The sequence below is a fragment of the Roseovarius sp. genome (assembly GCF_048262375.1).
GTDB lineage: Bacteria > Pseudomonadota > Alphaproteobacteria > Rhodobacterales > Rhodobacteraceae > Roseovarius.
In genome coordinates this window covers 1-112,932 of record NZ_JBLXFE010000009.1, presented here as the reverse complement: position 1 = coordinate 112,932, position 112,932 = coordinate 1, and the positions used below count along the sequence as shown (strand labels likewise).

Genomic DNA, 112,932 nt, shown 5'->3' with positions numbered 1-112,932 from the left:
GCAGGATAGAGCACCTCTTCCACCGCCGGGTTGAGCCGGTGGATTTCGTCGATGAAAAGCACATCGTTGCGCTCCAGATTGGTGAGGATCGCAGCGAGATCGCCCGCCTTGGCCAGCACCGGGCCGGAGGTCATACGAAACCCAACACCCAGTTCGCGCGCCATGATCTGCGCCAGCGTGGTCTTGCCCAGACCGGGGGGGCCGTGAAACAGCGTGTGATCCATCGCATCGCCGCGCTGCCGCGCCGATTGGATGAACACCGCCAGATTGGCCCGCGCCTCGCGTTGTCCGATGAACTCCGACAGGGCCTGCGGTCTCAGACTGCGGTCCTGATCCTCGGGCAGCGCCGCGCCGCGCAATGTCGGGTCTGGTTCAGCCATGGTTTACCCTTTCGGCGCCAGCCGCCGCAGGGCGGCGCGGATCAGATCGGCGGTGGCGGCCTCGGGCATCTCACCCGCCACCTGCGCCACCGCGCCCGCGGCCTCGCCGGGGGAATAGCCCAGATTGGTCAGCGCCGACAGCGCCTCGGCCTGTGCGCCGGGGTCGCGCGGTGCGGCGACAGGGGCCACGGCCAGCGGCGCGGACTCGATCACCTCGCCCGCGTCCGGCGCGGGGGGCGGGGCTGCGCCCATCGCCATGACTACCGGTGCCTTGTCCTTTAACTCATTGACCACGCGCTGCGCGGTCTTGGCCCCGATCCCCTTGGCAGCAGTCACGGAATTCCAATCCCCAATCGCAATCGCGCGCCCCACGCCTTCGGGTCCCAAGGCCCCCAGAATCGCAAGCGAGGCCTTGGCCCCGACCCCCTGAACGCTCATCAGCAAGCGGTGCCATTCCTTTTCCACGAGCGTAGGAAAGCCGAAAAGCTGCAAGAGATCTTCGCGCACCAGCAAATCCGTATAAAGGGCAGTCATACCGCCCACCCCGGGCAATGCCGACAAGGTGCGCTCAGAGCAATACACCAGATAGCCGACACCGCGCACATCAATCAGCACATGGTCGTTGCCGCGATAGTCGATCCGCCCCGCGATCCGCCCGATCATGCGCTGGCCCTCGCCACCGCACGCGCCAGCATATCGCTTGAGCGTGCGTGATGGGCGTGACAGATCGCTATCGCCAGCGCATCCGCCGCGTCTGGCCCCGCCAGCGCCACGCCGGGCAGTTGCACCTTGACCATATGCGCCACCTGTTCCTTGGCGGCATGGCCCACACCAACCACCGTTTTCTTGACCGTGTTGGGCGAATATTCCCCAACCGTCAGCCCGTATTGCGCGGGCACCAGCAGGGCGATACCCCGCGCCTGTCCCAGTTTGAGCGTACCCGCCCCGTCCTTGTTGACAAAGGTCTGCTCGACCGCCGCCGCCTGCGGGTCAAACCTATGCAAAATATCGGTTAATTGTTCGTAGAGCGACAGGAGCCGTGCCGCAAGATCCGGGCCCGTCGAATGGCATATACCATTGGCCACATGAGTAAGCCTGCTGCCCTCAACCTCGATCACGCCCCACCCGAGATTGCGCAATCCCGGATCAATGCCCAATACCCGCATATGTCTGCCCTGCCCTTGCGCCTTTTTTCCAGCATTAGCACGAAACGAGAACAAGCACCAAGCGGAATGCGCGTTCGCAAATCGCCTGATTTTGCGTCATTGCGTTGCAAAATAGTCGCCATCATCACCGTGCCAATGCGTTCATGAAATTTAAAATCGTTTAAATTCAATAGGATTAGCCCGTGTTATACCCATGCATAAAACGCATAAGAACTATGCAATAAACTCGCCTTGCGAGAATGAAACTGGCGGATTACCTGCCCCTCAGAAACAGACATGCTCTGTCCCCCCAATTTGCAGGAATAAAATCATGGCCGCTCTCGACAGCACCCGCTCCCATAGCTCTCACGCCGGTTTCGGCGCTTTCTTCGCTCGCACGTTCTCGGTTCTCGCCGCATGGAACGAGCGTCGCGCCACCCGCGCCGCCCTGTCGCGTCTGTCAGATCGCGAACTGGACGATATCGGCCTCAGCCGTGGCGACATTGATCTGGTTGCGCGCCAGATCTGATAGCTCTGCCAGAGCACACGCAAAAGCCCGCGACGGTGCGACCCGCGCGGGTTTTTTATGCTCGGAGCAGGCTTTGCTGTGCTCGATCGGCTCAGTGCAGGATTGGACGCAGATACGCCGACATTTCCACGCTCAGAGGATCGGGCTGCATCACCAGCGCCCCAGCTTGCTCAACAATACTCGCCTTAGAGAGTAGCGCCAATCGGTCGCTATAGAGCGGCAAGCCAAGTTGTGCGATGATCACCGCCTTGAAGAACATAAAGCCAAGAATCATGTAGAAAACCCCACGCAGAGGAAACCCTGCGCGGCGTCGCTTGGGCCGATAGATGATCAGCCCATCCTTGCCGACGTTGCTTACATAACCCTGCGCTAATTTGCTGCGCTTGCGTACAATGTTTTTAAGACGTGAATCGAATTCATGAAATGCGTCAGCCATAACCAAACATCCCGTTGTCACGGCCCCCACCGAGATAAGGAAATCATAGGATTTCATTGTGGCAAATCCAAGGCAAATTCTCGGAACAGCCTCACTTCTGACGCATTTTACGGATGTTTGGATAGGGTAAGGGTGGTCCAGTCACCAATCTCTTCGCGATGCTCAAGACTGTTTCCAATGGCGCAATAAACGTCGCGCACCTCATCTGCCTGCTCATTCAAAATGCCCGAAAGAATCACTTTGCCCCCATCTGCCAGAGCCGCCGTAATCCCCGGAGCCAGCATCACCAGCGGACCTTTCAGAATATTGGCAAAGATAAGATCATAAGGAGCGGACTCGCTCAGACGCGGATGGTCTAACCCTTCGGCCTCGACACAGACAACCCGCCCCTCCAACCCGTTGGCCGTAACATTGGCGCGTGCCACTTCGACCGCGACCTCGTCAATATCGCTGGCCAGCATGACGCCAGGCCAAATCCGCGCCGCCGCCATTGCCAAAACGGCCGTGCCACAGCCCAGATCAAGGACTGAGCGCCCGACGAACCCTTGGGTCGCCAGACGGTCCAACGCCTTCAGACAACCCTGAGTGGTTCCGTGATGTCCGGTGCCAAAGGCCATCGCAGCCTCGATCAACAATGGCTCGCAATCCTGCGGTACCTTGTCGGCATCATGGCTGCCGTAGACAAAAAACCGCCCCGCGACCACCGGCGTCAGGTCACGGCGCACCTTGGCGACCCAGTCCACCTCGGGCAGTTCTGAAATTACAAAGGGCTTGGCCCCGTGCATCTTGGCCAAGAGCGCCAAGGCGACCTCATTCGGGGCCTCCTCGAAATAGGCGCCAATCTCCCAGAGACCGGAGCCGTCCTCCATCTCAAACGAGCCGACCCCCGTCGGTTCCGGCTCGAGGTTCTCCAGCGCTTCGGCCAGCGCCTCGGCATTGGATTTCTCGGGCAGTGTGGTCAGGGCAGTATAGGTCGGCATCAAACTTCCTCTCAGGTGGGTGGCGTCACTCGGCGGGGGTCGCCACAAATCGTGCGAGAATTGTCTCATTTCCCGGTTCCGGGTGGCGCGGGATCAACAGCGCGAGACAGAATGAGACACCCGCCATCCCGGCCGCCCCCACGAACACCGCAGTCGGCGAGACCAGCCATAGATAGCCCAGCGCCGCAGGCAGAAACACCGCCGCGATGTGGTTGATGGTAAAGGCCACCGCTGCGGTGGGAGCGATGTCGCCGGGGTCGGCGATTTTCTGGAAATAGGTCTTGAGGGCGAGAGCCAACGAAAACAGTATGTGGTCAAACACATAGAGTGTCGCGGCCAGAACCACGCCCCAGCCAAAGAAATAAATCCCGCCATAGGCCAGAAAAACCACCGCCAGTCCGGCATATTCAAAGAGCAGCGTGCGCCGTTCGCCAAAGTGAAACACGGCCTTGCCCATCAGTGGGGCAAAGATCATGTTGACCACGAGGTTGATGAGAAACAGTGCCGTCACCTCATGCACTTCAAAGCCAAATTTCTCGACCATCATGAAGCCCGCGAAGACGATAAAGATCTGCCGCCGCGCGCCCGCCATGAATTGCAGCGCGTAATAAAGCCAGTAGCGCCGCCGTAGCACCATCTTCTTGAGCTGCGGATTAGGGGCCTCAAAGCGAGGATAGGCGATAAGGCAAAAGATCGCCACCACCGCCGTAAAACCACCCGCAACGAGATAGACGAAATTATAGCTCAGATCGAAGGCCTGCCATGTCAGCACAATGAGCACATAGGCCACCAGCGTCGCCGCCGACCCGCCCGCCATGAGCCAGCCCAGCATTTGCGGTGCGCGCAGTTTGTCCAGCCATTGCAATTGCAGCGATTGGTTCACGGTCTCGAAATAGTGAAACCCGATGGAGCTGAGCATTGTGATGGTGAGAATACCGCCAAGGCTCGGGAAATGCGCCGTGATCGCGGTGGCCACACCCAACAGCAGTAAGGAGACCAGAGCCAACACTTGCTCGTGCATCAACATAATCAGCGCGATCACGCCAATGGCGAGAAAGCCGGGGATTTCGCGCACCGTATGCAGCCAGCCAATGTCTGAACCGTCAAATCCCGCCACCTCGATGACAAAGTTGTTGAGCAGCGCCGACCATGTGGCAAAGGCCACCGGCATCGCGGCAGCCATAATAAAGAGCAGCGTTACAGGCCTGCGCCAAAATGGCAGGTCTTGCGCCTTGCCCAAGGGGAATTGTGGTTTCATATTTTCCCTTTACGCCCAAGTGGCAGGCTTGGCGAGAGGGTGCACAATTGGTCCACCGAAATCTTGAAAAGATTTCGGACCGCTTTCTTTTCAAGAAAGCGGCCACCAACCGCCAAGGCTTTCAATAGAAACTCTGTGGGTCGATATCGACCGTCAGCCGCATTTGCGCAGGCAACCGCACTTGCCCGATCCATGTCGCCCCTGCGACCTGTAACGCGGCCCCCTTGGGGGCCTTGACCAGCAAACGCACCCGGTGGCGCCCCCGGATGCGGGCAATCGACGCGGGCGCGGGCCCAAACACCTGCGCGCCCACAGCCCGAATGGGCCCATCGCGCCGTGCCAGCGCCTCGCCCAGATCGAACACCGCCTGCATATCAGGCGAGCTGAGGATGATCCCCGCCATCCGTCCATAGGGCGGCACGCCCGCCTGCCGTCGCCCTTCCGCCTCGGCCTGCCAGAAACCTTCTTCGTCCCCGGCCAGAATGGCCCGAATGACCGGATGCTCGGGCTGAAACGTCTGCAAGAGCGCGCGCCCCGCCCTCTCGGCCCGCCCCGCGCGCCCGGCCACTTGCCGCATGAGCTGAAACGTCCGCTCGGCGGCGCGCAGGTCAGATCCTTGCAAGCCAAGATCGGCGTCAATCACCCCCACCAGCGTCAGCATCGGAAAATTATGTCCCTTGGCCACAAGCTGCGTGCCGATGATAATATCGGCCCCGCCTTGGGCAATCTCGACAATCTGCTCTTTCAAGGCCCGCGCCGAGCCAAACAAATCCGAAGACAGCACCGCAATGCGCGCTTGCGGAAAGAGTGCTGCGGCTTCTTCGGCCAGCCGTTCCACCCCCGGCCCCACCGCAGCCAGCTTGCCCGCCACGCCGCAAGAGGGACAGGCCTCGGGCATGGCCGCACTCTCACCGCATTGGTGGCACACCAGCCGCTTTTGAAACCGGTGTTCGACCATACGTGCATCACAGTGGTCACAGCCGATCTGATGTCCGCAGGCCCGGCAGATCGTGGTCGGCGCATAACCGCGCCGGTTGAGAAACAAAAGCGCCTGTTCGCCCGCTGCCACCCGCGCAGTGACCGCCGCCTGCAAACTGGGTGAAATCCAGCGGTTCGAGGGCAGGCTTTCGGCCCGCATATCAATCGCTACCAGTTCCGGCATCACCGCCGCGCCAAACCGCGCATCCAGATCAAGCCGCTCGTATTTGCCAGCCTGCGCATTGGCCCAACTTTCAAGGCTGGGCGTGGCCGAGGCCAGCACCACCCGCGCCCCGCACAGGCTGGCGCGCAGCACCGCCATATCCCGCGCATGATAGAGCACGCCGTCTTCTTGTTTGTAGGAACTGTCGTGTTCCTCATCGACCACGATCAGTCGGAGGTTCTGGAAAGGCAGAAAGAGTGCAGAGCGCGCGCCAACAACCATCTGCGCACCGCCCTGCCCGACCATTTTCCAGACCCGCCGCCGTTCGGTCATGGTGACGCCAGAATGCCATTCGGCCGGTTTTGCCCCGAACCGCGCCTCGACCCGTGTCAGGAATTCTGCCGTAAGCGCGATTTCGGGCAAGAGCACCAACGCCTGCCCTCCCTGGCGCATCGCTTCGGCAACCGCCTCGAGATAGACTTCGGTTTTGCCCGATCCGGTGACCCCCCGCAGGAGGGTCGTGCCATAGCCCTCGGTTCGCAGTCCGGCGCACAGATGCGCCGCAGCCGCGGCCTGATCGTCGGTCAAGGTTTTGGCGGGCAGGTCCGGATCCAGCCTGACAAAGGGCGTGTCACGCGGCGTATCTTCTTCGCGCACCGCGCCCTGGCTCACCAATCCCTTGACCACGGAAGAGGTGACGCCCGCCAGATCACTTATCTCCTTGAGCGTGAATCCAAGGCCTCCATGCGCGCGCAGCACCTCCAAAACACGCCTGCGGGCATCGGTCAGACGCTCTGGCTCTGCTTCGCCCAAGCGATAAATCTTCTGCATCGAGGGCGGATCGCTGAGACCGGGCGCGCGCGTCGCCAAACGCAGCATCGCAGACATCGGCGTAAGGGTATAATCGCCCGCCCGGCGCAAAAACTCCTGCATTTCAGCCCGCATCGGGGCCACATCCAATGCCCGCAGAATGGTCCGCGCCTTTTTGAGGTCAAAACCGCCCCGCCCCGGCCCCCAGACCACACCAAGCACCCGGCGCGGCCCCAACGGCACCTCAACAAAGGCGCCCGCCATCACACCGCCTTCGGGGGCAAGGTAATCCAGCGGCCCATCCAGCGGTTGCGCCGTCAGCACTGCCACCAACTCGCCCTCGTGATAGAAGTCGGGCAGTGACTGGGTCAACGGGCAGCTCCTGTGCGTGAGGGGTTTCGGCGGACGTCCCTATGAGGTAAACGCTTCGCCAAGCAAACCCAACCCGCCACAGAGGGCCATCCCATGAAATTCTTTGTCGACACCGCAGAAACCGATCAGATTGCCGAACTCAACGACCTTGGCATGGTGGACGGCGTGACCACCAACCCGTCGCTGATCCTGAAATCAGGCCGTGACATTCTGGAAGTGACCCGTGAAATCGCCGAAATGGTCGATGGCCCGGTCAGCGCCGAAGTTGTGGCATTGACCGCCGATGAGATGATCGCAGAAGGCCGCAAATTGGCGGCTATCGCAGGCAATATCGCCGTCAAGGTGCCGCTGACATGGGACGGGCTCAAGGCGTGCAAGGTGCTCTCGGGCGAGGGCAATATGGTCAATGTCACCTTGTGTTTCTCGGCAAATCAGGCGCTCTTGGCGGCCAAGGCGGGGGCCACGTTCATTTCTCCCTTCATCGGACGCCTTGATGACATCAACCTCGACGGGATGGAGCTTATCGCCGATATCCGCACGATCTATGACAATTACGGTTTTGAGACGCAAATTCTTGCGGCGTCGATTCGCACCGTCAACCATGCCTTTCAGGCGGCCTATATCGGCGCGGATGTGATGACCGCCCCCCCCGGCGTCATCAAGAAAATGGCAGAGCACCCGCTGACCGAGCAGGGGCTCAAGACATTTATGGCCGATTGGGAAAAGACCGGTCAAAAAATTCTGTAACCTTGTTATGTCGGGGCTCTTGGCCCGGCATTCAGATCCAGCGACTCAGGGGCGTCTTCGGGCGCCCCTTCTCGATTGCGCCGATCGTATCGTGCATCGACCCGGCTTTCTTGTGCCGACTCAGCCGACATCAGACATGATGCTAACACGCCGATCCTGCCGGATTGCTTTGATGCGCTTGGATGCAGCAGGGCCATACACCGGTGCAGAGGTCTGTTCGCGCAGCGGCGCGTTGGAGGACGGAAGGTCATCCAGCGGTCTGCCCGATCTTTTTGCGTGGGCATAGCCCTGAATTTGCAAAACGATCTGGCAACCTCTGACTTCGCTGTTACGATCATTACAGGCGTGGTGTTCATGATCCGTGTACTTTTGCATGTACGCAGATTAAGGGGCGACTTCGCCGCCGCACACCTTGGTCGCGGTCTGGAACCCTCTCCGGGAAACGGGCCCTTTTCAAAGCGAACCGGCGATCGGTTTCCAACCGGCCCGAGAAGATCTGTCACTGCGTGGCACGGAATGGAGAAGGTTTATGGATCAATATGATTACATCGTGATCGGCGCAGGCAGCGCGGGCTGTGTCCTGACCAACCGCCTGTCGGCTGATCCCGCCAATCGTGTTCTGTTGCTCGAAGCGGGGGGGAGCGACAACTATCACTGGATTCACATTCCGGTGGGATATCTCTATTGCATCGACAATCCCCGCACCGACTGGCGATTTCGCACTCAGGCTGAGCCGGGATTGAACGGGCGCGCTCTGATCTATCCGCGCGGCAAGGTGCTGGGTGGATGTTCGTCGATCAATGGCATGATCTACATGCGGGGTCAGGCGCGTGATTATGACCAATGGGCTCAGATGGGCTGTACCGGCTGGGGCTGGGATGATGTGCTGCCGCTCTTTTGTCGCACCGAGGATCACCACGCCGGCAAGACCGACCATCACGGCGCGGGCGGTGAGTGGCGGGTTGAAAAAACCCGCGTGCGCTGGCAGGTGCTGGACAGTTTCCTTGAGGCCGCCCAACAGGCGGGCATCCCGCGCACCGATGATTTCAATTCGGGTGACAATGAGGGCGGCGGCTATTTTGAGGTCAACCAACGCTCAGGTATCCGTTGGAGCACGTCAAAGGCCTTTTTGCGCCCGGCCAGGAACCGCCCCAACCTGCGCATCCTGACTGGCGCGCAGGCCGAGCGGCTGATCGTGGAAAATGGCGAGGTCAAGGGCGTTGTCTATCATCGGGAGGGCCGCAGTAACACGGCAATGGCCAGCCGCGAGACAGTGCTTTGCGCCGGTGCAATCGGCTCTCCGGCCTTGCTGGAACTCTCGGGCATCGGCAATGGTGCGGCGCTTCAGGCCGCAGGGATTGCCCCTGTGGTCGAGGTGCCGCAAGTGGGCGGAAATCTGCAGGACCACCTGCAATTGCGCCTGATCTACAAGGTGCATGGCGTGCCAACCCTGAATGAAAAGGCCAGCAGTTTGCATGGCAAACTCGGGATCGGGCTGGAATACTTGTTAACGCGGTCCGGCCCGATGTCGATGGCCCCCAGTCAATTGGGCCTCTTCACCCGGTCCGGGCCGGAAAAGGAGACGGCGGATCTGCAATACCATGTTCAGCCCGTCAGTCTGGACAAGTTCGGCGATCCGGTTCACCCCTTCCCGGCGATGACCGCAAGCGTGTGCAACCTGCGCCCCGAGAGCCGGGGCAGCGTGCATGTGACCTCGGCCGATTTCCGCGCGCATCCTGAGATTCGGCCCAATTACCTGTCTGCCGAAGCAGATCGTGATGTGGCGGCCCGGTCTATCGAACTGACCCGCCGGATCGTGGCGCAACCTGCATTTGCACGGTTTCACCCCGAAGAATATAGGCCCGGCCCCGATTACCGAACCCGAGACGATCTGGTGAAAGCCGCAGGCGATATTGGCACCACGATCTTTCATCCGGTGGGGACCTGCCGGATGGGGGCGGATGACGCGGCGGTGGTCGATCCGCGCTTGCGCTTGAAACGGCTGGGGCGGCTGCGCATCGCTGATGCGTCGATCATGCCGACGATCACCTCAGGCAACACCAATTCCCCCACGGTGATGATCGCCGAAAAGGCGGCGCAGATGATTCTAGAGGACGCGCGCAGCTGAGGGCTGATGTAAGGCCCGCCGCCAAACAGACCACCCTGCGCGCGACCGAAACCGGCGGGATGCATTTGATGCTGATAAGCCTGACCGCCCGATCAAGGCGGGGGATATGGCGCCCTCAACCTTTCTCTTCGAGCAGGCCGGTTCGGTTGCGGTGGAGCTTATGGAGCAATCCACGTTGGTCCACGGCGCGGGCAAGGAGGGAGCGCGGGCAAATTCGCGACAGCATGAAAAAGGGGCGCCCGAAGGCGCCCCAAGTTTTGCTGATCAGGCTCATCATTTGACCGCTCGGTTTCTGCCTGCGGCCTGATCGGCCCGGGGCGAGCGCACCCGCCCCGTGTCCGAATTCCTTAGCTGCACCCGCTCGTCGCGCCGCAGGTGTTGCACTTCATGCAGGTGCCATTGCGCACCAGCGTGTAGTTGCCGCAGTCGCCGCAGGCCTCGCCCTCGTAGCCCTGAAGCCGGGCCTTGGTACGGGCGTCCATGCTGACCGCGCCCGAGGCCACCGCCGTCGTGCTGCTCATTGTCGCCACCGTCGAGGTGGCGGTTTCGGGCACCAGCGTGGCCAACATGGTCATCGCGTCGATCCCGTCGCCAGAGGCGCGCGCCATTGTCTGCCCGCCTTGGAACACGATCAGTTCCTGCGGCAGACGCTTGCGCAGATAGCCGGTCGAGCTGATCTGTTTGAGCACTTCGAGGGAGCGGTTGGCCGCCGCTTCGCTCATTTCCGAGACATTGCGCACGCCCTCTTCTTCGCCCCGACCGATATCGTCAAAGCTGGCCCCCGAGGGTTTGACATGCGCCAAATCAGTGCGGTCGAGATAGCTTACCGCCAGTTCGCGGAAGATATAGTCAAGGATCGAGGTGGCATTCTTGATGCTGTCATTGCCCTGCACCATGCCCGCCGGTTCGAACTTGGTAAAGGTGAAGGCATCGACGAATTCCTCCAGCGGCACGCCGTATTGCAGGCCGACCGACACGGCGATGGCGAAGTTGTTCATCATCGCCCGGAACCCGGCGCCTTCCTTGTGCATGTCGATGAAGATTTCGCCCAGTTGGCCGTCTTCATATTCGCCCGTGCGCAGATAGACCTTGTGACCGCCGACAATCGCCTTTTGCGTATAGCCCTTGCGCCGCTCGGGCAGTTTTTCGCGGTGCGATTTCTGGATTTCCTTGATGATCACCTTTTCCACGATCTTCTCGGCCAGCACTTGTGCCTTTTGCTGTGGCGTGCCGGATTCGAGGATCTCTGCCGCCTCGTCGTCATCCTCGACCAGCGAGGCCGCCAGCGGTTGACTCAGCTTCGAACCGTCGCGGTAGAGCGCATTCGCCTTGACCCCCAAGGACCACGACAGCTCGTAAGCCTTTTGGCAATCCTCGATTGTGGCGTCATTGGCCATGTTGATCGTCTTGGAGATCGCCCCCGAGATAAACGACTGCGCCGCCGCCATCATGGTGATATGGCTCTCAACCCCGAGATAGCGCTTGCCCTTCTTGCCGCAGGGGTTGGCACAATCAAAGACGTGATAATGGTCCGCCTTGAGATGAGGCGCACCCTCGAGCGTCATTGTCCCGCATACATGGTCATTGGCCAGCTCGATATCGCGCTTGGAATAGCCCAGATGCGCCAGCAGATCAAAGGTCGGGTCGTTCAGCTTTTGCTCCGGGATGCCCAGAACATTGGTGCAGAACTCTGCGCCCAGCGTCCACTGGTTGAACACAAAGCGGATGTCAAAGGCGCTGCCGAGGGCCGCGTCTACCTTGGCCAGTTCGGTTTCACCAAAGCCGTGCCCGATCAGCGAGGTGTGGTTGATCCCCGGTGCATTGCCGATGGTGCCGTGACCAACCGCGTAGCTGACGATTTCCTCGATCTGCGCCGAACCATAGCCCAGTTTTTCAAGGGCAGCCGGTACTGACTGGTTGATGATCTTGAAGTAGCCGCCGCCCGCAAGCTTCTTGAACTTGACCAGCGCGAAATCAGGCTCGATCCCGGTGGTGTCACAATCCATCACCAGCCCGATCGTGCCGGTGGGCGCGACCACCGATGTCTGCGCGTTGCGATACCCGTGCTTTTCGCCCAGCTTGAGCGCCTCATCCCAAGCTGCCATCGCCAGATCGACCAGCCGCGCATCCGGGCAGCCTTTGTGATCAAGCGGTACAGGTTTCACCGCCAGAGCCTCATAGCCTTCGGTCGCGCCATAGGCGGCATTGCGGTGGTTGCGGATGACGCGCAGCATGTGCTTGGCGTTGCGCTTGTAGCCCGCAAAGGCACCCAGTTCGCCCGCCATCTCGGCGCTGGTGGCATAGGCCACGCCGGTCATGATCGCCGTCAGCGCCCCGCAGAGCGCGCGCCCCTCGTCGCTGTCATAGCCAAAGCCCATGTTCATCAGCAAGCCGCCGATATTGGCATAGCCCAGACCCAGCGTGCGGAATTCGTAGCTGAGCTGCGCGATTTCCTTGGACGGAAATTGCGCCATCGTCACCGAGATTTCCAGCGTCACAGTCCAGAGACGTGTGGCGTGCATGTAGGCGTCGGCGTCAAATTTGCCGTCAGTATAGAACTTCAAGAGGTTCATTGAGGCGAGGTTGCAGGCCGTATCGTCCAAAAACATATATTCGGAACATGGGTTCGAGCCGCGGATTTCGCCGTCTTCGGGGCAGGTGTGCCACGCGTTGACGGTGTCATGATACTGAATGCCCGGATCGGCACAGGCCCAAGCCGCGTGCCCCACGTCTTCCCACAGATCACGCGCCTTGATGGTCTTTGCGACCGATCCGTCCACACGGTTGATCAGCGCCCAATCCGCATCGTCCTTGACCGCCTTGAGAAAGGCATCGGTGACGCGGATCGAATTGTTGGAGTTCTGACCCGAAACGCTCGCATAGGCCTCTGAATCCCAGTCGGTGTCATAGGTCGGGAATTCGATGCTGTCATAGCCCTGCTTGGCATAATCCAGCACCCGCTTGACGTAGGTTTCAGGAATTTGCACCTGCTTGGCGCCGCGAATGGCAGATTTCAACTGATCGTTTTTCTTGGGGTCGACAGCATCCTCAGAGCTGCCATCCCACGCGCGGATCGCGGCAAAGATTTCGTTCAGCTTCTGCTCGTGCATCTTGGAGCCCGCGACGATGCTGGCGACCTTCTGCTCTTCCTTGACCTTCCAGTTGATGAATTCCTGGATATCGGGGTGGTCGGCGTCGCAGATCACCATCTTGGCCGCACGGCGCGTGGTGCCGCCCGACTTGATCGCGCCCGCAGCCCGGTCACCGATCTTGAGAAAGCCCATGAGGCCAGAGGACTTGCCCCCCCCTGACAACCGCTCGCCCTCGCCGCGCAAGCTGCTGAAGTTGGTGCCGGTACCGGAGCCGTATTTGAACAGCCGCGCCTCGCGCACCCACAGATCCATGATGCCGCCATCGCCCACCAGATCATCCTTGACCGATTGGATAAAGCAGGCATGCGGCTGCGGATGCTCATAGGCAGAGGCCGATTTGGTCAGCTCGCCGGTTTCGAAATCGACGTAGTAATGCCCTTGGCTCGGGCCATCGATGCCATACGCCCAGTGCAGGCCGGTGTTGAACCATTGCGGGCTGTTGGGGGCCGCCATCTGGCGCGCCAGCATATAGCGCATCTCGTCGAAATAGGCGCGCGCATCGGCTTCCTTGGAAAAATAACCGCCTTTCCAACCCCAATAGCACCATGCCCCTGCCAGCCGGTCAAAGACCTGCTTGGCGCTGGTCTCTCCGCCGAATCCGTCATTGTCCGCCGCCGGAACCGACCGCCACAGGAATTCGGGCACGCCCTCTTCTTTGATCTTTTCGATCCGGTTGGGAATGCCAGCCTTGCGGAAATACTTTTGTGCGATCACATCGCTTGCGACTTGGCTCCAGCCTTTGGGGACTTCGATCTCGTCCAGCCGGAAAACCGTGGTCCCATCAGGATTGCGGATCTCGGAGCTGGTGGTCACAAACTCCAGCGCAGCATAAGCGTCCTGCCCGGCGGTGGTGAATTTTCTCTCGATCTTCATCTGTTCTGCCCCATCGCAATAGTTCTTGGACCTATGGCCCGGTGTGAGTTGTTCATTTCAATCCGAAACAGCGTCGCGTCAGCGTCCGACACGCTGCGCGCGCACGACGGTGTTGATCGGTAACTGGTCGGTCATAGCGAATTTTGATGTCGTGTCCCTGCCCGGGCTAACCACTATATATTGTGGCCTTGGTGCCCGCCCACACAAACTGACGTATATTGCCATATGCGGTCAACGAAAACTTTTCCAATTTTCACAGAAAAAATGTTTGACTTGTCTTCTCGCGAACATCCCCCCTCGGCCCCCTATGATTCATCCACAGGCAGAGAGGCTGGGCATGCGCGCCGCTTGCGCCAAGGTCAGGCGTGAGAAGCCGTTGTTTTCGGCACAGTTGACCGCCCTAGCTCTCAAATCACTTGAACTGCGTCACGAGGGGCACAAAAGCAAACAGCGCGCCTGAAAGGCACGCTGAGCATTTCGTGTTTACTTGCTTAAAATATGGTCGGGGCGGCGAGATTCGAACTCACGACCCCCTGTACCCAAAACAGGTGCGCTACCAGACTGCGCTACGCCCCGGACCGTGCGCCTGCATACTGACGATTGCAGGGCTTGAAAAGCCAAAAACCAGCGTCGCGTCGCTTTATTGACTCTCAGAGCATGGCCAAGCGGCCTTGCTCTGGTCGATAGCGTTGTGACGCATGGCCCAACCCTCGGTAATACCGATCTTGCGCGCCAGACCTCCGTTGATTTCCAGCACGGCGAGTATCCCATCGCCGCCGAAAATCGGTGACTCGTCGAGTGGCTGTGCCTCGTGATGCACCTTTTTCACTGTTCCGGTCTCATCCATGAAAATCATGTCGAGGGGAATCAGTGTGTTCTTCATCCAGAACCCCACCGATTGCGGCTTGGGGTAGACAAAGAGCATGCCCGCACTCTTGGAAAGGGTCTCACGATTCATGAGTCCCTGCGCGCGCTCCTGTTTGTCATCGGCAACCTCGATGCGGAACCTCGCGGTGCCCGCGTCGCTCCTGAGCATCGCAACGTCTTCCCGGCACGATTCGGCCACAGCCGTGCTTGCAAAACAGGCAAGCACGGCCGCGCCTGTCACTCTGATGATTTTACCGCAGCTTCCCATCCACACACCTCGGTTGCCATTCGCCCTCTTTTACCATCAATGACGCGAATAGCCAGCGCCTCTCCGGGCTGGACATCCGCCAGACCAGAACGGCGCAAAACCTCTATGTGAACGAACACATCCTCATCCCGACCAAAGGTATTGGCAAAGCCAAATCCCTTGCCCTTGTCGAACCATTTGACCCGGGCGGGTTGCAGCGGCGCATTGCGAATGATCTCGGGATCAATCTCGTCGAGATCTGCAAGCCCGGTATTTTCCAGATCATCCGGCGGCTCAATCGCGTGCACGGTCACGGCTTGCCGACCGCGCTCAGTCTGCTGGACATCCATTTCCACGCCTGCACGATCCGCAACAGAACTCTGACCAAAGTTCCTCAGAACATTGGCGTGCAGCAAAATATCGGGGCCACCCTCATCGGCAACAACAAACCCGAAACCCTTTACAGGGTCAAACCACTTAACGCGCCCCCTTACTCTGCGAATGTCATCATTTTGTATCGTCAATTTTTCCTACCTTACAGCCTTCATCCCCAAGACTGCCATAACACTTGCGTTATATTCGCCCCCTCTTGCAAGCGGTTAATAACATTAATTTTCAAAGCCTTGCATTTCACGCAACGTGAAATTTATGGGTTCAGGCGTTGAATTCTCCAGTTTTCCCCTAAGTCTTTCCGTCGCCAGACAAAGCGATCATGCAGGCGAAACGCCCCATCCGCCCAAAACTCGATTTCCAGGGGAGCAATCCTAAAGCCGCCCCAAAAGGGAGGGCGTGCCGGATTTGGTCCTTTCAGAGCCGTGATTTTGGCAACCTTCGCCATCAGGCTCGCACGGCTATCGAGCGGTTGTGATTGCTCTGATGCCCATGCCCCCAGCCTGCTTTTGAGCGAGCGCGAGGCGTAATACTCATCCGCGCGCGCGCCCTCTTCCTGCGTCACATCTCCCCGAATGCGAATCTGGCGGCGCAAGGATTTCCAATGCAGCACCATCGCCGCCTTGGGGTTGGCCGCCAATTCCCGCCCCTTTGCGCTATTGTAATTGGTGTAGAAAATGAAGCCGTCAGCGGAAATTTCCTTGAGCAGCACCATACGCACATTCGGCAAACCATCCGCATCCACGGTCGAAAGCGCCACGGCATTGGGATCATTCAGCTCGGTCTTTTCCGCCTCAGCGAGCCAACTTCGAGCTATGTTGAACGGGTCATCCCCCGCAAATATGCCATCGTGTTCCATCAAACTGCTCCGGTGCCATCGGTCGAAAGCTACTACCTGCGAAGCAATCTAACGCAGATCATAGCATTTGACAGGTTTAGCGACAGAATCGCCAGCCCTTGATGCAATCCCGCCAATCGCCTAAAGGTCAGAAAAATTATGATGGCCGGGGGCTGGGAATGTCAAACAATCTGATGGCGGGAAAACGCGGGCTGATTATGGGGCTCGCCAATGATAAATCAATCGCCTGGGGTATTGCCCGCGCCTGTGCGGATGCGGGGGCAGAACTGGCCTTTAGCTATCAGGGCGATGCGCTGAAGAAACGGGTTGATCCGCTGGCGGCAGAACTGGGCTCAACCATCGTGCTGCCCTGCGACGTGGGCAACATGGATTCGGTCGATCAGCTCTTTGTCGATCTGGGCACCCATTGGGACAGCCTCGATTTCGTGGTTCATGCCATCGGTTTTTCCGACAAGAACGAATTGCGCGGGCGCTATGTTGACACCAGCCGCGACAATTTCCTGATGACAATGGATATCTCGGTTTATTCCTTTACGGCCGTCATGCAGCGCGCCGAAAAGATGATGAGCGAGGGCGGATCGGCCCTCACCCTCACTTATTACGGCGCAGAGCAGGTGATGCCGCATTACAACGTGATGGGTGTCGCCAAGGCCGCGCTGGAGGCAAGCGTTAAATATTTGGCCGAAGATCTGGGCAAGGATGGTATTCGCGTCAACGCCATCAGCGCCGGACCGATCAAGACACTGGCCGCCTCTGGCATCGGCGATTTCCGCTATATCCTGAAATGGAACGAGCTCAACTCGCCGCTCCGCCGCAACGTGACCATCGACGATGTGGGCCGCTCCGCGCTCTATCTGCTCAGCGATCTGGGCTCTGGCGTGACCGGCGAAACCCTGCATGTCGATGCAGGCTATCACATCGTCGGCATGAAGGCAGTGGATGCCCCCGACATCGACGCCAGCGGCGGGCGCAAGGACGCGGAACAGTGACCCTCACCGCCTTTCTCGCGGTTTGCCTGCTGCACCTGATGGCTGCAATCAGCCCCGGACCGGCGGTCTTGATGGCCGCACGCACCGGCATCACCGAGGGACTGCGCACCGGCGCTTTTCTGGCGATGGGCATCGGCGCGGGCGGCGTGATCTGGGCGGCGGCGGCGCTTTTCGGCCTTGGCCTTGTGTTTCAGGCGGCACCCGCCCTGCTCTGGACACTCAAGATCGTAGGCGCGGCCTATCTCATCTGGATGGCATGGGGGCTGTGGCGCGATGCCGACCGCCCGCTGGACATGGGCGCAGAGGACCGCGTGCCCCGTTCGGCGGCCTCGGCCTTTCGGCTGGGCCTGATGACGCAATTGGCCAATCCGAAACCGGCGGTGCTCTTTTCCGCGATCTTCATCGGCACCGTGCCCCCCGGCACCTCGCCTCTGATTTTCGCGGCCCTGCTGATCGTGGTGTTTCTGAACGAAACCCTTTGGAACAGCCTTGTTGCGCGGATATTCTCGCTGGATCGCAGCCGCACGGCCTATGTCAGCCTGAAATCCATCATCGACAGATCGTTCGGTGGGCTTCTGGCCCTGCTCGGCGTCAAGATCGCCAGCACCTGAGAGGAGAGTTTCAATGACCGCGCTCGATCTTCTCGCCTTCAATGCGGTTTTGGCCGCGGCCATCCTCAGCCCCGGTCCGGCCCTGCTCTTTGCCCTGCGTACGGCATTGGCTGACGGACGTGGGGCGGGCATCGCGGCGGGTCTCGGCCTTGGCCTTGTTGCCGCGCTCTGGACGCTGGCGGCGCTCCTCGGACTCGAAACACTCTTTGTCCTTTTCCCTTGGGCTTATGCGGCGCTTAAATTCGCGGGTGTTGCCTATCTGATTTATATCGCCTGGAACACATGGCGTGCGGCGCACCAACCTGTAGCCGAAGGCGCACGCAAGCCGCGCGGTCGGGCATTTATGGACGGCGTTCTGATCAATCTCGGCAACCCGAAATCGGTGCTCTTTGCGGCCTCAGTGCTGGTGGTGATTTTCCCCAAAGGACTATCCAGCCTTGAGGTTGCAATCATCGTCGGAAACCACATGGTGGTTGAATGGGCGTTCTATGCTGGCTTTGCCACGCTTTTGAGCGGTGCGCAGGCGCGGCGCGCCTATTTGGGCGCAAAACCATGGATCGACCGCGCAGCAGCCCTGCTGATGGGCGCGCTCGGGCTGAAACTCTTACTGAGCAGGTGAAAAAATGATGGACCGCCTCCCCCATGAAAAAGGCTTTCACGTCAGTTGGGATCAATTGCACCGCGACGCCCGCGCTCTTGCATGGCGTTTGCAGGACAAGACGCCCGAAGGCGGCTGGCGCGCGATCGTGGCCATCACCCGGGGCGGCATGGCCCCGGCGATGATCGTGGCCCGCGAATTGGACATTCGCACCGTCGACACGATCAGCGTCAAATCCTACAACCACCAGAGCCAGACCGCGCCCGTGGTGATCAAATCGCCGGACATGGCTATCATCGGCGATGGCACCGGCGTCCTGATCGTCGATGATCTGGTTGATACCGGTCGCACGCTTGAGGTTGTGCGCCAACATATGCCCAAGGCGCATGTGGCCACTGTCTATGCCAAACCGATGGGCCGGACGCAGGTGGAAACTTTTGTCACCGAGGTCAGTCAGGACACGTGGATTTTCTTCCCGTGGGATATGGCCCTGCAATATGTCGAACCGTATCGGGGCGCGTGACATGGCCTTGTTGCCCCGCACCGCCTGCACCTATTCACCGCCGGTGATGGAGGCACGACGCTGGCTTGACGGCGTAACGTTTCCGCCCGAGCGCCCCCTTATCAACGTGAGCCAAGCCGCCCCGGTGGCCCCGCCCCCAGAGGCGTTGCGCCGCGCCGTGGCCGAGGCCGCGATGCACGAACCGCAGGCGCATCTTTACGGCCCCGTCCTTGGTCTGCCTGATCTGCGTGCCGAAGTGGCGGCGCAATGGTCCGCCACCTATGGCGGCAGCATCATGCCCGCTCAGGTCGCCATCACCTCTGGCTGTAATCAGGCATTTTGTGCGGCGATCACCACGCTCTGCGCCGAAGGGGATGAGGTAATCCTGCCAACCCCATGGTATTTCAATCATAAAATGTGGCTCGACATGTCAGGCGTGCGCACCGTTCCGCTGCCAGCGGGTGCGGAATTGCTGCCCGACCCGGATCATGCCGCGGCGCTTATCACACCGCGCACCCGTGCCATCGTGCTGGTCACCCCTAACAATCCGGGCGGTGTGGAATATCCAGCCGACCTGACACAGGCATTCTACACGCTTGCCAAGGAACGCGGTCTCGCCCTTATAGTCGATGAGACCTATCGCGATTTCGATGCGCGGCCCGCTGCGGGGCACGACCTCTTTCACGATCCTGATTGGGCCGACACGCTGATCCAGCTTTATTCCTTTTCCAAGGCCTACCGCCTGACCGGCCACCGGGTGGGCGCGATGGTGGCCGCCCCTGCCCGTTTGGCCGAGGTTGAGAAATTCCTCGACACGGTCACGATTTGCCCCAATCAGCTGGGTCAGATCGCGGCGCTCTGGGGCATGCGCAATCTGGGCCAATGGCTCGCGGGTGAGCGCGACGAGATTCTCGACCGTCGCGCGGCGATCCATGACAATATGCCAAAGCTTGCAGGTCATGGCTGGCAACTCTTGGGGTGCGGTGCCTATTTTGCCTATATGGCGCATCCTTTTGCCATGGCCTCTGACCAACTGGCGCAAGCTCTGGTGCGCGAGGCAGGGATTCTGCTGCTACCCGGCACGATGTTTCGCCCCGAGAACGACCCACAGGGTGCGCGTGAATTGCGCGTGGCCTTTGCCAATCTGGACCGCGCGGGGATCGACACGCTCTTTGACAGGCTGGCCGCACTCCGCTGGCCTCTTGTCCCGACGCACGACAGCGCGTAGACAGTCGCCCAAGCAGGCATAAGCCACAAACCGACAGGGGGCCAAGATGGCAGGCAAAGGTATTTCCAAAGGCGCGATGTGGGTTCTGTTGAGCCTTCTGATCGTCGGCCTTGCCGGGTTTGGGGCAACCAACCTCTCGGGTACGGTGCGCAGCATCGGCCACGTCGGGACGGTGGACATTGACGTCACCACCTATGCACGCGCTCTCCAGAACGAAATTCGCGCGCTAGAGGCGGAACGCGGCACCACCATAAGCCTTGCCGAGGCCCGCGCCGCCGGGGTCGATACTGATGTTCTGTCCCGTCTTGTGGCGCGCGCTGCCCTGGAACACGAGGCCGCGCGTCTGGGCCTGTCCATCGGCGATACAAACCTGCGCGACCAGATCATTGATATTCCAGCGTTTCAGGGGCTTGATGGCAGCTTTGATCGCGAAGCCTATGCCTATGCCCTGCAACAGGCGGGTCTGAACGAATCCCAATTCGAGGAAAACATCCGCTCCGAGACCGCCAGCACGCTGGTTCAGGCCGCAGCCCTCGCCGGATTGCAGACGCCCGCCGCGTATATGGACGCGATGATGACCTATCTGGCAGAGCGCCGCAGTCTGGCCTTTGCCGTGCTTGATCGCAGTGCCCTGAAATCCGGTTTGCCGGTCCCCTCGGAGGAGGATCTGAAAACCTATCATCAGGCCAATCTGCCCTCATTCACCACGCCGGAAACCAAGAAACTGGCCTATGCTTGGGTCACCCCCAGCATGATTATCGACACGGTCGAGGTGGATGAGGCTGCTTTGCGGGATGCCTATGTTGAGCGTGAGGCCGAGTTCAACCTGCCTGAGCGGCGTCTGGTGGAACGCCTGATATTTTCGGATACAGAGGCCGCAGCCCGCGCCCGGGCCCGAATTGACGAAGGCATCGCTCTTGAGATGCTCGTGTCGGAACGCGGGCTTGAAATGGCTGATGTCGATTTGGGCGATGTCGCGCGCGAGGATCTGGGCAACGCAGCCGAGGCGGTGTTTTCAGCCACAACAGGCGAGGTGGTTGGCCCGATCGATACCAATCTGGGCCCGGCCCTCTTTCGCGTCAACGCTGTGCTTCCGGCACATATCACGTCCTTTGAAGAGGCCGAACCGCAATTGCGCGACCAGCTTGCCGCCGACCGCGCCCGCCGCGTGATCGACGCGCAGATCGACACGGTGGATGATCTGCTGGTGGGGGGGGCCACACTTGAGGAAGTGGCGCGTGAAACCAACATGGAGCTTGGGAGCATAGATTGGCACCCCGGCCTGACCGAGGGCATGGCAGGCTATGACAGTTTTCGCGCCGCAGCCGAAGCCGTGGCAGAAGGGGATTACCCCGAAGTTATCCAGTTGGAGGATGGCGGCATAATGGCCCTGCGTCTTGACGGCATAGACGAGCCGCGTATCCAACCGCTTGAGGATGTCCGCGACGCCGTACTGCGCGGTTGGCGCGCCAAGGCAACGGTTGCGGCGCTCAAGGCGCAGGTGGAACCGCAACTCGCAGAATTGCGCGCGGGCAAAAGCTTTGACGAACTGGAGCTGACGGTGACCGAAGTCAAGGACATGACCCGGCGGGATTACCGCCCCGAAGCGCCAGCCGCCTTTATTGACACGGTGTTTGGCATGGCGGAGGGCCAAGTCGAGGTGATAGAGGGAGAGGGCCGCCTGTTCGTTTTGCGGCTCGACAGTATCGCCCCGCCGGCCTCCGACACTGCGGATGAGGATTTGGCCCGACTGCGGACAGCGCTTCAGGATCAAGCGGCCGCCGACATTGGTCAGGATCTCTTTCAGATACTTGCAGATGACATTCGCACCCGTGCGGGCGTCGAGCTGAATCAGGCCGCGCTCAACGCGGTGCACGCCAATTTCAACTAAGGACCGTCCAAATTGGAACTGACCCCGTCGTTCGAGGACTTTGCCCGCGCCTATGAGGCTGGCGAAAATCAGGTGGTGCATACGCGGCTGGCTGCGGATCTTGATACGCCTGTGTCCCTGATGCTCAAGCTGACAGGGGCCGCGCGCGACGCGTTTCTGCTTGAATCTGTAACCGGGGGCGAATTGCGCGGGCGCTATTCGATCATCGGCATGAAACCCGATGTGATCTGGCAATGCCACGGCACCGCGAGCCGCATCAACCGGCAGGCGCGCTTTGACCACGATGCGTTCGAAGATCAGCCGGGCGATCCGCTGGCCAATCTGCGCGCGCTGATTGCCGAGAGCCGCATCAACCTGCCCGAGGGCATGCCCGCCGCCAGCGCCGGGCTCTTTGGTTATCTGGGCTATGACATGATCCGGCTGGTCGAACACCTGCCGAATGTGAATCCAGACCCGCTCGGCCTACCTGACGCCGTAATGTTGCGCCCCTCCGTGATTGCCGTCCTCGACGGGGTCAAGGGCGAGGTGATGGTCGTGGCCCCGGCATGGGTCGGCAGTGGACAATCAGCGCGCGCGGCCTACGCGCAGGCCGCTGAACGGGTGATGGACGCGGTACGTGATCTGGAACGCGCCCTGCCACAAGCGAGCCGTAGCTTGGGCGAGGCACATGAGGATGCCGCCCCGGTGTCCAACTTCACCCGCGAAGCATACAAAGCCGCCGTGGAAAAGGCCAAGGACTACATCCGTGCGGGCGACATCTTTCAGGTGGTACCCAGCCAGCGCTGGACGCAACCTTTTCGCCAACCCCCGTTCTCGCTCTACCGCTCTTTGAGGCGCACAAACCCGTCGCCTTTCATGTTTTTCTTTCACTTTGGCGACTTTCAGGTGATCGGGGCCAGTCCAGAGATTCTGGTCCGGGTCTTTGGCCAGGAGGTGACAGTCCGTCCCATCGCGGGCACCCGGCCACGCGGTGCCACCCCCGAAGAGGATCGCGCGCTCGAAGCCGATCTTCTGGCCGACAAAAAGGAACTGGCCGAGCATCTGATGCTGCTCGATCTGGGTCGCAACGATGCCGGTCGCGTCAGCAAGATCGGCACCGTCCATCCGACCGAGAAATTTATCATTGAGCGCTACAGCCATGTGATGCATATCGTCTCGAACGTCGTTGGCGAACTGGCCGAGGATCAGGATGCGCTGAGCGCGCTTCTGGCGGGGCTTCCCGCCGGGACGGTCTCGGGTGCGCCCAAGGTCCGCGCAATGGAAATTATCGACGAGCTGGAGCCTGAGAAACGTGGCGTCTATGGCGGTGGCGTGGGCTATTTCAGCTCGGGCGGCGATATGGATGTCTGCATCGCGCTGCGTACCGCAGTGGTCAAGGATGAGAAGCTCTATATTCAGGCCGGTGGCGGCGTGGTCTATGATAGCGACCCCGACGCGGAATATATGGAAACCGTCCATAAATCCAACGCCATACGTCGCGCGGCGGCGGATGCCGCGCGCTTTGGCGGCGACGCCAACGGCTGATCGCGGTTGATTCAGGTCAAGGCAGGGTTGTCCGCGCGGGCGTAAATCTGAACCATTATATTCCATTCATCGAATATAAGGGAGGACATCAGATGGACCGACTAATCCGCACCGCCGCCGTGGCCCTTGTGGCCTTCGGCCTGACGCTGATCCCTCTTGCCAGCACGGCCGGGGATGCGCTGGTCCTGCAAGACCCGGTCGCCGTCGACACACTCAGCAAGAGCAAACACACCGCCCCCGGCCTCTATATCACCGCCGCCGAGGCCGGGCGGGTGCTGGCCGATCATCCAAACGTGGCACTGATCGACGTGCGCACCCCGTCCGAGGTCAGCCTCATCGGCTATGCCACCGCCGCTGCGGCCAATATACCGTCGAAATTGATGGATCCCGCGCTTGGCTTCGACGCCAAGAAGGGCGCCTACAAGATGATCGACAACCCCACCTTCGTCGAGGAAATGCGCGCGTGGCTGGTCAGCGACGCCGCCCAAGGGGTCGACACGCTCTTTGTGATGTGCCGCTCGGGGTCGCGCAGCGCGGCCGCCATCGCCAAGCTGGTCGAGGCCGGTGTGGACATCACGATCTACAATGTCGTCGATGGCTTTGAGGGCGATACCAACGATGCAGGCGCGCGGGTGGTGAATGGCTGGCGTAATGCGGGCCTGCCCTGGACCTACAAGATACGCGAGGGCCTGCGCCCCGGCTATAACTGAGGCTTGCGGCGGGCCGGTCCCTCGGGCAAGACAGGGGCATGGCCCGTCTCATCCTCTTCAACAAACCCTATGACGTGCTGTCGCAATTCACGGATCGCGGCAGCGCCGATAGCCCGCGCGCGACACTCTCAAATTTCATTGACGTACCGCGGGTCTATCCGGCTGGTCGGCTCGATCGTGACAGCGAGGGGCTGTTGATCCTGACCGATGACGGCCAACTTCAAGCACGCATCGCAAACCCCCGTTTCAAAATGGAAAAAACCTATTTCGCACAGGTTGAGGGCCTGCCCGATGACGCAGCGCTTGCGGCGTTGCGCCAGGGTATCACACTCAATGACGGACCGACGCGTCCGGCGCGGGTCGAGCGGATGGAGCCGCCAACACTCTGGCCGCGCACGCCACCCGTCCGCTTTCGCAAATCCGTGCCCGATTGCTGGCTGAAACTCAGCATATCCGAAGGGCGCAACCGTCAGGTGCGCCGCATGACGGCCCATATCGGCCACCCCACCCTGCGCCTGATCCGCTGGCGCATCGGAGATTGGACGCTGGACGGGATCGCCCCCGGCATGTGGCGCGACCTTAGATGAACTCGGCCTTCGCCTCGGGCGCCGCCCGCGCGACCGCCAAAGCCTCGGCCAGATCGACATCCTTGGACAACAGCGCGCGCCCGATGATCGTTCCGGCGATATTGGGTATGTAGCGCAGCCGTGCCACATCATCAACCGAGCGCACCGTACCCCGCGCGATCACCGCATGCCGCGTGCCAGCCGCCAGCCCGGAAATCACCCCGAGACTACCGTCGCTATCCTCAATATCAGCGTCAATATCGGTCACCAAAAGCCCGGCCAGCGGCACGCCGTCGAAGGCTGCAATAAACTCAGCCGGGCCAAAGGCCGAAGCCGTGCGCCAGCCGTCGGTCATCAATTGCCCCTGATAGATATCCACCGCCACGACGATCTGATCGGGATGATACTTGGCAAGGACCTTCACCGCTTCGGGGTCCTGTACGGCCATTGTGCCCAGCACAATCCGCCCCGCCCCCCGGTCGATCCAACGCTCTACCGCCTCGCGCGATCGAAAACCGCCCCCCAGCTGCACCGGAACGCCCACAGCGCGGATGATCTGCTCGATCAGAGCATCATTGTCACCCGCACCGCGCAACCTGTTCATATCCGTGAGGTGCATCCATTCGGCCCCTGCCGCCACATAACCGCGCGCGGTCTCGATCGGGTCCACATGCCACAGCACCGGCTCGTCCAGCCTGCCGCGAGTCAGACTGACACATTTTCCATCGAGAATTTCCAAGGTGGGATAGAGGATCATCGCCATGCCCTTTCGCTATGGTTTCGGGCATAACCTGTGGCCAAACCGCCGCCACGGCTGTCCCCTGTGCGGCATGATACGGGCCTTTCGCGGCCTGAACGGCGCAAACCCTTCCCGGACAGCGCCGCCCGGATCAATCTGACGTCAGCACCGCCGAAATCGGCGCCAGCGCCACGCTCGCGGCCCGGTCCTGCAATCCCCACAAGAGCAGCGCGCTGATCGTGTCGGCCCGCAACCGGCCCAGCATGATCACGCCGTCGTCCTGCTGATCCGCCTTCATCGCCGCCTGATCCAGAAACCGCCGGATTGCAGCCGCGTTTTGCCCCTGCCCGTCAAAATCCCGAAACAGGCTGGCCGAGGGCACGCCCTCGCGCGCAATCAGCTTTTGTGCGGTATTGAGCCCATTGGGATGCATCACCAGACCGTGCCCGCTTTCTTTGAGGATCGGGGCCAATTGCTCGCTGGCCTCGCGGCTCGATTGCAGGCCGGTACCTGTGCCCTCCAGTACCGCGACCGCCTGCGGCACCTGTGCAAACCATGCCTGCATCGCCACTTCGGCATCCTCTGGGCGTGCCCCCTCAGGCAGATCAGCCATCGCCAAAACCTCGAACCCGGCGGCGCGATAGCGTTCTGCGGCCTCTGCCGCCCCGGACCAGCCGACATCGACCGCGAAATTCAGCGGATAGGGAAAGCTCTGGAGCGCCTCAACCCCGATCGGACTCTGCCCGTCATCCATCAGAATAATCGCCATGAGCGGCTTGCCCTCGGGATTGTCAAATGCCACCCGATTGCGCGCCAAGGCTCCGTCTGGGGTCGCGGAATCTTGGGCTCCAGGCTCTGCCTCTGCCTCTGCCTCCGGCGCCTTCTCCGGGGCCGGGTCCGTCAGACTGGGCAGACGGTTGGTTGTCACCCCTTCGGCACGATTGCCGATCGTTCCAAGCGCAGGCAGCGTCTTGGGCCCTGCCTCCTCTTCGGGTACGGCCTCTGTCTCGACCTCGGTTTGGACCTGCGCTTCTGCATCGGGTGACATATCCGCGACGCCATCCGGCCCGGACGCCTCGGGGATCAGCACCGGAGCCGGTTCCTCTGTGGGAAAGATCGACGCGGCGGCGTCAGTCTCGGGCCCGGCGACTTCTGGCGTGCTGTCTTGCGGTGCGATCAAAGCGGCACTCTCTTCACTGATCTCCGGGACAGGTGGCTGCGCCGGATCAGTCGAAACAGCCAACTGATCCTCATTCACCGGCACCACGGGCGGCGGCAATAGCGGGGTGGGCAGGACCGGGTCATCGCTCTGCACCTCGACACCGACACTCTCGGTGGCTGTGGTCGGGGCCTCGGTCAGCTCCTCGGCAGCACCGGTCTCGGGACGAGCAACAGGCGCGGTCTCTGCCCCCCCAAGCGACGCCAGATCATCCGGCGCGGGGGCAGGCACCTGAGAAACGTCTCCGCTCTCTGGCGCGCTCTGCGCATCGGGCAACGTGGCCTGTTCATCCTCGCGCCGCAGATCAAACCCCGATCCCGCTGGCACCTCAAGGCTCACCGCCTCTGGCGGTGCCACCACCGGCTTTCCACTCAGCACCGAAATCGTGCCCAAGGCCAACCCCGACACCAGCGTGCCCGTCATGATGCCTGCCAATACTCCGCGTGCCACTGCGTTTGCCCCCGTATCTGCCCGTTTTACCTTATATCCGGCCTAGCGCCCCTTGACGGTGCCGCGCAAGACTGAACAAGTATACCGCGACCGGGGCCATGGCCTCCAGCCCCCTTTGCATGAGGACAGGCACGAATGCTGCTCTTGATCGATAACTACGACAGTTTCACCTATAATCTCGTCCATTATGTCGGCGAATTGGGCGCCCAGACGCGCGTGGTGCGCAATGATGCGCTCAATGTGCAAGAGGCGATGGCGATGCGCCCTGACGGCATCCTGCTCTCGCCGGGCCCCTGTGACCCGGATCAGGCGGGGATTTGCCTGCCGCTGACCCTCGCGGCGGCCGAAGCGGGGATTCCACTCTTGGGTGTTTGCCTCGGACATCAAACCATCGGGCAGGCGTTCGGCGGCAAGGTCATTCGGCACTCCGAAATCGTACATGGGAAGATGGGGCATATTCACCACACCGGCAAAGGCGTCTTTGCCGGGCTGCCCTCGCCTTTTGAGGCGACGCGCTATCACTCTCTGGTGGTCGAACGCGCGAGTTTGCCCGATTGTCTGGAAGTGACCGCAGAGCTGGAAGATGGCACGATCATGGGCCTGCAACACCGCGACCTGCCGATTCAGGGCGTGCAGTTCCATCCCGAATCAATCGCCTCGCAGCACGGTCACGCGCTGCTCCAGAATTTCCTCGACATGATGCAGGTTCCGGCATGAGCGACCGGCTGAAACCGCTTATCGGCGCGGCTGCCGATCGCCCCTTGACCCGCTCCGAGGCGGAAACCGCGTTTCAGATCCTGTTTGAAGGCGAGGCAACACCGGCCCAGACCGGCGGCTTTCTCATGGCGTTGCGCACCCGTGGCGAAACGGTCGATGAATACGCCGCCGCCGCCGCCGTGATGCGCGCCAAATGCAACGCGGTGCGCGCGCCGCAAGGGGCCATGGACATCGTGGGCACCGGCGGCGATGGCAAGGGCACGCTCAATATATCGACCGCCACCGCCTTTGTGGTGGCGGGGGCCGGCGTGCCGGTGGCCAAGCATGGCAACCGCAACCTCTCATCCAAATCCGGTGCGGCGGATGCCCTGACCGAGATGGGCATCAAGGTCATGGTCGGCGTGCCCGTGGTCGAACGCGCACTCAAAGAGGTGGGTATCGCCTTCATGATGGCCCCCATGCATCACCCCGCCATGGCACATGTCGGTCCGGTGCGCACCGAACTGGGCACGCGGACCATTTTTAACATCCTCGGCCCCCTTACAAATCCGGCAGGCGTCAAACGCCAACTCACCGGCGCATTTTCCCGCGATCTCATCCGCCCCATGGCAGAAACACTGGGGCAACTGGGGTCCGAGCGCGCGTGGCTCGTGCATGGATCGGACGGAACCGATGAGATGACGATCACCGGGGTATCCTGGATTGCCGCGCTCGAAGAGGATGGCAGCATCCACGAGGTCGAATTGCACCCCGAAGATTTCGGCTTGCCCGTGCACCCCTTTGAGGCCATCTTGGGCGGCACCCCTGCGGACAACGCCAATGCCCTGCGCGCGCTCTTGGATGGTGCTCCGGGGGCCTATCGTGACGCTGTTCTGCTCAATGCCGCCGCTGCTCTCACCGTCGCGGGCCATGCCAGCGACCTCCGTCAGGGCGTAGCTCAGGCCGCTGAGAGCATCGACAGCGGGGCAGCACGCGCAAAGCTGACCGCCTTGGCCAAACTGACATCGGAGACCGTATGACCAGCCCGACTATTCTGGACAAGATCAAAGCCTATAAGCTCGAGGAAATCGCCGCCGCCAAGGCCGAGCGTCCCGCCGCCACCATAGAGACGCTCGCGCATGAGGCCCCGCCCGTGCGCCGTTTCGCCGAGGCGCTGCACAATGCAAGCAAGTCCGGTTATGGTCTGATCGCCGAAATCAAAAAGGCAAGCCCCTCCAAGGGGCTGATTCGCGCAGATTTCAACCCCACGGCCTTGGCGCAAGCCTATGTGGAGGGCGGGGCGACCTGTTTGTCGGTGCTGACCGACACGCCAAGTTTTCAGGGGGCGCCGGACTTCCTCAGGCAGGCGCGTGCCGCCTGCGACCTGCCGGTGCTGCGCAAGGATTTCATGTATGACCCCTATCAGGTGGCCGAGGCGCGCGCCTGGGGCGCCGATTGCATCCTGATCATCATGGCCAGCGTTTCGGACGCGCAGGCAAGCGAATTGGAAGAGGCCGCCACCGAATGGGGCATGGATGCTCTGATCGAGGTGCATAACCGCGAAGAGCTTGATCGCACACATAGGTTGAAATCGCGGATGATAGGAATCAACAACCGCAACCTGAACACCTTTGAAACCTCGCTCGACACCACCCGAAGCCTGTCAAAATTCGTTCCCCCCGAAAAGATGATCGTCTGCGAAAGCGGCCTCGCCACGCCAGAGGATCTCGCGGACATGGCCCGCCACGGGGCGCGTGCTTTTCTGATTGGTGAAACACTGATGCGCGCCAAGGATGTGGCGCAGGCCACTCGTGACATTCTGGCCAACCCACTGATGCCCGGAGGCTTTTGATGACCGGGCTCAGCCACTTTGACGGACAGGGGCACGCGCATATGGTCGATGTCTCTGACAAGGATATCACCGCCCGCGTCGCCGTGGCGGAAGGCCACATTAAGATGGCCAGAGAAACCTTTGATATCATTGCAGAAGGTCGCGCCAAAAAGGGTGATGTTCTGGCCGTTGCGCGCCTTGCGGGCATCATGGCGGCCAAGAAAACACCAGACCTCATTCCGCTCTGTCACCCTCTGCCGATCACCAAGGTCGCCGTCGAATTGACGCTCGATCCGGACCTGCCCGGCGTTCAAATTCAAGCTACGGTCAAGACCACCGGCCAGACCGGGGTCGAGATGGAGGCGCTGACCGCCGCCTCTGTCACCGCGCTCACGGTCTATGACATGACCAAGGCGGTGGACAAAGCGATGGAGATCGGCGGCATTCGAGTGCTCCTGAAAGATGGCGGAAAATCAGGGCGGTACGAGGCACAATGATCACCGTTGACGCGGCTCTCGCGCATCTTTTCAGCCTCGTGCAGCCGCTCGACATCGAAGAGGTGCCGCTGGCGCAGGCCTCGGGCCGTATCCTTGCCCGCGACGTGGCGGCCAGCCGCAATCAGCCGCCCTTCGCAGCCGCAGCAATGGACGGTTACGCGCTCCGCGGTAACGAGGTTGCCTCTGGGGCGCAGTTTACCGTAACCGGCGAGGCGGCGGCTGGTCATGCCTATCCGGGCAGCGTTGGCGCGGGCGAGGCAGTGCGTATCTTCACCGGCGCACCGGTTCCCCAAGGGGCCAACCGCGTGATCATCCAAGAGGATGTGATCCGAAACGGCGATCAGATCACCCTTGGTGAAATACTCGATCACAAGGACCACATCCGCCCGCTTGGTTGCGATTTCCGCGAAGGCCAGAGCATTACCGCCCCGCGCCGGTTGCGGCCCGCCGATATCGCCCTTCTGGCCTCGATGAACATCGCCTCCGTGCCGGTGCGCCGCAAACCGCAAATCGCGCTCATGTCCACGGGTGACGAGTTGGTCATGCCCGGCGAGACCCCCGGCCCGGATCAAATCCTCGCGTCCAACACTTTTGGACTCAAGGCGCTTCTGGACGGTCTCGGGGCCGAGGCACGCATTCTGCCCATCGCCCGTGACACCATTGCCTCGCTTACAGCCGGGTTTGCTCTGACCCGTGGGGCTGACCTGATCGTCACCATCGGCGGAGCTTCGGTTGGAGATCACGATCTGGTCGGTCGCGTCGCTGGCGATCTGGGAATGGAGCGGGCGTTCTACAAGGTCGCCATGCGCCCCGGAAAACCGCTGATGGCCGGGCGCATGAGCACGGCTGCAATGGTAGGTTTGCCCGGCAATCCAGTCTCTGCCATGGTCTGCGGCCATGTGTTCGTCGCACCGATGATCAACGCCATGCTTGGACTAGGCCACCATGCGAGCCCGCGCTTGCGAGCGCCACTTGCCGTCGCCCTGCCCCCCAACGGCCCGCGCGAACATTACATGCGCGCGGCGCTCTTGCCCGAGGGACTCCGCCCCGAGGACAAACAAGACAGCTCCCTGCTGAGCATCCTCGCTAATGCCGAGGCCCTCATGGTCCGCCCGGTCAACGATCCAGCACGGCGCGCAGGCGAGATAGTCGAGTATCTGCCGCTCTAGGCTGCCTCAGAGGTTGGATTTGGCCTGTTGCTGACCTTGGCCCCGAAATGATGAGCGCGCGGTGCCCGCCCGAAGGGGCGGACAGGCGCTGCGCACCTTTGTTCCGCGCAATGGTGCAAGAGGCCAATATCAGCCAGAGGCCACAAACATTCCGCCCTCACGGGCAGAACAGATCGTTGAACAGGGCAAACAGCATCATCGACAGCACCAGCGTCAAACCGACAGTCATCAAAATACGGAGCGCCCGTTCACTTGGCGGGCGACCAGACACCGCCTCATAGGCATAAAACACCAGATGCCCCCCATCCAGCACCGGCACCGGAAAGAGGTTGAGCATCCCGACGGCCGTCGACAGCACCGCGATGAACCAGATGAAGCTCTCCGGTCCCTGGCTGGCCATTGCCCCCGAAACCTGTGCAATCCCAATCGGCCCGGACATATTACAGCTGCTGATCGCGCCGGTGATCATGTGATAGAGCCCCGAAAACGAGCTTTGGATGATCGCACCGGTCTGACCAACCGCGTCACCGATCGCTTCGATCGGCCCCAACCGTTCGGTTGCTGGTTCAAAGGCCATGCCGCCCGCGATTCCAATGCGCCACTCCGTGCGAAATCCGCCTTCGGGCTGCGGCTCATCCACCCGGCGCGGCGTGATGCTGACCTCGTAGGTCTCCCCGCTCGGACGCCACATGCCAAGCGTCAGCGGCGCACCGTTCGATCCCTCGACCACATCCTTGAGCTCGTCAAAGGCCACAATCGGCGTGCCGTTGACCTCTGTGATCACGTCGCCTGATTGCAAATCCGCATCAAAGGCCGCCGATTGCGGCGCAAGCCCGCTGATCAGAGGCGGCATAAGCTGGGGGCCCGCCACCTCGATCTGACGACCAGCGCGTTCAACCTCATATCGCAACAGTGCTTGGCTGGGCAGTGCGTCGATCAGATCGTCATAAAGCTCGCCCCCTGCCACATCGGGCAGGCCCATCCCCTCAATCGTCAGCACCCGGTCCCCCGGCAGCAGCGTAATCCCCTCAACCGGCAGAGGCTTTAATGCCCCCACGGTCAGCGGATCAGCCGTCTTGCCGCCACTCATCATCACCACAGTGAAAATCAGGATCGACAGGATGAAATTGAATACCGGACCTGCCGCAACCGTCGCCGTGCGCGCCCAGAGCGGCGCACCGTGCATAGTCTGGCGCAGCCGCTCCGGCGGCAAGGCCGCCATTGCAGCGCCATCCTTGCCGCTTGCCGCATCCGCATCGCCCAAAAACTTGACAAACCCGCCAAAGGGCAGCGCCGCCAATTGCCAGCGCGTGCCATGCCGGTCAACGCGCGAAAAAACCACCGGGCCAAAGCCCAACGAGAACACCTCTGCCTTGATCCCCGACCAGCGACCGACGATGTAATGGCCATATTCATGCACTGCCACGATCACCGACAAGGCCACGACAAAGGCCAACAGGGTTAGAAAGACATTGCCGAACTGCGGCAGGAAAGTCAGAATATCCACGCTTTATCCTTGGGTTGTTCGCTCGGTCACGACCAGATCGGCCTGCTGTCTTGCCAGATGGTCCATATGGGCCACCACATCAAGGGTCAGCTCAGAATTGCGTGCCTCTGGCGCATCAATAAGTGCGTTCAACACCTCTTCGACCACGATGTTCATATCGGTAAATTTGATGCGACCGGCAATGAAATGATCCAGCGCGCGCTCCTTGGCCGCGTTAAAAATCGCGCCGGACAGACCGCGCGCTTCCATCACCTCGCGCGCCAGTCGCAGCGCCGGATAGCGGGCCGGATCAGGCGCGCGAAACTCAAGCGTTCCAATGGTGGCCAGATCCAGCACCTCGACCGGCAATGCCTGCCGCTGCGGCCAGTTCAGCGCATAGCCGATGGCATGGCGCATATCCGGCGGCCCCACATGCGCCATCAGCCCACCATCGCAGAACCCGACCAGCGCATGTACCAGCGATTGCGGATGCACCAACACCTCAATCTGATTGGGGGAAAAGCCGAAAAATTCCCGCGCCTCGATCATCTCCAGCGCCTTATTGAACATCGAAGCGGAATCAATCGTAATCCGCTGACCCATGTCCCAATTGGGATGGGATGAGGCTTCGGCCACTGTGGCATTTGCCAGCCGGTCCATCGGCCAATCCCGGAACGCCCCGCCCGAGGCGGTGATGATCACCCGGTTGACGGCGGCGGAATCCTCGCCCACCAGCGCCTGAAAGATGGCTGAATGCTCGCTGTCCACCGGCAGGATGGTGGCCCGATTGGCCCGCGCAGTGCGCATCATCAGCGTCCCTGCCGTCACCAGTGATTCCTTGTTGGCCAGCGCCAGCGTCGCCCCCTGCTCCAGTGCCGCCAGACCGGGTGCCAGCCCCGCCGCGCCGACAATCGCGGACATGACCCATTGCGCCGGACGACGTGCCGCCTCGATCAGCGCGGTCTGGCCTGCCGCCGCCTCGACACCGCTGCCTTTCAGCGCCTCACGCAGCGATACCAGCAAATCCTCATGCGCCGTCACGGCCACATCCGCGCCCAGAGCAATCGCATCGCGGGCCAAGGTATCAATTCTGCGCCCGCCGGTCAGCGCCACTACCTTATAGGCCCCCGGTGCCCGCTTGATCAGGTCAATGGTGTTCTGCCCGACAGAGCCGGTCGCCCCCAGAATGGAAATGCGTTTCATGCCACCCCCGGCAAGAGGCGCAGCGCCCACAGGGTCACCACCACCAAGGCCGCCCCCAACATCGCATCGAACCGGTCCAGCACGCCGCCATGTCCGGGAATGAGGTTGGAGCTGTCTTTGATCCCGCGCAGCCGCTTGACCGCACTCTCGGCGATATCGCCCATCTGCCCGGCAAAGCCCACCAGAACCGACAACGGCACAAGCATCAGCCCCACCTGTGTCGGTCCCGCAAATATAGCGCCAATCACCGCCGCCCCCAGCCAGCCTGCAACCGTGCCCGACCAAGTCTTTTTGGGGCTGACCCGCGGCCAGAACTTTGGCCCGCCAAGGGTTCGGCCGGCGAAGTAGCCCGCAACATCAGAGATGACGACCACCGCCACCATCCACAACACCCAGATCAGACCGGCATCAGCGCGCAGCGTTCCCATGGCGTAACAGCCCAAGAGCGCCCAAAGCGCCAGCGCGAAAAACGGCCCGCGCTCGCGCTCGACCGAACCCGACGCGACCACCACCGCGGCCATCAGCACCGGCAACACCAAGATCCCCGGAAGCCACAACGCCAGCGCCACCGCCACCGCTGCCAGCACGCCAGAGCGCAGCGCGTCGGGGGCCGCGAACATGCGCGCCGCCTCCCAGATCATAGCGCCCGCCAGCACACAGACCAATGCGGCAAAGGGCAAACCGCCCAGCCAGATTACGGCCGCACCGACAACAACCATCACTATGCCCGAAGCAAGACGCGGCCACAGATCTGCCCAGCGCGTCCCGCCACTCATGCAGGCACAGCCCCGAACCGACGGTCCCGCGTGCCGTATTGCGACAACAACCGCGCAAACACATCCGGGGTGAAATCTGGCCACAGCGTATCGATGAACTCATATTCCGCATAGGCCGATTGCCAGAGCAGAAAATTGGAAATGCGCGCCTCGCCGGAGGTGCGGATCACCAGATCGGGATCGGGCAGTACGCAGGTATCAAGATACCGGGGCAAGGTTTCCTCGTCCACCTCCTCGGGGCGCAACCGCCCCTCAGCCACGTCCTCGGCCAGCCTCCGCGTGGCGCGCGACACCTCATCGCGCCCACCGTAATTGAGCGCGATGGTCAGATTAGTGCCCGTGCAATGCGCGGTCATCGCCTCGGCCTCGTCCATCAGCCCACGCAGCTTGGCATCCAGACGCGGCCGGTCACCGATAAAACGCACCTGCACGTTCTCGCGCACGAACTCCTGCATTTCTTTCATGATATAGCGGCGAAAAAGGCTCATCAGCCCAGCCACCTCGGTCTGCGTTCGCTTCCAGTTTTCGGTGGAAAAGGCGAATATCGTCAGATACTTGACGCCCAGTCCCGGGCAGGCCTGAACGATCTCACGCACCCGCCGCGCGCCCGCGTGATGCCCAAAGAGGCGCGGCCGCCCACGCTTTTGCGCCCAGCGCCCATTGCCGTCCATGATGATCGCAACATGGCGCGGCCCCTCGCTCGGGGGTGTTTTTCCTACCATGGGCGCATTTTCTGCCATCAGACCTGCATGATCTCCGCTTGCTTGCCCTCCAGAACCTCGTCCACATGCTTGATGAAACGGTCGGTCAGGGCCTGCACCTCGGTTTCCCAGAATTTCTGATCATCCTCCGACATGCTGTCGGCCTTGGCCTTTTTGATCTGATCCATGCCGTCACGGCGTACATTGCGCACGGCGACTCGGGCATGTTCGGCATATTGCGCCGCCACCTTGGTCAGCTCTTTGCGGCGCTGTTCGTTCAATTCCGGGATCGGAAGCATGATGATCGTGCCGTTGAGCTGTGGATTGATGCCCAAACCGCTTTCGCGAATGGCCTTTTCGACCTTGCCAACCAGACCTTTGTCCCAAACGTTGATTGTCACCATACGCGGCTCTGGCACGTTGACCGTGCCCACCTGATTGATCGGGGTTTTCTGACCGTAGGCATCAACCATGATCGGTTCCAGCATAGACGCAGAGGCCCGACCTGTACGCAATGACGCAAATTCGGTCTTGAGCGCGCTCATCGCGCCTTCCATCCGACGCTCCAGATCGTCCGTGTCGATTTCTATATCTTCCGCCATCTTGGTTTGGTCCTTCTTTCGGCTCTTGTCGTATCAGCCTTGTTTTGCCTCAACCGTGCACGGTTGTATAGGTGCCCTCGCCTGCGAGAATGCCCTTGAAACCGCCCGGCTCGTCAAGAGAGAACACGATAATCGGCAGGTTGTTATCCCGTGCCAGCGCAATCGCAGAGGCATCCATCACCCCCAGATGCTGGGCCAACACCTCATCATAGGTCACGCGATCATAGCGCTTGGCATCCGGATGTTTGATGGGATCTTTATCATAAACCCCATCCACCTTGGTCCCCTTGAAAATCGCCTCGCAGGCCATTTCATTGGCCCGCAGCGTCGCCGCCGTATCCGTTGTGAAATAGGGATTACCGGTGCCCGCCGCAAAGATGCAGACGCGCTTTTTTTCCAGATGGCGCACCGCGCGACGGCGAATATAGGGCTCTGCCACCTCGTCCATGCGAATGGCGGAGATCACCCGACAGAACACACCCATCTTCTCCAGCGCACTCTGCATCGCCAGCGCATTCATCACCGTCGCCAGCATCCCCATGTAATCGGCAGTGGTCCGCTCCATCCCCTGCGCCGAGCCTTGCAAGCCGCGAAAGATGTTGCCGCCGCCGATCACCATGCAAATCTCGACCCCCAGATCATGTACGATCTTGACCTCTCGGGCGATCCGCTCGACGGTTGGCGGATGCAGGCCATAGCCCAGATCCCCCATCAGCGCCTCCCCGGAAATCTTGAGCATCACGCGGCTGAACTTGGCTCGATCCGGGGTGGTCATGGGCATTCTCCGCTGCGGCATTACAATCCCGCGCAAAATGTCGCAAATGCCGCCCATGTGCAATCGCAGAAAGCCCCGGCTAACGGGGAAAAGGCGGCAAACTGCCTCGCCAAACCGTACGATTGGCGCTAACCGAGGCATATGACCTTGCCCGCAAACATCGCCGCCGACCGCCCCGTTCTGATCGCAGGCCCCACCGCCAGCGGGAAATCGGCGCTCGCCATGGCCATTGCCGAGGCTCAGGGCGGTGTGATCGTCAATGCGGACGCCCTGCAAGTCTATGAAAACTGGCGCATTCTCAGCGCACGCCCTAGTCTGGCGGATGAGACAGCGCTGCCGCACCGTCTTTATGGTCACATCGGCGCGCTCCAAGACTACTCCGCCGGGCATTGGCTCCGCGAGGTGGCTGATATCCTCAAGTCCGCCTTGCGCCCGATCATTGTTGGCGGCACCGGGCTCTATTTTGCGGCCCTGACCGAAGGCTTGGCCGAGATCCCGGCAACCCCTCCCGCAATCCGTGCCGAGGCTGATCACCTGCTGGCAACCAAGGGGCTAACCCCGCTTCTCGACGCTCTCGATTCCGCGACCTGCGCCCGGATTGACATCCGCAACCCCATGCGCGTGCAACGCGCATGGGAAGTGGCGCGTACCACAGGCCGGGGGCTGGCAGACTGGCAAGATGACACGCCGCCGCCCCTCCTGCCGCTCAGCGCTTGTACGCCCCTTGTGGTCGAGGCGGACAGGGATTGGCTCAACGCCCGCATCGCCCGCCGCTTTGACGCGATGCTGGCCGCCGGTGCGCTGGACGAGGCGCGCGCCAATCTCGCCCTATGGAACCCCGCCCGCCCTTCGATGAAGGCGATCGGCGCGCCAGAGCTTATCGCGCATCTGCGTGGCGAGATGACATTGGACGAGGCCCGCGAGGCCGCCAGCATCGCCACCCGCCAATATGCCAAACGTCAGCGCACATGGTTTCGCGCCCGCATGAAGGCCTGGCGTCACTTGGCGGCGGAAACCCTGACCCTCTGAGACGTTCGCATTTCGTGCAGCCATTTCGCATTTCGTGCAGCGAGCCACGATTCTCGGGACAAGTGATGCGACATTAACGCCCCCCCTCCTCCAAATCCAACCCAAGGCCACCCGGCCCCGTCTTTGGGAGGAGACCACATGATTCCAGCCGCATTCGAGTATCACCGCCCCGGTGATCTGCCCGCCGCCTTGGCGCTTTTGCAACAGCACGGCGACGACGCCCGCGTGATCGCAGGCGGGCACAGCCTCATCCCGATGATGAAGCTGCGCATGGCCGAGGTGCCGCATCTCATTGACCTGCAAGCCATCGATGCGCTCCGCGGTGTGCGCACAGACAATAGCCGCATCACGCTTGGTGCCATGGTCACGCAGGCCGAACTCATCGCCCATGCCGGTCTGGCCACCCACGCCCCCATCTTGCGCGAGGCCGCGCTGCAAATCGCCGACCCTCAGGTGCGCGCGATGGGCACGGTGGGCGGCAACGTCGCCAATGGCGATCCGGGCAACGACATGCCCGGCCTCATGCAATGCCTGAATGCCACCTTTCACGTCACCGGCCCCACCGGCAGCCGCGACATCCCGGCGCGGGAGTTTTACGAGAGCGCCTATCTGACCGCCCGCGAGGATGATGAAATCCTGACCAGTGTCAGCTTTGACGCACCGACCGGCGGGCAGGCCTATGAAAAACAGAAGCGCAAGATCGGTGATTATGCCACGGCCGCCGCCGCCGTGATAGTGACCCGCGAGGGCGCGCAATGCTCTGCCGCCTCAATCGCCATGACCAACCTCTCGGACGTGCCCGTCTGGGCCGAGGCCGCAGGTGCCGCCCTCATCGGTACCGATTGCAGCGAGGACGCGGTGATTGCCGCAATCAGCGCCATGCAGGACGTCATCGACCCGTCAGAGGACAATCGCGGCCCGGTCGCATTCAAACGTCACGCGGCGGGCATCGTTCTGGCCCGCGCCATAGCCCGCGCCTGGTCGCGCGCCTGAGGAATAGAACCCATGTCCAAGAAAATGCAGATCACCCTCACCGTTAACGGCACCCGTCACGAGCTGCTGGCCGAGCCGCGCGAACTTCTGATTCACGTCCTGCGCGAACGCCTCAACATAACTGGCCCGCACATCGGCTGCGAAACCTCGCACTGCGGGGCCTGCACGGTGATCATGGGCGACCGCTCGGTCAAATCCTGCACGGTGTTCGCCGCGCAGGCCGACGGGGCGAGCATCACCACCGTTGAGGGGTTGGGCAGCCCCGATTCGCTCCACCCGCTACAAGAGGCGTTCCGCGAACATCACGGGCTGCAATGCGGCTTTTGCACGCCGGGCATGATCACCCGCGCCGCCCAACTGCTCAAGGAAAACCCCGATCCGACCGAGGCAGAGGTGCGCTTTGGCATGGCTGGCAATCTGTGCCGCTGCACCGGCTACCAGAACATCGTCAAGGCCGTGCTTGCCGCCGCGAGCGAAATCAATACCGCCAAGGAGGCCGCGCAATGAACGACCTGACCCCGGACCGCGACGACCGCACCGCCAAGCTCAAGGGTATCGGCTGCGCCCGCAAACGCGTCGAGGATGCGCGTTTTACCCAAGGCAAGGGCAACTACGTCGATGACATCAAACTGCCCGGCATGCTCTTTGGCGATTTCGTGCGCTCGCCTTACGCCCATGCCCGCGTGAAATCCATCGACACCTCCGCCGCCATGGCGCTCGATGGCGTGGTCGCAGTGCTGACCGCCAAGGATCTCGAACCGCTTGGCCTGCACTGGATGCCCACGCTTGCGGGCGACAAACAGATGGTGCTGGCCGATGGCAAGGTGCTCTTTCAAGGGCAGGAAGTAGCCTTTGTCGTCGCCCGTGACCGCTATATCGCCGCCGATGCCGTGGAACTGGTCGAGGTCGAGTATGAGGAATTGCCCGTCCTCACCGACCCGTTCGAGGCGCTCAGCTCCGACATCGTGCTGCGCGAGGATCTCAGCCCCGGTGCCGATGGCGCGCACGGCCCCCGCCGCCACCCCAACCATATCTTTCTCTGGGAACAGGGCGACAAATCCGCCACCGAAGAGGTGATCGCAAGCGCCGATGTGGTGGCCGAAGAGATGATTTATTACCACCGCACCCATCCCTGCCCGCTCGAGACCTGCGGCTGCGTCGCCTCAATGGACAAGGTCAATGGCAAGCTGACGGTCTACGGCACCTTTCAGGCGCCGCATGTGGTGCGCACCGTGGCCTCATTGCTCTCAGGGATAGACGAACACAACATCCGCGTGATCAGCCCCGACATCGGCGGCGGATTTGGCAACAAGGTGGGCGTTTATTCCGGCTATGTCTGCTCCATCGTCGCCACCATCGTCACCGGCCTGCCGGTGAAATGGGTCGAGGACCGGATGGAAAACCTGATGGCCACCGCATTCGCCCGCGACTACTGGATGAAGGGCAGGATCTCCGCCACCAAAGAGGGCAAGATCACCGGCCTCTGGTGCCATGTCACCGCCGATCACGGTGCCTTCGACGCCTGCGCCGATCCCACCAAATTTCCGGCGGGTTTCTTTCACATCTGCACCGGCAGCTATGACATTCCGGTGGCCTATGTCGGCGTTGACGGCGTCTATACCAACAAGGCCCCCGGCGGCGTCGCCTATCGCTGCTCCTTCCGCGTGACCGAGGCCGCCTATTTCATCGAACGGATGATCGAGATACTGGCGATCGAGCTGGGCATGGATGCCGCAGAGCTGCGGCGCCTCAACTTTATCCGCGCCGATCAATTCCCCTATCACTCGGCGCTTGGCTGGGAATACGATTCTGGCGATTATCACACCGCTTGGGACAAGGCGCTCAAGGCCGTCGATTACGCCGGACTGCGCGCCGAACAGGCCGAACGGGTCGCAGCCTTCAAACGCGGCGAAACCCGAAAACTGATCGGCATCGGTCTCACCCATTTCACCGAAATCGTCGGCGCAGGCCCGGTCAAGAATTGTGACATCCTCGGCATGGGCATGTTCGACAGTTGCGAGATTCGCATACACCCCACCGGATCGGCCATCGCCCGCCTTGGCACCATCTCTCAGGGTCAGGGCCATGCCACCACCTTTGCGCAGATTCTAGCCTCTGAAATCGGCATCCCAGCGGACAAGATCACGGTCGAGGAAGGCGATACCGACACCGCCCCTTACGGCCTTGGCACCTATGGCAGCCGCTCAACCCCCGTCGCAGGGGCGGCCACGGCGCTTGCAGGTCGGAAAATCCGCGCCAAGGCGCAGATGATCGCGGCCTATCTCTTGGAAGTCCATGACGATGACGTCGAATTCGACATCGACCGCTTTGCCGTCAAGGGCGCGCCGGAACGGTTCAAGACCATGGCCGAGATTGCCTATGCCGCCTATCATCAGGCCATTCCCGGCATAGAGCCGGGGCTGGAGGCGGTCAGCTATTACGACCCGCCCAACATGACCTATCCCTTCGGCGCTTATATCTGCGTGATGGAGATTGACGTCGACACCGGCGAGACGCAAATCCGCCAGTTCTACGCGCTCGACGATTGCGGCACCCGGATCAACCCGATGGTGATCGAGGGGCAGGTGCATGGCGGCCTGACAGAAGCGCTCGCCATCGCCATGGGCCAAGAGATTGCCTATGACGAGATGGGCAATGTGAAAACCGGCACTCTGATGGATTTCTTTATCCCGACCGCGTGGGAAACGCCGCATTACACCACCGACCACACCGAAACCCCCTCGCCGCATCACCCCATCGGGGCCAAGGGCGTGGGCGAAAGCCCGAATGTCGGCGGTGTCCCGGCCTTTTCCAACGCGGTGCATGACGCGCTGCGTCCCTTTGGCCTGCGCCACACCCATATGCCGCATGATCACTGGCGGATCTGGCGCGCCGCGCATGAGCTTGGGCTACATGGCTAGGGGCAGACGGGGGGCGCTGCCCCCCGGACCCCCGGAGTATTTCAGGAACGATGAAAGAGCAGGACAGCATGGCGGACTGGCGCGATCTGCAACAGGGCATGGCGGATCATGGCTATATCGCCGGTGATGATTTGGCCATGGCGCTGCATATTGCGCTGTCGCTGGGGCGGCCCCTGCTGCTTGAAGGGGCGGCGGGCGTGGGCAAGACCGAGGTGGCCCGCGTACTGGCCGCGCTCAAATCCGCGCGCCTGATCCGGCTGCAATGCTACGAGGGGCTCGACGCAGCCCAAGCCATTTACGAATGGAACTACCCCCGCCAACTGCTCGCCATACGCGCCGCCGCCGAAGGGGGCGAGACAGGGGCCGGTGTCGAGGCGCGAATATTCTCGGATGAGTATCTTCTGGAGCGTCCCTTGCTTCAGGCAATAAGGCAGGCAGAATCGCCGGTTCTGCTGATCGACGAGATCGACCGCGCCGATGAGGAGTTTGAAGCTTATCTGCTTGAAATTCTGTCAGAGTTTCAAATCACCATCCCCGAGATGGGCACCATCACCGCCACCGCGCGGCCGATGGTGATCCTGACAGCAAACGGCACCCGCGACCTCTCGGACGCGCTGCGCAGGCGCTGCATTTATGCGCATGTCGATTACCCGAACCGCACCGCAGAGCTTGCGATCCTGCAAAGCCGCTGTCCCCAGATCGACCAGCACCTCACCCGCCAGATCGTCAGCTTTGTGCAGGCGATCCGCCGCGAGGATCTGGAGAAAACCCCCGGCATCGCCGAAACCCTCGATTTTGCCGCCGCCCTCGCAGGCCTTGGCATCAACGATCTGACCCATGATCCTGTGGCGCTACAAGCCGCCCTTGCAACGCTGCTCAAGACCCAGACCGACCGCGCCACTATCACCACGGAAGTGGCGCAACGTCTCGCAGGGCAGGCCGCATGAGCCGCGTCACCCGCTTTGCCGCCCGCGATCCCGGGCCATCGGCGCGCGTCGCGGGATTCATATCGCATCTGCGCGACAATGGCCTGCGCCTTGGCGTGGGCGAGACCGAAACCGCCCTTATGGCCCTCACCCATGTCAACGCGGCCAATCCGGACGAGACACGCCGCGCTCTGAAATCGGTCTGCGCCAGCACCGCTGATGAGGTGGCGCAGTTCGACGCGCTTTTTGACAGCTATTGGCTGAACGCCGGCCGCGTGCGCGAGAAATTTACCCCCAGTGACCGCAGCGGTAACGCCTACAGCCGCAATAGCCGCAATACCACCGGCGAGGACAACACCGCGCGCGGGCAAATCCACGCCCCCGACGATGGCGCAGGTGCCGCTCATGGCGAGGGCACCGGCACGCTGATCGCCAGCCACACCGCCAGCCTGATGCATCACGACATGCGCAAACTCGTTAGCCCTCAGGATATTGCCGAGGCTGAAAACATCGCCCGCCGCCTCGCCCAAAGCCTTGCCTATAGGCGCTCGCGCCGCCGCCGCGCCGCGCGCCGGGGCGATCAGTTGCACTTTCGCCGCCTCATCCGCGCCAGCCTCTCGACCGGGGGCGAGCCACTCTCGCTCCCGCGCAAGAAACGCCCGGACCGGCGAATGCGCCTCGTCGCCCTTTGCGATGTCTCAGGCTCGATGACAATCTACGCGCGGGTGTTTCTCGCCTTTCTCACCGGCCTTATCCGCGCCGATGATGCCACGGATGCTTGGCTTTTCCACACTCGCCTCGTGCGCATCTCGGACGCGCTGCGCGACCACGACCCGTTGCGTGCGCTCAACCGCCTGTCACTCATGGCGGATGGCTTTGGCGGAGGGTCCAGGATTGGCACCTCCCTCGCGCAATTCGCCCGTGGCCCGGCGCGGCAGTGCGTCAATGGCCGCACGGTCGTGGTGATCCTCTCGGACGGCTATGACGCCGACCCGCCAGAGGCCCTGACCGGCGCGCTCATCCGCCTGCGCAAACGCGGCGGGCGGATCATATGGCTCAACCCCTTGAAAGGTTGGAAGGATTACGCGCCTGTGACCGCTGCCATGGCCGCCGCCCTGCCATATCTCGACCTCTTCGCCGCCGCTACAACGCTGAACGATCTGGCAGCTCTTGGCCCGCAACTGGAGCGCCTCTGACATGACCCCCGACACGCTCGACACCGCCACCCGCCGCCTTGATGAGGCGCGTGCGCCCTATGCGATCGCCACCGTGATCCGCACCGTGGGTGCCACTGCCGCCAAGCCGGGCGCGCGGGCGCTGATCCTTGCCGATGGCACTATTGCTGAGGGTTGGATCGGCGGCGGCTGCGTGTGCCGCGCGATTGCCCGCGCCGCCCAGAGCGCCATCGCCAGAGGCACCCCACGCCTGATCTCAATCCAGCCCGACGAAGATCTCGCCGCACAGGGCCTGACCCCCGGCCAAACCCACGAGGGCCGCGATATCGCCCGCAATGGCTGCCCCAGCAAGGGCGCGATGGAGGTTTTCGTGGAACCGGTCCTGCCCCGCCCCGAACTGGTGATTTTCGGTGCCTCGCCCGTGGCCTCGGCGCTTGCCACCCTCGCGCAGCCCTTCGGCTTTGACATCACCACGCCTGACGCTGGCCCCCTGCCCGACCCCACCAGCGCCCGCATGGTGGTTATCGCCACGCAAGGGACGGGCGATCTCGACGCCCTGCGGATCGCGCTGGCCAGCGATGCCGATTACATCGGCTTTGTCGCCAGCCGCCGCAAATTCGCCACCCTCGCGGCGCGGCTTGACATGGGCCCGGAGGCGCACGCGCGCATCCATTCCCCCGCAGGCCTTGCGATCAACGCCGTCACGCCCGAGGAAATCGCGCTCTCGATCCTGGCACAGATCGTCCAACACCGCCGACAAGGTCAGCGTCAGACCTGAACTTATCTATTCACATCAAGGATGTATCCCATGGACCTCACCGATGAAATCAGCATCACCGCACCCAAGTCTCGCGTTTATGCCGCGCTGAACGATCCTGAAATTCTGCGCCAGAGCATTCCGGGCTGCGAAGAACTGATCAAACATTCCGACACGGACCTAGAGGCGCGCGTCGTGCTCAAGATCGGCCCGGTCAAAGCGCGCTTTACCGGCACGGTGACGCTCGACACCACCGGCGCACCGGATGCCTTTTCACTGACGGGCCAAGGTAGTGGCGGCGCCGCAGGCCATGCCAAGGGCGGTGCCGATGTAACACTGAGCGAAGAAAACGGCATCACCATCTTGCGCTACACCGCCCGCGCCGACATTGGCGGCAAGCTCGCGCAATTGGGCAGCCGCCTCATCCAGAGCACGGCGAAAAAGCTCGCCGCGCAGTTCTTTGCCAATTTCCAGCAGGCCGTCGCCCCGGCAGAGGTTTAAACCCCCGCCAGAAACGCCACGATCCCGGCCTCTGCGACTTCGCGATCCTGCATCGGCGTGCCAGAACTCACGCCGATTCCGCCCACGACCTCGCCGTCCACGATCACAGGCAGGCCGCCGCCCACCACCATCAGCCGCCCGCCAATGGCCGAGGCGATGCCATAGACCGGCTTGCCGGGTTGGCTGACCTCGCCATATTCATGCGTCGCCTTCTTGGCCCCCGCAGCGGTGAACGCCTTGTCGATGGCGATGGTGATCGAGGTGACCTTGCCGCCATCCATCCGTTCGAACGCCACCAGATTGCCGCCCTCATCGGTGATGGCGATGCACATGGGTACACCGATGTCTGCCGCTTTGGCGCGTGCCCCAGCCAGCAATACCCCGGCGTCCGCCAGATCGAGCCTCTTTACCGTCAGCATGGACCTTCCCCCTTACGCTGCCTTAACCCCGCGCCGCGCCGCATGCAGCAGCGGCTCGGTATAACCCGAGGGCTGCTTGGCCCCCTCAAAGATCAGATCCCGCGCCGCCTTGAACGCCGCCCCGTCGAAATCGGGGGCCATGGTGCGGTATGCCGGATCATGGGCGTTCTGCGCATCCACCTTGGGTGCCATCCGCCGCAACGAGGCATCGACCTCCTCTGCCGAACATACCCCGTGGATAAGCCAATTCGCCAGATATTGCGAGGAAATCCGCAAGGTCGCGCGATCCTCCATCAGCGCCACATCGTTGATGTCCGGCACCTTGGAACAGCCAATGCCCTGATCGACCCAACGCACCACATAGCCGAGGATGGACTGACAGGAGTTGTCCAACTCGCGCCGCACTTCCTCATCCGAGAGGTTCCGCCCCACCATGAGTGGCGGCGTCAATAGATCGGCGCGCGATGCACGATCCCGCCCCTTCAACGCCGCTTGCAGCCCGGCCACATCGACCTGATGATAATGCGTGGCGTGCAGCGTCGCCGCCGTGGGTGAGGGCACCCAAGCGGTATTGGCCCCGGCTTTGGGATGGGCGATCTTGACCTCCAGCATATCGGCCATGTCATCGGGTCTGGCCCACATGCCCTTGCCGATCTGCCCGCGCCCGGTCATGCCTGCCGCCAGCCCCGCATCGACGTTCCCGGCCTCATAAGCCGCGAGCCAGATGGCCTTTTGCATCTCGCCCTTGGGAATGACCGGCCCCGCCTGCATCGAGGTGTGAATTTCATCGCCGGTCCGGTCGAGGAACCCGGTGTTGATGAACACACAGCGATCCTTGACCGCCCGGATACAGGCCATGAGATTGGCCGATGTGCGCCGCTCCTCGTCCATCACCCCCAGCTTGACAGTATTGCGCGGCACCCCCAGCACATCCTCGATCCGCCCATAGAGCGTATCGACAAAGGCGCATTCCTCCGGCCCATGCAGCTTGGGGATCACCACATAAACCGATCCCGCCCGTGAATTGCCCGCAGGCCCGCGCGCCAGATCATGCATCGCCGCCGCGACGGTGACGGCGGCATCCAGCATCACCTCGGGTGTCTCCTTGCCATCCAGCAGCACCGCATCGGTGGTCATCAAGAGCCCCACATTGCGCACCAGCATCAGCGCACGACCGGGATGTACCACCTCTTGCCCCTGCGGATCGACATAGGTCACATCCGGGTTCAGACGTCGGGTCAAGAGCCGCCCGCCCTTCTCGAACCGCTCTTCCAGATCGCCGCGCATGAGACCCAGCCAATTGCCATAGACCACGCATTTGTCGTCGGCATCCACCGCCGCGACCGAATCCTCGCAATCCTGAATCGCGGTCAGCGCGCTCTCGATCCGCAGATCGGCAATGCCTGCGGGATCGTCGCGACCAATGGCCGAGGCACGGTCAATCACGATCTCAATCATGAGCCCGTTAACCCGCAGCAAGATATTGCCGCCTGCGGTATGGCCCGCGAACTGCTCGGGCTTGGCCAGCGCCGTCGCCTGACCGCCCACCGTGATCTGCAATCCGCCGTTCACATCCAACGCCTCGACATCCGCCCAAGAGCCCGCACCCAGCGGCGCCACCTTATCCAGATGCGCCCGCGCCCAGGCAATCACCTGCGCGCCGCGCGCGGCATCATAGCCCGGTCCCTGCGCCGTGCCGGAAATCGCATCCGTGCCATAAAGCGCATCATAGAGACTGCCCCAGCGCGCATTCGCGGCATTGAGCGCGAAACGCGCATTCATCACCGGCACCACCAATTGCGGCCCCGCCACCTGCGCGATTTCGGCATCCACATTCTGCGTGCCCAGCTCGAACGCCTCTGGCTCAGGCACCAAATACCCGATTTCGGTCAGAAAGTCGCGGTAGGCCGCGCCGTCGAACTGTTGTCCCTGCCGCGCGCGGTGCCAGTCGTCAATCTGCACCTGCAAGGCGCGACGCTTGGCCAAAAGCGCTGCATTCTTCGGCGCCAGATCGCGCAACAGTGCGGCATAGCCGGACCAGAACTGATCGGCGCTCAGCCCCAGCAGCACCTCATCTTCGATCAGACGGGCCAGCGGTGCAGCCACGCTCAGGCCGTGACGCTCTACATATGTGGTCATGGTCGTCCCTTCGGTAATCAGGAAATTATCGGATTTGCAGCTACTTCAGCCCTGCGGGACTTGTAAGAACGGGAAAAATGTTTTCCATTGTATGGAAAGGTATACCGAACATGTCCGATCCCCAATCCCAAGGCGTCCAATCCGTCGCGCGCGCGCTGCGCCTGCTACACCTGCTCAGCCAGCAGGATGAGGGCGCGCGCGTGTCGGATCTGGCGCGGCTGGCGGGCCTTGCAGTTTCGACCACACACCGCCTACTCACCACGCTGGAATTGCAGCATTTCGCCCAGTTCGATTCAGAGCGTGCGCTCTGGCATGTGGGGCGCGGCGCGTTTTCCGTGGGCACTGCCTTTGCCCGGCGGCATAATTTCGTGACCCCGGCGCTGCCGCTCTTGCGCCACCTGCGTGATACCACGCGCGAAACCGCCAATCTTGGAATTCTCGATCAGGACGAACTTGTGACGCTTTCACAGGTCGAAAGCCGCGAGATCATGCGCGCCATCTCGCCCCCCGGCGGGCGTGTGCCCGCCTTTTGCTCGGGCATGGGCAAGGCGATTCTCGCCACTTGGCCCAATGCCGACATAGCGGATTTCGTGGCACGCACCGGGTTTCACCCGATGACCAAACGCTCGCATCGCAGCCTGACCACCGCCATGGTCGATATTAAACGCATCCGCGCACAGGGCTATGCCTTGGATGACGAGGAACATGTCACAGGCCTGCGCTGCCTTGCCGCCGTAGTCTGGTCGCCGCAGGCCGAGGCGGTTTGCGCCATCTCGGTCTCGGGTCTGGCCGCGCGCCTGCCCGATTCCCGGCTCGACGTGGTCGGGCGGCAAGTGGCCGACGCGGCGGCGGAACTGACCCAACGCATCGGCGGGCAGAAACCAGCGTAACCGCCCGCCGCCTCAGAACAGGCTGCCTTGCCCCTCGGGCGGTGTTTTCGCCTTGGGTTTCGGCGCGGGGGTCCCCGCGACCGGCCCCGACAAATCCAACCGCCCATCGGCAAATTCGATTTCCAAGGCCACAGCCCCAGCCGCCGCCTTGCGCGTGGTCACAACCGCGCCATCACCGCGCACCACCGCATAGCCGCGCCTCAGGGTCGCCTTGTATCCCAGCGTCTCGCGCAGCCGGTCCAATGCCGCCAGCCGATCCTGCCAGCCCCGCACCTGCCGCCCTGCTGCATCCGAGAACCGCAGCGTCAACCGGTCGAGATCGCGCCGCTTCTGCGCAATGTCACGGTTCAGCGCATGCACATTCAGCCGCGCCGCCGTACTCTCTAACCGCCGCCGATCCCCCTCGACCGCACGCCGCAAGAGTGCCGGGCGCAGCGCCCCCGCCGTTTCGGACAGCCGCACCCGCCGGCTCTGCACCGAGCGGATCAGCGCGGCAGGCAGCCGCTCGCCCAAGGCGTCCATCCGTTGGCGCGGCCCATCAAGCAACATCTCTGGACGTGGCAAGGCCCGCGCCAGATCGCGCAACCGCTGAGCGCGCAGGCCCACCCCCTGACTCAGCGCATGGCTCAGCCGCGCGCCCTGCCCCTCGACCCAAGCCAAGAGGTCCAACCGCACCGGCACCGCCAGTTCTGCCGCCGCCGTCGGCGTGGGCGCGCGCTTGTCAGAGGCAAAATCAATCAGCGTCGTGTCGGTCTCATGGCCCACGGCGGAAATCAGCGGGATCACACTCTCCGCTGCAGCCCGCACCACGATTTCCTCGTTGAAGCCCCAAAGATCCTCAACCGATCCCCCGCCCCGCGCCACGATGATGAGGTCAGGACGCGGCAGCGCGCCGCCGGGCGTCATCGCATTGAACCCCCGGATCGCCCGCGCCACCTCACCCGCGCATTTGTCGCCCTGCACGGCGACCGGCCAGATCAGCACCTTGCGCGGAAACCTGTCCCGCAACCGGTGCAGAATGTCGCGGATCACGGCCCCTGAGGGAGAGGTGACGACCCCGATCACATCCGGCAGATAAGGCAACGGCTGCTTGCGCTCTGGCGCAAATAACCCCTCCGCGGCCAATGCCGCCTTGCGCTTTTCCAGCATCGCCATCAGCGCGCCCATGCCCGCCGGTTTCAGATCCTCGATGATGATCTGATAACGCGATTGGCCGGGGAATGTGGTCAGACGGCCCGTCGCCACCACTTCCATGCCCTCTTCCGGCTGCACCGCCAAACGCGCGGCAACCCCTTTCCAGATGATCCCGGCCAATACCGCGCTGTCATCCTTCAAATCGAGATAGATATGCCCCGACCTTGGCCGAGAAATTCGCCCCAACTCGCCGCGCACCCGCACATGAGAAAACTCACCCTCGATCATCCGCTTGATCGCCCCCGACAGGTCAGAGACGGAAAACTCCGGGGCATTGCCGCCCTCTTGGGGATCGTCGATCAGATCGGACATGCGCGCGCGCCTCCTGCCTTGTGTCTGTCTGCCCGCCACCTTAGAACGCAGGCCAACCAAGGCCAAGCAGGAGTTGCCCGCCATGAACATTCTCATCCTCGGATCAGGCGGACGTGAACATGCCCTCGCATGGGCAGTGCTGCAAAACCCCAAATGCGACCGGCTGATCGTGGCCCCCGGCAACGCGGGCATCGCGGAAATCGCCGAATGCGCCAGCCTCGATATTCTCGACGGCGGCGCGCTCGCCGGGTTCTGCGAGGCCGAAGCGATTGACTTCGTGATCATCGGCCCCGAGGCCCCCTTGGCCGCAGGCGTGGCCGACCGGCTGCGCGAGGCCGGATTGCTGGTCTTTGGCCCCTCCGCTGCCGCCGCACGGCTCGAGGCCTCCAAGAGCTTTACCAAATCCATCTGTGACGCGGCAAACGCCCCCACCGCCGCCTATGCCCATTTCACCGACCTCGCCGCCGCCCGCGCCTATGTCGAGGCTCAGGGCGCTCCCATCGTGATCAAGGCCGACGGATTGGCCGCAGGCAAAGGCGTGATCGTGGCAATGACCATGGCAGAGGCGCTCGCCGCCCTTGACGACATGTTCAGCGGCGAATTCGGCATCGCCGGGGCAGAGGTCGTGATCGAAGAATTCATGGAGGGCGAAGAGGCCAGCTTCTTTGTGCTCTGCGACGGAGAAACCGCCCTTCCCATCGGCACGGCGCAGGACCACAAGCGCGTGGGCGAAGGCGACACCGGCCCCAATACCGGCGGCATGGGGGCCTATTCCCCCGCCCCGGTGATGACCGACGCGGTGACGGCCAAGGCGCTGGATCAGATCGTCCGCCCTACTTTACGCGAAATGGCGCGGCGCGGCACCCCCTATCAAGGCGTGCTCTTTGTTGGACTGATGATCAAGGACGGCATGCCACGGCTGGTCGAATACAATTGCCGCTTTGGCGATCCCGAATGTCAGGTGCTGATGATGCGTTTGGGCGCGCAGGCGCTCGACCTCATGCTTGCAACCGCTGAGGGGCGGCTCGATGAGATGTCCGTCAATTGGGCCGATGATCACGCCCTCACGGTGGTTCTGGCCGCACAGGGCTATCCCGGCGCTTATGAAAAAGGCAGCGTGATCAAGGGGCTGGATACCTGCCCCGAGGACAGCTTTCACATGGTTTTTCATGCTGGCACCACGCGCGTGGGCCCGCAGATCACCGCCACCGGTGGCCGCGTTCTGGCCGCCACTGCACGCGGCACCACCCTGCGCGACGCCGCAAATCGGGCCTATGCCATGGTGGACCGGATCGACTGGCCAGAGGGGTTTTGCCGCCGCGACATCGGCTGGCGTGCGCTCTGAGGCGCAGGCAGGTGGGGGCCCTGCCCCCACACCCCCGAGGTATTTAAGGCCAGATGAAATTCAACTGAGCCGCATCCGCGCCGCGTGTCTCAGATCTGTTTTTCCGGCATCTGAACAACCAGACCATCCAGCGCATCCGTCACCTTGATCTGACAGGTCAGGCGCGAGCGTTCGGGATCAGGCTGATAGGCAAAATCAAGCATATCCTCTTCCATATCATCCTTGGCAGGCAGCTTCTCTACCCACGTCGGATCGACATAGACATGACAGGTTGAACAGGCGCAGGCCCCGCCGCAATCGGCCTCAATGCCCGGAATATTATTGTCGCGCGCGCCTTCCATCACGGTCAGGCCATTGGCGACCTCGACCTCGTGCCGCGTGCCATTATGCTCGATATAGGTGATTTTAGCCATGTTTGGGCTTACTCCATTGCGTCGCTATCGCTCAACTACCTAATCAAGCCTCCCGGCTGAGACCAGCCCAATTTGTACCCGTCAGAAAAGATTTGCGACCTGTTCAGCCGTTCAGCGACGCAGCAATCCTTGCAGCCGCCCTAGAAACGACGGCGCATCCCCCTCAGGCTTGGAACGCAACATGGAGGACGCCACCCTGCCAGACAGACAATCCACGGCCCTCTCCGACAGAGACACCCAATCCTCTTCTGCGTCCGGTCCGAGTGCGTCAAATGGCGCCCGCCCTCCCAAAAACGACGCCGCCAGCGCCGCATTGGACGCGGAACAGCGGTCCAGCAAATCGCGCCGTGCCGCCGGGCTCAGAACCCCCAAGTCCTGCCCCGAACGCCCCTCCGCTGCCGATTCTGTAAAGAATTGCGCAAGCAGCGGCGCAATCTCCACAGGCCCAAGACCCTGCGCGAGCAGCGCCGCCTTGATGTGCCGGGCGGCCTCGATCATCGCGGCAGGCGGGCTTACATTCTGGCGCGGGACATGCAAATCGCCCTCTGGCTGCGGCAGGTCGATCACCTCCAGAAATCTTTGGACGGCATAATCATGCGGCTGCGACGGGTTGAGCGGCACGACGGTCATGCGATCTCGCCCCACCTGCCCGGCCCAATTCGACAGCAATCGATGATAATCCAGCGTCCCCCGTGACAGGCGCATCTGCAGCAGCTTGTCAAACCCCTCGACCCAAGCGGTTCGCCCCTTGACGTGTTGTTTGAAATCACTCTCGATCCACAGGTCCTGCCGTTTGAGATAGACCAGTACCCGCAGGTCATAACCATGTTGCCCGACCGCATCGCGCAGAGGGGCAAACCCATCCTCTCGCCCCAGATCAAACAGGATCTCACTGCTCAGCAGCACATCCCGCCGCGAGCGCAGAAAGTACCGCAAATACTCGGTCAGCCGGTCCAAATCCTTGGCCGCGCAAAGCGCCGCCAATTGCGCGGCGTTGCCCTGATTGCGCGTGCGATCATCGGGATGGCGCTCATAAACCTGCCCCTGCGCGCCCAGCCAACCGGCCCGCTCGGCAAGGAAACTCTGGATCGTCGTCGTCGCGCATTTCGGCATGCCGACATGAAAGGTAACAACGGGCATGAGCACGCGCCTGTGGTCTGAGAGCAAATCAGGGCCGCCACCAACCGCAGCCGCCCGACGCCCTTATAACACGCCCGTATCCGAGCGACAGGGGCGGGGCGCATCGCTGAACGCACAGGCCTGTCTATCCCTCGTAAAGACATCCGCAACCCACGGGAATTTCGTAAAAACTGGGAGTAATTCGCGGCAAGAGTCGTTCTTTTGCCACGGTCCTGACGCCAACGCGCCCCCGCGGGGCGGTGGAGTGGCGCTCAGACCACAGCGGCTGCCCCTGCCAGAACAGCCCCCAACCGCAAGAACGGAGCCCGGAATATGAAACCCATCCTGTCGCTTATCACGGCCATCACACTCGGGCTCACCGGGGTCGCCACCGCGGATATCTCAAGGCAAATTGGCCGCGCCAGCCAGATCAAGGTTGAAAAAATCAGCGTGATGCCGCCGCTTAGCCATCAGGGCCAGTGGTGGACCCACCCCTCGGGCTGCGAATATTCCCGCGCGGGACGACCGGGGGAAACCGTCTGGTATCTCATCATCAACACCGCACGGCCCGGCTGTCCGAGCTATATTTCGGTGAGCGGTCGCAGCGACGTCTATTGACCGCGTGCGCTCAGTCCTGCGCCGACAGCACAGGTGTCATGTGGATCAGCGTGGGGCGGTCAGCCCTCAGCGCCGCCAGCACCGCCTCTTGCAGCTCTGCAGCGCTCTGCGGTGCCACCGCATGCGCGCCGTAAGCCCGCGCCAGAGCACAGAAATCCGGATTATGCGCCTTGACCGCATTGGGCGCGATCTGCGCGCGCACCATGCTGTCCTCGATCTCTTTCAGCTTGGTGTTGTCCCAGATCAGAATCGGCAGCGGTAATCCCTGCTCTACCGCCGTGCCCAACTCCTGAACCGTATACTGAAATCCGTAATCCCCTGCGATGCACACCGTGGGCTTGCCACGCCGCGCCATCGCCCCGCCAATCGCGGCAGGCAACGCATAGCCCAGCGTGCCAAAGCCGGTGGGATGGTGCCAATGACCGGGACGCTCCATCGGCCAGACCTCCTGGGCGACATAGGCAAATTGCGTCATGTCGGAATAGATCATGGTGTCCTCGGGCAAGGCCGCCCGCAGCAGATCACAAATGCTGGCGATACCGGGGCGTTCGGCATCGCTTTCTGCCCGCCAGCGGGCGCGCGCGGATGTGATCTCCTCTGGCCGCCAGCCCGCGCTGCGCGTGAGATCATGCTCCAAGAGCGCCCGCGCCAATGCGCCTGCGTCGGCCAGTATGCGTTGGCTACCCGCCACAGCCCCGCCCAGCACGCGCGCATCGATATCCACCCGGATAAGCGGCGCGCGATGCCCCAGCTCCGCGCGCCAGAGATCATTTTGCGACAGCTCACTGCCCACGACCAGCAGCAGATCAGCCTCAGCAATGACCGACGCGCTGTCGGGGCGCGCCAGATAGGCCCCGAAATCAAGCGGCGCGCCCGCCGCCATGATCCCGCGCCCGGCGTAGGTGGTGAATGTCGCAGCCCCCAGCCGCGTGGCAATCTCGCGCCAATCCGCAGCGCTCTTGACCGCACCGCCACCCAGGATGATCAGCGGCTTTTTTGAATGGTTCAGCGCCGTGGCGATTTCGGCTACCCCCTCGGTTGTCAACGCAGGGGTTCGGGCTAAGGACACTGCGTCGGGCGCCGCCTCGGCCAATCCTTCCAGCACCGCGATCGGCACTTGAATATGCCGGGGCCGGCCCCGCTGCGTCGCGAATTCCGTCAGCGCCCGGTCAATCAGCCGGTAAGCGCTTGTGGCATCGCGCGCCTCTTCGCTCCATTCGCAGACACAGGCGGCTGCTGCACGCTGATCGCGCATCTGGTGCAACTGGCCCTGCTGCGCCGCAGCTTCGTCCAGACACGAGGACAACACCAGCACCGGCACGCTGTCCGACCACGCCTGCCCCAGCGGCGTGAGGATATTGCACAACCCCGGCCCGGTGATCACATAGGCCACCCCCGGCCTGCCACTGGCCCGTGCATAGCCGTCGGCCATAAAGCCCGCCCCCTGTTCGTGCCGCGCCAGAACATGGGTGATCCCGGCCTCCTCAATGCCACGGTACATTTCCTGATTATGCACGCCCGGAATACCAAAGATCACTTCGATCCCGCGCGCTTTCAACATATGGCTGATCTGCGCCCCCAAGGGCGCCATTGCACGAAAATCTGCGGATTTCTCAGCCATGTCAGGCTCCTTTTCAGGTCACGGGGGTCAGGGCCGCCAGAACGACGGCAGGATAAGCACGATCACGGCCAGAATCTCCAGCCGTCCCATCAACATGGCAAGGATCATCAACGCCTTGGCCCCGTCCGGAAAAGCCAAGAGCGATCCGGTCGGCCCCACACTCGCGCCAAAGGCGGGACCAACGTTGAAAATCGCGGTCCATGCCCCGGTCACCGATTCAATGAAACTCAACCCGGTCAGTTCCAGTGCGACCGAGAAAATCCCGAGCGACAGGATATACATTGTAAAGAGCAGCATCACCGATTGCAGCACCTCATCCTCAACCTTCCGCCCCTCGTGGCGCAGGATCATCACGCTGGACGGGTTGAAAATGCGCCGCGCCTGCTGTCCCAGCGCGCGCAACATCAGCTGGTAGCGGAAAATCTTGATTGAACAGCCGGTAGAGCCGGTGCAGCCCCCGATCGCCCCAACCACGATCAGCACCACAAACGGGAAATTTCCCCAAGCTGTCACATCGCCGTCGCCAAACCCGGTGCCGGAGAAAATCGAGACCACGTTGAACAGCCGCTCACGCAGGCTTTCTTCGGTGATCCGACCATTCATCACCAGATCATAGCCCGCCACCAGAAGAAACGCATAGCCCAGCCAGCGCAGATAGGTGCGCACCTGCGTATCCTGAAAGAGCGGACCAATATTGCCATGAACCCCCTGCATCATCCGAACAAACGGCAGGCTCGCAAGGATCATGAACAGAACGCAGGCATATTGCGGCGCGCCCGGAAACCTTCCGAATGATTCGTCATAAGAGGAAAAGCCGCCGGTCGATACAGTGGTCAGCGCGTGAACCGTCGCATCAAACGCCCCCATCCCCAAGATCAGAAAGGTCAGCGTACAGACCGCCGTCAGCCCCAGATAGACGTTGAGTACACCCTTTGAGATATCGAGGGTGCGCGGCAAGGCCTTGCCAAAGGTGTCAAACCCCTCGGCGCGAAAGAACTGCATGCCCCCCACCCGCATCTCTGGCAAAAACACCAACGCCACGATGACAATCCCCAGACCGCCCAGCCATTGCAGGATGCCCCGCCACAAGAGCAGGCCCTTGGGAAGATCATCCAGCCCGGCAATCATTGTGGCCCCGGTGGTCGTAACGCCGGACATCGCTTCGAAAAAGGCGTCAATGAACCCCAATTTCGTTTCGCCCAGCATGAACGGCAGCGCGCCAAAGAGCGGCAGCGCCACCCAAACCAATGTGGTCAGCAAAAAGGCCTGCTGGATGCTCAGCCCCTGCCCCATGGAATTTTTACAAGCCAGCGCCACCAGCCCGCCCGTGATACAGGTCACGATCATGCTCTCGGCAAAGACCGGCCAATGCTCGCGCCCCTCGGCGATATCCACCAACAGCGGCAGCGCCATGGTCAGGCCCATGGCCATGACCATCAGGCCAACAAGATATCCCACGGGTCGCATATCGAACATGAGGCGCAGACTTGGCCGTTGGTGTTGAGACTGTCAAGCTGGATCAACACCAACAGGTCAGGCTCATTCGGTCAACATGTCCTCGAATACAAAAGCCGGGATATCGGCGCGTTTCAGGCCCATGCTGGCCAGTTCGGAATCGTTGAGGCTCTGGAGATGCGCCACGCTTGGCAGCCGCTGGCGCGCCAACAGATAACCATTCATTCCGGCGGCCCGTTCCGCCAGAAAAAGATCCAGATCGCGGCGCCAGTGGGCGGGCATGAAACGGGGCGTCAGGTCGGTCTCGGCCATAGGGGTCCCTTTCTTGGATTGAATAGGTTCCCTCCCTGCGATCACGATACCGCAACGGGCTGCAAAAATCGCCTGCCTGTTGCACTGTCACCCAGAGTGTTGCTGCAATGCAGCATATCCCATCCGACGGATGTCACCCGATGCCTTGCTCTTTACGCTTTACGGCTTGGCTGTCGGATCGCGCCGCATGTCTGCATGCAGTGCGCGACCGCGTTTCACGCCCTCACGCGCGCCCACAACCTCAAGCCACCGCGCGAAATGCGGTTTATCCGCAAGCGTCTGTTGCTGCCCCTCCCAGAGCGAGCACCACCCCCAGAGCGACATATCTGCTATGGAATAGAAATCGCCCGCGACATACTCATTCCGGGCCAATTGCCGGTCCAAAACGCCGTAAAGGCGCGCAACCTCACCGCGGTAGCGGTCCTTGGCATAGGGGATGTCCTCGGGGGCAAATTTCAGAAAGTGATGCGCCTGTCCCGCCATTGGCCCGACGCCGCCCATTTGCCACATGAGCCATTGCTCGACGGCGATGCGGTCGCGTGCACTCTGACCATAAAACTGCCCGGTCTTGCGTGCGAGATAGAGCAGGATAGCACCAGATTCGAAGATATGGATCGGTGCGCCATCCGGCCCATCGGGATCAGTGATCGCGGGGATGCGATTGTTGGGCGAGATTGCAAGGAATGCCGGGGCATGTTGATCGCCCGCGCCAATATCAATCAGATGGCAGCGATACGGCAGACCCATTTCCTCAAGTGCGATGGATATTTTCCAGCCATTGGGGGTGGGCCAGAAATAGAGGTCAATGGGGTCAGTCATCTGTCACTCTCCTTGGCGTTATCTGCGGGCAGAATGCCGGTTTGCGCCCCGTTGGCAAGGGTAGGCGTATCTCTGACAGGGTGACGGTGTACGACAGGCGGCGCTCAAACCCCTCAAGACGGCCAATCCGCGCCGAGATCAGATCCCCCCGCAGGCGGCACCCGGCCATTGGCACCACGGTCACATGGGACAATGGCAGGCCCGTCACCCCGCCAAATATAGTGTTTGTGGGGTATCTGGCGCATATGCCGCTCTGGTGACGCCTGCGTGAAACATACGCGACAGTGTTGACGCAGGCGGCGCGCAGGAGTAATGCGCGTCTGTGGCGATTTGTTACCGGATTGCGGGCCACGTTAAACAAACCGCTAAAGAGGTCAGGATGAAAGGCCCCTTTCGCTTGACCGCGACGGGGCTTTTTTTCATGGGCGAAGCGGCCCGGAGGACAAAGATGAGCGAGACTTGGAAAAAACGCACCAAACTGGTGCATAGTGGCACACGGCGCAGCCAGTATAACGAGGTGAGCGAGGCGATTTTCCTCACCCAAGGGTTCGTCTACGACACCGCTGAGGACGCCGAAGCCCGCTTTATCAAGGCGGGCGCGGATGAGTTCATTTATGCCCGTTACGGCAACCCTACCGTGGCAATGTTCGAAGAGCGCATCGCGGCGCTGGAGGGGGCCGAGGACGCCTTTGCCACCGCAAGCGGCATGGCGGCGGTCTCGGGCGCGCTGACCTCGATGTTGCGGGCGGGCGATCATGTGGTGTCGGCGCGTGCGCTCTTTGGGTCGTGCCTCTATGTGCTAGAGGAAATTCTGACCCGGTTCGGGGTTGAGGTAACCTTTGTAGATGGAACTGACATCGAACAATGGCGCGCAGCGATCCGCCCCGGCACCAAGGCGGTCTTCTTCGAGACGATCTCGAACCCCGCGCTCGATGTGGTAGACATCCGCGCTGTGGCGGAATTGGCGCATGCGGCGGGCGCGCTGGTGCTCGTGGACAATGTCTTTGCGACGCCGGTGTTTTCCCGGGCGATTGAGCAGGGCGCGGATGTGGTGGTCTATTCGGCAACCAAGCATATCGACGGACAGGGCCGCACGCTGGGCGGTGTGATCCTTGGCACGCGTGAATTTATTCGCGGCACGGTCGAGCCTTACATGAAACACACTGGCGGCTCGATGTCGCCCTTCACAGCTTGGGTCATGCTCAAGGGCTTGGAAACCATCGACCTGCGGGTGCGGGCGCAGGCAACAAGCGCGCAGGCAATTGCCGAGGCCTTGCAGGGCGATGCGCGTCTGGCGCGGGTGGTCTATCCGGGGCTGCCCGACCATCCGCAGCACGATCTGGTGCGCGCGCAGATGGGCGCGGGCGGAACGGTTCTGGCACTCGACATCAAGGGCGGGCAAGAGGCGGCCTTCCGTTTCCTCAACGCGCTGGAGATCGTCATCATCTCGAACAATCTGGGCGATGCGAAATCCATCGTGACCCATCCCGCCACCACCACGCATCAACGACTGCCTGCGGATCAAAAGGCGACGCTTGGCATCACGCCGGGGCTTGTGCGGCTGAGCATTGGTCTGGAAGATACCGACGATCTCATCGACGACATCCGCAAGGCGCTGAACGCCACAGCCTGAGAGGACAGGTTTTCCAGCCATTTTCGGGGTTTGAATGATCCGCTTTGCCGCTTTTAACGTAGATCGCTACGATAATAGAAATTCCTGCCGTTATGATGTATGCAAAAATCTGGCAGAGCGGATAAGGAAGTTTTGCGATGAATGTGCATCCGTCTGAGATAAAGCCTGCCCCGGATCGGGACGAGGCCAAAGAAGCGTTGGCGCTGCTGCGCGACTGGGCGCGCGCCGCGTCGCCAGAAGAAGTGGCCGATCTCGACCCCGCTATTGCACGGCTCCTGCCCTCGGGCGAGGTGGCGAACTATCCAACTCTGGCGCGCGCTTATCCTGAGGGTTTCGCGACCGATCCTGCCTATCTCGCCACACTGCCCGATTTGCAGAATGGTCCGGCCTCACTCATTCGCGGCAGCAAGCAGCAGTTGCAGCATGTGGGAATTTCCAATTTCCGCCTGCCAATTCGCTATCACACCCGCGGCAACGGCGATCTGACCTTGGAGACCTCTGTCACCGGCACCGTCAGCCTTGATGCGGGCAAGAAGGGCATCAACATGTCCCGGATTATGCGCAGTTTTTACAAACATGCCGAAAAGACATTCAGCGCCGAGGTCATGGAAGCGGCGCTGAACGATTACATCTCCGATCTCGACTCGGTCGATGCGCGGCTGCAAATGTGCCTGTCCTACCCGGCCAAGGTGCGGTCGCTGCGATCCGGACTGGAGGGGTTTCAGTATTATGACATCGCGATGGAACTGATCGAAACAGACGGGATCAAGCGCAAGTTCATGCATCTCGACTATGTTTATTCCTCAACCTGCCCCTGTTCGCTGGAACTCAGCGAGCATGCGCGATCTGCGCGCGGTCAACTGGCTACGCCTCATTCACAGCGCTCGGTCGCGCGGATTTCGGTCGAACGGGCCAATACTGACTGCCTGTGGTTCGAGGATCTGATTGAATTGGCGCGTCGTGCCGTCCCAACCGAGACCCAAGTCATGGTCAAGCGCGAAGACGAGCAGGCTTTTGCCGAGTTGAACGCCGCCAACCCGATCTTTGTCGAGGATGCAGCCCGGCTCTTTTGCGAGCAGTTGCTGGCCGACCCGCGCATCGGGGATTTCCGTGTGGTCGCCAGCCATCAAGAAAGCCTGCACAGCCACGACGCGGTCAGCGTTCTGACCGAGGGCGAAACCTTTGCCGCCCAAAGTCTCGATCCCAAACTGTTTCAAACCTTAATTCACGGGCGATAAGTTCGAATTTCGGGCATTTCGTTCAAAGTTTCAGCAAAAAACAGCGCAAAGCTGCGATTGTGATTTGACCTTTGGTCAAATTGCTGCGACGCAGCATTGCCCACGTTATACTCCTGTCATCCGCTTGCGATAGACGCAGGCGCGCAGCTGCTGAAAAGGACGAAAACATGCTTGCCCCTGACCTTCCGCTGAAACTGTCCGCCGCCGGGATACGCTTGACCGGATATATGATCGAGAAACAGCTCCGCGTGGCGCAAGTCTTTGGTGAGGCCGCGTTGAAATCCGGGATGCTGTCGCGTGGACTGGCAGCCAAGGCTGCCGTACCTGCAACCCCGGTCAAGGCCGAAGCGCCCGCGACCAAGGCGCCCGCAACCAAGGCGTCTGTCGCAAAATCCCCAGCCAAGCCACGCCGCGCCAAACGTGCCACGGTTGCAGCCGCCTCCCCCGCTCCGGTTGAGGTAAAAAAGCCCGCGCCTGTCGCAACCGCCAAACCTGAGCCCGTACCGGCGGCAAAGCCCGCGCCCGAAGCGCCTTTGGCGTCAGTGGCGGCACAGGTCGCGCCCGTAGTGGCAACCAAACCTGCCCCCGTACCGGCTGAAAAAATCTCTGCTGACAAACCCACGCCGCAGGCCGAGGTCAAAGCGGCACCGCAAACGACGACACCCACCGCACCGGCCAAGGCCGCCGAGATGGCACAGGCAGAGCCGACAACGCCCAAGCGCCCGCGCGCCCCGTCACAGCCGCCCGCCATGCCGGACATTGCGACCAAGCTGAAAAAAGACTGATTTTCAAAGGGCCGGGATGCAGCGAATGCAACCCGGCCATTCCTTTTCGGCGCTAGTCACGTCAATTTCACTGACCTATGTTGAGGGCAGGGAGGAAACCAAACACCATTCAAGTGAGGTTTCCAATGGCAAGTATCACAACGAACGTTTCCGCCTCACCGCTGCGCGCGGGCTGGAAAAAGTTTACCGCCGCATTGCTCCGCGGCATGGAGGCGCATGCCAAAGTAACGGCGCGCCAGAACCGGATTGAGGCGCTTGAGGCGAAATCCGACGAAGAACTGGCCCGCATGGGCTTGCGCCGCGAGGATATCGTCTATCACGTCTTCAAGGACCTGTTTTACGCCTAAGCGGATGTCAAGGGCGGACCGTCACGGCCCGCCCTGTCATGCTCCTTTGTCATCCTCATCGGTGGAATGATCACGAAAGAGCGCGCCTTGCGCCATGAAGAATAGAAAAATCGCCGCCGTCAGACCGAAAGTCTTGAAATAGACCCAGATTTCCTCGGATTGCGTGCGCCAGATCACCTCATTCAGAACCGCCAGACCGAAAAAGAAGGCCATCAGACGCCGCGTCAGGATCATCCATCCGGCATCGGTAAGCGGCATCACCCCATCCATCACATATTGCAGATATGAGCGCCCGCGCATCAGGCCATATCCCAGCACCCCACCAAACAGCAGATAGATCATCGTCGGTTTCATCTTGAAAAACCGCGGATCGTTGAACCAGACGCTGAGCCCACCAAACACCACGATCAAACCGGCCGTGACCACCTGCATCCGGCTCAGATGCCCGGTCAGACGCCACAAGAGCCCCATCGAGATCAAAAATACCGGAATAAATCCGGCTGTGACCACGATAAAGCCGTCATAATCGGTGCCCCCAAAGGTGAACACCCGGTCTTTGAGCCAGAGATAGGCGGCGAAAAAACCCAGAACCGGGCCAAATTCCAAAACCGGCTTGGCCCATTTGGGTGGCTGCGTCTTATCCATCACGTCACGTTCCCTTATCCTTTGCGCCGCTTGTCGCGCATTCAGCCGCCAAGCTCAACTATGACCGCCCCCGCCGCGATCAAGGTCATCAGCGCAATACGTCGTGGCCCCACCGTGTCCTTGAGCACCAGCCAGCCGATGAGAGCGGCGAAGACGGTCGAGGTCTCGCGCAGCACCGCCGCCTCACCCACCTTGTCCAGACGGGTGGCCAGCATGATCGAGCCAAAGGAAAAGAACGCCACCACCCCGCCCGTCACGCCACGCAGCATCAGCGGACCCATGCTTGGCCGTTCCGGCAGATTGCGCCAGCGCAGATAGGCAAAGGGTGGTATGGTCAAGCCATCGAGAAAGAAAAACCACGCCAGAAAGGTAAAAGGATCGGCCGCAGCCCGGATGCCATAGGCGTCATAGGTGGTGTAGAACGCCACAAAGAGCCCGGTCGCCACCGCCAACCCCAAGGCCAGCGGCATGGTATCGCGGTTCAAGGTCAGCGTGCGCAGATTATAAACCGCAAGCCCGTAGATCCCGCACAGCAGCACCGCCACCCCCAGCCATTGCACCGGCGTGAACACCTCTCCGAAAATCACATAGGCCCCGATCACGGTAAAGAGCGGCCCGGTGCCACGCACCACCGGATAGACCACCGTATAGGCCCCCTTGGTGTAGGCCATCGCCTGCAACACCTTGTACCCAATATGGATCACCACCGCGCCCGCAAAGATCGGCCACATATGCGGCGCAGGCCACGGCACGACAAAGAGGGCAAAGGGCGCGGCCATGGCGGCATAGCTCGCATCTATCGCGCCCCGGCTCAGCCAGGGATCATGCCGCCCCTTTTGCAGCGCTCCAAAGATCGCATGCAGCAGGGCCGCCGCAAGCGCCAACATCAGGGCAAGCTGGTGCCCCGCCTCTGTACCCTCAAGGGAAATCAGCCAGTCGCTCATTCAGAACTCACGCCATCGGGGGGCCAGCCCCCCACCCCCCCCGAGGTATTTTTGGCCAGATGAAAGGGCCAAGAGATCATTCAACCTCTAGCCCGGTCAGGGCTGCGGCAAAGTCCTGCGGATCGAATGGGGCCAGATCGTCAATCTGCTCCCCCACGCCAATAGCATGGATCGGCAGGCCGAACTTATCCGCCAGCGCCACCAGAACGCCGCCGCGCGCGGTGCCGTCGAGCTTGGTCATCACGAGGCCCGTTACATCGGCGAGCTTCTGAAAGGTGGCGACTTGGCTCAGGGCATTTTGCCCGGTTGTGGCGTCCAGTACCAGCAGCGTGTTATGCGGCGCATCCGGGTCTTTCTTGCGAATGACGCGCACGATCTTGGCCAGTTCTTCCATCAGGTCGGCCCGATTCTGCAATCGCCCCGCCGTGTCGATCATCAAAAGGTCAGCGCCTTCTGCCTCGGCACGGGTCATGGCATCATAGGCAAGGCTTGCCGGGTCCGAGCCTTCGGGCGCGGTCATCACCGGGACGCCAGCCCGTTGCCCCCAGACCTGAAGCTGCTCGACCGCCGCCGCGCGAAACGTATCACCGGCGGCAATCACCACCGATTTTCCAGCCGCCTTGAACTGTGACGCAAGCTTGCCGATGGTCGTGGTCTTGCCCGACCCATTGACCCCCACCACCAGCACCACCTGCGGGCGTTTGGCGTAGATCGGCATCGGGCGCGCCACCGGCTCCATGATCCGTGCGATCTCTTGCGCCAGCAATTCCTTGACCTCTTGCGTCGAGAGCCGCTTTCCCATGCGCCCTTCGGCCATGTTGGCCGTAACACGCAGCGCGGTATCCACGCCCATATCCGCCCCGATCAGAAGCTCTTCAAGGCTCTCGAGCATGGCATCGTCAAGCACCCGGCGCGGCACAGCCTCTGGCGAACCGCGCCCCAAAAGCCGCCCCAAGATTCCGGCGCGCGGCGCGGCGGCAGGCAGATCTTCGGGCATTTCGAGCGGGTGCGGCGGGGCCATGGCTTCGGACGGGGGCGGCGGCACCTCTTGCGGAGCGGGTGCGACCGGGGCCTCTTGCGGCGGCGGCGCAGGCACCTCTTGGGGACGCGGCGGAACCGACGGGCGCGCCGGTTCGGGTTCGGGCGCTGGCACGGGAACCGTGGGCTCGGGGGACTCTGACCGGCCCTCGTCTACAATTGCCTCCAGCCCCTCTTCGAGCTTGGAAGAAGATTTGAACAGCCGTTCCTTGAGTTTCGAGAAAAACGCCATGCGCCCTCCGATCCGCGTGTCATACCTGACCTAATGCGGATCGAAGGGATATGGAAGCCTGAGCAGGCTCAGATTTCGTCAGCGAAATGCTTCATCGTCAGACGGATGGGATTGGGGGCCGCCTGACCCAACCCGCAAATGCTGGCATCAGACATGGCAGTGCACAGTTCTGCCAAGAGCGGCTGATCCCAATGGTCGGCCTGCATCAGCTTGACCGCCTTTTCACAGCCCACCCGGCAGGGCGTGCATTGACCACAGCTTTCATCCTCAAAGAAGCGCAGCATGTTGAGCGCCGCATCGCGCGCGCTGTCATGATCCGACAGCACCACCACCGCCGCCGAACCAATAAACGACCCATGCGGCTGCAACGTGTCGAAATCGAGTGGAATATCGTCCATCGACGCAGGCAACAGCCCCGAAGACGGGCCACCCGGCTGATAGGCCTTAAAGCTGTGCCCCTCCAGCATACCACCCGCCGCCGCGATGATATCGGTGATGGTCGAGCCTGCGGGCAAAAGATGCACACCCGGCCTTTGCACCCGTCCCGACACCGAATAGGACCGAAGCCCCTTGCGGCCATTATGCTCGACGGTGTTCAGGATTTCCGGGCCTTCGCGCAGGATGCGCGTGACCCACAGCAGGGTTTCGACATTGTTCACCAGTGTCGGGCGATTGAAAATCCCCACCTGCGCCACGAACGGCGGACGATGGCGCGGCAAACCACGCTTGCCCTCGATCGATTCGATCATCGCGCTTTCTTCGCCGCAGATATAGGCACCCGCGCCGCGCCGCAGCTCGACATAGCCTGCCTCAATCAGCCCTGCCGCTTCGAGCGCGGCAATCTCGGTGGCGAGGATCTCCAGAACGGCCGGATATTCGTCGCGCATGTAGATAAAGCAGCGCTCCGCCGCCACAGCCCAAGCCGCAATCAGCATCCCCTCAAGGAAAAGATGCGGTTGCCGCTCCAGGTAATAGCGATCCTTGAATGTGCCTGGCTCGCCCTCATCGCCATTGACAGCGAGATAGCGCGGCCCGGCTTCAGCCCGCACAAACCCCCATTTGCGCCCAGACGGGAAACCGGCCCCACCCAGCCCGCGCAACCCGGCATCCAGCAACGTCTGCTGCACACGCTCGAATTCAGCATCGGCGTCGCCTGCGGCCCGCAGCTCTGCCAGCGTGGCATATCCTCCTGCCGCACGATAGGCCTCTAGCGCTTCATATGTTGGCACATGCACATGCGTATCGCCTGCGGCCACCGCGGCCAGCACGCTTTCGGGTGTGGCATGGTCGATGTGATTATGGCCCAGTTCCACCACCGGCGCGGTATCGCACCGCCCCATGCAAGGCGCGCGCACAATCCGCACTTCGGCCGGATCAACACCCTCTTCCAGCGCGGATTTCAGGGCCTGCGCCCCTGCCAGTTCACAGCTGAGCGAATCGCAAACCCGGATGGTGAGAGCAGGCGGCGGCACTTCGCCTTCGCGGACCACATCAAAATGCGCGTAAAAGCTTGCAACTTCGTAAACTTCGGCCTGCGACAGGCGCATTTCTTCAGCCAGAGCACGCAAATGCGCCGCCGACAGATGGCCAAACTGGTCCTGAATGCGGTGCAGATATTCGATCAAGAGGTCCCGCCGTGGCGTGCTCTCGCCCAACAGCGCCTGAACTTCGGCCCAAGCGCCATCTTCCAACTGCCGCCCCTTCGGTGTCCGACGGCCTTTGCCGCCACCGGATTTCCAGACACCCTTGCGATCATCCAATGCCATTGCGATCTTCCTCTTTCCCTGTTGCGCTCAAGATTAGCGGCCTGTCACCTGACCGGGGCCCTCAAAAACGACATTTGCACCACCATTCGCGTTGATCCTGCGGCGAATTGCGCCGGATTTTGCCAATCAAACCCTGTACGCCACCCCTGCCCCGGATTAGACTGAGGCAAAATCAGGATCGAACCATGCTGCTGTTTGAAATCGCCACCAGCCTGCCCTTGCTTCTGACCGGGCTGGCGGCACTCTGGGGCGGGGTTTGGGGGTGGCTGGCTCTGGGCTATATCACCGTGCTGGTCTTTACCCTCGACAGGCTGATCGCAGGGCGGACAGACAATCCCGATCCCGAGGCGGAATTTCCGGTCGCCGCGATGACCCTCAACGCGCCGCGGCATTCCGATCATCATGTGACTCCACAACGCCCCTACCCGGCGCTGCACCTGACGCCAGCGACCATGCCGATCCTGCCGGGATCCCTGCCCGTCCTGGCGGCGCTTGCACTCGTGCCACCGCTCTGGCGGCGCGTCATGGACCCGCTCGCGGCCCGCTGGCGCGAATCCTCTGGCGGCAACCGGTCCGATCTGGCAGGCTGAGCGCATGCGCATCTTGATCCACCTTGCGGCCCTCACCGGCCTTGCTCATCCCGTTGCGGCGCAAATGTCCGCCGCCGAATTTGATGCCTATACACGCGGCCAAACGTTTTATTACGGCGCGGGCGGCACACCCTATGGCGGCGAGGAATACCTGCCCGACCGACGCGTGCGCTGGTCGTTTCTCGACGGCGAATGTCAGGATGGGCACTGGTATGAGGACAGCGGGCTTATCTGCTTTGTCTATGACAACCGCCCCGACCCCCAATGCTGGAGCTTTGATCGCTCTGAGCGCGGTCTCGTTGCGCGCTTTAGCGGGGCTGACAGCTTCTCGGAACTCTACGAGGTCAAACGCTCAGACGCCCCTCTGATGTGTCTTGGTCCGGAAATCGGCGTCTGACGCGCCGTTTGGTCTTGGCCCAAATCCTCAAGGTGCCGATTTCCTGCTGCACCCGTGTCGGAAATCTTCCCCCTAGCATGCACGGCCCCCATCGCCTAAGTTCAGAATAAGACAGCTTAAACCAGTCGCGGGGGTGCCATGAGTGACACAGGACTTCAGAAACTGGCGTTTTTCTTGCTGGTGGCGCTGATCATGTTCGTCGCGGCGACAGGGGGCGTTTGATGGCGCAGCGGTTTGGCGGCAAATTCAGCCCAGACAGCGGGGACAAGGCCGCCCCCTCTCCTGACCGGGGCGGCTTTCGCGGTGCGCGGCGCACCCGCGCGGGCGGGCGCGTCAATCTCTTGTTCTTCGCGCCCCTGCCGCTCGCTGCCCGTGCCTTTACCTCTGGTCCGGTCGAACTGGCCTTTAACCTCGCTGCCTTGGGCGCGCTCCTTTTGGCCGCGTGGCTCACCCGTGAGGGTATTCTGGCACAAGAAGCCTATGAGGCCCGCAAGATCGCGCGCCGTCCCGCCATCCCACGCAAGATCTTTGCGTCGGCCCTGACCGGGCTGGGCCTTGGCATCGCGGGCTATGCCAGCAGCGGCGGCATCTCGGAGCCGCTGATTTACGCGAGCCTTGGCGCGGTTCTGCACAGCTTTGCCTTTGGCCTCGATCCGCTCAAGGACAAGGGGATGGCGGGCGTCGATACTTTTCAGAGCGACCGCGTTGCGCGCGTCGTCGATCAGGCCGAAGACTATCTGCGCGGTATGACCGATGCACTCAAACGCGCCGGGGACCGACAGGCCGAAACCCGGCTCGAACGGTTCCAGACCACCGTGCGTGACATGCTGCGCACCGTCGAGGATGATCCGCGCGACCTGACGGCGGCGCGTAGATATCTGGGCGTTTATTTGATGGGCGCACGCGATGCGACGGTGAAATTCTCCGATCTGCATGCCCGAGCGCCGAATACGGCCGCGCGCGACAAATATCTCGCGCTGCTCTCGGATCTTGAACAGAATTTCACTGCCAAAACCCGCGCGCTGATGGCCGATAACAGCACTGATCTCGACATCGAAATCGACGTGTTGCGCGACCGGCTGGAGCGCGAGGGCGTTCACCTTGAAACCAAAGATTTAGCGTAAAAAGGACCGACACCATGTCAGAGACCACCCGCCAAAAAGCTGAAGCCGTGCTCAAGGATGTCGAGGCCGTCAGCCGCGCGATACTGCCCGAACCCAGCGATGCCAATGCCATCGTCGCGCTCGACCAGGCAGACGCGCCGCAAAGCGCGGAAATCAGCCGCCGCATGGCGGAAATCGACATGGGCGACACCCAATCCATCGTGTCCTTCGGCTCTGCCGCACAGGCGGAATTGCAGGTGATCTCCCAAGCCATGCTGCAAGGCGTGCGCAACAAGGATGTGGGACCGGCGGGCGATAGCCTGCGCGGGATTGTCACCACGATTCGCGGCTTTGCGGTCTCGGAACTCGACGTGCGCCGCGAACGGTCATGGTGGGAGAAACTCTTGGGCCGCGCCGCGCCCTTTGCCAAGTTCACGGCGCGGTTTGAACAGGTGCAGGGCCAGATCGACAAGATCACTGACGACCTTCTGGCGCATGAGCACACGCTGCTGAAGGATATCAAATCCCTCGACATGCTCTATGAAAAAACCCTCGCCTTCTATGACGAACTGGCGCTCTACATCGCGGCAGGCGAGGCCAAGCTAAAAGAGCTGGACACCAAGGACATCCCCGCCGCCGAAGCCGCCGTTCAGGCCGCGCCTGAGAATGATCAGGTCATGAAGGCGCAGGAATTGCGCGACCTGCGCGCCGCGCGTGACGATCTCGAACGCCGGGTGCATGATCTCAAACTGACCCGTCAGGTGACCATGCAATCGCTGCCCTCGATCCGTCTGGTTCAGGAAAACGATAAATCGCTGGTCACCAAGATCAACTCGACCCTCGTCAACACCGTGCCGCTCTGGGAAACCCAACTGGCGCAGGCAGTCACGATCCAGCGCTCCGCCGAGGCGGCAGCGGCGGTACGCGATGCCAATAACCTCACCAATGAACTCCTGACCGCCAACGCCAAGAACCTGCGCGACAGCAACAAGATGATCCGTCAAGAAATGGAACGCGGCGTGTTCGATATCGAGGCGGTGAAACAGGCCAATGCCGATCTCATCGGCACCATCCAAGAGAGCCTCCAGATCGCCGACGAAGGCAAGGCCAAGCGGGCAAAGGCCGAAGAAGACCTCAAGAAGATGGAAGCCGAGCTGCGCGACACGCTGGCCTCGGCCAAGGCCCGGCGCGACGGGACCGGCGACACAGCGGCCACATCCGTACCCAAGAGCTAAGACAGAGGCATGCGGGCAAGACCACGAACTTGGGGCATCTTGGGGCTGGCGCTCATGGCGCTGGCCGCGTGTGACTTGCCCTCAGGCCCCTCCAAATCTGCCCGCCCGGCGGCGCGCCCCACGGCACTGCCAGCGGGCTCAGACCCCGGACCCTCCGCCAACAGTCAGGCACTCGCCACCTATTACGCGAGGGTCGAGACGGACCTGCTCAGTCGCGGCCTTTTGCGCCGCGACGGCGGCGGGCCAGACACCCCCTATACCGACACTGATATTCTGCGCAATTTTGAGCGGATCGCCTTTTACGACGAATATCAGCCGGGAGCCGGCTATCGCCCCTCATCCGGGCGCGCGGGGGGGCTGCGCAAATGGGTGGGGCCGGTCCGCATCAACGTGGAATTCGGCGCCTCGGTGTCCGAGGACCAGCGCGCCGCCGACCGCCGGGTTGTCGCGGACTATACCGCACGGCTGGCGCGCGTCACCCGTCACCCGATCAGCACAGGCACGGGCACGCCCAATTTCCATGTGCTCTTTATGGGCGAGGATGACCGCGCCCAAGCGCTCGCACGGATCCGCCAACTCGCCCCCGAGGCGGGCCCCAGCACCCTCGCCATCTTCCGCGACATGCCACGCTCGATCCATTGTCTTGTGGCCGCCTCCCCGGGTCAGGGCGAGGATCACACCTATCCCCGCGCCATTGCCCTGATCCGCGCCGAACACCCCCCCCTGATGCGCCAATCCTGCGTGCACGAAGAACTGGCGCAGGGGCTGGGCCTTGCCGATGACTTCCCCGGGGCGCGCCCCTCGATCTTTAACGACGACGACGAATTTGCCCTGCTCACCAGCCATGACGAAGAGCTTTTGTGGCTGCTCTATCACCCTGACCTCAAGCCCGGCATGACCCCCGACGAGGCCCGCCCCATCCTGCGCCGCTTGCTCGATGCGCGGGCGGGCGGGCCGGTCTGATATCCCGATCACAGGAGTTTCCCGATGTCCATTTTCGATTTTCTCTCCGGCCAGTTCATCGACGTCATCCACTGGACCGACGACACCCGCGACACCATGGTCTGGCGGTTCGAGCGTGAAGGCCACGAGATCAAATACGGCGCCAAACTCACAGTCCGCGAGGGACAGGCCGCCGTATTCGTGCATGAGGGGCAATTGGCCGATGTCTTCACCCCCGGTCTCTACATGCTCGAGACCAACAACATGCCAATCCTGACCTCATTGCAACATTGGGATCATGGCTTCAGATCACCCTTCAAATCCGAGATTTACTTCGTCAACACGACCCGGTTCAACAATCTCAAATGGGGCACCAAAAACCCCATCATGCTGCGCGATCCGGAATTCGGGCCCACCCGCATCCGCGCCTTTGGCACCTATACGGTGCGCGTGTCTGATGCCGCCAAATTCCTTGCGGAAATCGTCGGGACAGATGGCGAATTCACCATGGACGAGATCAGCTTTCAGATCCGCAACATCATCGTCCAGGCGTTTTCGCGGATCATCGCAGGTTCGGGCATCCCGGTGCTCGACATGGCCGCCAACACCGCCGATCTGGGCAAGCTGGTGGCGGGCGAAATTTCCGCCATCGTTGCCGACTACGGCCTCAGCATCCCTGAATTCTACATCGAAAACATCTCGCTCCCGCCCGAGGTCGAAGCGGCGCTGGACAAACGCACCTCGATGGGCATCGCGGGCGATCTGGGAAAATTCACCCAGTATTCCACCGCCGAGGCCATGACCGCCGCAGCCAAGAACCCATCCGGCGGAGGGGGCATAGGGGCCGGGCTTGGTATGGGTATGGGCATGGCCATGGCGCAACAGATGGCCGATCAGGGACCATGGGGCGCCCGCCCCGGCCCTGCGGCAGTCGCGCAAACCCCGCCACCGCCGCCGCCGGTCGAGCATGTCTGGCACATCGCCGAGAACGGCCAGACACACGGCCCCTATTCCAAGGCCTCCATGGGCCGCATGGTCACCGATGGCAAACTGACGCGCGACACCCATGTCTGGACTGCCGGGCAAGACGGCTGGCTGCGCGCCGAGGATGTGGCCGAACTGGCGCAACTCTTCACCGTCCTGCCGCCGCCGCCGCCGGGCGCATGATCCCATGCGCCGGAATCCCCTGCTCCGGACCGCGGTCACCGCGATCCATGATTGATGATTGATGACTGATCCCTCACGGCCCCTGCACCCGGAGACCCGCCATGACCTTTGATCGTGAACTGATTTCCAACAATAACCCAATGGAACGTATCGTCGGCTTCAGTCGCGCTGTGCGTGTCGGCCCTTTCATCTCGGTTGGCGGCACAGCCCCGGTGGGCGCGGACGGCAAGACCGTCGGAATCGGGGACATCGCGATGCAGACGCGCCAATGCATCGCGATTATCAAGGCCGCGCTGGAACAGGCCGGATCGGGCCTGCATGACGTGGTGCGCACACGCGTCATCCTGACCGACATCAACAACTGGAAAGCAGCCATCGACATTCGCAAGGAATACTTCGTGGATGTCCGGCCAGTCGACACAATCATGGCGATTGACCGTTTCGTGAACCCCGAATGGCTGATCGAGATGGAAGCTGACGCAATCATCGCAAACTGGAACGGGTGACCACGGGCATGACTGCGGAGCATCGTTTTCCCTGTGTCAGTTGTGGTGCTGATTACCGTTATGATCCCGGTCAGAACCACCTGATCTGCGATCATTGCGGCGATATCCACGCGATCAAGGCCAGCGGCCCTTGGCAGGGCGGCATCAAGGAACTCGACTTTGACCGCGCCCTGCGCGATCAACTGCCCGCGCAGGAAATGGAGGAAACCCGCTCCACCACCTGCACCAGTTGCGGTGCACAGGTCGAGCTTGGCACTGACACCCATGCCGTCGAATGCCCGTTCTGCGCCTCGCCGGTCGTCACCGACACCGGCCCCCACCGCCATATAAAACCCCGCGCGCTCTTGCCCTTTGCTCTGGACGAGGCCACCGCACGACAAGCAATGACCGACTGGCTGGGCCGCCTCTGGTTTGCACCGAACGGGCTTCAGGATTACGCCCGCAAGGGCCGCCGAATGCAGGGCATATATGTGCCCTACTGGACCTTCGACGCCGATACCAAATCCAGCTATCGCGGCGAGCGTGGCACGGTCTATTACGAAACTCAAACCGTGATCCGCGACGGCAAACGCCAGACCATGCAAGTGCCAAAAATCCGCTGGACCCCGGCCTCGGGGCGGGTGGCGCGGTTCTTTGACGACGTGCTTGTGCTGGCCTCGCACTCCCTGCCCAAACGCTTTACCGATGCGTTGGAGCCTTGGGATCTGGCGGCATTGGAACCCTACGCGCCGGAATATCTCGCAGGCTTTCGCGCCGAAGGCTACAGCATCGAACTGGATGTCGGGTTCACCGAGGCACGCACCCGGATGGACGCGATCATCGCCCGCGACGTGCGCTTTGACATCGGCGGCGACCGCCAGCAAATCCACGAAATCAACACCCAGGTCAGCGCGGTCACCTTCAAGCACATCCTGCTCCCGGTCTGGCTTGCGGCCTATAAATATCGCGGCGAAACCTATCGCTTTGTGGTCAATGGCCGCACGGGCCGGGTGCAGGGCGAACGCCCGTGGTCGATCTGGAAGATCACGCTGGCCGTGATCCTCGGCGCGCTCATCGCGGGGGCCGTGGGCTATGTCATCGCACTGGAACAAGGCGTTTTATGAAACCCGCCCTGAAAATTCACCGCCGGGGCATGGATAACCCGAAAAACTCCCCCTATGCTGGGCGGCCAAGGCCACAGGTCTTGGTGATCATGGCCACGCAAGGACATCTCTGAATGACAAACGATTTCGATACGTTGCACGCCATTCTGCACGCTCGTTATTCCTGCCGCGCCTTTCGGTCCGAACCTGTGCCCGAGGATACGATCCGCCAGATCGTCACCGCCGCAGGCCGCGCGCCCTCGTGGTGCAACGCCCAGCCGTGGCAGATCACCATCACACATGGCCAAGAAACCGACCGCTTTCGCGCGGCGCTGCTGGATGCGGTCCGGAATGACAGCCCCTCTCCCGATCTGCCTTGGCCCGAGAGCTATCCGGGCGCGCATGGCACCCGCCGCCGCGACTGTGGCCTGCAACTCTACGAGGCGGCGGGTATCGCGCGCAACGATCGTGCCGGGCGGGCCGAGCAATCCATGCAGAACTATCAGCTCTTTGGCGCGCCGCATGTGGCCATCCTCCATTCCGAGGCCGCGCTGGGGTCTTATGGCGCAATGGACACAGGCGGATTCGTCACAGCTTTCATGCTCGCGGCCACCGCGCTTGGCGTGGCCAGCATCGCACAGGCCTCGGTCGCGGCTTACGCGCCGATGATCCGCCAGCATTTCGACCTGCCCGACAGCCGCCTGATCCTGTGCGCCATCTCCTTTGGCCTGCCCGATTCCGATCACGCCACCAACGGATTTCGCACCAGCCGCGCGGATCTGTCCGAGATCTACGACCCACGCGGCTGATCCCTCTCTTTTGATCCAAGGTCCCCATGCGCGCCCTTCTGCAACGTGTCTCCCATGCCTCCGTTACCGTTGACGACCAGATCATCGGCCACTGCGGGCGGGGTCTCTTGATCCTCATCTGTGCCATGCAGGGCGATACCGAGGCCGAGGCCGGTCGGCTTGCGCAGAAAATCGCCAAGCTGCGCATTTTCACCGATGAGGCGGGCAAGATGAACCGCTCGCTCACCGACATCGGCGGCGCGGCGCTGGTCATCAGCCAGTTCACCCTTGCCGCCGACACCTCACGCGGCAATCGACCGGGCTTTTCCACTGCGGCCGATCCCGAAACAGGCCGTCATCTCTACGAATATTTCGCTGGCCAGATCGCAGCTTTGGGCATTCCCACCGAAACCGGGCGCTTTGGGGCCAACATGCAGGTCTCGTTGCTCAATGACGGGCCGGTGACGATCTGGATGGAGAGTTGAGCGCCGGGGATGCGGGTGATTTTGGCCCTGAGCGGTCGTTTGCCCGGAACGCTGCGCCGTGCGGGGCTCAATAACCGCCTCAGACCAAACCCCGCCCGCGTTTCACCGTAGCTTGAGCGTCGCCAACCCGATCATCGCCAGAATAAGCGCAATGATCCAGAACCGGATAACGATCTGCGGCTCGGCCCAGCCCTTTTTCTCGTAATGGTGGTGAATGGGGGCCATCAGAAACACCCGCTTGCCGGTGCGCTTGAAATAGATCACCTGAATGATCACAGACAGCGCCTCGACCACAAAGAGCCCGCCCACGATCCCCAACACAAGCTCATGCTTGGTCGCCACCGCAATCGCGCCCAAGGCCCCGCCCAGCGCCAGCGATCCGGTATCGCCCATGAAGACCGCCGCAGGCGGTGCATTATACCACAGGAATCCCAGACCGCCGCCCACAAGGCCTGCAACGAATATCAGAATTTCGCCGGTGCCCGGTACATAATGCAGCCCCAGATAATCGGTGAAATCGACCCGGCCAACCGTGTAGGCAATCACCCCTAACGCCGCCGAGGCGATCATCACAGGCATGATCGCCAGACCGTCCAAACCATCCGTCAGGTTCACGGCATTGGCCGCCCCCACGATGACGAACATCGCAAACGGAATGAAAAGGAACCCCATATTGACCAGCACATCCTTGAAAACCGGCAAGGCCAGTTGATATTGCAACTCGTCAGGATGATGCAAAGCGGCCCAGTAGGCCGCGAAAAAGGCAATCAAAAACCCAAGCGCCAGACGCGTCTTGCTTGAGACACCGTTGACGTTCTGCTTGCTGACCTTGGCGTAGTCATCCGCAAACCCGATCAGGCCAAAGGCCACGGTGACAAACAGCACCAGCCAGACATAGGGATTGTCCAGCCGCGCCCAGAGCAGGGTCGAGGTCAAAAGCGCCCCCACAATCAAGAGCCCCCCCATGGTGGGCGTGCCCGCCTTGGAAAAATGCCCCTCCGGCCCGTCGCTGCGGATGGGTTGGCCCTTGCCCTGCCGCTTGCGCAGCACAAGGATCAGCGGGGGGCCAAACAAGAACCCAAAGATCAGCGCCGTCATAAAGGCCCCACCCGCACGAAACGTGATGTAGCGGAAAAGATTGAAGAAATCCCCGCCATCCGACCAGATGGTCAGCCAATATAGCATTCCGGTTATCCTTCTTCTGCCACTCGGCCCGCGCGGCGCAGCGCCTCGACCACCAAACTTACCCGGCTCCCCTTGGATCCTTTTACCAGAACCACATCGCCCGCGTCGATCAACCGGTGCGCCTGCGCCGCCAGCTCTTCAGCGGTCGCAACCCACCGGCCCCGACGCACCTTGGGTAACACATCCCACAGCGCGCGCATGCGCGGCCCGACACAGTGGATCTCGTCAATCCGCGCCACATCGGGCAGATCGGCCAGACCAATGTGCATCGCCGCCTCATCAGCGCCCAATTCCAACATATCGCCCAGAATTGCAATCCGTCGCCCATGCGCCACGCGGCCCACCCCATCGCGCGGATGCGCGGCGGCCAGCACTTCGAGGGCGGCTGCCATCGAAGTGGGGTTGGCGTTGAACGCATCGTCGATCAGGTCGATGCTCATGCCATCACTGGTCAGATCAAGTACCAGTTCCTCTCGGGTACCGCGCCCGGCAGGCGGGGCCCAACTCGCGAGATCGGCCATCGCCACCGCCCGGTCACAGCCCAGCACCTGCACCACCGCCAGCACCGCCAGCGCATTCATCGCGAAATGCCGCCCCGGCACGCCAACCTTGTAAACCAAAGGCGAGCGCCAGGCGCGGGCATGGCCCACCGTCACCCGGTCATGTAGTTCCACATTGAGCAGCCGGTGATGCGCACCCTTCGCAGTGCCAAAGCTGACGGTCCGCGCCGCCCAGCGCCCGGCCTCGGCCCGCAGGATCGGCGCGGTCGCGATATCGGCGTTGATCACCGCCACGCCCCCCGGCTCCAACCCTGCAAAGATGCTGGCCTTTTCGCGCGCAATCCCTTCGATATTCTCGAACGCCTCAAGATGCGCCGCCGCGACCGTCGTGATCACCGCCACATGCGGCCGCGCCATACGCGCCAGGGGCGCTATCTCGCCCGGATGGTTCATACCGATCTCGATCACGGCGAACCGGGTATCGACCGGCATCCGCGCCAGCGTTAGCGGCACCCCCCAATGATTGTTGTAGCTGGCCTCTGCGGCATGAGTGCGGCCCTGATGGCCCAGCACATCGCGCAGCATTTCCTTGGTCGAGGTCTTGCCAACCGATCCGGTCACCGCCACCACCCTGGCCTGCGTGCGCGCACGCCCTGCGCGCCCCAGCGCCTCAAGCCCCGCCTGCACATCCGCAACGATCAGGAGCGGCGCATCGGCGGGCACCCCTTCGGGCACGCGACTCACCAATGCGGCCGCCGCCCCCTTGGCCAGCGCTTGCGCGACAAACTCATGCCCGTCGCGCGCCGCGTTCAGCGCCACGAACAGATCGCCGGGCCGCAGCGTGCGCGTGTCGATCGACACGCCCGACGCCTGCCAGTCGCCCGTCGCACGGCCGCCGGTGGCCGCCGCAGCCTCATGTGCAGACCAAAGGCTCATACCCGCCCCCCATCCAGAACCGTCACCGCCAAACTTGCCTGTTCCACATCGTCGAACGGTAACACATCATCACCCACGACCTGCCCGGTCTCATGGCCCTTGCCACAGATCAACAGCGCGTCCCCCGGCCCCAGCGCATCCACCCCGCGCAAGATCGCCTCGGCCCGGTCGCCCACCTCAGACGCCCCCGGACAGCCCGCCATCACCGCCGCACGAATGCTTGCGGGATCTTCCGAGCGTGGATTGTCATCGGTCACGATCACCAGATCGGCATGGGCCCCGGCGGCCTGTCCCATCAGCGGACGCTTGGCCCGGTCACGGTCGCCGCCCGCCCCCACGATCGCAATCAAACGCCCCATCACATGCGGGCGCAGCGCCTTGAGCGCGGTGGCCACCGCATCGGGCGTATGGGCATAATCGACAAACACCGCCGCGCCAGTGCTCCGCGTCGCGGCCAACTGCATGCGGCCCCGCACCGTCTTCATGCCAGGCAAAACCTCGAACACCCGCTCGGCATCGGCCCCGGCCCCAATCACCAGCCCCGCCGCCAAGAGCACATTTTCCGCCTGAAACCCACCAATCAAATCAAGACGCACCTGAGTGACCTCATCCTCCCACTCGAACCGGACCGACTGCCCCGTGGCATCGAACCGCTGCGCCAACAGGCGCAGATCAGCGCCCGGCGCACGCCCCACAGTGATAAGATCTTGACCCCGTTCCGTCGCAATCGCCGCCATCTCGGCCCCGCGGGCATCGTCGATATTGATCACCGCCACCCCATCCTCGGGCAAAACGCGGGCAAAGAGCCCCGCCTTGGCCGCGAAATAGTCGTCAAAGCTGGCGTGATAATCCAGATGATCCTGTGTGAAATTGGTGAACCCCGCCGCCATCAGATGCACACCATCCAAACGCCGCTGCGCCAACCCATGCGACGAGGCCTCCATCGCGGCATGGGTCACCCCGGCTATTTCGCACTTGGCCAACATGCGATGCAGGGTAATGGGCTCGGGCGTGGTATGTCCCAGAGGCGCGCTATAGGCCCCCTCGACCCCGGTGGTCCCAAGGTTGACCGCGTCAAAGCCCAGACGCTCCCAGATCTGCCGGGTAAAGGTCGCGACGGACGTCTTGCCATTGGTGCCGGTCACCGCGATCATCGTCTCAGGCTGCGCGCCGAACCACAGCGCGGCGGCAAAGGCCAGCGTCTGGCGCGGGTCTTCGGCCACCACCAAGGCCGCATCGCTCAGGCTCAGAAATTCCTGCGCCATCCGCGCGCCCGTGGCATCGGTCAGGATCGCCCCCGCCCCCTGCCGCAATGCATATTGGATGAACTCCGCACCATGCACCTTGGTCCCCGGCAGCGCGGCAAATAGAAATCCCGGCCTCACCTCGCGGCTGTCCACCGCCAATCCTGTTACCTCGGCTTGCCGACCGGCTTGGGCGGTCAGTCCCAAAGCCGCCAATGATTTAATCTGCCCCACCGCACTGCCCCGTTCCGGCTTAATTCGATGTCAGGCTTATAGCAGCAAGCGGGCTGGGTTCAATCTCGGGTCGTAGCCCCAGCAAAGGGGCGACGCGACGGATGATTTCGGCGACCACCGGCACGGCGGTCCAGCCCGCAGTGCGGCGCGGCTCATCCCCAGAGGTCTCGACCGGCTCGTCCAATGTCACCACCAAAACGTATTTCGGATCATGCGCCGGAAACATGCTGGCAAAGGTCGAAATGACCTTATCCTTGTAATAACCGCCACCGCGTTCCTTGGGTTTGTCGGCGGTGCCGGTCTTGCCGCCGACCGCATAGCCCGGCACATCGCCAAGGCTCGCCGTGCCTTCGGTCACGACATGCCGCAAGATTTCCCGCATCGCCGCAGCGGTCTCTTCGGTAATGACCCGCGGACCCGGCGCGCGGTTCGGATCGCGCAGCAGGGTCGGTGTCACCCGCCGCCCGCCGTTGGCAATCGTGGCATAGCCAGCCGCCAGATGCATCGGGCTGACCGACAACCCGTGACCATAAGAGATCGTCATGGTTGACAGCTCGGACCAGTTCTTGGGCAAGAGCGGTGTGCTGCCCGAGGCTTCGGCAATTTCCAGCTCGACCGGGGCCATGAACCCCAGTTGATCCAGAAACTCGCGTTGCCGCTTGGCACCGATTTCAATGGCGATACGCGCCGTGCCGACGTTCGAGGATTTGACGATCACCTTGGTGACGCTCAACTCCGGCCCGTAATTCTTGAAATCGCGGATGCGAAACTTACCCCATTGCATCGGGCTCTTCGTGTTGATCATGGTTTCAGGCGTCAGCATCCCCAGATCCAGCGCCTGCGCCACCGGGAACACCTTGAACGTGCTGCCCAGTTCATAAACCCCCTGCACCGCACGATTAAAGAGCGGGCTGTCACTCGGGCTGCCCGATGTCGGCAATGCCGGGCGATCGTTGGGGTCGAAATCGGGCAAAGAGGCCACGGCCACAACCTCGCCGGTATGCACATCCATCAGGATGCCCGCAGCCCCCTTGGCGTTCATGATCTTCATGCCGCCGTCGAGAACCCGCTCCATCGCCGCCTGCACGCTCAGATCAAGCGAAAGAACCAGCGGCTCATGCGCCTGCGCCGGGTCCCGCAACCGCGCATCCTGATGCCGCTCAATGCCCGCCACGCCGACCAGTTCGGCGGCATGCACCCCCTCACGACCAAAGCCGGTGCCGCCCAGCACATGCGCCGCCAACCGGCCATTGGGATAGAGCCGCATCTCACGCGGACCAAACAGCAGTCCCGGCTCGCCAATATCATGCACGGCCTGCTGTTGCTCGGGGCTGATTTTCTTCTTGATCCACAGGAACTTGCGCGATCCGGTAAAATCCCGAAGCAACCGCTCGCCGTTCAGATCGGGAAAAATCTCAACCAGTTTTTCTACGGCATGCACCGGGTCGATCATCTGCTGCGGCTGCGCATAGAGACTGTGCGTGTCGAAATTGGTGGCAAGCATGCGTCCCTCGCGGTCCACAATATCGGCCCGCTGCGCAAATATCTGCGCCCCTGCAACGCTCGTGGTAGGCTCAGACGGCTCGGTCCCGGCCAAAACCGCCATCCGCCCGCCTACAACCGTAAATGCCAGAAAAAACACCCCTGCCAGCACCAAGAGCCGCCCTTCGGCTCGGCGCCGCGCGCGATCGCGCATCTCTTCATGGCGCAACCGGATATTCTCGCGCTCAATCGCATCCGGGTTCTCACCCCGGCTGCGCGCCTCCAGAATGCGCGCCAGCGGGCGCAGCGGTGTGCGGATCATGGGAACTGCTCCATGTTCGAGACATCAACGGGATTGCTGATCGGCAATTCTGCCGGCTTGGGGAATGCCACCTGATCGACGCGGCCAAACTGATAGGGTTGCAGCGGCAACAAACCCAGCTTGTCGTAGTTCAACTCCACCAGATCCATCAGACGATCAGGACGGTTAAGATAGGCCCATTCGGCATTGAGCACCCGAAGCCGCGCCCGCGCCGCGCCGATGCCGCGCTGCAACTCTTGCGCCTGCGCCTGCGCCTCTTGGGTGCGATAATTTTCCCGATAGGCCCAAAAGGCCAAGCCAATCACCGAAAGCGCTGTCAAGACACAGATGAGACTGCGCATCATCTCTCTCCCTTCAACATGGGCATCCCAAGTTGTGTACGCTCCGTACGTCCAGCCCGCACATCTGTACGGACCGCCACGCGCAACCGGGCCGAGCGCGAGCGCGGATTTTCGGCTAATTCTTCATCATCAGGCCCGATGGCCTTGCGTGATTTGAGGATAAATTGCGGCTCTTCCCGCGCGATTTCGGGGGCGTGTCGGCTGCCAGTGCCACCGCCCCCCGAACGTAACTGCATGAAACGCTTGACCATTCTGTCCTCGATGGAATGGAATGTCACCACTGCCAATTGCCCACCCGGCCGCAGCGCCCGCTCTGCCGCCTCCAACCCGTCGATGAGCGCGCCATATTCGTCATTCACCGCAATGCGGATCGCCTGAAAACTCCGCGTCGCCGCATGCGCCTGACCGGGCTTGGAGCGCGGCAAGCACCGCTCGACAAGGCTCGCTAGTTGCAGCGTGGTTTCGATCGGGGCCACGTCCCGCGCCTTGACAATTGCCCGCGCGATCCTGCGGCTCGCCCGTTCTTCGCCATAAAGATAAAGGATATCCGCTAGTTCCGCCTCAGCCGCCGTATTCACAAGATCGGCAGCCGTCGGCCCATCCTGGCTCATCCGCATGTCGAGCGGGCCGTCCTTCATAAAGGAAAACCCCCGCTCGGCCCGATCCAACTGCATCGAAGACACCCCCAGATCAAGCACGACCCCGTCAAGATCCGTGGCATAGTCATCCATCTGCGCGAAATTGCCCTGCACCAGCCGCAGCCGCTCGCCATAGGCCGCACCCCAGTCCCGCGCCATCTCCAGCGCCAGCGGGTCACGGTCCACGCCGATCACCTGGTCTGCCCCCGCCTCCAGCAATGCGCGGGTATAGCCCCCCGCCCCCAGCGTCCCGTCCAGCCAGACCCCGCGCACCGGCGCCACGGCGGCAATCAGCGGGCGCAAGAGAACGGGGATATGCGGTGCGGTATCTTTTGGGGCGGCGGCAGCGGCCATGGGTCAAGCCCCTTCCGGATTATCGAGCAGGATCAGCGGGTCGAAATCCTCGGGGAAATCGTTCAACCAGTCTTCGGTCTTGGCAAGCTCTTCGCTCTCATAGGTCTCGGGCTTCCAGATCTGAAAGGTGTCGCCCGCAGCGATAAAAAACGCATCCCCCTCTAGCTCGATTTTCTTGCGCAACTTGGCAGGCAGCACCAGCCGCCCGGTCTCGTCGACCGAGGTGGGAAAGCTTTGACCATGGAACATCCGTTGCAGATGCTTGCGCGCATTAGAACCGCGCGGCAAGGCGTTGATCTTGTCATCGACCTCCTGCATCGCCTCGATGGTGTAGCATTCGAGATAGCGGCGGCGGTGATCGCCATAAACAATAATCAGTTCCGGGTTCAGACCGTCGGTCCAGTTCGGGTCAGAGGCCTCGATCACACGGCGAAACAGGGCCGGGATTGATACCCTGCCCTTTCCATCCACCTTGTGGAGGCTCTCACCTCTGAATATCCGGCCCACTGTCCCGTTGGTCCTTTATGCCGCCCCCGAATGAAACGCACCCCTCAGACACGAAACGGCGAGTTGATCTGCTGCCACTGATCAACCCGCCGCCCTCGTCCCGCTTGAGCGGGGTGTCCGACTGCGCGCGCCACCTGGGGGGATGTCTGCTCGCTCGCGCGCCGGATCTCTTTGTTCGATGAAAGCGGGGGCCTGTATGAAACCTGACTTGGGAGTTTTCGGGGTCTTGTCGCCCCTCTGTGATCCCGTCCTCATCGTGCATTATTGATACACTGGGAAATTCTCCCATAGCAATGATTTTTTTCGCAATCAGCCACATGATGTTGTTTTCGAATAGATCTCCGAACAACATAATGTGTCAAACTCGATCAATATAACACCTCATATTGTGGAGCTTATCCGTATGACATCAATATATGTGAAAATAGAGGCCATTCAGAAATGTACCATGAATTCCCATTCATTTTGAGATCAAATCTAGTTCACAGGCTTTTTCCCATGAAATGACCTTAAAATAATTGGAAATCGCACGCGAATACCCGCCACATCAGCCGGGTGATTCGCGGATATCCGCGCATTTGTGCCACCTGCAGGCGTTAATCCCATCAGTTCCCGTAAGAAACCCCATCCCATGCCTCAAAACGACTGAACCCCGCCACTTGGGCGGGGTTCGGCTTGGGCTTGCGCCTGAATGACCGGGGCGACCGGGCACCTTCGTCCGTGATCAGCTCACCAATCGCCGCAATGCAGGCAGGCGCGACAGGATCGCCCCGTCAAGAGCCAGAACCGCGATCAGCGTGAGCCCCGCCAAAGGAAAGGCCAGCGACACCACCAATCCGATCAATACAGCCCCCTGCCACATCGGCATGTCCTTGGGCAGCGGCGGCGCCGCAAGACGCCCACCCGCCCCCGCAGGTCGTCGCGTCCACCACATCACCACCGCACTGATACAGAGAAACAGCACCGCAAGGCAGACCGCCGTGTTGGCCAGTACGCTCCAGAGCCCCATGGTGCCCATATGCAGCGCAATACCCACCGCCATCGCCTTGCCCGCCAGCGAATAATCCGCATATCGCACATCAGCGAGGATATTGCCGGTATATTGATCCACATGCACCGTGCGATCAGAAGTGGGATCCGTGTCATCAGTGTTCATGGAATCGCGGTTGATGGTCCAGACGCCGGTTTCGCCAGCTGGCAGATTGAGCTGATAGCGCGCCTTAAATCCGATCTCGCGCGCCAAAGCATTGAGTGTGTCGATATCCACCACCGTTCCCTCGGCAAGCCCTGCATGCCCCGCATGACTGCCCGAGGCGGGCATGGGCGTCAGTTCCAACGCCCAAGGCACCTCTTTGCGGTCATGGTTCATGCTGGCGTGAATATCGTCCGACAGCGGCACGTTATCCCATTTCTCAGCGGGGAACTGACTCCAAGCCTGAACCATTTTTTCGCCCCAGACACCTGTCCAGGCGAGGCCGGACACCAGAAAGAACACCAGAACAATTGAAATCCAGAACCCCAGCACCCCGTGCAACGACCGCCAGAGCGCCCGGCCCCGTCCGAATGTGGGGATCAGCGCGGCACGCCATCCCGCCTCACGCGGCCACCACATATAGAGGCCGGTGGCAATCAGAACCATACCCAGAGAGGCTGCAACCTCCAGCATCCGGTCGCCAGTCACACCCAACATCAACTCACTGTGGATACCATCGGCGAAATCATACCAGCCGGACCGACGCGGAAAGATCTCCAGCACCTCTGCGGTATAGGGATTGACGACAACCATATTGGCATCACCATCACGATCGACGCGAAAAATCGCCGCCAGACCGGCGCTGCGTGGGGCGACATATTGCTTGAGCGTGCCACCGGGAACAGCGCCAAGCGCGCCTTCAGCCTGCGCTGACACGGCCAGAGCCGCGGCTTGCGGCACCACCGGCGTGCGTTCGCCGTCACGCCCGTCCACCCAGGAAATCCACAGCATCATCATGCCGGTAACCGCAAGGATGCAGAAGAATGGGATTACAAAAAGCCCGGCATAGAAATGCCAACGCCACGCTGCAAAATAGAATTTGTTGCCCCCCGGGCGCGCCTGCGCAGGGGGATAGGCCGTATCAATCGACGTCATGGAAAACTCCATCAGAGATACCCTCTGACTCCCGAGGGCACAGGGTGAAATGCGGAAGGTTCTGGATAATCAGGCGCGCGGCGGCGCGCGACCTTGGGCCAGACGATGCCCTCTGCCCTGTGGGAGTGATTGGGATGCCTCAGTGTGCCGGTCCAGCATGCGTGGCGCCAACCATGGATCAGCCGCCGGCTCAACTGCGGGCACCATCGCGGCATCCACCAGACGGCAGGCATCGCAGCCGCCAGCGGCCTGATGCTCTGAATGCCCCGCGCCGGATGCCAGCGCCTCATGACCTTCGCACAGATCCTGCGCCGTGCCCCCCGCCGCGACAAAGGCGATATAAGCCGGGTCCATGGCACGGGCGTTGAAACCACGATGTCCAAATCCCACAGCGGCCATCGCCACAGCAAAGGCGAAGACCACAAATAGCTTTGGGATAAGGTTCAATGGAACACGCATAACGAGAAAAAACTTGCCACAGCTCAAAGACTCGCGCCAGCCTCTAATATCTCTGGCCGCGTTGCATTTTCCCGCCCAAGGTCACACCGCATCTGCGCCGCAGGCAGGCTCACCTCATGCGACAGGTCAAGGACCACCTCCCCCAGAGACTGAAACCCCGCCGCCACGCAGAACGGCACGGCATTCAATGGGCACAGACAGTGCAGGCGCTGTACGCCTGACCGCCCTGCCGCCGCCAAGAGATACGCCAGCAACGCACGCGCCATGCCGCGCCCCTGCCACTCTGGCGCAACGGCCAGATGCCGCAGATGGGCCTGCCCGGGCGGGCAGGCCCGCCCAAACGGGCTGATGTCACTCCATCCTGCGGTCGCCACCACCTCATCTTCGACTTCAATCAGATAATACCGCCCGCCAAACAACTGTGCAGGTGTGCTGCGCGTCAGAATCGGCATCGCTTGGCGCACCAATGCCTCGGGGTAGGCGCTGCGCATATGCTCTGCATAGGCGGCACGCATGAGATCATTGATCGCCGAATGGTCGGCGGGAAAGATGGGGCGGATCAGAAACTCGGACATGGAACATACTCTTGCGGTAAATCGCCGACCACCTGAGCGCCCAAAAGAAAAAGCCGCGCTCGGGTTGGCGCGGCTTTGGCTGTCTGGTCTGAAAGGGGATCTTACTTGATCTTGCCTTCCTTGTACTCGACATGCTTGCGCACCACGGGATCGTACTTTCGTACGGTCATCTTTTCGGTCATGGTGCGTGCGTTTTTCTTGGTCACGTAAAAATGGCCCGTGCCCGCGGTCGAGTTCAGACGGATCTTGATGGTCGTCGGCTTCGCCATTGGTTATCTCCTGCGCCGGGCAATCAGATCACCCGTGAATATCTCATGAAGCCTGCCTTTTACCGACGCGCGCGCCCGAGTCAACCGCGATTGTCGTGAAAGTCAGCTATTTCCTTGTTGCGTGTGCTCAGTTCGACGACAGGCGCGTCGGTTGCCGGTAGAAGTGATGCACCCCAATCGAGGCGGTGCGCGGAAATTGCCGGGCCCAACGGGGGCTGACAGAACGGGTGTGGTAATGGGTGGCACCGCTGGTCAGGCTGCGCGGCGCGCCATCGACCATCAATCGGGCAACCTTGCCAACGGTCTCGAATGCCTCGCGTTCCGCGATCACATCAGCATGTCCGTCGCAGGTATAGGTAAACTGGCACTGGTATTTGCGGCCGGTGCCCTGATGGATCACACCGCAGATCGTATCGGGATAGTTGGAATCATCCACACGGTTCATGATCACCTCGGCCACGGCGAACTGTCCCTTGACGCTCTCACCACGTGCCTCAAAATAGAGCGCCTCAGCCAAACAGCGCCATTGCGCTCCGCCTTCGGCGGTGTCTTGCTGATCGAGCCATGCGCTCGAATATCTGATCTCGGTCTCGGGGCGGCTCAGATAGCTCGCCATTCGGTCGCCAGAGATTGCACGCAACGCGCGCATTTCTTGATCCATCAATCGGGTCACCGGCGTATCTGCCAGGACTGGGCCTGCCAACACCGCGAGTACCGCAGCGAGTGCAATCCGTCTCATTTTAGTCTCCAGGCGGGTGGACGTATGGTCCACTGCATGCGCGCCGCATAGACAAAAACCGCGATTGCGTCCACCCAAGCCACAGGCGGGTTCCCGCCGATGGCTATTTCTGTCGCAAAATACCGCTCGACATTGCCCGATGTTGCGCGAAGAGCGGCGTTTCCTACCGCATCTTGTCCTTGACGGTCAGCTGTGCGGCAGCAAGTCGCGCCACCGGAACGCGGAACGGAGAACAGGAAACATAGTTGAAACCGGCATCGCGGCAAAAGGCGATTGATTCGGGGTTTCCGCCATGCTCGCCACAGATCGAAAGACTGATGTCCGGATTGGCAGCCCGACCGCGCTCTGCCCCGATTTTCAGCAACTCGCCCACGCCATCGACATCCAGCATATGAAATGGGTCTTCGGGGTAAACGCCCTGCTTGACATATTGCGACATGAACCGCCCCGCATCGTCGCGCGACAGACCATAGGTCATCTGCGTAAGGTCATTGGTCCCAAAGCTGAGGAAGGACACCAGCGGCGCAAATTCGCCCGCACGCAGCGCCGCACGCGGCGTTTCAACCATCACACCCAGATGATAGGTGAACTCGCGGCCGGTTTCATTGCGCACCGCCGCCGCCACCGCATCGACCCGCGTCTTGACCAGTTCGACCTCGCGCTTGGCGCTGACCAGTGGGATCATAATCTCAGGCACCACCGGCGCGCCTTCACGGCTGGCCTCCAGCGTCGCCTCAAAGATCGCCCGCGCCTGCATGTCGTAGATTTCCGGCACGGTGATCCCCAGACGCACCCCGCGCATGCCCAGCATGGGATTATATTCGCTGAGCGCCTCGACCCGCCGGGTCACATCCGACAGCGGCAGATCAAGCGCCTCGGCCAGTTGCAGATGCCCGGCCCGGTCCGTGGGCAGGAATTCATGCAAGGGCGGGTCAAACAGTCGAATACAGACCGGCAGACCCTGCATGATCCGAAAGAGATCCGCCAGATCGGCGCGCTGCATCGGCAACAGCCGCTCCAGCACGGCGGCGCGATCCGTGCTGCCATCGGCAAAGATCATCTCGCGCATCACCGTCAAACGCTCGGTGTTAAAGAACATGTGCTCGGTACGGCAAAGCCCGATGCCACGCGCGTTGAAATTGCGCGCCACCTCGGCATCGGCGGGGGTATCGGCATTGGCACGCACAGCAATGTCGCGCACGTCATCCGCCCAGCTCATCAATGTCTGGAACGACTCGTCACGCGCCGCCTCAAGCAGCGGGGTCTCGCCGGCCAGCACCAGCCCTCCGGTGCCATCTATGGTGATGACCTCGCCCGCCTTGACCACCCGGCCATCGGGCATGCTCAACTGTTTGCGCCGGGTCTGAAAATGAATATCCGACGCTCCCACAACACAGGGCAGGCCGATACCGCGGCCAATGACCGCCGCATGGCTGGTCATGCCGCCACGCTCAGTCAGCACCGCAACGGCCGCATGCATGCCTCGAATATCCTCGGGGCTGGTTTCACGCCGTACCAGAATACAGGCCTCGCCCCGCGAATGCCCGGCCTGCGCCTCGGCGGCGGAAAACACCACCCGGCCCGTGGCGGCGCCGGGACTGGCGGCGATACCGCGCGCCAGCACGTCACGGGGGGCGTTCGGGTCCACCTGACGGTGCAGCAATTCATTGAGCGCGCGCGGCTCGATTCGCATCAGCGCCTCGTCACGGCTGATGATGCCATCCTCGGCCATAGCCACCGCAATCCGCACTGCGGCACGCCCGTTGCGTGCCACCCGCAGCCCGTCCAGAATCCAGACCCGACCATTCTCGATGGTGAATTCGGCCTGCATTTCCTCGCGCAGCTTTGCCCGCATCAATGTCGCATGTGCCTTGATCTCGGCAAAGGCTTCAGGCGCCAATTCCTCCAGCGACGGTCCGCGCGGATCGCGGGTGAGGTAAATCGCATCCACCCCACCGCTCAGCGCGTCGCGCCCCTGACTCTGGCTCAGGTAGCGCCCGATGATCTGGCGCGCGCCCGTCTGCCCATTCACAAGCTGCATGACACCAGAGCCGCACTCCCCCTGCCCCAGCCCCAGCACCAACTCCTGCACCACAAGGCCCAACCCCGCATCCGCAGGCGCGCCCTTGGCCTGACGCAAGAGCCGCGCCGTCGTACCCTCCCAAGCGCGCGCCATCGAGCGCAGCACCTCGGTCAACTGCTTGCCGGGGTCTTGGGGGAATGGCTCTTCGGCCTCGTCCTCATAGGCCTTGAGCGCTTGTGTCAGCCCCAGCACCGGATCGGGCGAGACATCCTCGAACACATCGGGATCAAGTCGCGCCACATGGATCGCATAGGCTTGTACAAATCGCAGATAGACATGCGAGGCCGCTTCCTTGCCAATTTTGTCCGACAACTCGACAAAGCGCGCGTCATTAATGCCAATATTGAGCACCGCCCCCGGACCGCCCCAATCGGGGTCCTCGGACGAGGGCCGCACACAGAGCAGCGGCGCATCGCCAAACGGCGCCAGAAACCGCCCCATATCCGGCACTTCGCCCGCGGCAATGCGGTGCACCGCCTCGAACGACAGCGCAATGGTACGCGGCACCGGCAAATTCAACCGCACAAGGCGTTGCAGGCATTTCGCCCGCCCCCCGTGGGTTTCGGTATGCATCGGGGCCGTGGGGGTGATCAGGGTGATATGGCTGTCGTCTTGCTGCACTGCGGCACCTTTCCTTTGCCCGCACCATACGCCCGCTGACGGACAAGGCAAGGGAAAGGATCACGGGGATGAGGTGTCACCCTCGGGCTTGACCCGAGGACCTCTTGCCGTTGGAGATCCGCAGGTCAAATCCGAGGATGGCGCGGTCTAGCCCTCGATCCGGGTCAGGTCCGCCGCCTGTAGGCAGATATGGCGAATACTGCTCAACAGGTTCAGACGATTGCGCCGGATAACCTGCGACTCTGCATTGACCTGCACAGCCTCAAAGAAGGCGTCAATCGGCGCACGCAAGCCCGCCATAGCGCCCATCGCCCCGGCGAAATCCTCGGCTTTGAGGGCGGCAGCAATCGCAGGTTCGGCGGTGGCAAGCGCGGCAAAGAGCGCCTTTTCCTCGTCGGTTTCCGCGAATTTCACATCCGCGCCATAGGAATATTCCACCCCGTCCTTTTGCTCGGCTTGGGTCAGAATGTTGTTGGCCCGCTTGAAGCCTTGCAACAGGTTCTCGCCATCGTCGGTTTTGAGGAAATCACTGAGCGCCGTGGCGCGTTTGACCAAAAGGGTGAGATCGTCATTCCCGCCCATCGCCAGACAGGCGTCGATCACGTCATGGCGGATGCCTTCATCCTTCAGATGCACCTTGAGGCGGTCGTGGAAGAAGGCGAGGAGGTCAGCCGAAAACTCAGGAACCGACTGTCCCAACTGCGCCACGATGGTTCCCTCCCAGCGGTCCTTGGGTTCTCCGTTGGCCTGCAAGCGATCAAGAACCGCGTGATAGGCGGCCCGAAACACCCCTTGTTCCGCCAACTCGCCCAACACCTCTTCCAATGTGTCGATCTCGCCTTTCGTGGCCTTGTTGCGGTAGAGGTTCATCTTTTGCCGCATGAGTTGAGCGTCGATCACCCCTGTCAGCGGCAACCGCGCCCCATTCCCCAACACCAAGCGGATCACCCCAAGCGCCGCGCGGCGCAGCGCATAGGGGTCTTTCGACCCCGTGGGCTTTTCATTTATCGCCCAGAATCCCGTCAGCGTGTCGATCTTGTCAGCCAGCGCCACCGCTACCGACACCGGCGCGCTCGGCACGGCGTCGCCCGGCCCGAGCGGCTTGTAATGTTCCTCACAGGCTGCCGCCACCTCGTCCGGCAGCCCCGCCGCCTGCGCGTAATAGCGCCCCATCAATCCCTGCAATTCAGGGAATTCGCCGACCATGGCAGATTGCAGATCGGCCTTGGCCACACGCGCGGCCTGCGCGGCCAGATCGGCATCCGCACCCACCTGCGGCGCGATTTCGCGCACCAGTGCCGAGATGCGGTCGATCCGGTCGGCTTGGCTCCCCAGCTTGTTGTGGAAGGTGACAGAGGCCAGCCCCTCGGCCATGCCCTCCAGCCCGCCTGCCTGCACCGTGCGCAGGTCATTCTCCCAAAAGAACTTCGCATCTGACAGACGCGCCGCCAGCACCTTTTGATTGCCTGCCAAAATCGTCGCCCCTTGATCGGCAGTCTCGACATTGGCAACCGTGACAAAGCGCTCAATCCGACCGGTCTTGGGGTTCCTGACGCTGAAAAACTTCTGATGTTCCTTCATCGAGGTCTGCAACACCTCTGGCGGCAGGCCCAGAAACGCGGCGTCAATCCGCCCCATCAGCACCACGGGCCATTCCACCAGCCCCGCCACCTCAGCCAAGAGTCCGCGATCCTCAACCAGTTCCAAGCCAGAGGCAAAGGCCTGATTGCCAGCGTCTTGCCAGATATGTTGCGCCCGCTCGTCTGCGTCCAGAATGACATGCGCACGCCGCAACTTGATACGGTAATCATCAAAGGATGACACCGCAAACCGCCCCGCCCCCATGAAACGGTGCCCCTCGGTCGTGTTGCCCGCGCGGATGCCGTCGACATCCAGATCAACGACCTGAACCTCGCCCGCCTCATCGCTCAGAATGCACAGGATAGACTGTAAAGGCCGCACCCAGCGCAGGTTGCCCGCACCCCAGCGCATCGACTTGGGCCATGGAAAATTACGGATGAGCTTTTCGAACTCCTCAGCCACGATCTCCGCCGCCGCACGACCGGGGCGGGTGAGGGTGGCGAAATAGACCTGCCCTTTTTTCTCGTCGCGCACTTCCAGTTGATCACGGGTCAGCCCCGCACCGCGCAAGAAGCCCTGAATGGCGTTTTCCGGCGCATCAACCCGCGGGCCTTTACGTTCCTCTCGGGTGGTCGGGCTCTGGGCGCTCAGGCCCTGCACGGTCAGCGCCAGACGGCGGGGCGTGGAATACGCCGCAGCGCCCGCATAGGTCAGCCCGGCCTCGACCAGCGCATCGGTCAGACCTCGGCGCAAATCCTCGGCAGCTTTCGCCTGCATACGTGCCGGAATTTCCTCGGAGAAAAGTTCGATCAGGAGGTCGGGCATGGTTCAGTATCCTTGCGGCGGTTCGGGGCAATCGGCGGGGGCGGGTTGTCCGTCGAACACCACCTCACCGCAACGGTTGATCTGATGCCAGACATAGCCCCGCCCGTCCTCTGTGATGGCGACCACGCGGTCAACGCCGTAAATCACGTCGCGCTGCCCGAGAAAGGCCAACGCGCGACCCTCTTCCAGTGCCTTGCCAATGGCTTGAGCGTCGTAGCACTCGAACCATGTGGGGGCGGTCAGCGGCTCGGCCCGTTCATAGATTTCATAGGTCTCTGTCAACATCGCATGGCTCATCGCGGTGGTGAAACAGGCGCGATAGCGGATCGGGCTGCTGTTGGCATCAATGGCGCGGAAATCGCCGTAAAGCACTGGTTCCGGCATGCCCGTAACCAGCGAGGTCAGCACCACATCATTGGTGCCATCGACGGCCACTTCTTCGTAAAAGTGGTAGACCTGCAGGTAATACATGGCCGCGCCGGCCACCACTGCCGTGATCAGGATCGCCCCTGCCAGTATCTTGCCCATTACGCCGCCTGTCCCCCGGCCTCGGTCTGCACAAAGGCATCGGCGCATTTCTTGGCCAGCGCCCGCACCCGGCCGATATAGGCCTGCCGCTCGGTCACGGAAATCACGCCCCGCGCATCGAGCAGGTTAAACAGATGACTGGCCTTGATGCATTGATCATAGGCGGGATGCGCCATGATGATCCGCTTGCCGGTCTTGGGGTCCACGGCATCCTGTGCCAGAATCGCCTCGCATTCGGCCTCGGCTTCTTCAAAATGTCGCAACAGAACCTCGGTGTTGGCGACATCGAAATTCCAGCGGCTGTATTCTTCCTCGGTCTGGCGGAACACATCGCCATATTTCAGCGCAATCGGCGCGGCGGGATCGTTGAATGGCATGTCCATCACATGATCAATGCCCAGCACATACATCGCCAGCCGTTCCAATCCATAGGTCAGCTCTCCCGAAACCGGCGCGCAGTCATGCCCGCCAACCTGCTGGAAATAGGTGAACTGGCTCACTTCCATGCCGTCGCACCAAACCTCCCATCCCAGACCCCATGCGCCAAGGGTCGGGCTTTCCCAGTCATCCTCGACAAAGCGGATGTCATGCAGTGCCATATCAATCCCGATCGCCCTGAGCGAACCCAGATAGAGATCCTGCATATTCGGCGGGCTGGGTTTGATCAGCACCTGATACTGGTAATAATGCTGCAAGCGGTTGGGGTTCTCGCCATAGCGCCCATCCGTGGGACGGCGAGACGGCTGCACATAGGCCGCCGCCCACGGTTTTGATCCCAAAGAGCGCAACGTGGTGGCGGGATGAAAGGTGCCTGCGCCCACTTCCATATCATAGGGTTGCATCATCGCGCAGCCCTGCGCCGCCCAATAGCTTTGCAGCCGCAGTATGATTTCCTGAAAGCTGCGCGGTTTTTCAGTCGTGTCGCTCATGCCTGCCCCCGGGGACGCCCCTGATTTGCCGCCCCTACCTAGGCCGGGTGCGGGGCGGGGTCAATCGGGCGTTTGGCGCACCGGCGCACCGGCACGACCCAAATATTTCGAGTGCATCGCCCGGCAATTTTGATAATACGCCCAAAAGGTCTGAATGACCGTTACAGGAAACGACTTAGGGAATCTGATGGCGCGTATATTTCTGGGGTTCATTTTTGCGGTTTTCATCGTCGCACCTGCGGCATGGGCACAAGAGGAGGCTGTCGTTTGGGTTCAAATCGAGGCCCAACCCAGTCTTAATGAGGCACAGACCAGCGCGCGCCGCTATGCTGCCACACTGGCGGATGTGAACGGATTCTCGCTTGGGCGGGGCTGGTATGCTATCGCGCTTGGGCCCTACCGGCGCGACGAAGCCGAGCGTGTCTTGCAGGTATACCGCGCGGAGGGCGTGATTGCGCGCGACAGCTATATTGCTGAAAACAGCGATTATCAGCAGCAGTTCTGGCCGATTGGCGCGAACCTGCTGGACCGCCCCTCTGGGCCGGTCGTGCCCGCCCTTGATAGCCCGCCCATCGTGGCCGTTGACCCCGCACCCGTGCCCACAGAACCGGAACCCGCAGACGAGACCCCGCGCGAGGCACGCGAGAGCGAGAGCCGGCTCAGCCGTGACGACCGCGCCCAATTGCAGGAGGCGATGAAATGGGCCGGAACCTATGAAGGGGCCATCGACGCAGCCTTTGGACAGGGCACCCGTGCCGCAATGGCGCGCTGGCAGACACAAAACGGTTTTGAGGCGACCGGCGTGCTCACCACCCGGCAGCGGGCGGAGTTGCTGGGTCAATACAATGCCGTGTTTGAGGGGCTAAAGCTTGCGGTGGTGCGCGACAATGCCACAGGAATCGCCATGGAATTGCCCACCGCCGTGGTCGGCCTTGACCGATACGAACCGCCCTTTGCGCATTTCAATGCCATAGGCGACATTGACGCCCGTGTTCTTCTGATCAGCCAAGAGGGCGATCACGCCACGCTGGCCGGCCTCTACGAAATCATGCAAACGCTTGAAATCGTGCCTGAGACCGGACCGCGCAGCCTCAAGAGCGACAGCTTTACCCTGATCGGCGAGAGTGCGTTAAAGGTGTCGCACACTCAGGTCTGGCTGCGCGATGGAGAGATCAAGGGCTTTACCATGATCTGGCCCGCCGGTGACGAGGCCCGCCGCACGCGCCTGCTGGCACGGATGCAGGACAGCTTTGACTGGCTGCCCGGCACGCTTGACCCAAGCGAGGGCAGCGGCGCGCAGGATATTGACCTGATTTCAGGGCTGGAAATTCGCAAACCGATGAAATCCCGCTCGGGGTTCTACGTCGATACGAGTGGCGCGGTGCTGACCACCGCCGAAGCGGTTGAAGGATGCAGTCGGATCACAATTGACGAGAGCTATCAGGCCGATGTGATCTTGACCGACGCGGCCCTCGGGGTGGCGATCCTGCGCCCGCGCACGGCACTTTCTCCGCTGCGCGTCGCCACCTTTCAGGAAACCACACCGCGCCTGCTCAGCGATGTGGCAGTGTCGGGCTATTCCTATGGCGGCATCCTCGGGGCGCCGACGCTGACTTTTGGCCAGCTCTCCGATTTGCAGGGGCTGAATGGCGAACCCAACCTCAAACGCCTCACGCTCGCCGCGCTTGAGGGAGACGCCGGTGGCCCGCTGCTTGATGTCGGAGGCGCGGTGCTGGGGATGCTGCTGGCGCGCGCCGACACCGGGCGCACCCTGCCGCAAGAGGTCAGCTTTGCCGCCAACAACAACGCGCTCCAAGAGGTGCTGGCCAAAGCCGGCATCACCCCGCACACCACAACCGCACAGGACCGCATCCCGGCCGAGACGCTGACCGACCGCGCAGGCGACATGACCGTGCTGATCAGTTGCTGGGAATAACGCGCGCCCGTAAAAGAGCCGCGCGCCACATCGGCGCATCCGGCCCGTGCGCTTTCCAGTCTGCATAACGCGAACCGGACATCCATGTCTCTCGGGGCTTTTCCGCACGGATCAGCCCCGGATCAGGCCAAACCTCTTGGCTCTGACGGTTAAGGCTCCGGTTTTTTATCCCCGACCGCGATAGGGCGGCACCCCCTGATCGGGAATCCAGACCCCCTCAGGCATCGCCCCCGTCTGCCAGAACACATCAATCGGAATGCCGCCGCGCGGATACCAATAGCCACCAATGCGCAGCCACTCCGGCTCTAGAAATTCGGCCAACCGCCGGGCAATCGAAATCGTGCAATCCTCATGGAACGCGCCATGGTTGCGAAAACTGGTGAGGTAAAGCTTGAGCGCCTTGCTCTCGACCAGCCATTTGCCGGGCACATAATCAATCACCAGATGCGCGAAATCCGGCTGACCGGTCATCGGGCAGAGCGAGGTAAACTCGGGCGCGGTGAAGCGCACATTATAGAGCACATCCGCCTGCGGATTGGCCACCCGCTCCAACACTGCCTCTTCCGGGCTCTGCGGCACGCGGGTTTCCCCGCCCAGTTGCTTAAGATCCTTGTAAATATTCTCGCTCATCGTTGTCTCCTTCACACCCCGCGCTTGTTGCCCCAGAGCATCACATGCAGTTGCGGCAAAACCTTCGCGTCAAACCATCCGTCGGCGGTCACCCGGTCCACCAACCAGCGCATGCGCGCGTCAATGCCGTCCTGATCCACGGTTGCGGCATCATCCTCGGGCGGGGGCGGCGTGTGATTGCCCGGTTGCAAATAGACCGGCAGACCCGGATAGCGCCCCGCAGCCTCCCGCGCCCAGTGATAATCCGCCTCGTCAAACACCACGATCTTGAGAACAGTTGCCGCGCCCTTGGCCGCGTCAATGCACGCGCCGAACACCGCCCAATCCACCACCATCCCTGACGAGGGCGGCTTGGGGCTGAGCACCAGCATATCCAGCGCCGCAAACCAGTCGCGCGCGACCGAACCTTGGGTTTCCATCGCGAACCGATATCCGCGCGCATGACCCATCCCGATCAACGCGCCCAAAGGCTGAATCGCCGGATTGCCGCCCGAGAGCGTCACCATGATCGGTCGCCCGCCTGACAGCCGCGCCACCTCTTTCATCACCGCTTCGGCGCGCATCGGCGCCCATGTCTCGCGATAGGCTGAATCGACGGCGTGCAGGCTGTCGCACCAGCTACAGCGATAATCGCACCCCCCGGTGCGCACGAACACCGTAGGCTGACCGATCAAGGCCCCCTCGCCCTGAATGGTCGGACCAAAGATTTCGGATACGCGGATCGCCTCGCTCACGGGCGGTACTCCGCCCATGTTTTCGGCGTCTCGCTGACCTTGATCGCCGTCACCTCGGGCCAGCGCGCGCGGCACCAGTCGTAAAAATGCTTAGCCATCCGCTCGGCAGTGACGCAGTCATCGCCCAGCACATCATTCAGATGCCGGTGATCGAGCGTGTCATCAATATACCGCTTCAAATCGCCCAGATCGAGGTAGTCGCGGACAAAGCCATGCGCGTTCAATTCGGCGGCGGTCAGTTCCACCACCACAACGTAATTATGCCCATGCAACCGCGCGCATTGATGCTCGAGCGGCAGACCAAACAATTGATGCGAGGCGGAAAAATGAAACTCCTTGGTGATCCTATACATCACGCCTCCCGCCCGGCCACAGCCGCCAGCCAGAAATCCGGGTCCTCATAGTCGGTGGGGTCCACCACCCCCGCCAGATGAAACGCCTCGCGCCGCTCGACACAGGTGCCGCAGCGCCCGCAATGACGCGCACCGCCCTTGTAGCAAGACCATGTTTCGGCAAAGGGCGTACCGTGCTTGGCCCCATCGGTGACGATATCACCCTTGGAGCCCTGCAAATAGGGCGTGTAGAGCGTGACCTCGGCATAGCCTTCCAGCGCCGCATCCTGCATCGCCTGAAAGGCATGGATGAAACCGGGGCGGCAATCGGGGTAGATGAAGTGATCCCCGCCATGCACCGCCGTGGCCACGGCGTCGGCCTTTTCCGCCGCCGCCATGCCAAAGGCAATGGCCAGCATGATCGCATTGCGATTGGGCACGATGGTGATTTTCATGGTTTCTTCGGCGTAATGCCCGTCCGGCACCGCCACGTCATCGGTCAGCGCCGATCCCGATAGCGCCGCCCCGATCTGGCGAATATCCACCACCTTATGCGGCACGTCCAATCGGCGCGCGCAAGCAGCGGCGTACTCCACCTCCTTCACATGGCGTTGCCCGTAATCAAAGCTCAGGAGCCCCGCCAATTCATGCTCGGCGGCGACCCTATGGGCGAGCGATACGGAATCGAGCCCGCCCGAGCAGATAACAATCGTCCTCATTTTTCATCCTTGTTTTTTAAAGCGGGTAGGCTGCGACCGCTTGACCCCGCGCATCTAACGCCTTTGCGCGGCGAAAACAAGGCGGCGCTACGGAGCCAATCGCCCCCGCAATTCGGTCTTGAGGACCTTGCCATAGTTGTTCTTGGGCAGGTCCGCCACCGCAACATAGCGCTTGGGTCGTTTGAAACGCGCGATCTGGCTCAGGCAATGCGTATCAAGCGCCACCTCATCAAGCGCGCCATTGCAGACGACAAAGGCCACCACCACCTCCCCCCATTCCGCATTCGGCATACCCACCACCGCAGCCTCGATCACCGACGGATGGGTCAAGAGTACTTCTTCCACCTCACGCGGATAGATATTGCTGCCACCCGAGATAATCATATCCTTGGACCGGTCCTGCAAGGTCACATAGCCATCTGTATCCATCCGGCCCAGATCCCCGGTCCAGAGCCAGCCACCTTTGAGCGCCTTTTCACTGGCCGCCGCGTTCTGCCAATAGCCCGGCATCACCGCATCACCGCGCACAAGGATTTCGCCCACCTCGCCAGATGGCACCTCGGCCCCGGTTTCATCTGCAATCCGCACTTCGCCCACCGATTGCGCCCGCCCGACCGAGGCCAGCCGATCACGCCAACGCGGATGAGTGCGGTCCGCCACATCGTCGCGGCCAAGCGCGGTGATTGCCATCGGGCACTCCCCCTGCCCGTAAATCTGCAGGAACACCGGGCCAAAGACCTCAACCGCCTCCAGAATATCGGCCAGATACATCGGCCCCCCGGCATAGACCACGCTGCGCAGCCCCTCACCGGTCTCGCCGCTCACACGCGCCCGCGCCGTCAACCGCTTGACCATGGTCGGGGCCGCAAACATATGCACCCGGCCATAATGCCGCGCGAGACCAAAGATTTCGGCCTCGTCAAACCCGCCCGAGGCGGGGCAAACATGCCGCGCGCCGCGCAACACATGCACCATCGCATAGAGCCCCGCACCGTGGCTCATGGGGGCACTGTAGAGCGTGGTATCCTCGCCCGTCACCTCGTCCACATCCGCCAGATAGGCGAGCGACATCGCCACCAGCATGCGGTGCGTGATCCGTACCCCCTTGGGCCGCCCGGTGGTGCCAGAGGTGTAAAACAGCCACGCCAGATCCCCCGGCGCCCGCGTCGCCACCTCTGCCACGGCCTTGTCGCGCGTCACCGCTTGCGCCGCAATGCCCTGTTCGGCAAGGGCGTCGCACCGCGCCGCATCTGCCAGAACCACCCGTACACCTGCATCCGCGATGATCCACGCCGCCTCTGCCGCGTGCAGCTTGGCATTGATCGGCACAGTGGCCGCCCCGGCATACCAAATGCCATAGAGCGCCAAGAGATATTCGGGCGCATTGCCCATGAAAATCGCCACCCGGTCGCCGGGGGCCACGCCCTGTGCCAAGAGTGCGCCCGCCACCTCGCGGGCGGCGCGATCAAACCCCGCATAATCCGCCACCGGCGCAACGCCTGCACAGAGCGCTCCACGCTCGGGCCACGCCCGCGCCGCCCGCTCCAGCCAGATTCCGATGTTCATTGCCCTGTCCTCCCCACCGCCACCAAACCACCAACGCAGACACAGCACAATTCCGTAGAAACACGCAAAGCCCTTGGCGCGCCGCCCCCCGCGCGGCATAAACGCGGCATGGAGACCGCCATGGACATCAAGGAACTCGCCTTCGAACACGCGCCCGTTGGCCTCGTGCTGCTGGAACACCGCATCATACGCCAATGCAACCGGCACTTCGCCACAATTTTTGGCGACACGCCCGACGACTACCTCAACATCCCGCTGGCCCGCTATTATCCCTCGATCGAAGATTACCGCCGCATCGGTGCCGATGCGCTTGCCATCATGCGCAAGACCGGGCGCTACGCCGATGAGCGGGTGATGAAACGCCGCGATGGCACGCTGTTCTGGTGCCGGGTGCGCGGCCAGTCCCTCACCCCCGAGGCCCCCTTTCAGCGCGGCATCTGGTGCTTTTCCGATCTGTCCAAGGAACGCCCCCTTGTTCAACTGACCCAACGCGAACGCGAAGTGGCGATCCTCACCTGTCGCGGCCTGACCTCCAAGGAAATCGGGCTTGAGCTTGGCCTGAGCTACCGCACGGTCGAGGTCTACCGTGCGCGACTCCTTGAGAAATTTCAGGCCCGCAAACTGGCCGAACTGGTCGCAAAATTATCCGGCATGCCACTCTGATTGCCCGCCGCTCTCGTAAAATTGCCCCAACGCCCCTAGATTTACAGGTAATGGCCGCTTTTCTCAGCCGTCACCTTGCCCTATAAGCGGCCAAAACAAATGCCATGAGCCCCCCCGTGGGACATCATCGCGCTGTGGTCGAGGAAACTAATGTCGAACAAATCCCATGAATCGGATGTAGCCTTTATCAAGGCTCTGGCGGAACTGCTGAACGAGAACGATCTGACCGAGCTTTCGGTCAAACGTGAATACGGCGATGCAGACACGCTCAACGTACGCGTCAGTCGCCGGAACGAAACCGTCACCCCCCATTACGCGCCGCCTGCCGCCCCGGCCCCTGGCCCCGCCTATACCCCGGCACCATCTGCGGTCGCCGCTGCGACCCCCGCCGCCGAGGATCCTGCCAGCCATCCCGGTGCCGTGACCTCGCCAATGGTCGGCACCGTTTACATGCAGGCCGAACCGGGCGCGCCCGCCTTTGTCAGCGTCGGCACGCAGGTCTCTGAGGGCGACACCCTGCTGATCATCGAGGCGATGAAGACGATGAACCACATCCCCGCCACCCGAGGCGGCACCGTCAAACGCATCCTGATCGAGGATGGCGCGGCGGTCGAATACGGCGCACCTCTGATGATTATCGAATAAGGCCTGCACATGTTCGATAAAATCCTGATCGCCAACCGGGGCGAAATTGCCCTCCGCGTGATCCGCGCCGCCCGTGAAATGGGGATCAAATCGGTGGCGGTGCATTCCACCGCCGATGCCGACGCGATGCATGTCCGTATGGCAGACGAATCTGTGTGCATCGGACCGCCCGCCTCATCCGAGAGCTACCTGTCGATCCCTTCGATCATCGCCGCCTGTGAAGTAACCGGCGCGCAGGCGATCCATCCGGGCTATGGCTTTCTGTCGGAAAACGCCAATTTCGTACAGATCGTCGAGGATCATGGCCTGACCTTTATCGGCCCCTCAGCGGAACATATCCGCATCATGGGCGACAAGATCACCGCCAAGGACACAATGAGGGCGCTTGGCGTGCCCTGTGTGCCCGGCTCAGAAGGGGGTGTCGCCAATCTCAAGGAGGCACAGGCCCTCTGCGCCGAAATCGGCTTTCCGGTGATCGTCAAGGCCACCGCTGGCGGTGGCGGACGCGGCATGAAAGTGGCGCAATCAGCAGGCGATCTGGAAAAGGCGTTCATGACCGCCCGCTCCGAGGCCAAGGCCGCGTTTGGCAACGACGAAGTCTATATCGAGAAGTATCTCACCACGCCGCGCCACATCGAAATTCAGGTGTTTGGCGATGGCAAGGGCTCTGCCGTGCATCTGGGGGAACGCGATTGCTCGCTTCAGCGCCGCCACCAAAAGGTGCTGGAAGAGGCCCCCGGCCCCTGCATCACCCCCGAGGAACGCAACCGCATCGGCAAGATCTGCGCCGACGCCGTGGCGCGCATCAACTACCGGGGCGCCGGCACGATCGAGTTTCTCTATGAGAAGGGCGATTTCTTTTTCATCGAGATGAACACCCGCCTTCAGGTCGAACATCCGGTGACCGAGGCGATCTTTGGCGTGGATCTTGTGCAGGAACAGATCCGCGTCGCCGAAGGCCTGCCAATGTCGTTCACACAGGACGATCTGGTGATCAACGGCCACGCCATCGAGGTGCGCATCAACGCCGAGAAACTGCCCGATTTCGCGCCCCGCCCGGGCCGGATCACACAGTTTCATGCCCCCGGCGGGCTTGGCGTGCGGATGGATTCAGCGCTCTATGACGGCTATAAAATCCCACCCTATTACGACAGCCTGATCGCCAAGCTGATCGTGCATGGCAAAGACCGCCACAGCGCCCTGCGCCGTTTGGCGCGCGCTCTGGGTGAGTTGATCGTCGATGGCGTCGACACCACGGTGCCGCTTTTTCATGCGCTCCTGCAAGAGGATGACATTCAGTCGGGCAATTACAACATCCACTGGCTGGAACACTGGCTGGAAACCAACCTGCGCGACTAAGGTCAGATGCAAGAACGGCACGGACGCGATTGACCTGTTGCCGACGTTTGGCATGACACGCGCGCGGACCAAGGCGTGAAACGCACCGCCGCATGATCTCTCCGGGCCGTCCCGCGGCCCGGCTAAGCGACGGCTCATTGCTCAGGGCCAAGGCGAGCAACAGGCGAACCGCGCCAAGCCGCCGCCTACCCCTTGCCCGCGATCACCTGCGCCGCCGCCGTCAACCCGCCCTCACCATGCGGAATATCGAGCGCCGTCAGCCCGGCCTCAATCGCACCCAGCGCGCCCAGAACCATATGCGCATTCACATGCCCCATATGGCCGATGCGGAAAAACCCGTGCCATGCCGGATCATCCGGCTCTGCCATCCCCAACCCGATGCCAAGCGTCACACCGGCATGATCCTGCACCCAAGTCCGCAGGCGCGAGCCATGCGGCGCCCCGATCCGCAGCGCGGTCACGGCCCGGCTGCGCAACGCGGGATCCCCGATGTTCAACTCCAACGGCCCCGCCTGCCCCCAGGTTTCGCAAGCGGCCCAGATCGCGCGCGCCAGCCGGTCATGCCGCGCCCAGACCACATCGATACCGCCCTCTTCCCTGATCAGATCCAGTGCCGCACGCAATCCATATAAATGATGGGTGGGGGCCGTACCGCCGAAATACTGATAGAACATCTGCGGGTCGGCCCGGTTGGTCCAATCCCAATACCGGCTCACCAGCGGCAGCGCCCGCCGCGCCGCAGCCGCCTTGTCCGAGAAGAACACAAACGCCAGACCGGGCGGCACCATCAGCCCTTTCTGGCTGCCCGCGACCATCACATCGACGCCCCATGCATCCATCTCGAACCGGTCACAAGCCAACGAGGCGATGCAATCGGCCATCAAGAGCGCCGGGTGTCCTGCGGCATCAAGCGCGGCACGAACTCCGCAAATATCATTGAGAACCGAAGTGGATGTATCGACATGCGTGGCCAAGACCGCCTTGATCTCATGGCGCTTATCCGCGCGCAGAACCTCTTCCAGACGGGTCAGATCAATCGGCGACCGCTTGCCGAAATCCAGCATTTCGACCGCAATCCCCTGCCCCTGCGCCACGTCGGCCCAACCGTGCCCAAACCGGCCCGTCGCGGGCACCAGCACCCGGTCGCCGGGTCTGAGCGTATTGGCCAGCGCCGCCTCCCATGCGCCATGGCCATTGGAGATATAGATCGTCGCGTGCTGGCGCGTGCGCGCCACGGCGCGCAGGTCGGGAATCAACCCCGCTGTCATCTCGATCAGATCGCCCTCATAGATATTCGGGGCGGCACGGTGCATGGCACGCAGCACCTCTTCGGGCATGACCGAGGGGCCGGGAATGGCCAGATAGGGACGGCCGTGGGCGAGGCTCATTTGGGGGGGTCTCCTGCATTTTTACGGCGCACCTTACGCCGTTGCCACGCGGCGTCAATCGCCGCTTCGCTCTCGTGCCAATGACCCAAGTGGCCCTTACGACACCGCCCGCTGACAAGAAAATTGAAAATTTTCTTGTCCGGAATTTTTTGAAAATTCCGGCCCCCTCAACCGCACAAAACCTGATCGCCCCGCCATCAGCTTTTCCGCCGATATGTCTCAGCCAGACGCACCGGGTCCGCGCCGCAAAGGTAGCGGATCACCAACCCCAGATTACGCCCGCCCCGCCGCACCCAGCCCGCCCGCTGGTAACGCGCCGCTGAGGTCGTGACCGCCAGCGGCAAGAGCGCAATCCGCCCCTTCAGCGCCCGCGCCATGGCCACATCCTCCATCAGCGGAATATCGGCAAATCCCCCCACCGCCTCATACGTCACCCGCGAGATCAACAGCGCCTGATCGCCATAGGGCAGCCCCAACATCCGCGTCCGCAGGTTGGCCCACCCCGCCACCAACCGGGGCATCATCCCTGCCGCATCAAACGACAGACGAAAGGCACCAGCCCCGCCCCGCGCCATCTGCGCGCTCACCACGCCGGGCCATCCAACGGGCAGAACCGTATCGGAATGCAGAAAGAGCAGCCATTCCCCGCCCGCCGCCTGCGCGCCGCGCCGCAATTGTCCCCCGCGCGAGGCGCCGCTCTGCACGATCACCGCCCCGGCCGCATCAGCAATCTCTAGGGTGGCGTCATCCGATCCTCCGTCGGTCACGACCAGTTCACGGATCACGCCCGCTTCCACTCCCTCCATCAGCGCCCCAAGGCATCCCCCAAGGTTCGCCCCCGCGTTGAGTGTCGGAATAACCACCGAGAGTGCTGCGCGCATGACGCCCCCCTGTTGTGTCTGCTGTCTTGACCTATATTACAGGCAAGCAACACGGGGGAAGAGGCATGACGCGCCGCATTCTGGAGATCACAGGCACGGACGCCCTGCATTTCTTGCAAGGGTTGGTGACAAACGACCTGCAAAAACTGGATCAGGGGCTGGTCTATGCGGCGATCCTGACGCCGCAGGGCAAGTATCTGGCGGATTTTCTGGTGTCTCGTCACGGCGATGCAATCTTGCTCGATGTGGATGCCAGTCTGGCGCCGATGCTGCTGCAACGGCTCTCCATGTATAAACTGCGGGCCGATGTGACCATTACCGAAACGACGATGCAGGTGCGGCGCGGCACCGGGCCCGCCCCTGCGGGCGCGTTGCCTGACCCCCGCCACCCGGATCTGGGCTGGCGGCTTTACGGCGACACAGGCGGCGACGACGGCAGCGATTTCGAACGGATTCGCGTGGCCCATTGCATCCCCGAAACCGGCATCGAACTCACCCCCGACACCTTTATCCTAGAGGCCGGGTTCGAGCGGTTGAACGGCGTAGATTTTCGCAAGGGCTGCTATGTGGGCCAAGAGGTCACTGCCCGGATGAAACACAAGACCGAGTTGCGAAAAGGCCTGACCATGGTCGCGGTGCATGGCACGGCCCCAACCGGCACCGAGATCATCACACCCGAAGGCAAGACCGCAGGCACGCTCTATACCCAGTCAGGTGGGCGCGGCATCGCCTATCTGCGCCATGACCGCGCGACAGCTGGCATGCGCGCCGGCGGCGCGCGCGTTGACCCTTTGTCCTTCAGCACATCCTGATCCAGCATCATGGAGCGCTGTTCGCCCATTGGACAAAACCGGAAACTTGAGAGGAAAATGGTGGGTGATAAGGGATTTGAACCGTAGACTATTTCATTAAAAACAATAACTTAAGTGACATTTTGTAACCATGTAACCGGCCTAAAAATGGACAAAGTGACGTTGCGTCAACATGCCCAAACTGGCAAGGCCACCGCAGTGGCCTCACCAATATCATGGCCGTTAATTACAAATCACCTTAGTGGCAATGCACCCGGCCTTGGCTGTTATCCATGTGACAGCACTGGCCCGGCGGGGAACTTTTTCGGCACCCGCCGCCGTGTTCAACGGTCTCACTTGAACTGCCCGCTATTACCGGTAGCGGCACGCCGGAAAGCGAAACAGTCGGCACGGCCAGTGCGCCTGAAATCACAAAGGCAATCAGAATCTTTCTCATAATCAGCTCCAGAAAATAGTTTCAGAAAGGTTAACGTATGCGAAAAATTGTAAACCCGCCAGCTTTTACACCGGCGGGTTGATTTGGTCGTTCTGGCCGTGGCGGTGCTTACGCGCCGCTTTCCGCGATCACCCCTAACGCTTCAATCAACATGTCCTCGGTCGGTGCCTTGGTCAAAATGGTAACGTGCATCGGGTCACTGCGATCATGCAGCGTGATCATGTCGCCGCCGTCGAGAACCTCGACGCGTTCAAGGGCGGATGCTGAATTATCCGACACGTAAAGCGCATGGGTGTCAGCTTTGAATGAAGCCACGAACCATGCGAGCGGGACGCGATATCCCTTGAGCATGATCGGGGTGGCGGTAGATGCGTTCATATCTGTTTCCTTTCTTGGGATTGATGGTCGGTGCGGTGATCGGAATAGCTACGCAGCGTATCCCGGCTTCAACATCACGGCTTCATCATCCCAAAACATAAAACAGGGGCGTTCGCGCGAACCACCATCCGGCCCCCGAACAGACCAGAACAACGCAAAATTTCCGTAATTCGCATGCGTTCCACCAAAGCAAAAGAATTTTTCCCCTTTCAAAGAGGCGGGTTCGACCAAAATTTCCCCACTTTCCAGCACGACATTTGCGGGGGGCAATGCAGCATACTCCACCGCTTGATTGCAAATTGCCGTCAACTCTTGATGAGTGACGGTTTTTGCATTGGGCATGCCAGATATGAACTTTGCCAATGCAGCCCGATCGCCCTGATTAACGCGGTGTTTCCACTCCGCGACAACAGTTGCCACTGCGGTTTTCGTTGTGTTATTATCATTCATAATGTCTCTTCCTTTTCCTGAGACGTTTCATTTGCGGCGTGGTTTCAGTTTCCTAGGCCGGGACCACGTCGCGACTATGGGCGTCAGACGCCCGTTACCTTCCAGACTGGAAAGTTCCTGCGAACCTGCTTTTTGAGCCGGTCCAGTAACTTGTTGAGCTTTACGGCTTCTTTCATGGCCTCGGCTTTATCCGTTTCGGGCGAGCTTTCCAGTTCGGCAAGGCGTGCTTCGATTTCTTGGCGTTTGTAACTGTTGACTACGCAGGCAAGTTCGATAGCTGCATCCATGAAGCAATCAATCATTACCTCCGCCCGCCCGATTGCCCCCTTCGCGCCGGGAAATGGATCTTCGACATCTACAATCACCTCTTCCAATGCGCAGGTATGCGGATCGCGCTCATCTTCGATCAGAGGTGCTTCGATACCCGCCAACGCAAGCGCGATCTCGACGTTCACATAGTTCCCTTCATACTTCAGGAACTCCGAGAACGTCTCTTTCAGGTAAGGGTAAGTCGCGTCAGAAAGGGCACGGCGTTCATCTTCCGCACGCTGGCGTTGCAGCCTCTTTTTTTCTGCCTCTGTCATTGCCATGCTCGATTCCTTCACTTGCGGGGACGGGGACTTTATATGTCCCCGTCCCCTGCGGAGTCAAGACCTTTCGGCATCATCCATCACGCTCACTGGCCAAACGCCCCCGATCTCACCAAGGGCGCGCACCACTTCTGTTTCGGCGTCGGTGCCTGCGCGGTCAAATGGCTGCGCCACCATTTGCACCAGTGCATTTTTCAGGGCGTGATAATCTGCGTCGGCGATGTAGGTATCGACGGGGTTCTGCATGGTCGTGATCCTCTTGGGTTCTGTATACCCAAGATTCGCACGCCAAGAATCCAAAGCGCAAGCGGCAAAGCGTCGGCTAACCTGTTGAAATTGCCGCACTTAAGCGCTTACTTACATCTGGAAACTGAAAACCCCGCGCCGGTTGACTTACATCGCAATGATGATCCGGCGCGGGGTCAAGTTGGGCAACGTTGGAAGCCAGCCCAGTATGTGTTATATTATAACATTACTACTCTTGAAAACTCAAGGCTTTTCCTGCACATTCAGGATGGTTTTCATCGGTTCGAAAGTGCGCGAGCGATGAGCCAATGCAATCAGATCCGGCGGCGGCTTTCTAAGGTTTACTGTTCTGCCCTCTCGACGGGCCGGGTTCGTCCAAGAACTGGTCAATCCGTCTAACAGTGACCGTGCATCAAATACTTTCATCATCACTCCTGCGCGCTCGCTGGCGCTCGCTTGCGGGCGCTGCGCGCCCTCCATCTTTTCTTCTTCTTCCCGCAAGCTCATTTGATTTGCACAGAATGAATGATGATAAATCCCTGCGGAAATAGGTCTTTCCCCCAGACCGATACAAACGCTAAATTTGCATAGGTCTGGGGAGTAATCTGCGTCTAACAGGTGGTGAAGGGCTTCTAACATTAGGTGGCTTCCATTGACCTAACAGCGCCCCGACTCCGGCCTTGCGGCCAAGCGGTTACAGCCTTTCGGCTGCGCATCACGCCCGGCTTTCCTCCAACCTAGACGTGATCGGTTGTTGTGACCCAGAGCCTAAGCTCACCGCACATTGCAACCGTCTTTCTGTGCCATTTCGTCATGAGACTGGCGGCAACCGCTTGGGGCGTCCGATGTCTTCCACCGGGGAGCGATCCAAAGCGATCTTTCCTGCACCTTCCAGCTAGGCGACTCGTTGCCCGGTCATGTTCCCGGTGCGGACGTTCAAATTGTGGCTGGTATTTGGTGTCGGTGAGCGTCATCGAAAGTATCGGCTCAAACCTGACTGCTTTGTGCTTTGTGCTTTGTGCTGCCCTTAAGGCTCTTTAAGAATACTCTAAAGGCTGGGGACGTTCAAGGCGAATAACGGCACAGGTAACCATCACCGCGCGCCCTTGCCCAGCATGTTGCCCGGCCTCATTTGCCGCTGGATTTCAGAAACGACCACACCGCGCATGGTTAGTTCCATTTCCCGCGAAACCCGCTTGGCCAGATCGCCGTTTTGTTCCGGGGTGCCGCCGGTTGCGTTCACCGTCACGGGTGCGCTGATATTGATCGGCTGCGCACTTGCCGCCTGTGACTCAGAGCGGCCCCCTGCGCGCGGTCCAAGAGGTGCCGGGCCACCTACATAGCCGCCGCTGGCAAAGCCGTTCTGTGCGGCCCTATGCAGCGCGTCGAGATTACCCACGCCGATGCGGCTGGTCGCCTCTTTGGACATTACGAATTCGCCGCGATGCACCACCCCGGCGGGTTCGAATTTGCCGCCCGGCCCGGTGTATCCGCCGCCTGCGAACCCGAAAAGCCCACCGACCAGACCACCGGCCAGCCCAAGAGGGCCACCGGCCAGCCCGCCCAACAGACCGGTTGCACCGCCCAAAATGCTCGCAAATGCCTTGCTGGCCGCCATCGCCGCAAGCTGCGCGACCACCTGTGCAATCGCCTCTTTGAAGGAAAGTGCGCCTGTAATCAGGCCCTGAAACGCTCCGGTTGCGACCCCGGTAATCGCTTGTTGCGCAGCCTGAAAATCGTCAAGGCGGTTCTCCGCACCGGAAACGGCTGCACCGGCTTTCGCATACTCTGCGGCGGTCTGCGCAATTTCTGCCCGTAACTGCGGCGTGATCGTCAGCCCTTGGCGCTGCGCTTCATGCAATAGCTCTGCCTCACGGCGCGCTTGCTCAATGGCCGGTGCAAGGTTGTTTCCTGCCAGTGCAACGGATGCGAGCGCCGCCGCCTCAAGCTCAAGCGCGCGTGTCTCATCGCGGATTGCGGCGGCGGTTCGCGTGAAATCATCAACTGTGCGGCCACCACCGCCGCCACTGCGCCCGGTATCGGGTGCCGTTTCGCCGATCAGAGGCGGGGCCGCGCGCGGTCTAAGCGACGTGGTGACGGCCTGCGGTGTGGCATTACCATTGTCATCAAGCCGCCGCTTCCGAACCTCGGAATTGCCATCACCACGGCCCGACGAAACAAACCCGCTTGGCAACTCGTTTCTTAATTTCACCGCCTCGCCCAACGCGGTGCGGATTGCAGCGGCAAGGTTTCCGATACCCGTGATCGCATTTGAGAAACTGGCATCGCCGATCTTTGCCAGCTCTGCGCGCACCTCATCGGCTTCACCGGCAAGCTCGGCCATTTCATCGCGGAATTCTTCTGCGGTGATCTGCCCCGCATCGAATTTGCGCGAAACGTCATCAATGCCGGTCAGGATATCGGCCAGCGCGAACTTGGCATCCTCATTGTTGATCTCGAAAACGCGGATACCACCCGGCCCGGTGAGATTATTCACCTCGCGGAAAAGCTCTGCGTAGGTTTCGCGCAGGTCGATCACCTCGCGCTTGTTCTTCTCAAGCGCCGCTGCGCTCTGGTCGAGTGCGTTAAAAACATCATCGCCAAGAATTGCGCGGCCCTGCGCCTCGCTTTGAAACAGGCTATCCAGCGATTCACGCAATCCGACAACGCTTGCGATTCCGTCTGCGATCTCGACGGCCACTCGCTTTCCGAAGCTGGATACCCGCGTGGTCAGCTCTGCGAACTTGCGATCAAGGTCATCGGCACGGCGCACAACGTCATCACCAAGAACAAAGCCCAATTCGTGCGCACGGTCGATTGTGGCGCGCAATCCTACCGCGCCTTGATCCACCAGCTCGACGAAACGCTCACCGGCACTGCCGCCGAAAATCTCATCGGCAACGCGGATGCGCCCGGCAGTGTCCAAACGCCCAAGGCGGTCGATGATCTCGACCAAAAGCGCGCTCGGGTCTTTCAGTTTCTCGCGCAATTCCTCTGCGCCGAACCCAAGCCGTGCGAATGCCTCTGCCGCCGGTCCCTTACCGGTGATCACGAATTCATCCGCGCGTAGGTTCAATTCCTTTAAGCCGTCGGTCATCTGGTCAACGCCGATGCGATTTTGCTCTGCAATGAACTTCCATTCCTGAAAATCCTTGAGCGGCACCCCTGCCCGTTCCGCCTCATCGCCAAGCTGCGCCACGGCCTTGACGGTCTGCCCGATTGCACGCGCAGTGCCAGCCGATGCAAGGCCAGCGGCCAGCGGCACCGCCACGCGCTTGAACGCAGCGGCGGCGGCATTCCCTGCCCGTGCATAGGATGCGCTCATGCGGTCTGCGCTTTGTTTGGCGCGGCGCTCCATGCTCTGCGCGGCCCGTTGCTGCGCCCGGTTCGCCCGTTGTAATCCTTTTTCAAGCGCCGTGATCCGCGCTTCAACCGGAACGATCAGGCCGGGCAGTGTTGCATCATTCATCGCTCATTACCTCAGAAAGTGAATATCTCGGCATCTTCGCCGCTGTAGCTCGATTTCATGGATTCCCCGGCCACCGCGCGATGCACGGCCATAGCCGCCGCGACGGCACCGTCGATCCGGCTTGTTTTGCTGGCCTTGTGCATCCGGGTCAGGCCGGATGACGTGTTGCGGGACGCGACCACGCTATCAAAGTGGTGCCGCAACACCGGGTGGCCGTCATGGCGGATCATGCGCCCGTTTACGGTGCGCTCAAGATCGCCAATGGCAACGCCCATGTTCAAGGGCGCTTGGCGCAGCTCGACCACGGGCAGGCCAGCGTCGTGCAAGTGCTGCATGATCTGCCGGGCCAAATGCGGATCAAAGGCGATCTCTTGCACGTCATGGCGCGCGGCCAACTCGCGCAAGTGATCCTCGACGGCCAGCGGGTCGATGATCGGGCCGGGCGTGGCCGTGATCAGCCCATCATCGCGCCACCGTTCATAGGGCAAGCCGTCGCGCTCACCACGTTCTTTCAGCTCATCGCCCGGCACAAAGAACCACGGCTTGATGGTGATCTGGCCATCATCATGCAGCCATGCGGCCACCACTGCGGCGGTATCGCCCGACAAGGCCATATCGACGCCCAGCCAACAGGGCAGCGCCTCAAGATCGGCCTCATCATCCTTGAACTGCCGGGCGTCATAGGTGGCCATAGAGAACAGAGGGTCACGGCTGTTGCCGTGCCAGATATTCAGGTTGAATTGCTGAAAGCTGTAGCGCTCTGCCGGGTGATCCTTGGCCTCTTTGGCCAGACTGCGCAGGCCGGACAAGCTCGGGAACCCATGCTTAAGGCCGGGGTTCACCCGGTGCCATACGGTTTCATCCTGCCAATCATCATCGGGCGCAGCCGCAAAGATGATCGGCAGAAACTCGGGGTTGTCGATCTCACCCAAGGCCACCCGCCTGGCATAATCGTATTGCTCTGCGGCCAGCCCCTCACTACCGCGCCCGGCGGTGGTGGCGATCACCATCAAGCTATCATCAGTCTTGGCCAGACCGGATTTCAGGGCTTCCCAAAGGTCGCGGCCTTTCCAAGCGTGAATTTCATCGGCCAGCACAAAGGCCGGGGTGGTGCCATGCTGCGCGCGGCCATCACTCGACACGGCGCGCAGCCGTGCCGCGCTCTTGATATCGGTGATCTGTTTCGCGCTGTTGAAAGCGTCGTGAATCCGCGTTGCGGCCACAAGGCGCTTATCCGATCGAATGATTTCAGCGGCCTCACGAAACCCAATGCCAGCCTGTTCCCGATCGGATGCAGCAAAGATAACCTGCCCGGCTGGCACCTTTTCAGGGCCGATCACATGCAGCAAAGACAGGGCTGCGGCCAAGCTCGTTTTTCGATTGCCACGCGGCAACATCAAGAACACCGTCTTGACGATCCGCCGCCCGTCCTCATGGCGCGGCCCATAGATGCGCCGCACGATACGTTCCTGAAAGGGCGCAAGCTGAAAGGCTTGGGGGTGGCGGTTTGCGTTTGCCGCCTTGGGTGCGCGGTTTTCATTTACCGCCGCCGGGTGGCGCAGCCTGCGCAGGAACTCGACGGCGCGCTCACCATAGCCAAGCGGATCAGGAATGGCGCGGTTATCGTCAATCCAAGCCGGGTAGGTGCTGGCCTCTATGATGCGCGCGCCATCCATCATCACACCGCAAGCGGGTTGTCGGCGTCGTCATCATCGGCCAGCCCTGCCCCTATCCGGGCGCGGCTGGTCGGGGTCAGACCATACTCGGCGGCAAGCTGGCGGGCGGTCTGCATGTAACGGATTTGCAGGCCACCCAATTTCAGATCGGGCAAGTCCCCGGCGCTCATGGTCTCTGCGATTGTGCGCGCCGCACCCACCGCCGCGCAGTAATTTTCCACCCCGGCCAGATCAGCGCGGGTGACGATTCTGCGTGCGATTAATTGCGGAAAAATCCTTTTCCATTCGGCCTTTGCATGGGGTGCAAGGTGCTTAGGCGCGGGCGGGGTTTTTGTCAGCGCCTCACTGTCTGCCGAAAGCTGCGGCTTGATCCCGCGTGAATGCACGCTCATGCCGGTATCCTCGCACAACGCAGCTCAAGGGCGCGCCGCCGCCCATGCTCTGCGATCTCGTTAATGTCATAGACCACGCCGTCAAAGATCACCCGATCTGCCGGGGTAATCCCGGCCAGATAGCGGATGCGAAACACCGCGCCGCCTGCCTCAGCCTCACCGAACCCGGCGAGATATTCATCGGACCCGCGC

Annotated in this window: 110 protein-coding genes, 1 tRNA gene, 1 pseudogene and 1 riboswitch (1 of these 113 only partly in view); of the genes and pseudogenes, 47 read left to right on the top strand and 65 right to left on the bottom strand. The window is 61.8% G+C overall.

Features of this window, described 5'->3' with window-relative positions:
* The 3 genes in view from ruvB to ruvC are tightly spaced (at most 3 nt apart) and all read right to left on the bottom strand, a layout consistent with a single transcriptional unit that may run on beyond the window.
* Window positions 1-380 carry the beginning of a Holliday junction branch migration DNA helicase RuvB gene (gene ruvB, locus ACN0SW_RS11895; protein WP_417728146.1) on the bottom strand. 649 nt of this gene lie to the left of the window's left edge, so the window shows 380 of its 1,029 coding nt (coding positions 1-380); the start codon lies at window positions 378-380; its stop codon lies beyond the left edge, outside the window.
* A 3-nt stretch (window positions 381-383) separates the two neighbouring features.
* Window positions 384-1,043: a Holliday junction branch migration protein RuvA gene (ruvA, locus tag ACN0SW_RS11890; RefSeq protein ID WP_417728145.1), complete on the bottom strand. Its 660-nt coding sequence runs from the start codon at window positions 1,041-1,043 to the stop codon at window positions 384-386.
* Window positions 1,040-1,546: a crossover junction endodeoxyribonuclease RuvC gene (gene ruvC, locus ACN0SW_RS11885; protein ID WP_417728144.1), complete on the bottom strand. Its 507-nt coding sequence runs from the start codon at window positions 1,544-1,546 to the stop codon at window positions 1,040-1,042. Before ruvC ends, ruvA begins: the two co-directional genes overlap by 4 nt.
* Window positions 1,547-1,856: 310 nt before the next feature.
* On the opposite strand from ruvC, the gene ACN0SW_RS11880 reads away from it, so the two are divergent.
* A complete protein-coding gene (locus tag ACN0SW_RS11880) occupies window positions 1,857-2,054 on the top strand; it encodes a DUF1127 domain-containing protein (protein WP_417728143.1) in 198 nt (65 codons plus the stop codon).
* 91 nt (window positions 2,055-2,145) lie between these two features.
* Here ACN0SW_RS11880 and ACN0SW_RS11875 read toward each other — a convergent pair whose 3' ends face one another.
* The 4 genes from ACN0SW_RS11875 to ACN0SW_RS11860 form a co-directional block, all read right to left on the bottom strand.
* The gene (locus tag ACN0SW_RS11875; protein ID WP_417728142.1) at window positions 2,146-2,490 is read right to left on the bottom strand and encodes a hypothetical protein; all 345 of its coding nucleotides are present in this window, start codon (window positions 2,488-2,490) and stop codon (window positions 2,146-2,148) included.
* A gap of 107 nt (window positions 2,491-2,597) precedes the next feature.
* Window positions 2,598-3,470, bottom strand: a complete 873-nt coding sequence (locus tag ACN0SW_RS11870; RefSeq protein WP_417728141.1) for a 50S ribosomal protein L11 methyltransferase — start codon at window positions 3,468-3,470, stop codon at window positions 2,598-2,600.
* A 25-nt stretch (window positions 3,471-3,495) separates the two neighbouring features.
* Window positions 3,496-4,728: an MFS transporter gene (locus ACN0SW_RS11865; protein ID WP_417728140.1), complete on the bottom strand. Its 1,233-nt coding sequence runs from the start codon at window positions 4,726-4,728 to the stop codon at window positions 3,496-3,498.
* 121 nt (window positions 4,729-4,849) lie between these two features.
* Window positions 4,850-7,051 (bottom strand): primosomal protein N', encoded by a 2,202-nt coding sequence (locus ACN0SW_RS11860; protein WP_417728139.1) that lies wholly within the window; start codon window positions 7,049-7,051, stop codon window positions 4,850-4,852.
* Window positions 7,052-7,144: 93 nt separating this feature from the next.
* Here ACN0SW_RS11860 and fsa point away from each other — a divergent pair, with 93 nt between their 5' ends.
* Window positions 7,145-7,798, top strand: a complete 654-nt coding sequence (gene fsa / locus ACN0SW_RS11855) for a fructose-6-phosphate aldolase (RefSeq protein ID WP_417728138.1) — start codon at window positions 7,145-7,147, stop codon at window positions 7,796-7,798.
* A gap of 529 nt (window positions 7,799-8,327) precedes the next feature.
* Window positions 8,328-9,926 carry a GMC family oxidoreductase gene (locus ACN0SW_RS11850; RefSeq protein ID WP_417728137.1) on the top strand — a complete coding sequence of 533 codons (1,599 nt, stop codon included), beginning with the start codon at window positions 8,328-8,330 and terminating at the stop codon, window positions 9,924-9,926.
* Between the two features lie 347 nt (window positions 9,927-10,273).
* Here ACN0SW_RS11850 and ACN0SW_RS11845 read toward each other — a convergent pair whose 3' ends face one another.
* The 5 genes from ACN0SW_RS11845 to pdxH form a co-directional block, all read right to left on the bottom strand.
* On the bottom strand, window positions 10,274-13,951 hold the full coding sequence (locus ACN0SW_RS11845; RefSeq protein ID WP_417728136.1) for a vitamin B12-dependent ribonucleotide reductase: 3,678 nt from the start codon (window positions 13,949-13,951) through the stop codon (window positions 10,274-10,276).
* 499 nt (window positions 13,952-14,450) lie between these two features.
* Window positions 14,451-14,527: transfer RNA gene (locus ACN0SW_RS11840), tRNA-Pro, on the bottom strand.
* A gap of 64 nt (window positions 14,528-14,591) precedes the next feature.
* Window positions 14,592-15,059 (bottom strand): DUF192 domain-containing protein, encoded by a 468-nt coding sequence (locus ACN0SW_RS11835; protein ID WP_417728135.1) that lies wholly within the window; start codon window positions 15,057-15,059, stop codon window positions 14,592-14,594.
* Window positions 15,056-15,589 carry a cold-shock protein gene (locus ACN0SW_RS11830; protein WP_417728134.1) on the bottom strand — a complete coding sequence of 178 codons (534 nt, stop codon included), beginning with the start codon at window positions 15,587-15,589 and terminating at the stop codon, window positions 15,056-15,058. Before ACN0SW_RS11830 ends, ACN0SW_RS11835 begins: the two co-directional genes overlap by 4 nt.
* Window positions 15,590-15,711: 122 nt before the next feature.
* Entirely contained in the window at window positions 15,712-16,314 is a 603-nt protein-coding gene (gene pdxH / locus ACN0SW_RS11825; protein WP_417728133.1) for a pyridoxamine 5'-phosphate oxidase, read from the bottom strand.
* A gap of 158 nt (window positions 16,315-16,472) precedes the next feature.
* Here pdxH and fabI point away from each other — a divergent pair, with 158 nt between their 5' ends.
* The 9 genes from fabI to ACN0SW_RS11780 all read left to right on the top strand — a co-directional run bounded on the left by fabI (window position 16,473) and on the right by ACN0SW_RS11780 (window position 24,954).
* Window positions 16,473-17,303 carry an enoyl-ACP reductase FabI gene (fabI, locus tag ACN0SW_RS11820; protein WP_417728132.1) on the top strand — a complete coding sequence of 277 codons (831 nt, stop codon included), beginning with the start codon at window positions 16,473-16,475 and terminating at the stop codon, window positions 17,301-17,303.
* Complete coding sequence (locus tag ACN0SW_RS11815; protein WP_417728131.1) at window positions 17,300-17,914, top strand: LysE family translocator; 615 nt, start codon at window positions 17,300-17,302, stop codon at window positions 17,912-17,914. Before fabI ends, ACN0SW_RS11815 begins: the two co-directional genes overlap by 4 nt.
* 13 nt (window positions 17,915-17,927) lie before the next feature.
* The gene (locus tag ACN0SW_RS11810) at window positions 17,928-18,533 is read left to right on the top strand and encodes a LysE family translocator (RefSeq protein ID WP_417728130.1); all 606 of its coding nucleotides are present in this window, start codon (window positions 17,928-17,930) and stop codon (window positions 18,531-18,533) included.
* A 4-nt stretch (window positions 18,534-18,537) separates the two neighbouring features.
* Complete coding sequence (gene gpt, locus ACN0SW_RS11805) at window positions 18,538-19,035, top strand: xanthine phosphoribosyltransferase (protein ID WP_417728129.1); 498 nt, start codon at window positions 18,538-18,540, stop codon at window positions 19,033-19,035.
* Window positions 19,010-20,242 carry an aminotransferase gene (locus ACN0SW_RS11800; protein WP_417728128.1) on the top strand — a complete coding sequence of 411 codons (1,233 nt, stop codon included), beginning with the start codon at window positions 19,010-19,012 and terminating at the stop codon, window positions 20,240-20,242. Before gpt ends, ACN0SW_RS11800 begins: the two co-directional genes overlap by 26 nt.
* A gap of 46 nt (window positions 20,243-20,288) precedes the next feature.
* Window positions 20,289-22,133: a peptidyl-prolyl cis-trans isomerase gene (locus tag ACN0SW_RS11795; protein WP_417728127.1), complete on the top strand. Its 1,845-nt coding sequence runs from the start codon at window positions 20,289-20,291 to the stop codon at window positions 22,131-22,133.
* Between the two features lie 12 nt (window positions 22,134-22,145).
* Entirely contained in the window at window positions 22,146-23,657 is a 1,512-nt protein-coding gene (trpE, locus tag ACN0SW_RS11790; protein WP_417728126.1) for an anthranilate synthase component I, read from the top strand.
* Window positions 23,658-23,749: 92 nt separating this feature from the next.
* The gene (locus ACN0SW_RS11785) at window positions 23,750-24,367 is read left to right on the top strand and encodes a rhodanese-like domain-containing protein (protein ID WP_417728125.1); all 618 of its coding nucleotides are present in this window, start codon (window positions 23,750-23,752) and stop codon (window positions 24,365-24,367) included.
* A gap of 38 nt (window positions 24,368-24,405) precedes the next feature.
* Window positions 24,406-24,954, top strand: a complete 549-nt coding sequence (locus ACN0SW_RS11780; RefSeq protein WP_417728124.1) for a pseudouridine synthase — start codon at window positions 24,406-24,408, stop codon at window positions 24,952-24,954.
* Here ACN0SW_RS11780 and ACN0SW_RS11775 read toward each other — a convergent pair.
* Together ACN0SW_RS11775 and ACN0SW_RS11770 are read right to left on the bottom strand one after the other, a co-directional pair.
* A complete protein-coding gene (locus ACN0SW_RS11775; protein ID WP_417728123.1) occupies window positions 24,947-25,690 on the bottom strand; it encodes a 1-(5-phosphoribosyl)-5-[(5-phosphoribosylamino)methylideneamino] imidazole-4-carboxamide isomerase in 744 nt (247 codons plus the stop codon). The two genes, ACN0SW_RS11780 and ACN0SW_RS11775, sit on opposite strands and share 8 nt — an antisense overlap.
* A gap of 133 nt (window positions 25,691-25,823) precedes the next feature.
* Window positions 25,824-27,341, bottom strand: a complete 1,518-nt coding sequence (locus ACN0SW_RS11770; protein ID WP_417728122.1) for a divergent polysaccharide deacetylase family protein — start codon at window positions 27,339-27,341, stop codon at window positions 25,824-25,826.
* Between the two features lie 144 nt (window positions 27,342-27,485).
* On the opposite strand from ACN0SW_RS11770, the gene ACN0SW_RS11765 reads away from it, so the two are divergent.
* From ACN0SW_RS11765 to glp, 5 genes are read left to right on the top strand one after another with little or no spacing between them, the layout of a single operon-like run.
* Window positions 27,486-28,058, top strand: a complete 573-nt coding sequence (locus tag ACN0SW_RS11765) for an anthranilate synthase component II (RefSeq protein WP_417728189.1) — start codon at window positions 27,486-27,488, stop codon at window positions 28,056-28,058.
* Window positions 28,055-29,077: an anthranilate phosphoribosyltransferase gene (gene trpD, locus ACN0SW_RS11760; RefSeq protein WP_417728121.1), complete on the top strand. Its 1,023-nt coding sequence runs from the start codon at window positions 28,055-28,057 to the stop codon at window positions 29,075-29,077. Before ACN0SW_RS11765 ends, trpD begins: the two co-directional genes overlap by 4 nt.
* Entirely contained in the window at window positions 29,074-29,889 is an 816-nt protein-coding gene (gene trpC / locus ACN0SW_RS11755) for an indole-3-glycerol phosphate synthase TrpC (protein ID WP_417728120.1), read from the top strand. The genes trpD and trpC overlap by 4 nt, the downstream gene beginning before the upstream one ends.
* The gene (gene moaC / locus ACN0SW_RS11750) at window positions 29,889-30,365 is read left to right on the top strand and encodes a cyclic pyranopterin monophosphate synthase MoaC (protein WP_417728119.1); all 477 of its coding nucleotides are present in this window, start codon (window positions 29,889-29,891) and stop codon (window positions 30,363-30,365) included. The genes trpC and moaC overlap by 1 nt, the downstream gene beginning before the upstream one ends.
* A complete protein-coding gene (glp, locus tag ACN0SW_RS11745) occupies window positions 30,362-31,534 on the top strand; it encodes a gephyrin-like molybdotransferase Glp (RefSeq protein WP_417728118.1) in 1,173 nt (390 codons plus the stop codon). The genes moaC and glp overlap by 4 nt, the downstream gene beginning before the upstream one ends.
* 157 nt (window positions 31,535-31,691) lie before the next feature.
* Here glp and rseP read toward each other — a convergent pair whose 3' ends face one another.
* From rseP to pyrH, 6 genes are read right to left on the bottom strand one after another with little or no spacing between them, the layout of a single operon-like run.
* Entirely contained in the window at window positions 31,692-33,041 is a 1,350-nt protein-coding gene (rseP, locus tag ACN0SW_RS11740) for an RIP metalloprotease RseP (protein WP_417728117.1), read from the bottom strand.
* A 3-nt stretch (window positions 33,042-33,044) separates the two neighbouring features.
* The gene (gene dxr, locus ACN0SW_RS11735) at window positions 33,045-34,223 is read right to left on the bottom strand and encodes a 1-deoxy-D-xylulose-5-phosphate reductoisomerase (protein ID WP_417728116.1); all 1,179 of its coding nucleotides are present in this window, start codon (window positions 34,221-34,223) and stop codon (window positions 33,045-33,047) included.
* Window positions 34,220-34,999, bottom strand: a complete 780-nt coding sequence (locus ACN0SW_RS11730; protein WP_417728115.1) for a phosphatidate cytidylyltransferase — start codon at window positions 34,997-34,999, stop codon at window positions 34,220-34,222. The genes dxr and ACN0SW_RS11730 overlap by 4 nt, the downstream gene beginning before the upstream one ends.
* Window positions 34,996-35,739, bottom strand: coding sequence for an isoprenyl transferase (locus ACN0SW_RS11725; RefSeq protein ID WP_417728114.1), 744 nt, complete (start codon window positions 35,737-35,739; stop codon window positions 34,996-34,998). Before ACN0SW_RS11725 ends, ACN0SW_RS11730 begins: the two co-directional genes overlap by 4 nt.
* The gene (gene frr / locus ACN0SW_RS11720; RefSeq protein ID WP_417728113.1) at window positions 35,739-36,302 is read right to left on the bottom strand and encodes a ribosome recycling factor; all 564 of its coding nucleotides are present in this window, start codon (window positions 36,300-36,302) and stop codon (window positions 35,739-35,741) included. Before frr ends, ACN0SW_RS11725 begins: the two co-directional genes overlap by 1 nt.
* Window positions 36,303-36,351: 49 nt before the next feature.
* Window positions 36,352-37,083 carry a UMP kinase gene (gene pyrH / locus ACN0SW_RS11715; protein ID WP_417728112.1) on the bottom strand — a complete coding sequence of 244 codons (732 nt, stop codon included), beginning with the start codon at window positions 37,081-37,083 and terminating at the stop codon, window positions 36,352-36,354.
* Window positions 37,084-37,218: 135 nt separating this feature from the next.
* Here pyrH and miaA point away from each other — a divergent pair, with 135 nt between their 5' ends.
* From miaA to ACN0SW_RS11675, 8 genes are all read left to right on the top strand, one after another.
* Window positions 37,219-38,106, top strand: coding sequence for a tRNA (adenosine(37)-N6)-dimethylallyltransferase MiaA (gene miaA / locus ACN0SW_RS11710; protein WP_417728111.1), 888 nt, complete (start codon window positions 37,219-37,221; stop codon window positions 38,104-38,106).
* Between the two features lie 138 nt (window positions 38,107-38,244).
* A complete protein-coding gene (locus tag ACN0SW_RS11705) occupies window positions 38,245-39,099 on the top strand; it encodes an FAD binding domain-containing protein (RefSeq protein ID WP_417728110.1) in 855 nt (284 codons plus the stop codon).
* A gap of 12 nt (window positions 39,100-39,111) precedes the next feature.
* The gene (locus ACN0SW_RS11700; RefSeq protein ID WP_417728109.1) at window positions 39,112-39,606 is read left to right on the top strand and encodes a (2Fe-2S)-binding protein; all 495 of its coding nucleotides are present in this window, start codon (window positions 39,112-39,114) and stop codon (window positions 39,604-39,606) included.
* Window positions 39,603-42,020 carry an aerobic carbon-monoxide dehydrogenase large subunit gene (locus ACN0SW_RS11695; RefSeq protein ID WP_417728108.1) on the top strand — a complete coding sequence of 806 codons (2,418 nt, stop codon included), beginning with the start codon at window positions 39,603-39,605 and terminating at the stop codon, window positions 42,018-42,020. Before ACN0SW_RS11700 ends, ACN0SW_RS11695 begins: the two co-directional genes overlap by 4 nt.
* 68 nt (window positions 42,021-42,088) lie before the next feature.
* Entirely contained in the window at window positions 42,089-42,967 is an 879-nt protein-coding gene (locus ACN0SW_RS11690; protein ID WP_417728188.1) for an AAA family ATPase, read from the top strand.
* Window positions 42,964-44,142: a vWA domain-containing protein gene (locus ACN0SW_RS11685; protein ID WP_417728107.1), complete on the top strand. Its 1,179-nt coding sequence runs from the start codon at window positions 42,964-42,966 to the stop codon at window positions 44,140-44,142. Before ACN0SW_RS11690 ends, ACN0SW_RS11685 begins: the two co-directional genes overlap by 4 nt.
* 1 nt (window position 44,143) lies before the next feature.
* Window positions 44,144-44,899: an XdhC family protein gene (locus tag ACN0SW_RS11680; RefSeq protein WP_417728106.1), complete on the top strand. Its 756-nt coding sequence runs from the start codon at window positions 44,144-44,146 to the stop codon at window positions 44,897-44,899.
* Between the two features lie 30 nt (window positions 44,900-44,929).
* Window positions 44,930-45,379, top strand: coding sequence for a CoxG family protein (locus ACN0SW_RS11675; RefSeq protein WP_417728105.1), 450 nt, complete (start codon window positions 44,930-44,932; stop codon window positions 45,377-45,379).
* Here the strand turns inward: ACN0SW_RS11675 and ACN0SW_RS11670 are convergent.
* Both ACN0SW_RS11670 and ACN0SW_RS11665 read right to left on the bottom strand, forming a co-directional pair.
* Complete coding sequence (locus ACN0SW_RS11670) at window positions 45,376-45,798, bottom strand: GlcG/HbpS family heme-binding protein (protein ID WP_417728104.1); 423 nt, start codon at window positions 45,796-45,798, stop codon at window positions 45,376-45,378. The genes ACN0SW_RS11675 and ACN0SW_RS11670 overlap by 4 nt on opposite strands.
* A gap of 12 nt (window positions 45,799-45,810) precedes the next feature.
* A complete protein-coding gene (locus tag ACN0SW_RS11665) occupies window positions 45,811-47,937 on the bottom strand; it encodes a malate synthase G (RefSeq protein ID WP_417728103.1) in 2,127 nt (708 codons plus the stop codon).
* A gap of 110 nt (window positions 47,938-48,047) precedes the next feature.
* On the opposite strand from ACN0SW_RS11665, the gene ACN0SW_RS11660 reads away from it, so the two are divergent.
* Window positions 48,048-48,827: an IclR family transcriptional regulator gene (locus tag ACN0SW_RS11660; RefSeq protein ID WP_417728102.1), complete on the top strand. Its 780-nt coding sequence runs from the start codon at window positions 48,048-48,050 to the stop codon at window positions 48,825-48,827.
* A gap of 12 nt (window positions 48,828-48,839) precedes the next feature.
* Here the strand turns inward: ACN0SW_RS11660 and xseA are convergent, their stop codons facing one another.
* Window positions 48,840-50,333, bottom strand: a complete 1,494-nt coding sequence (xseA, locus tag ACN0SW_RS11655; RefSeq protein ID WP_417728101.1) for an exodeoxyribonuclease VII large subunit — start codon at window positions 50,331-50,333, stop codon at window positions 48,840-48,842.
* 82 nt (window positions 50,334-50,415) lie between these two features.
* Here xseA and purD point away from each other — a divergent pair, with 82 nt between their 5' ends.
* Window positions 50,416-51,678, top strand: a complete 1,263-nt coding sequence (gene purD / locus ACN0SW_RS11650) for a phosphoribosylamine--glycine ligase (protein ID WP_417728100.1) — start codon at window positions 50,416-50,418, stop codon at window positions 51,676-51,678.
* Window positions 51,679-51,767: 89 nt separating this feature from the next.
* Here the strand turns inward: purD and ACN0SW_RS11645 are convergent, their stop codons facing one another.
* The gene (locus tag ACN0SW_RS11645) at window positions 51,768-52,091 is read right to left on the bottom strand and encodes a 2Fe-2S iron-sulfur cluster-binding protein (RefSeq protein WP_417728099.1); all 324 of its coding nucleotides are present in this window, start codon (window positions 52,089-52,091) and stop codon (window positions 51,768-51,770) included.
* A 111-nt stretch (window positions 52,092-52,202) separates the two neighbouring features.
* Complete coding sequence (locus ACN0SW_RS11640; RefSeq protein WP_417728098.1) at window positions 52,203-53,231, bottom strand: hypothetical protein; 1,029 nt, start codon at window positions 53,229-53,231, stop codon at window positions 52,203-52,205.
* A gap of 312 nt (window positions 53,232-53,543) precedes the next feature.
* Between ACN0SW_RS11640 and ACN0SW_RS11635 the strand changes: the two genes are divergently transcribed.
* Window positions 53,544-53,828 carry a hypothetical protein gene (locus ACN0SW_RS11635; RefSeq protein ID WP_417728097.1) on the top strand — a complete coding sequence of 95 codons (285 nt, stop codon included), beginning with the start codon at window positions 53,544-53,546 and terminating at the stop codon, window positions 53,826-53,828.
* A gap of 10 nt (window positions 53,829-53,838) precedes the next feature.
* Here ACN0SW_RS11635 and ACN0SW_RS11630 read toward each other — a convergent pair whose 3' ends face one another.
* The 4 genes from ACN0SW_RS11630 to ACN0SW_RS11615 all read right to left on the bottom strand — a co-directional run bounded on the left by ACN0SW_RS11630 (window position 53,839) and on the right by ACN0SW_RS11615 (window position 58,035).
* The gene (locus ACN0SW_RS11630) at window positions 53,839-55,449 is read right to left on the bottom strand and encodes a 5-guanidino-2-oxopentanoate decarboxylase (RefSeq protein ID WP_417728096.1); all 1,611 of its coding nucleotides are present in this window, start codon (window positions 55,447-55,449) and stop codon (window positions 53,839-53,841) included.
* Between the two features lie 27 nt (window positions 55,450-55,476).
* The gene (locus tag ACN0SW_RS11625) at window positions 55,477-56,925 is read right to left on the bottom strand and encodes a TrkH family potassium uptake protein (RefSeq protein WP_417728095.1); all 1,449 of its coding nucleotides are present in this window, start codon (window positions 56,923-56,925) and stop codon (window positions 55,477-55,479) included.
* 63 nt (window positions 56,926-56,988) lie between these two features.
* Window positions 56,989-57,216: a DUF1127 domain-containing protein gene (locus ACN0SW_RS11620; RefSeq protein WP_417728094.1), complete on the bottom strand. Its 228-nt coding sequence runs from the start codon at window positions 57,214-57,216 to the stop codon at window positions 56,989-56,991.
* A 159-nt stretch (window positions 57,217-57,375) separates the two neighbouring features.
* Entirely contained in the window at window positions 57,376-58,035 is a 660-nt protein-coding gene (locus ACN0SW_RS11615; protein WP_417728093.1) for a glutathione S-transferase N-terminal domain-containing protein, read from the bottom strand.
* 312 nt (window positions 58,036-58,347) lie between these two features.
* Window positions 58,348-58,425, top strand: a riboswitch (SAM riboswitch).
* 58 nt (window positions 58,426-58,483) lie between these two features.
* Here ACN0SW_RS11615 and metZ point away from each other — a divergent pair.
* From metZ to ACN0SW_RS11595, 4 genes are all read left to right on the top strand, one after another.
* Window positions 58,484-59,668, top strand: coding sequence for an O-succinylhomoserine sulfhydrylase (gene metZ / locus ACN0SW_RS11610; protein ID WP_417728092.1), 1,185 nt, complete (start codon window positions 58,484-58,486; stop codon window positions 59,666-59,668).
* Between the two features lie 137 nt (window positions 59,669-59,805).
* A complete protein-coding gene (gene folE2, locus ACN0SW_RS11605) occupies window positions 59,806-60,906 on the top strand; it encodes a GTP cyclohydrolase FolE2 (protein ID WP_417728091.1) in 1,101 nt (366 codons plus the stop codon).
* Between the two features lie 167 nt (window positions 60,907-61,073).
* Window positions 61,074-61,691, top strand: coding sequence for a hypothetical protein (locus ACN0SW_RS11600; protein ID WP_417728090.1), 618 nt, complete (start codon window positions 61,074-61,076; stop codon window positions 61,689-61,691).
* Window positions 61,692-61,816: 125 nt separating this feature from the next.
* A complete protein-coding gene (locus tag ACN0SW_RS11595; protein WP_417728089.1) occupies window positions 61,817-62,038 on the top strand; it encodes a hypothetical protein in 222 nt (73 codons plus the stop codon).
* A 36-nt stretch (window positions 62,039-62,074) separates the two neighbouring features.
* Here ACN0SW_RS11595 and ACN0SW_RS11590 read toward each other — a convergent pair whose 3' ends face one another.
* The 4 genes from ACN0SW_RS11590 to ACN0SW_RS11575 form a co-directional block, all read right to left on the bottom strand.
* Window positions 62,075-62,683: an inner membrane-spanning protein YciB gene (locus ACN0SW_RS11590; RefSeq protein WP_417728088.1), complete on the bottom strand. Its 609-nt coding sequence runs from the start codon at window positions 62,681-62,683 to the stop codon at window positions 62,075-62,077.
* Window positions 62,684-62,724: 41 nt separating this feature from the next.
* Window positions 62,725-63,627, bottom strand: a complete 903-nt coding sequence (locus ACN0SW_RS11585; RefSeq protein WP_417728087.1) for an EamA family transporter — start codon at window positions 63,625-63,627, stop codon at window positions 62,725-62,727.
* A gap of 76 nt (window positions 63,628-63,703) precedes the next feature.
* Entirely contained in the window at window positions 63,704-64,897 is a 1,194-nt protein-coding gene (gene ftsY, locus ACN0SW_RS11580; RefSeq protein ID WP_417728086.1) for a signal recognition particle-docking protein FtsY, read from the bottom strand.
* A gap of 68 nt (window positions 64,898-64,965) precedes the next feature.
* Entirely contained in the window at window positions 64,966-66,663 is a 1,698-nt protein-coding gene (locus tag ACN0SW_RS11575) for an NAD(P)H-dependent oxidoreductase subunit E (protein WP_417728085.1), read from the bottom strand.
* Window positions 66,664-67,025: 362 nt separating this feature from the next.
* On the opposite strand from ACN0SW_RS11575, the pseudogene ACN0SW_RS11570 reads away from it, so the two are divergent.
* From ACN0SW_RS11570 to dtd, 10 genes and pseudogenes are all read left to right on the top strand, one after another.
* Window positions 67,026-67,253: pseudogene (locus tag ACN0SW_RS11570) on the top strand (alkane 1-monooxygenase); the annotation flags it as partial.
* A 4-nt stretch (window positions 67,254-67,257) separates the two neighbouring features.
* Entirely contained in the window at window positions 67,258-67,650 is a 393-nt protein-coding gene (locus ACN0SW_RS11565; RefSeq protein WP_417728084.1) for a hypothetical protein, read from the top strand.
* Window positions 67,651-67,871: 221 nt separating this feature from the next.
* Entirely contained in the window at window positions 67,872-68,774 is a 903-nt protein-coding gene (locus ACN0SW_RS11560; protein ID WP_417728083.1) for a 5-bromo-4-chloroindolyl phosphate hydrolysis family protein, read from the top strand.
* A gap of 14 nt (window positions 68,775-68,788) precedes the next feature.
* Window positions 68,789-69,988 carry a toxic anion resistance protein gene (locus ACN0SW_RS11555; protein WP_417728082.1) on the top strand — a complete coding sequence of 400 codons (1,200 nt, stop codon included), beginning with the start codon at window positions 68,789-68,791 and terminating at the stop codon, window positions 69,986-69,988.
* Between the two features lie 9 nt (window positions 69,989-69,997).
* Entirely contained in the window at window positions 69,998-70,951 is a 954-nt protein-coding gene (locus tag ACN0SW_RS11550) for a DUF2927 domain-containing protein (protein ID WP_417728081.1), read from the top strand.
* 24 nt (window positions 70,952-70,975) lie between these two features.
* Entirely contained in the window at window positions 70,976-72,097 is a 1,122-nt protein-coding gene (locus tag ACN0SW_RS11545; protein WP_417728080.1) for an SPFH domain-containing protein, read from the top strand.
* Window positions 72,098-72,198: 101 nt separating this feature from the next.
* On the top strand, window positions 72,199-72,603 hold the full coding sequence (locus tag ACN0SW_RS11540; protein WP_417728079.1) for a Rid family hydrolase: 405 nt from the start codon (window positions 72,199-72,201) through the stop codon (window positions 72,601-72,603).
* Window positions 72,604-72,611: 8 nt separating this feature from the next.
* On the top strand, window positions 72,612-73,706 hold the full coding sequence (locus tag ACN0SW_RS11535) for a primosomal protein N' (replication factor Y) - superfamily II helicase (RefSeq protein ID WP_417728078.1): 1,095 nt from the start codon (window positions 72,612-72,614) through the stop codon (window positions 73,704-73,706).
* Window positions 73,707-73,819: 113 nt separating this feature from the next.
* A complete protein-coding gene (locus tag ACN0SW_RS11530) occupies window positions 73,820-74,494 on the top strand; it encodes a nitroreductase (protein WP_417728077.1) in 675 nt (224 codons plus the stop codon).
* Window positions 74,495-74,520: 26 nt separating this feature from the next.
* Entirely contained in the window at window positions 74,521-74,958 is a 438-nt protein-coding gene (gene dtd, locus ACN0SW_RS11525) for a D-aminoacyl-tRNA deacylase (RefSeq protein ID WP_417728076.1), read from the top strand.
* 102 nt (window positions 74,959-75,060) lie between these two features.
* On the opposite strand, the gene mraY is transcribed toward dtd, so the two are convergent.
* The 16 genes from mraY to ACN0SW_RS11445 all read right to left on the bottom strand — a co-directional run bounded on the left by mraY (window position 75,061) and on the right by ACN0SW_RS11445 (window position 93,438).
* Complete coding sequence (gene mraY / locus ACN0SW_RS11520) at window positions 75,061-76,143, bottom strand: phospho-N-acetylmuramoyl-pentapeptide-transferase (protein ID WP_417728075.1); 1,083 nt, start codon at window positions 76,141-76,143, stop codon at window positions 75,061-75,063.
* Window positions 76,144-76,148: 5 nt separating this feature from the next.
* Window positions 76,149-77,579: a UDP-N-acetylmuramoyl-tripeptide--D-alanyl-D-alanine ligase gene (locus tag ACN0SW_RS11515; protein ID WP_417728074.1), complete on the bottom strand. Its 1,431-nt coding sequence runs from the start codon at window positions 77,577-77,579 to the stop codon at window positions 76,149-76,151.
* On the bottom strand, window positions 77,576-79,057 hold the full coding sequence (locus ACN0SW_RS11510) for a UDP-N-acetylmuramoyl-L-alanyl-D-glutamate--2,6-diaminopimelate ligase (RefSeq protein WP_417728073.1): 1,482 nt from the start codon (window positions 79,055-79,057) through the stop codon (window positions 77,576-77,578). Before ACN0SW_RS11510 ends, ACN0SW_RS11515 begins: the two co-directional genes overlap by 4 nt.
* Before the next feature lie 19 nt (window positions 79,058-79,076).
* Window positions 79,077-80,861, bottom strand: a complete 1,785-nt coding sequence (locus ACN0SW_RS11505; protein ID WP_417728072.1) for a peptidoglycan D,D-transpeptidase FtsI family protein — start codon at window positions 80,859-80,861, stop codon at window positions 79,077-79,079.
* Window positions 80,858-81,205: a cell division protein FtsL gene (ftsL, locus tag ACN0SW_RS11500; protein WP_417728071.1), complete on the bottom strand. Its 348-nt coding sequence runs from the start codon at window positions 81,203-81,205 to the stop codon at window positions 80,858-80,860. Before ftsL ends, ACN0SW_RS11505 begins: the two co-directional genes overlap by 4 nt.
* Window positions 81,202-82,194: a 16S rRNA (cytosine(1402)-N(4))-methyltransferase RsmH gene (rsmH, locus tag ACN0SW_RS11495; RefSeq protein WP_417728070.1), complete on the bottom strand. Its 993-nt coding sequence runs from the start codon at window positions 82,192-82,194 to the stop codon at window positions 81,202-81,204. Before rsmH ends, ftsL begins: the two co-directional genes overlap by 4 nt.
* Window positions 82,195-82,197: 3 nt before the next feature.
* Window positions 82,198-82,701: a division/cell wall cluster transcriptional repressor MraZ gene (gene mraZ, locus ACN0SW_RS11490; RefSeq protein WP_417728069.1), complete on the bottom strand. Its 504-nt coding sequence runs from the start codon at window positions 82,699-82,701 to the stop codon at window positions 82,198-82,200.
* Between the two features lie 724 nt (window positions 82,702-83,425).
* Window positions 83,426-84,829 carry a PepSY-associated TM helix domain-containing protein gene (locus ACN0SW_RS11485; RefSeq protein ID WP_417728068.1) on the bottom strand — a complete coding sequence of 468 codons (1,404 nt, stop codon included), beginning with the start codon at window positions 84,827-84,829 and terminating at the stop codon, window positions 83,426-83,428.
* Window positions 84,830-84,898: 69 nt separating this feature from the next.
* Window positions 84,899-85,276: a hypothetical protein gene (locus ACN0SW_RS11480; protein WP_417728067.1), complete on the bottom strand. Its 378-nt coding sequence runs from the start codon at window positions 85,274-85,276 to the stop codon at window positions 84,899-84,901.
* A 35-nt stretch (window positions 85,277-85,311) separates the two neighbouring features.
* Window positions 85,312-85,863 carry a GNAT family N-acetyltransferase gene (locus ACN0SW_RS11475; protein ID WP_417728066.1) on the bottom strand — a complete coding sequence of 184 codons (552 nt, stop codon included), beginning with the start codon at window positions 85,861-85,863 and terminating at the stop codon, window positions 85,312-85,314.
* Window positions 85,864-85,964: 101 nt separating this feature from the next.
* Window positions 85,965-86,132 carry a 50S ribosomal protein L33 gene (gene rpmG / locus ACN0SW_RS11470; RefSeq protein WP_007799108.1) on the bottom strand — a complete coding sequence of 56 codons (168 nt, stop codon included), beginning with the start codon at window positions 86,130-86,132 and terminating at the stop codon, window positions 85,965-85,967.
* A gap of 127 nt (window positions 86,133-86,259) precedes the next feature.
* On the bottom strand, window positions 86,260-86,871 hold the full coding sequence (locus ACN0SW_RS11465; RefSeq protein WP_417728065.1) for a cell wall hydrolase: 612 nt from the start codon (window positions 86,869-86,871) through the stop codon (window positions 86,260-86,262).
* 163 nt (window positions 86,872-87,034) lie between these two features.
* Window positions 87,035-89,527, bottom strand: a complete 2,493-nt coding sequence (locus ACN0SW_RS11460; protein WP_417728187.1) for a putative PEP-binding protein — start codon at window positions 89,525-89,527, stop codon at window positions 87,035-87,037.
* A gap of 195 nt (window positions 89,528-89,722) precedes the next feature.
* Window positions 89,723-91,981, bottom strand: a complete 2,259-nt coding sequence (gene glyS, locus ACN0SW_RS11455) for a glycine--tRNA ligase subunit beta (protein WP_417728064.1) — start codon at window positions 91,979-91,981, stop codon at window positions 89,723-89,725.
* A 3-nt stretch (window positions 91,982-91,984) separates the two neighbouring features.
* On the bottom strand, window positions 91,985-92,509 hold the full coding sequence (locus ACN0SW_RS11450; RefSeq protein ID WP_417728063.1) for a DUF6446 family protein: 525 nt from the start codon (window positions 92,507-92,509) through the stop codon (window positions 91,985-91,987).
* Window positions 92,509-93,438, bottom strand: coding sequence for a glycine--tRNA ligase subunit alpha (locus ACN0SW_RS11445; RefSeq protein ID WP_417728062.1), 930 nt, complete (start codon window positions 93,436-93,438; stop codon window positions 92,509-92,511). The genes ACN0SW_RS11450 and ACN0SW_RS11445 overlap by 1 nt, the downstream gene beginning before the upstream one ends.
* 187 nt (window positions 93,439-93,625) lie before the next feature.
* On the opposite strand from ACN0SW_RS11445, the gene ACN0SW_RS11440 reads away from it, so the two are divergent.
* Complete coding sequence (locus ACN0SW_RS11440; RefSeq protein WP_417728061.1) at window positions 93,626-95,374, top strand: serine protease; 1,749 nt, start codon at window positions 93,626-93,628, stop codon at window positions 95,372-95,374.
* Between the two features lie 165 nt (window positions 95,375-95,539).
* Here ACN0SW_RS11440 and queF read toward each other — a convergent pair whose 3' ends face one another.
* The 5 genes from queF to ACN0SW_RS11415 form a co-directional block, all read right to left on the bottom strand.
* Window positions 95,540-96,004, bottom strand: coding sequence for a preQ(1) synthase (queF, locus tag ACN0SW_RS11435; protein WP_417728060.1), 465 nt, complete (start codon window positions 96,002-96,004; stop codon window positions 95,540-95,542).
* A gap of 11 nt (window positions 96,005-96,015) precedes the next feature.
* Window positions 96,016-96,756: a 7-carboxy-7-deazaguanine synthase QueE gene (queE, locus tag ACN0SW_RS11430; protein ID WP_417728059.1), complete on the bottom strand. Its 741-nt coding sequence runs from the start codon at window positions 96,754-96,756 to the stop codon at window positions 96,016-96,018.
* Window positions 96,735-97,091 carry a 6-pyruvoyl trahydropterin synthase family protein gene (locus tag ACN0SW_RS11425; RefSeq protein WP_417728058.1) on the bottom strand — a complete coding sequence of 119 codons (357 nt, stop codon included), beginning with the start codon at window positions 97,089-97,091 and terminating at the stop codon, window positions 96,735-96,737. The genes queE and ACN0SW_RS11425 overlap by 22 nt, the downstream gene beginning before the upstream one ends.
* A complete protein-coding gene (gene queC, locus ACN0SW_RS11420) occupies window positions 97,091-97,789 on the bottom strand; it encodes a 7-cyano-7-deazaguanine synthase QueC (protein WP_417728057.1) in 699 nt (232 codons plus the stop codon). Before queC ends, ACN0SW_RS11425 begins: the two co-directional genes overlap by 1 nt.
* 87 nt (window positions 97,790-97,876) lie before the next feature.
* The gene (locus ACN0SW_RS11415) at window positions 97,877-99,355 is read right to left on the bottom strand and encodes a class I adenylate-forming enzyme family protein (protein WP_417728056.1); all 1,479 of its coding nucleotides are present in this window, start codon (window positions 99,353-99,355) and stop codon (window positions 97,877-97,879) included.
* Between the two features lie 120 nt (window positions 99,356-99,475).
* On the opposite strand from ACN0SW_RS11415, the gene ACN0SW_RS11410 reads away from it, so the two are divergent.
* The 3 genes from ACN0SW_RS11410 to accC all read left to right on the top strand — a co-directional run bounded on the left by ACN0SW_RS11410 (window position 99,476) and on the right by accC (window position 102,022).
* Entirely contained in the window at window positions 99,476-100,018 is a 543-nt protein-coding gene (locus tag ACN0SW_RS11410; RefSeq protein ID WP_417728055.1) for a LuxR C-terminal-related transcriptional regulator, read from the top strand.
* A gap of 150 nt (window positions 100,019-100,168) precedes the next feature.
* Window positions 100,169-100,663 carry an acetyl-CoA carboxylase biotin carboxyl carrier protein gene (accB, locus tag ACN0SW_RS11405; protein WP_417728054.1) on the top strand — a complete coding sequence of 165 codons (495 nt, stop codon included), beginning with the start codon at window positions 100,169-100,171 and terminating at the stop codon, window positions 100,661-100,663.
* A 9-nt stretch (window positions 100,664-100,672) separates the two neighbouring features.
* Complete coding sequence (accC, locus tag ACN0SW_RS11400) at window positions 100,673-102,022, top strand: acetyl-CoA carboxylase biotin carboxylase subunit (RefSeq protein ID WP_417728053.1); 1,350 nt, start codon at window positions 100,673-100,675, stop codon at window positions 102,020-102,022.
* Between the two features lie 185 nt (window positions 102,023-102,207).
* On the opposite strand, the gene ACN0SW_RS11395 is transcribed toward accC, so the two are convergent.
* The gene (locus ACN0SW_RS11395) at window positions 102,208-103,410 is read right to left on the bottom strand and encodes a pyridoxal-phosphate-dependent aminotransferase family protein (RefSeq protein ID WP_417728052.1); all 1,203 of its coding nucleotides are present in this window, start codon (window positions 103,408-103,410) and stop codon (window positions 102,208-102,210) included.
* A gap of 197 nt (window positions 103,411-103,607) precedes the next feature.
* On the bottom strand, window positions 103,608-104,291 hold the full coding sequence (locus ACN0SW_RS11390) for a TIGR04283 family arsenosugar biosynthesis glycosyltransferase (protein ID WP_417728051.1): 684 nt from the start codon (window positions 104,289-104,291) through the stop codon (window positions 103,608-103,610).
* A gap of 65 nt (window positions 104,292-104,356) precedes the next feature.
* Here ACN0SW_RS11390 and ACN0SW_RS11385 point away from each other — a divergent pair, with 65 nt between their 5' ends.
* Window positions 104,357-105,103, top strand: a complete 747-nt coding sequence (locus ACN0SW_RS11385; RefSeq protein WP_417728050.1) for a YgfZ/GcvT domain-containing protein — start codon at window positions 104,357-104,359, stop codon at window positions 105,101-105,103.
* Between the two features lie 544 nt (window positions 105,104-105,647).
* Here ACN0SW_RS11385 and ACN0SW_RS11380 read toward each other — a convergent pair.
* The 9 genes from ACN0SW_RS11380 to ACN0SW_RS11340 form a co-directional block, all read right to left on the bottom strand.
* Window positions 105,648-105,917 carry a hypothetical protein gene (locus tag ACN0SW_RS11380; RefSeq protein ID WP_417728049.1) on the bottom strand — a complete coding sequence of 90 codons (270 nt, stop codon included), beginning with the start codon at window positions 105,915-105,917 and terminating at the stop codon, window positions 105,648-105,650.
* 48 nt (window positions 105,918-105,965) lie between these two features.
* On the bottom strand, window positions 105,966-106,367 hold the full coding sequence (locus ACN0SW_RS11375) for a hypothetical protein (RefSeq protein WP_417728048.1): 402 nt from the start codon (window positions 106,365-106,367) through the stop codon (window positions 105,966-105,968).
* A gap of 83 nt (window positions 106,368-106,450) precedes the next feature.
* A complete protein-coding gene (locus ACN0SW_RS11370; RefSeq protein WP_417728047.1) occupies window positions 106,451-106,957 on the bottom strand; it encodes a hypothetical protein in 507 nt (168 codons plus the stop codon).
* Window positions 106,958-107,014: 57 nt separating this feature from the next.
* Window positions 107,015-107,203 (bottom strand): hypothetical protein, encoded by a 189-nt coding sequence (locus tag ACN0SW_RS11365; protein WP_417728046.1) that lies wholly within the window; start codon window positions 107,201-107,203, stop codon window positions 107,015-107,017.
* A gap of 243 nt (window positions 107,204-107,446) precedes the next feature.
* Window positions 107,447-107,842, bottom strand: coding sequence for a hypothetical protein (locus tag ACN0SW_RS11360; RefSeq protein WP_417728045.1), 396 nt, complete (start codon window positions 107,840-107,842; stop codon window positions 107,447-107,449).
* Between the two features lie 454 nt (window positions 107,843-108,296).
* Window positions 108,297-110,672, bottom strand: a complete 2,376-nt coding sequence (locus ACN0SW_RS11355) for a hypothetical protein (RefSeq protein WP_417728044.1) — start codon at window positions 110,670-110,672, stop codon at window positions 108,297-108,299.
* A gap of 11 nt (window positions 110,673-110,683) precedes the next feature.
* Entirely contained in the window at window positions 110,684-112,348 is a 1,665-nt protein-coding gene (locus tag ACN0SW_RS11350; RefSeq protein WP_417728043.1) for a terminase large subunit, read from the bottom strand.
* A gap of 2 nt (window positions 112,349-112,350) precedes the next feature.
* Complete coding sequence (locus ACN0SW_RS11345; protein ID WP_417728042.1) at window positions 112,351-112,740, bottom strand: P27 family phage terminase small subunit; 390 nt, start codon at window positions 112,738-112,740, stop codon at window positions 112,351-112,353.
* Window positions 112,737-112,932: phage head closure protein (locus ACN0SW_RS11340; protein ID WP_417728041.1), on the bottom strand; the 196-nt coding region annotated here is incomplete at its 5' end. The genes ACN0SW_RS11340 and ACN0SW_RS11345, both read right to left, overlap by 4 nt.

Coding starts and splice junctions, on each gene's coding strand:
- ACN0SW_RS11620 (WP_417728094.1), bottom strand. CDS start 57,216: ATGGCCGAGACCGACCTGACGCCCCGTTTCATGCCCGCCCACTGGCGC.
- ACN0SW_RS11465 (WP_417728065.1), bottom strand. CDS start 86,871: ATGAGACGGATTGCACTCGCTGCGGTACTCGCGGTGTTGGCAGGCCCA.
- miaA (WP_417728111.1), top strand. CDS start 37,219: ATGACCTTGCCCGCAAACATCGCCGCCGACCGCCCCGTTCTGATCGCA.
- ftsL (WP_417728071.1), bottom strand. CDS start 81,205: ATGATGCGCAGTCTCATCTGTGTCTTGACAGCGCTTTCGGTGATTGGC.
- ACN0SW_RS11730 (WP_417728115.1), bottom strand. CDS start 34,999: ATGAGTGGCGGGACGCGCTGGGCAGATCTGTGGCCGCGTCTTGCTTCG.
- pdxH (WP_417728133.1), bottom strand. CDS start 16,314: ATGGAACACGATGGCATATTTGCGGGGGATGACCCGTTCAACATAGCT.
- ACN0SW_RS11615 (WP_417728093.1), bottom strand. CDS start 58,035: ATGACTGACCCCATTGACCTCTATTTCTGGCCCACCCCCAATGGCTGG.
- ACN0SW_RS11630 (WP_417728096.1), bottom strand. CDS start 55,449: ATGGCTGAGAAATCCGCAGATTTTCGTGCAATGGCGCCCTTGGGGGCG.
- mraY (WP_417728075.1), bottom strand. CDS start 76,143: ATGCTATATTGGCTGACCATCTGGTCGGATGGCGGGGATTTCTTCAAT.
- glyS (WP_417728064.1), bottom strand. CDS start 91,981: ATGCCCGACCTCCTGATCGAACTTTTCTCCGAGGAAATTCCGGCACGT.
- ACN0SW_RS11445 (WP_417728062.1), bottom strand. CDS start 93,438: ATGAGCGACACGACTGAAAAACCGCGCAGCTTTCAGGAAATCATACTG.
- ACN0SW_RS11590 (WP_417728088.1), bottom strand. CDS start 62,683: ATGGATAAGACGCAGCCACCCAAATGGGCCAAGCCGGTTTTGGAATTT.
- xseA (WP_417728101.1), bottom strand. CDS start 50,333: ATGTCCGATCTGATCGACGATCCCCAAGAGGGCGGCAATGCCCCGGAG.
- gpt (WP_417728129.1), top strand. CDS start 18,538: ATGATGGACCGCCTCCCCCATGAAAAAGGCTTTCACGTCAGTTGGGAT.
- ACN0SW_RS11800 (WP_417728128.1), top strand. CDS start 19,010: ATGTCGAACCGTATCGGGGCGCGTGACATGGCCTTGTTGCCCCGCACC.
- rsmH (WP_417728070.1), bottom strand. CDS start 82,194: ATGGCCGCTGCCGCCGCCCCAAAAGATACCGCACCGCATATCCCCGTT.
- ACN0SW_RS11675 (WP_417728105.1), top strand. CDS start 44,930: ATGGACCTCACCGATGAAATCAGCATCACCGCACCCAAGTCTCGCGTT.
- queF (WP_417728060.1), bottom strand. CDS start 96,004: ATGAGCGAGAATATTTACAAGGATCTTAAGCAACTGGGCGGGGAAACC.
- ACN0SW_RS11780 (WP_417728124.1), top strand. CDS start 24,406: ATGGCCCGTCTCATCCTCTTCAACAAACCCTATGACGTGCTGTCGCAA.
- ACN0SW_RS11845 (WP_417728136.1), bottom strand. CDS start 13,951: ATGAAGATCGAGAGAAAATTCACCACCGCCGGGCAGGACGCTTATGCT.
- ACN0SW_RS11660 (WP_417728102.1), top strand. CDS start 48,048: ATGTCCGATCCCCAATCCCAAGGCGTCCAATCCGTCGCGCGCGCGCTG.
- ACN0SW_RS11565 (WP_417728084.1), top strand. CDS start 67,258: ATGCGCATCTTGATCCACCTTGCGGCCCTCACCGGCCTTGCTCATCCC.
- fsa (WP_417728138.1), top strand. CDS start 7,145: ATGAAATTCTTTGTCGACACCGCAGAAACCGATCAGATTGCCGAACTC.
- ACN0SW_RS11665 (WP_417728103.1), bottom strand. CDS start 47,937: ATGACCACATATGTAGAGCGTCACGGCCTGAGCGTGGCTGCACCGCTG.
- ACN0SW_RS11365 (WP_417728046.1), bottom strand. CDS start 107,203: ATGCAGAACCCCGTCGATACCTACATCGCCGACGCAGATTATCACGCC.
- ACN0SW_RS11375 (WP_417728048.1), bottom strand. CDS start 106,367: ATGAATGATAATAACACAACGAAAACCGCAGTGGCAACTGTTGTCGCG.
- ACN0SW_RS11560 (WP_417728083.1), top strand. CDS start 67,872: ATGGCGCAGCGGTTTGGCGGCAAATTCAGCCCAGACAGCGGGGACAAG.
- ACN0SW_RS11515 (WP_417728074.1), bottom strand. CDS start 77,579: ATGAGCCTTTGGTCTGCACATGAGGCTGCGGCGGCCACCGGCGGCCGT.
- purD (WP_417728100.1), top strand. CDS start 50,416: ATGAACATTCTCATCCTCGGATCAGGCGGACGTGAACATGCCCTCGCA.
- ACN0SW_RS11670 (WP_417728104.1), bottom strand. CDS start 45,798: ATGCTGACGGTAAAGAGGCTCGATCTGGCGGACGCCGGGGTATTGCTG.
- ACN0SW_RS11475 (WP_417728066.1), bottom strand. CDS start 85,863: ATGTCCGAGTTTCTGATCCGCCCCATCTTTCCCGCCGACCATTCGGCG.
- ACN0SW_RS11690 (WP_417728188.1), top strand. CDS start 42,089: ATGGCGGACTGGCGCGATCTGCAACAGGGCATGGCGGATCATGGCTAT.
- ACN0SW_RS11850 (WP_417728137.1), top strand. CDS start 8,328: ATGGATCAATATGATTACATCGTGATCGGCGCAGGCAGCGCGGGCTGT.
- ACN0SW_RS11415 (WP_417728056.1), bottom strand. CDS start 99,355: ATGAACATCGGAATCTGGCTGGAGCGGGCGGCGCGGGCGTGGCCCGAG.
- accB (WP_417728054.1), top strand. CDS start 100,169: ATGTCGAACAAATCCCATGAATCGGATGTAGCCTTTATCAAGGCTCTG.
- ACN0SW_RS11865 (WP_417728140.1), bottom strand. CDS start 4,728: ATGAAACCACAATTCCCCTTGGGCAAGGCGCAAGACCTGCCATTTTGG.
- accC (WP_417728053.1), top strand. CDS start 100,673: ATGTTCGATAAAATCCTGATCGCCAACCGGGGCGAAATTGCCCTCCGC.
- ACN0SW_RS11645 (WP_417728099.1), bottom strand. CDS start 52,091: ATGGCTAAAATCACCTATATCGAGCATAATGGCACGCGGCACGAGGTC.
- ACN0SW_RS11360 (WP_417728045.1), bottom strand. CDS start 107,842: ATGTTAGAAGCCCTTCACCACCTGTTAGACGCAGATTACTCCCCAGAC.
- ACN0SW_RS11530 (WP_417728077.1), top strand. CDS start 73,820: ATGACAAACGATTTCGATACGTTGCACGCCATTCTGCACGCTCGTTAT.
- ACN0SW_RS11370 (WP_417728047.1), bottom strand. CDS start 106,957: ATGGCAATGACAGAGGCAGAAAAAAAGAGGCTGCAACGCCAGCGTGCG.
- ruvA (WP_417728145.1), bottom strand. CDS start 1,043: ATGATCGGGCGGATCGCGGGGCGGATCGACTATCGCGGCAACGACCAT.
- queE (WP_417728059.1), bottom strand. CDS start 96,756: ATGGGCGGAGTACCGCCCGTGAGCGAGGCGATCCGCGTATCCGAAATC.
- moaC (WP_417728119.1), top strand. CDS start 29,889: ATGACCGGGCTCAGCCACTTTGACGGACAGGGGCACGCGCATATGGTC.
- ACN0SW_RS11875 (WP_417728142.1), bottom strand. CDS start 2,490: ATGGCTGACGCATTTCATGAATTCGATTCACGTCTTAAAAACATTGTA.
- ACN0SW_RS11535 (WP_417728078.1), top strand. CDS start 72,612: ATGACTGCGGAGCATCGTTTTCCCTGTGTCAGTTGTGGTGCTGATTAC.
- ACN0SW_RS11505 (WP_417728072.1), bottom strand. CDS start 80,861: ATGATCCGCACACCGCTGCGCCCGCTGGCGCGCATTCTGGAGGCGCGC.
- trpD (WP_417728121.1), top strand. CDS start 28,055: ATGAGCGACCGGCTGAAACCGCTTATCGGCGCGGCTGCCGATCGCCCC.
- trpC (WP_417728120.1), top strand. CDS start 29,074: ATGACCAGCCCGACTATTCTGGACAAGATCAAAGCCTATAAGCTCGAG.
- ftsY (WP_417728086.1), bottom strand. CDS start 64,897: ATGGCGTTTTTCTCGAAACTCAAGGAACGGCTGTTCAAATCTTCTTCC.
- dtd (WP_417728076.1), top strand. CDS start 74,521: ATGCGCGCCCTTCTGCAACGTGTCTCCCATGCCTCCGTTACCGTTGAC.
- ACN0SW_RS11595 (WP_417728089.1), top strand. CDS start 61,817: ATGGCAAGTATCACAACGAACGTTTCCGCCTCACCGCTGCGCGCGGGC.
- dxr (WP_417728116.1), bottom strand. CDS start 34,223: ATGAAACGCATTTCCATTCTGGGGGCGACCGGCTCTGTCGGGCAGAAC.
- ACN0SW_RS11555 (WP_417728082.1), top strand. CDS start 68,789: ATGTCAGAGACCACCCGCCAAAAAGCTGAAGCCGTGCTCAAGGATGTC.
- ACN0SW_RS11395 (WP_417728052.1), bottom strand. CDS start 103,410: ATGAGCCTCGCCCACGGCCGTCCCTATCTGGCCATTCCCGGCCCCTCG.
- ACN0SW_RS11460 (WP_417728187.1), bottom strand. CDS start 89,527: ATGCATACCGAAACCCACGGGGGGCGGGCGAAATGCCTGCAACGCCTT.
- ACN0SW_RS11575 (WP_417728085.1), bottom strand. CDS start 66,663: ATGGCATTGGATGATCGCAAGGGTGTCTGGAAATCCGGTGGCGGCAAA.
- ACN0SW_RS11810 (WP_417728130.1), top strand. CDS start 17,928: ATGACCGCGCTCGATCTTCTCGCCTTCAATGCGGTTTTGGCCGCGGCC.
- ACN0SW_RS11585 (WP_417728087.1), bottom strand. CDS start 63,627: ATGAGCGACTGGCTGATTTCCCTTGAGGGTACAGAGGCGGGGCACCAG.
- rpmG (WP_007799108.1), bottom strand. CDS start 86,132: ATGGCGAAGCCGACGACCATCAAGATCCGTCTGAACTCGACCGCGGGC.
- ACN0SW_RS11725 (WP_417728114.1), bottom strand. CDS start 35,739: ATGGCAGAAAATGCGCCCATGGTAGGAAAAACACCCCCGAGCGAGGGG.
- ACN0SW_RS11700 (WP_417728109.1), top strand. CDS start 39,112: ATGTCCAAGAAAATGCAGATCACCCTCACCGTTAACGGCACCCGTCAC.
- ACN0SW_RS11545 (WP_417728080.1), top strand. CDS start 70,976: ATGTCCATTTTCGATTTTCTCTCCGGCCAGTTCATCGACGTCATCCAC.
- ACN0SW_RS11385 (WP_417728050.1), top strand. CDS start 104,357: ATGACGCGCCGCATTCTGGAGATCACAGGCACGGACGCCCTGCATTTC.
- ACN0SW_RS11600 (WP_417728090.1), top strand. CDS start 61,074: ATGCTTGCCCCTGACCTTCCGCTGAAACTGTCCGCCGCCGGGATACGC.
- metZ (WP_417728092.1), top strand. CDS start 58,484: ATGAGCGAGACTTGGAAAAAACGCACCAAACTGGTGCATAGTGGCACA.
- ACN0SW_RS11355 (WP_417728044.1), bottom strand. CDS start 110,672: ATGAATGATGCAACACTGCCCGGCCTGATCGTTCCGGTTGAAGCGCGG.
- ACN0SW_RS11425 (WP_417728058.1), bottom strand. CDS start 97,091: ATGTATAGGATCACCAAGGAGTTTCATTTTTCCGCCTCGCATCAATTG.
- ruvC (WP_417728144.1), bottom strand. CDS start 1,546: ATGCGGGTATTGGGCATTGATCCGGGATTGCGCAATCTCGGGTGGGGC.
- ACN0SW_RS11685 (WP_417728107.1), top strand. CDS start 42,964: ATGAGCCGCGTCACCCGCTTTGCCGCCCGCGATCCCGGGCCATCGGCG.
- ACN0SW_RS11785 (WP_417728125.1), top strand. CDS start 23,750: ATGGACCGACTAATCCGCACCGCCGCCGTGGCCCTTGTGGCCTTCGGC.
- ACN0SW_RS11695 (WP_417728108.1), top strand. CDS start 39,603: ATGAACGACCTGACCCCGGACCGCGACGACCGCACCGCCAAGCTCAAG.
- ACN0SW_RS11390 (WP_417728051.1), bottom strand. CDS start 104,291: ATGCGCGCAGCACTCTCGGTGGTTATTCCGACACTCAACGCGGGGGCG.
- ACN0SW_RS11345 (WP_417728042.1), bottom strand. CDS start 112,740: ATGAGCGTGCATTCACGCGGGATCAAGCCGCAGCTTTCGGCAGACAGT.
- glp (WP_417728118.1), top strand. CDS start 30,362: ATGATCACCGTTGACGCGGCTCTCGCGCATCTTTTCAGCCTCGTGCAG.
- ACN0SW_RS11410 (WP_417728055.1), top strand. CDS start 99,476: ATGGACATCAAGGAACTCGCCTTCGAACACGCGCCCGTTGGCCTCGTG.
- ACN0SW_RS11775 (WP_417728123.1), bottom strand. CDS start 25,690: ATGATCCTCTATCCCACCTTGGAAATTCTCGATGGAAAATGTGTCAGT.
- queC (WP_417728057.1), bottom strand. CDS start 97,789: ATGAGGACGATTGTTATCTGCTCGGGCGGGCTCGATTCCGTATCGCTC.
- ACN0SW_RS11485 (WP_417728068.1), bottom strand. CDS start 84,829: ATGACGTCGATTGATACGGCCTATCCCCCTGCGCAGGCGCGCCCGGGG.
- ACN0SW_RS11440 (WP_417728061.1), top strand. CDS start 93,626: ATGGCGCGTATATTTCTGGGGTTCATTTTTGCGGTTTTCATCGTCGCA.
- ACN0SW_RS11870 (WP_417728141.1), bottom strand. CDS start 3,470: ATGCCGACCTATACTGCCCTGACCACACTGCCCGAGAAATCCAATGCC.
- pyrH (WP_417728112.1), bottom strand. CDS start 37,083: ATGCCCATGACCACCCCGGATCGAGCCAAGTTCAGCCGCGTGATGCTC.
- ACN0SW_RS11350 (WP_417728043.1), bottom strand. CDS start 112,348: ATGGATGGCGCGCGCATCATAGAGGCCAGCACCTACCCGGCTTGGATT.
- ACN0SW_RS11540 (WP_417728079.1), top strand. CDS start 72,199: ATGACCTTTGATCGTGAACTGATTTCCAACAATAACCCAATGGAACGT.
- folE2 (WP_417728091.1), top strand. CDS start 59,806: ATGAATGTGCATCCGTCTGAGATAAAGCCTGCCCCGGATCGGGACGAG.
- ACN0SW_RS11635 (WP_417728097.1), top strand. CDS start 53,544: ATGAAACCCATCCTGTCGCTTATCACGGCCATCACACTCGGGCTCACC.
- ACN0SW_RS11625 (WP_417728095.1), bottom strand. CDS start 56,925: ATGTTCGATATGCGACCCGTGGGATATCTTGTTGGCCTGATGGTCATG.
- ACN0SW_RS11705 (WP_417728110.1), top strand. CDS start 38,245: ATGATTCCAGCCGCATTCGAGTATCACCGCCCCGGTGATCTGCCCGCC.
- ACN0SW_RS11380 (WP_417728049.1), bottom strand. CDS start 105,917: ATGAACGCATCTACCGCCACCCCGATCATGCTCAAGGGATATCGCGTC.
- ACN0SW_RS11640 (WP_417728098.1), bottom strand. CDS start 53,231: ATGCCCGTTGTTACCTTTCATGTCGGCATGCCGAAATGCGCGACGACG.
- ACN0SW_RS11450 (WP_417728063.1), bottom strand. CDS start 92,509: ATGGGCAAGATACTGGCAGGGGCGATCCTGATCACGGCAGTGGTGGCC.
- ACN0SW_RS11795 (WP_417728127.1), top strand. CDS start 20,289: ATGGCAGGCAAAGGTATTTCCAAAGGCGCGATGTGGGTTCTGTTGAGC.
- ACN0SW_RS11550 (WP_417728081.1), top strand. CDS start 69,998: ATGCGGGCAAGACCACGAACTTGGGGCATCTTGGGGCTGGCGCTCATG.
- fabI (WP_417728132.1), top strand. CDS start 16,473: ATGTCAAACAATCTGATGGCGGGAAAACGCGGGCTGATTATGGGGCTC.
- ACN0SW_RS11680 (WP_417728106.1), top strand. CDS start 44,144: ATGACCCCCGACACGCTCGACACCGCCACCCGCCGCCTTGATGAGGCG.
- ACN0SW_RS11880 (WP_417728143.1), top strand. CDS start 1,857: ATGGCCGCTCTCGACAGCACCCGCTCCCATAGCTCTCACGCCGGTTTC.
- frr (WP_417728113.1), bottom strand. CDS start 36,302: ATGGCGGAAGATATAGAAATCGACACGGACGATCTGGAGCGTCGGATG.